We start from the raw sequence: 112,035 nt of genomic DNA on the forward strand, positions 1-112,035 counted from the left end.
ATGGAGCGAGCGTCCCGGCGAGCGGCGGGCAAGCGCAGGGCGCAATCCGCTTCGGTCTGGCGCTGTCGCATTGCAGTCGAGGAGTTCATGGCAGGATTTGGCGAAAGACCCAGTGCGACGAGCCTCATCGCTCCTGTGCTGGAGCCGGTGGCGTTGTGCCTGGAAGTCTTCGGGATCGCCGTCATCGTCGCCGGCGTCGTAGTGGCTTCGGTTACGTATCTCAGGGATTGCTACGCGAATTCGGCCGAACTGGCCTATATCCGCTACCGAGCGAACCTTGGCCGCGGCATCTTGCTGGGCCTCGAGATCCTGATCGGCGCCGACATCATCGCGACGATCATATCCCCGCTGACCTGGGGAAGTGTCGGGCTCCTCGGCCTCGTCGTGCTCATTCGCACCTTCCTCAGTTTTTCGCTTGAAGCCGAAATCGACGGCGAGTGGCCGTGGCAGCGAAAATCCCGGCAAAGCCGCGCGATGCAGCCGGCCCCGGACTGAATGTCCAGATAGTCGACGCGGCGGAAACGCCTCACGAAAGGATCATCTCGATGAAGACAGAGCTCACCAGGAAAGTCGCGAACCACGGTGTCGCCTGGGAAAAGGCCTATGGCTATGTGCAGGCGATACAGGTCAAGGACACGATATACCTGTCCGGACAGTTGAGCCACGACAGCGAAGGCAATTTCGTCGCGCCAGCGGAACTGGACGATGCAGGAAAGCCGGTCGACTACTCTCAGATGGAAAACCAGTTCCGTCAGACATACGTCAACGCCAGGAAGATGCTCGCCGAATTCGGCGCCACACTGGACGACGTCGTGGAAGAAGGCGTGTTCGTTCTCGATCTGCCCGCCGGCTTTGCTGCCGCTGCCAAGGTTCGCAAGGAAATGTACGGTACGGATGTTCCGCAATGCGCCAGCAGCATCTACGGCGTGTCGGCGCTCGCTCAACCCGTACAACTCGTCGAAGTCACGTTCCGCGCGGTGGTCGACCGGCCCCTGGCTTGAGAGCCCGCGCGCAACATCTCTGCCCCCGCATTGAAATGGAAAAGAAGCAACCAGCCATGCCGACACTTTACTACGCCACAGGCGCCTGCTCGCTGGCGCCTCATATCGTCCTCGAATGGATCGGCGCGCCTTACGAGGCGGTCAGGATCCAGTATGGCTCGAAAGAGCTGCGCGCGATCAACCCCGCAGGCGCAGTGCCCACCTTGCGCGAAGACGATGGCTGGACCCTGACGCAGGCCGGCGCGATCCTCGACTATCTGGCACACAAGCATCCGGAGGCCGGGCTACGCGGCGGCGAGGGCCTCCGCGCGGAAGCGGAAGCGCGTCGCTGGTCGGCATTCTTCACATCGGACGTCCATGCTGCCTTCTGGCCGATCTTCATGCCCTATCGCTATACGACCGATGAAAGCGACGCCGCGAGGCAGGCCGTCGTCGAGGCCGGCCACAAGCTCGTCGCGAAGCAGTTTGCCTTCCTCGATCGCCATCTTGAAGGCCGGGAATACATCCTCGAGGGCGGGCGCTCCGTCATCGACGCCTACGCCTTCCCGATGATCCGCTGGGCGGCGAAGCTGCTGCCGGGCGGCCTGAGCGCGTATCCGCAGGTGAAGGCGCTGCACGACAGGATCGCGGCCGATCCCGCCGTGCAGACCGTCCTGGCCCGTGAGGAAGGCGGCTGAGTGTACGCGACGATTGTCGCCACCACCTGACTGTCGGCGCGTCGTCGCTTAACGGCGAAAAGATGGTGGACGCTCGAAGGTCGCGCGTTCACCAGCAACGCGTGAGCCGCTCTTGACCCAGCACGAGCCGCATGACGTGACCGTGCCGCCCTTTTCCGTAAGGGAGGTTGGCGCCTCTTGGTCAAGACGTTCGCAACTGCGGCCCTGAACTAGCGCCCAGGGCGCTCCGAAAAAGCGTCGATTGGCTGGACAGAAGCCGCCGCGTCGTCTTGGATCAAAGATCCGTCTGCTCCAAGAGAAGCAATGCATCATCAACTTCGATGCCGAGATATCTGACGCTGCTCTCGGGCGAGACGCTGGAAGCGTTGCTGATCATCGAGCGGCATCCTTGCCTCTGAGCGGACCTTCGCATCACGATGAGTCGAAGGCGAGATCGACCGTTATATCGCTGCAATCGCGCTAAGCGGGTCAACTGGCGGCTATGATTTGGCTGCGCTGTTAACTCGCAGGGTCACAGTAAGTGCTGTTGAGGGGGCCACGTTCCCTACTCAGGGCTTTTCGGCGCTGCTGGGAGGAAGTCCTCAAGCTGCGTCCAATAACCTGGCCGATACGGGGTTGGGAGAAACCGCTCGTGCAGAGTTCGTAGAGTTACATCCGGATCGAGATCAGCGAAGAGAGCTGGATGGAGCCAGCGTGCGATGCATTGCAGCGCGGCAAACTGATAGGGGCTGTTGTAGAACTGGTGCCAGATCGCATAGACGCGCTTTGCCGCGACCGCCTGCCCATGAGCGAAGGCAGGACGTTGTGCCAGAGCCGCAAGCTTGCGGCGGGCTTCGGCAAGATCGGCACCGGGGCCGAGCCCAACCCAGGCTCCTCCGGGCGCGAGCATATCCCAGTTGCCGCCGGTGACGATCACCACCTCGGGATCGCGCGCGACGATGGTCTCGGGATTGATGGTGCCGAAGGTCCCTGGCAGCAGCTCCGAGCCGAGATTGCGGCCACCGGCCATCTCGACCAGAAGCCCGAAATTCTCCTTGCCGAAGCTCATGCAGCACGCGTCGGAATAGCCGGGGATGCGGTCCAGCATCACGAGCGGACGCTTCAACCCCTGAGCGGCCGCGATCGGCCCCGTCACCTTGGCGATCTGCTCTTCGCGAAAGGCGATCAACTGCTCGGCGATAGCCTCGCGCCCGAGCAGGCGCCCGAGCAGGCGCAGCGACGGCTCGGTGTTGCGCAGCGGCGCATGCCGAAAATCGACATAGAGCACCGCAATGCCCACGGAGGCGAGCTTCTCGACGAGTTGCGTCTCGGCGCTCGCGCGCTCGGCCTCGTAGTTCAGGATCAGAACGTCCGGCTGTAGCGCGATCGCCTTCTCGAGGTCGAAGCCGCCCGCCGCCGCACTGCCGAATTTCGGAAGCGTGGCGATTTGCGGATAGCGTTCGGCATAGACGCGGTAGCTGTCCGGATCGGCCTTCTCCAGGTCGTCGCCCCAGCCCACGATGCGGGCGAAGGGGTTTTCCCGGTCCAGCGCCGCGATCGCATGGATTTGCCGCGCCTCGCCGAGCAGGATGCGCCGGACGGGAACCTCGACGGCAACCCGGCGGCCGAGTACATCGGTGATCGGCGCCGCTCCGGTCGCGCTGCCGCTCATCGCCGCAATGGGCAGCGTGGAGGCCAGAGCCGCTAGCACGGTGCGCCGGGATGGTCGGTAGCGCCGCGTCATCACAGGTCCACGGACATGGAGAGAAGATAGGTCCGCGGCGCCCCTTGCGTGAAGGTGCCGAAGGAGGCCGCACCCGCCCAGTATTTCGCGTCGGTCACGTTCATCACATTGGCGCGGAAGGTCGTCTTGCGGCCGCTGAACTCGGTCGCATAGCGCAGCCCGAGGTCGAGACGCGTCCAGTCCGGCAGCGCCTGCGTGTTGGCAGCATCGACGAATTGCTTGCCAGTGTGGATGATCGCGGCGTTGAGGGTGAGGCCCTTGACCCAAGGCATGTCCCATTCCGCGCCGAGATTGAGCTGGATGCGCGGCGCGCCGATCGGGGCGTTGCCGATATTGCCCGCCGCCGCCGTCCGGGTGAGCTCGCCGTCGAGCAGGGTCATCCCGCCTAACACGCGCAATTGCGATGTGAGCTGGCCGAAGGCACTGAATTCGAGGCCGCGGACGCGCTGTTCGCCGGTCTCGGCAAAATATCGGGCGGGGCTGAGCTCGCCGATCGGGCGGGTGATCTGGAAGGCGGCAATGGAGCCGCCGAAGCCGTCGAAGTCGAGCTTGACGCCGGCCTCGATCTGCCGGGCGACATAGGGCCGGAGAATCTCGCCAGCATTGGTCGCGGTCGCCGGCGCGATGTCGCCGCGGCTGAGGCCTTCGACATAGTTGCCGTAGAACGAGACGTTCTCCCAGGGACGGACAACGAGGCCGGCGAAGGGCGTCGTCGCGCTCTTGTCGTAGGCTGAGGACAGCGTCCCGACATTGGAGACGTAGTTGCGCGCCTCGATGTTCTGGCGCCGCGCGCCGAGCGTCAGCAGCACGCGTTCGTCGAAGGCGGACAGCGTGTCGGCTACGGAGAAGCCCGTGAGCGTGCTGTCCGACAGGCGGGCGCGCGATCCGAGACGCAGCGGCGCAATCTCTGGCACGCGGACCGGGTTGTAGATGTTCGACGCGTATGAGCCACGCGCGGCGGTGAACTCACGCGCCGTCTCCTCGCGATAGCGGGAGAGTTGCATCGTCAGGGCGTGACGGATGAAGCCGGTCTCGAACTTCGCCCTGATACCGCCTTCGAAGATCTGACGGTCGACGCCGAGATCATAGAATTGCGGCGCCGTCGTCGTGTCGCCGAGAGCGTTGTTGATGGTTGGCGCCGAGGCAAAATAGCGCTCGACGCTGGTGTGCGAACCACCGACGTTGCCGAACAGGGTGACGCCGTCGGTAACGTCGTACTCCATCCGCAGCAGGCCGCCCTGGTCCTGGACGTCCGAATACTCCCATGGCTGGGTGACATTGCGCCTTCCAGCGGGAGCCTTGGGCACGGGCACGCCCGCCCTCATGAAGAACGGACGCAGCGGCGCGTCGAACTTGTCCTTCTGCGCCACCGCATAGGCCCAAGCCCTGAAGCGCTCGCCCTGATAGTCCAGCGCCAGCGCGGCGACACCGCTCTGCTCGGATTGATGATCGACGGCCGTCTTGCCATCGTTCAGGTTGGTGACGACCCGCAAGCCCCATTCGCGATTGGCACCGAAGCGGCGGGCGAAATCGAGCTGCCCGCCGAAGCGCGCGGTCGAGCTGTAATCGAGCGTGACGCGGGTGAGATCCTCGCCGGCACGCTTGGGCACGATGTTGACGACGCCGCCGATGCCGCCATTGGGGGAGACCCCGCTGATCGCCGCCGACGGGCCCTTCAGCACCTCGATGCGCTCTGCGTAGTCCGAGAACACGCGCAGGCTCGGCGCAACGCCGTAGACGCCGTCGAACGCGACCTCTCCGCTCGTGCCCTCATTCACCGGGAAGCCGCGAATATAGAAGGAATCGAACGGCGCTCCCGTGCTTTGCGTGGCGCGCACGGACGGGTCTAGCGCGAGCGCCTCGGCCGCCGTCCTCGCCTGCCGGTCACGAATGAATTTGTCCGTGTAGCTGGTGACGCTGAAGGGCGATTTCCTGGTCTCGGTATTGCCGAGGATTCCGAGACGGGCGCCGGTCGCGACCTGGCCTCCGGCGAAAGCCGGCGGGACCTGCGAAGCGGCCACACCATCGACGACGATCTCGTCGAGCTGGACCGGGCTCTGGGCCGCGACAGGCGCGCAGGCCAGCGGAACGCTCGCGATGGCCAGGGCGGCCGAGCAGGCCTTGGCCGTCGCAGCCTTCGCGAGGCGGCGCCGCTTCGTCGTAATGAAGTTCTTCGGAAACGCATAAATCGTCATGGAATTTCAGGCCTTCGGTAAAATCGAAAGTGTCGATTGACCGATCTCTTGAATTCGACTGACGATGCGAGTCAATAATATTTTATGATGCTGGAATTATCAATCTGCCGTGTCGTTTATATGCAACGTGTAATTTGTAATTACTTTAATATGAGTTCCTGATGTTGATGTGACGAGGCCGCGCACTGCATCGGCGCGCCGTGCTTTGGCCAGACATCGTCCGACGATGCCGATAAGGCCCGGGATTCGTCGATGGCAATTTTCCGGGGGCAGCCTCTAAAAAACAGAAGCCTGGGGGTCAGGCGGCGTATCGATCGACCAGCGCGCGCGCGTCCTCGATTTCGCTGCGAATCCAGTCTTCGACGACGACGACCTCGCGTCGGCGGCGCATCTCCGGCGGCCGCACGAGATAATAGGAGAAGCCGGTCGGTACCGCCTTGCGCAGCGGCACGACCAGCCGGCCGGACTGGATCGCTTCATGCGCGAGGACGACGTCGGTCATGGCGACGCCCAGCCCGGCCTCTGCCGCGCTAAGAGCCATGTCCAGTGCATCGAAATCAAGACCGCTGCGCGCATCCAACGCGGTGTGGGACTTTTCCGACCAGGTCGCCCAGTCGCGTCGATCCGGCAGAGGGTGAAGCAGCGTGGCCGCGCTGAGATCGGTCTCGACGCCGCGCGCTTCGAGATAGCCGGGCGCGCAGACCGGCAGGATCCATTCCGGGTAGAGCTCGGTCGCGCAATCGGCAGGCCAGTTGCCAATGCCGTAGCGGATGCCGAGATCGGCATCGTTGTCATTGAGCGTCATGTCGTTCAGGCGCGTATGGACGTTGACCTTGATCAGCGGGTGCCGCTCCTGAAACGCTCGCAGCCGCGGCAGCAGCCAGCGCAGCGCGAATGTCGGCAGCACTTTGATGGTCACCGCATTGCGCTCGTTGCGGAACGGATCGATGGCGTTTGCGATGTGGTCGAAGGCTTCCTTGACGCTGAGCGCAAGGCGGCGCCCCTCATCGGTGATCTCAAGCCCGTTATGGCTGCGGATGAAGAGCACGGCGCCAAGCTGATCCTCCAGGATCTTGACCTGGCGGCTGACGGCACTCTCGCTGACGTTCAAAACGAGCGCTGCCTTCTTGATGCTGAGTTGCGCCGCCACGATCTCGAAGCAGCGCAGAGCATTGAGCGAAGGCAGTCTGCGGCTCATCTCGGCCTCCTCCTCAGGATTCTACGCATCCTTTCACTGCCCGTCCATTCTCGGATCGAGGGCGTCCCTTAGGCCATCGCCGACGAAGTTGAAGCTCGTGTGACGGCGAGGGTGATGGCGAGGCCGGGGATGATGGCGAGCCAGGGCGCGCTGGTCAGGTAGCTCTGGGCGCTTTCGAGCATGTTGCCCCAGCTCGGCGTCGGCGGCTGGATGCCGTAGCCGAGGAAGGAGATGTAGCTTTCGGCCAGGATCGCATGGGCGACGTTCAGCGTCGCCGCGACGACGATCGGTGCCACGGCGTTCGGCAGCAATTCGCGGATCATGATGCGCAGGTTGCTCGACCCCATCGCGACCGCGGCCTGCGCGAACTCGCGGGTCTTGAGCGAGCGGATCTGCGCCTCGACGACRCGSGCGACCTCCATCCAGGAGGTCATCGCGATCAGCATCACGATCGAGGGCACGGAGGGCTGGATCAGCGCCGAGATCGCCAGCAGCAGGAAGATCGAGGGGAAGCAGAGCATCGCRTCGACGAAGCGCATCAGCGCAGCCCCGATGACGCCCTCGTAGAAGCCGGCGATGAGCCCGACCATGATGCCGATCGCCATCGCGATCGCCATGGCCGAGAAGCCGACGGCGAGCGAGATCCGCCCGGCCATCAAGAGTCTTGCGAGGATGTCGCGCCCGAGCGGGTCGGTGCCGAGGATATGCGATCCGCCAAAGGGCGGCGCAAAGCGCTGGCGGATGTCCGCTGGCGGATGTCGATGAAGGTGTCGGTATAGGGCAGCAGCCAGGGCCCGACGATACAGGCCAGCGTCAGCAGGATGATGCTCGCCGCACCGAAGACGGCCAGCTTGTGGCGGCGGAAGCGGCGCATGCCGCGGCTGTTCCAGAACCCCTCCGGCCCCATCGGCAGCGCATCGACGGTCGGCTGCAGGCTCATCGGCCGCTCCTCGCGATACGGGGATCGGCGATGCCATAGAGCAGATCGGCGATCAGGCTGCCGAGCAGCACCAGCACGGCCGTGAACATCAGGATGCCCATCACCACGGGGTAGTCGCGATAGCTGATCGAATCGAGGAAGAGGCGCCCCATCCCCGGCCAGGTGAAGACGGTTTCGGTGACGAGCGCGCCCGAGAGCAGCGTCGGCACATGCAAGCCGGTGATGGTGATCATCGGCAGGAGCGCGTTGCGCAGGCTGTGCCGCAGCAGGATCTGCCGTTCCGGCACGCCCTTGGCGCGGGCGGTGCGGACGAAATCCTGGTTGATCACGTCCAGCATCGAGGAGCGCATGTAGCGGCTCCAGACGGCGGTCGAGACCAGCGCCAGCACGATGCAGGGCCCAATCAGGTGGTGGATGCGGTTGAGGAGCGAGGCGTCGCCGATGGTGTAGCGGTTGCCCGCCGGCAGCCAGCCGAGGCCGACCGAGAAGACGTAGATCACCACGAGCCCGAACCAGAAGGTCGGGATCGAGAGCGCGATCATCGCTCCGATGGTGGCGAGCGAGTCGAACACCGAATAGCGCCGGATCGCGCCGAGGATGCCGATCCAGGCGCCGAGCAGCATGGCGAGCAGCGTCGAACTCAGTGGTGGCGAGCGAGTCGAACACCGAATAGCGCCGGATCGCGCCGAGGATGCCGATCCAGGCGCCGAGCAGCATGGCGAGCAGCGTCGAACTCAGCATCAGCTCGAGCGTCGCTCCGATATGCGCGGCGATGATGTGCAGGACCGGCTGCTGGTCGCGGTAGGACACTCCCCAGTCGCCACGCAGCATGCGCCAGAGCCATTCGGCGTACTGCACCGGCAAAGGCCGGTTCAGGCCGAGCTGTTCCGCGATGCGGTCCAGATCGGCCTGGGTCATGTCGCCGCCGGCGGCGAACTGCGACAGCGGCCCGCCCGGCGCCAGATGCAGGATCGAGAAGCCGATCACCGAAACGATCAGCAGCAGGACGACGGCCTGCAGCAGNCCGCCGGCACGACGGTGCGGGATTGGCCCGGGGTCGGGGGGCCGCCAAGGGCCGGCGGCGAACTGCGACAGCGGCCCGCCCGGCGCCAGATGCAGGATCGAGAAGCCGATCACCGAAACGATCAGCAGCAGGACGACGGCCTGCAGCAGCCGTTGCAGGAGAAAGGAGCTCATGAGCGCTCAGGCCGCCCAGTACCAGTCACGCAGGTTCCAGCAGTTGGACGAGCAGTTGATGTTGGCTGCGAATCCGCTGAGCCCCTCCTTAACCCCTTCCACCATGACCGACTGGTAGACCGGCAGCAGCACGAGGTCGTCGCGGACGATGCGCTGGATTCGCCCATAGGTCTTCCTGCGCTCATGCTGGTCGAACTGGCTGGCCCCGAGTTCCAGGAGCCCGTCGAGCTCGGCGTTCTGGTACTGGTAGGTGTTGAGCCCGGCCCCCTGCTTCGCGGGGATCGACTTGCTGCCGAAACGCGGCGTCACGTCCGGATCGTTGCCCACCATGAAATTCGACCCGACGGTGACGGATTCAAATTTCGACTTCTGCCAGAACTCGCCCCAGATCACGGCCGCCGGCATATTGGCGATTTTCATCTCCGCGCCGATCTGCCCCCAATCCTGCTGGAGAAGCTGCTGCGACTGTTCGCGCGCCGGGTTGCCGGTGGTGGTGGAGTTGGAGAACGCCAGGCGCATCCCGTCCTTCTGCCGGACACCGTCCGAGCCACGCTTCCAACCTGCGGCGTCCAGCAGCGTGTTGGCCTTGGCCGGATCGTGGCGATGCACCGGCAGCTCCGGCTCGAAAGCCCATGATTGCCGCGGCAGGAAGGACTCCGTGGCGACCGGAAGGCCGTAATAGATCGCGTCGATGCGGGCCTGCTTGTCCATCGCAAGATAAAGCGCTTCCCGAACGGCCTTGTCGGCGAAGGGGCCGAACTCCAGGTTGAGCGCGATATGCTCGATGAAGGGCGTCGGCGAGCGGAACACCTTGCGCCCCTTCAGGCCCTCGGCCTCCTTGGCTGCATGCGGCGGGATGCCGCCGATACCGAGATAGTCGACCTGGCCGGTCCTGAACTGCGTGTAGAGCGCCGTCAGGTCGGGGATGTACTTGAACACGACACGCTCGAGATGCGGGCCGGCGCCGTGATAGGCCGGATTGGCCTGCACCAGCATCCTGTCACCGGCGACACGCTCGCCCCAGCGGAACGGCCCAGTTCCAACGGGAGCACTGTTGAAGGGGGCGGTATTCGGATCGCTCACCTGCCCGAGGAGGTGCTTGGGCACGATGAATGTCAGCGCCAGGATCGAGAGATAGGGCGAATAGGCGCGTTCCATCCGCCAGTGGATCTCGTCCGGCGCGACGACGGTGATATCCTTGACGAGGTCGTGGCCCACGCGGTTGCGAGCGCGGAAGCCGGGCGTGTTGATCAGGTCGAGCGTGAATTTGACGTCTTCGGCGGTGAAGGGCGTCCCGTCATGCCATTTGGCGTCCGTCCTGAGCCTGATCTTCCAGTTCAAACCGTCCGGCGAAATTCCGCCGTTGGCGACGCCGGGAACCTCGCGCGCGAGGTCGGGGACAGCGCGCCCTTCCGGATCGATGAACCAGAGCGGGCTGAAGACCTGCCACCAGACGCCTTGGTCGACCTCGCTGCCCGGCATCAGCGGGTTGAAGACCGTGGGTTCCTGCGAAATGCCGGCGACCACCTGGCCGCGTGGCTTGGACGGCGGGCCGGCAGGCCTGCCTTGGGCGCGAGCAGTGAAGGCCGGTGCGAGAAGCGAGCCGGCGCCGGCGGCGAGGCCCAGCGCCAGCACCGCGCGGCGGCGCAGATCCGTCCCCTTGAAATCATGGCCTGACATGGTGGTATCCCCTCTTTTGACGGGCTGTCTTCAGCCTCGTGTTCAAGGCAGCGATCGGCCGCCGACGTTTCAGTCCCCCGCGTCCAGGCTCTCGCGCTCCGGAGAGAGGTCGGCCTCGGCGACGCCCAGCTGCTTGATCGGATCGGGCAGCGGCTTACCGGCGACGAGGGCGGCGATGGCCTGCCCCATGGCGGGCGAGGTCAGGATGCCGCAACCGCCCTGGCCGGCGAGCCAGAAGAAGCCGGGCGCCTCTCGCCGCATGCCGGCGACCGGATTGCGGTCGCGGACGAAGCTGCGCAGCCCGGCCCATTGGCTGAGCGGCCGGCCGACGCGCAGCCTGGTGTCGCGCTCGATGTTCTCGATCGCCTGGGCGACGTCGATATCCTCTGGATAGGCGTCGAAGGGTGCGACCGGCACCGCATCGGCGAGGCTGCCCATCAGGCAACCCGGCTCGGGCTTGACGTACCAGTCGTAGTCGACGGTGCCGACATGCGGCCAATCGCGCGCGTCGAACTCCGTCTGGAGGGCGAAGGTGAAGGCCGTGCGCCGATGGGGAACCACGCCCAGCGGCGCGAGACCGGCCGTCGCCGCGACCGCGTCGGTCCAGCCGCCAGCCGCATTGACCAGCACCTCGGCTTCGATCTCCCCGCCGTTCCAGCTCAGCCGCCAGCGACCGTCCGCGCGCATGATCGTCTGGACATCGGCGCGGGTGAAGAGATGCGCGCCTGCAGCCCTGGCGCCACGCAGATAGCCCTGGAGCAGGACATCCACGTCGATATCCATTGCGTCCGGCTCGTAGACGCCGGCATCGATCCGCTCGGCCCGCAGCGCGGGAAACAGCGCCAGCGCTTCGTCCCGGCTGAGCCGGCGGGCCTGCGCGCCCACCGAGGCGAGATGCTCCTCGAGGCGGTGCAGCGTCGCGGCCTGCTCGCTGCGCCCGACGGTGAGGCAGCCGCGCGGCGTCAGGATCGGCTGCTCCGCGAAGCCCTCGGGAGGCGCCTCCAAAAAAGCGCGGCTCGCCTGCGCCATCCGCCGCATCGTCGGGGCGCCGATGCCGACCGTAAACTGCGCCGCCGTGCGGCCGGAGCTGTGATAGCTGAAATGCTGCTCGCGCTCGATCAACGCGACCGAGCCGTGCTTCGCCAGGAAATAGGCTGCGGAAGCCCCGGCGATCCCCCCTCCGACGATAGCGACGTCTACCCGCATCGGCTCAATGCCACTCCAGCTGCAGAACGGCCCGGCCACATTCGGCCTCGCCCTGCCTGACATCGGCACCGCGATGGCCGGATGTCGATTTCAATTTTGAGAAGCCGAGCCCTGAAAAACGACGGCCTACCCCGAATTCCTCGGCCACCACCTCGAATTTTTGAAATCGACAGCGCCCCCGCCGCCATTGCCTGTGACATGCGACGACAACCGCAGCGAAGGCGAGCCATGGCATTCACGATCATCGACAAACCCGGCCGGAGCCTGATCTTCTCGGGCAGCAGCTTCGAGGCGGCATACAGCTACAGCCGTGCCGTCGTCGTCGGGGCGCAGATCATGCTGTCGGGCACCACCGGCTACGATTACGCGACCGAGACCCTCGCCGAGGGGGCCGCCGAACAGACCCGGCAGCTGTTCCGCAATGCGGAGAAGGCCTTCGCCGAGGCCGGAGCGACGCTCGCCGACGTCGTGCGCGTCAGGATCTACATCGCCCGTGCCGAGGATTACGAGCCCGTGATGGCCGCCTTCGCCGAGGCGTTCCGTGGCGTGAACCCGGCCTGCACGACCGTCCAGGCCGGCCTCTTCGACCCCGATATCCGGGTCGAGATGGACATGGACGCCGTGCTCGATGTCCCTGCTTAGCCTGTCCGGGCACGTGCCGGACGACGTGCTCGCGCAGCTCGTTCCCACGCGCGCGGCCTTGCCGCGCCGAGCCGACGTCGTGGTGATCGGTGGCGGCATCGTCGGTTGTGCTTCCGCCTATTATCTCGCCGCCGCAGGATTCTCCGTTGCGCTCGTCGAGCGGGACACCGTGTCATCCCAGCAGTCGGGCCGGAACTGGGGCTTCGTGCGCACGCAGTATCGCGACCCGCTCGAACTGCCGCTTGCCGTGGAGGCGCTGTCGATCTGGCCGGAACTGGAGCGCGAGCTCGGCGAAGCGGTGGGCTGGCGCCGGACCGGTTGCGTCTTCGTCGCCGAGACCGAGGCCGAGCACGCCGCCTTCGCGCGCTGGCGGGATACGACCCGGGAGATTTCAAGCGAGGCGCGCATGCTCTCGCGGCAGGAGACGGAAGAGCTCCTGCCGCCCCTGTCGAAGCCCGTGAAGGGCGCACTCTTCACCGCCTCCGACGGGCAGGCCGAGCCTGCGCTTGCGACGATGGCCTTCGCCCGGGCGGCCACGCGGGCCGGAGTGCGGATCATCGAGGATTGCGGGGTCTTCGCGATCGAGCGTTCAGCCGGCCGCGTCAGCGGTGTCCTCACCGAGCACGGGCGGATCGAGGCCAACCTCGTCGTCTGCGCGGCCGGTGCGCAGAGCCATCGCCTGCTGGCACCGCTCGGCCTGACGCTGCCGCAGCAGAACGTCCGCAGCACGGTTTCGCTGACGGCGCCCTTGCCGCCGCTAAGCGAGCCCTGTTTCTGCGGCTATGGCATCGGGCTGCGCCAGCGTGCCGACGGTTCCTGCATCATCGCCGCCGATTCCTGTTCCGACATCGATCTCACGCTCGATTCCATGCGAGCGATGCGCTTCTTCCTGCCGGAGTTCCTCCGCCATCGCAGCGGTTTTTCCCTGCGCCTCGGGCGGCCCCTGCTCGACGATCTGCACGAACGGCTCGCCGTGCCTAAACCGGAGCGCGCAGCGGCCGGACGCAGGCCGCGGATTCCCGCCAATCGCGACCGCGCGGAACGAACCGGCGAGGTCGTTCGCGGGCTCTTCGCCGGATCAACCGGTCTCGCGATCGTCAAATCCTGGGCTGGCTATATCGACGTGTTGCCGGACGCGCTGCCGGTGCTGGATGCTCCGGGGGCGGTTTCGGGGCTCATCGTCGCGACAGGCTTCTCCGGTCATGGTTTCGGTCTCGGCCCCGCAGTCGGCCGCCATGTCGCGCACCTCGCCAAGGGCGAGCCGGCGGATCACGCCATCGCTCCCCTGAAACTGGAGCGTTTTGCGCGCGGCACCTATGCCCGCGCCCATGCTCCGCTCTGAACCGCTACAGCCCGGGACGAAACGCAACAGACTGAAGATGGCCGCCATGGCATGAGAAGAGCAGCGTGGCAGCTGTTCCCGTCAGGCCTCGAACAGACATCCCAAGGCGCCGATCCGGCGACTAAACGCGATCGATCTCTTACTTCAGCATCGACATCCTCGATGCGTCACAACAGGCGAACGACCATGGGCATCGACGAGACGAAACGCAGCCAGCTCATGCGGTTCTATGACGGCACGCTGCTTCCGGACGAGCTGGTGGCGACCATGTCTTCGGACCAGGGCTTGTTTCCCTCCCGGATGGTGCGGCGCGGCGGCGCGATCAAGCCGTTGAAGACCTCGGCATCCGCGCTGCCGAGGCTCGCGATCCGGGATCACGACCGAAGCTTCGATCTCTGCGACTATCTGTCGGTCAATCGCATCGCCGGCCTGCTGATCCTCAAGGACGGTGACGTCGTCACCGAGCATTACGGCCTCGGCATCGGCCCCGAGACGAAATGGAACTCCTGCTCGCTCGCCAAATCCGTCGCTGCGACGCTCGTCGGCATCGCGCTGAAGGAAGGCGCGATCGAAAGCCTCGACGATTCCGTCACCCGCTACATGCCGCTCGGCGGGGTCTATGAGAAGGTCTCCGTCCGGCAGCTGCTGCGGCTGAGTTCGGGAGTGCGCTGGCGCGAGGACTACACCGACCCGACCTCGGACCGCCGGCAATTGCTGGAGATTCAGTGCAGTTGGGAAAAGGGAGGCATCGCGAGGCACATGGCCTCACTGCCGGCGCACACCCCGCCGGGCGAATCTTGGACCTACAACACCGGCGAGTCCTATCTGATCGGATTGCTGATGCAGAATGCGACCGGGAAGAGCCTCGCCGACTACTGCAGCGAAAAGCTCTGGTCGCGGCTCGGCATGGAGGCCGATGCGAGCTGGTGGTCGGAGAGCCCGGACGGAATGACGATTTCCGGCAGCGGCATGCATGCGACCTTGCGCGATTATGGCCGGTTCGGCCAGTTCGTGCTCGATGAAGGCCGCATCGGCGGCGACAAGCTGCTGCCCGAAGCCTGGAACAGCGAGGCGGGAGCGCCCTTCAAGATCGGCGAGAAGAGCGTACCCTACGGATACATGTGGTGGATACCGGTACTGGAATCGCCGGCCCTCGCAGGCAGCTTCCAGGCTGAGGGCATCTACGGCCAGCACATCCACATCAATCCGCGACACGGGCTTGTCGTCGTGGTCCTCTGCGCCCGCTCGAAGCCAAGCTATCGCCAGCGCCTCGAGATCAGCGACGACGCATTTTTTGCGGCCCTTGCCGAAGCACTCTGAGATAATCGTGGCTTGGCGCCACTCCAGGACATTGGAATATTGCCTCCAGGCGGACGTTCGCGCACGGTGGGCGGCGCCGGTCGATCCCCTTCAACGCAAGCATCGCCATGACGTCGCGTAAGGGTATCCAGCGCACAGATCGCTGCGGGGAATCGGATATTCGGAAATGGAACTGATTTGGGGTGGCAATTTGGTCACCTCGAGAGCAGAATTTCTATCATACGTCTATTCCGGCTTGATGACGCGCAGGGATTTTTCTATCGCTCGTAGCTGGCGAGGAATCGCTGTGCGCGGCGGAGACGCTGGCTCGGCTCGGACCTCTCCCTGGATATTGGATTCTATCCGCCGTTCGTGAGGCGGGCTCGTCGTTCCTGATCGTTGCCGGGTATCAGGCGCGGGCATGGCGGGCATTGAGGAGATGCCTGTGCCTAAGCCTCTGCGTACCCTTTCCGGCACCACTTCGGCGCTGGCCATCTCGCTTGCCCTCGCCGCCACGCCTCTTCTCGCCGCGGACGGCGACGGCGGCCGCTTCAGCCCTGGGGCGGGCGGAGGCGGCGGCGCTTCCAATTACGGGAATGGCGGCGGCGGCGGCGGTTTTAACTACGCGGGAGGCGATGGCAGCCAGAGCGGTGGCGGCGCCGGCGGCGACTTCGTTTCCAACCCGGGTGGCGGCGGCGGCACGAGCAGTGGCGGTGGCGCCGGCGGCGGTGGCGGCGGAGCCGGCGGTAACGCCGGCAGCGCCGGCTCCAGCGGATCGGGCGGTGGCGGTGGCGGTGGCGAAGCTGGCAGCGGCGGTGGCGGCGGCTCCATCAGTGACATCGCCGGCGGCAACGGCGGCGGTGACAGCGGCGGTGTCGGTGGTTGGGGAGACACTGGTGGCGGCGGCGGCGGTGCGACCGGCGGCGGCGGCGGTGGCGGCGGGGCTTACGGTGCCGGTGGCGGCGGTGGTTACCGCGGCTTTTATGGTGATGCCTCCACTTTCGCCAACGGAGCGTATCAGGGCGGCGGCGGTGGCGGCGGCGGTGGTGCCGGAGGCGGCGGTGGCGGCGGCGCCGGTGTCGTCCTGGATGGCGGTGTCTTCGCCGGAATGGGTTCCGCGTCCGTCATCCGGGGCGGAGCGGGCGGCGGCGGCGGCGGCGACGGCATCACTGCTGCTGCTGGCGGCAATGGCGGCACCGGCCTCCTGCTCCTGAATCTTCCGACCGCGGACTTCTCGGTCGCCGGCACCATCATCGGTGGCGCTGGCGGCAACGGGGGCAACGGCTCTCTCGTCAACGGCACCGGCGGCACAGGCGGCAATGGTGCGCGCGGCATCGGAATCGAAGGCAATTCAGGGGCGCTGACGATTACCGTCGCCGGCACCGTCTTCGGCGGCAGGGGCGGCAGGGGCGGCGCCGGCAGCAATCCGTCTACGACCGGCAACGGCGGCGCAGCCATCGAGGGCGCGAACCTCGCCATCATGCTTGCGGATGGCAGCAACATCGCCGGCGGTCTGAGCGGTGATTTCACGACACGGGCGGCTGCGATCAGCTTCACCGGCGGCCAGAACAGCCTCGCCTTCGGATCCGGCGGAACCTGGGCGCTGACCGGCGCCATCGAACTGCAGGGCGCGTCGTCGGTCACGTTCAACCAGGCCTCGGACCTGACGCTTGCCAATGTCATTTCCGGGACCGGCAGCGTGGTGAAGGCCGGCGCCAACACGCTGACCCTGACCAGCGCGAATACCTACACCGGTGGCACCACGGTGTCGGCGGGCATCCTCGCGGCCGTCAACAGCGGCGCGCTGGGCGCCGGCAACATCACGGTCGCATCCGGCGCATCTCTCCAACTGAACAACGGCGTGACCATCGCCAACGCCATCTCGCTCGCGGGGACCGGCCCTTCGAACATCGGTGCGCTGCGGGTGGCTGCAGGCAGCGCCACGGTTTCGGGCGATGTGACCCTGACGGCCGCGAGCTCCATCGGCCTGTCGAGCGCGTCGACCTTGACGATCAGCGGTACCCTGGGGGGAGCCTTCACGCTCAACAGGACCAGCTCGGACGGTGGCACGCTGGTGCTGACCGGGAACAACAGCGGCTCCCAGACCAGCCTGAACATCGCCGAAGGCGCGCTCTCCATCGCGAACCAGACGAATCTGCCCGGCGGCACGCTGACGCTGAACACCGGCAACACGAACACGGACGGCCTGCGCGTCACCGGCAGCGACGTCACCATCTCCAAGAACATCACCGCGGGGTTCAGCGGCGCCCGGGTCACCAACGACAACACCGTGACGCTGAGCGGCGTCATCGGGGGTGGCGGCACCACCGCCACGCGCGCCATCTTCACCAAGGCGGGCTCCGGCAAGCTCATCCTGACGGGCACCAACACCTACGCCGTCTCTCCGACTGCGAACGCAGGGACGCAGGTGCTCGGCGGCATCCTCAGCATCACCGACGACAACAATCTGGGCGGCGGCGCGGTGCTGCTCAATGGCGGCGGGCTGGAGGTGACCGGCACCAGCGCCGCCATCGCCCGTAACATCACGCTGCAGCGGGCCAACAGCGCCATCAGCGCTACCAATTCCGCCACCGTGAGTGGTGTCATATCGGGCGTGGGCGGTCTTACCTCCGCCGGCGCGGGCACCCTGATCCTGACCGGTACCAACACCTATACCGACTCCACCACGATTTCGGCAGGCACGCTGGCTCTGTCAGGATCGGGCTCCATCGCATCGACCTCGAGCGTTGCCGTCGCCGGCACGTTCGACATTTCCGGTACGACCAGCGGCGCAAGCATCCAAGGCCTCTCGGGGGCCGGCCAGATCGCGTTGGGCGGCCAGACGCTGACCTTGGCCGGAAACAGCTCGGGTAGCTTTGAAGGCACGGTCACGGGTATTGGCGGCGGCCTCACCAAGACGGGGACCGGCACGTTCACCCTGTCCGGCGCCAGTGATTACACCGGCACCACAACCGTGTCGGCGGGTACGCTCGTGGCTGCCAGCAGTGGCGCCCTGGGCGGCAGCGCCGGCGGCACCACGGTTTCGTCCGGCGCGGCTCTCCAACTGAACAACGGCGTGACAATCGCCGACGCCATCTCGCTCGCGGGCGTCGGCTCGTCGAACATGGGCGCCCTTCAAGTGGCTGCCGGCAGCGCCACGGTTGCGGGCGATGTGACCCTGACGGCCGCCACCAGCATCGGCCTGGCGAACGCCTCGACCTTGACGATCAGCGGTACCCTGGGGGGAGCCTTCACGCTCAACCGGACCAGCTCGGACGGTGGCACGCTCGTGCTGACCGGGAACAACAGCGGCTCCCAGACCAGCCTGAACATCGCCGAAGGCGCGCTGTCCATCGCGAACCAGACGAATCTGCCCGGCGGCTCGCTGACGCTGAACACCGGCAACACGAACACGGACGGCCTGCGCGTCACCGGCAGCGACGTCACCATCTCCAAGAACATCAACGCCGGGTTCAGCGGCGCCCGGGTCACGAACGACAACACCGTGACGCTGAGCGGCGTCATCGGTGGTGGCGGCACCACCGCCACGCGCGTGATCTTCACCAAGGCGGGCTCCGGCAAGCTCATCCTGACGGGCAACAACACTTACGCCGTCTCTCCGTCCGCGATCGCGGGAACGCAGGTGCTCGGCGGCATCCTCAGCATCACCGACGACAACAATCTGGGCGGCGGTGCGGTGCTGCTCAATGCCGGCGGGCTGGAGGTGACGGGCAACGCCGCCACCATCGCCCGCAACATCAGGTTGCAGACCAACGGCGCCATCAGCGCCACCAGTTCCGCCACCGTGAGCGGCGTCATATCGGGCGCGGGCAGCCTGACCTCGGCCGGCGCGGGCACCCTGACCCTCACCGGCGTCAACACCTATACCGGCGGCACGACCTTCAGCGCCGGCACGCTGCAGATCGCCGCGGACACGGCCCTGGGCAGTGGCGGCGGGCTCACCTTTGCCGGAGGCGCGCTGGCGACCACCGCCGATATCGCCACGTCACGCAACATCGCCGTCGGCAGCAACGGCGGCACGCTCAGCACCGCGCAGGACACCACGCTGACGGTCAACGGCGTCGTTTCGGGCACCGGGACACTCACCAAGTCCGGGGCCGGCACCTTGGCGCTGGCAGGTGCCAGCACCTTCTCCGGCATCACCAATGTCGAGACCGGCACGCTCTCGATGGCGGCGGGCAGCACGCTGCCGGGGGCCGTGAACATCAAGACCGGCGCGACGCTGACCGGAAGCGGCGGCAACCTGACCGGAACGGTCACGGTGGAGAACGGCGGCATCCTGTCCGGCACTGCGGCCAATCGCCTGAGCGTGGGCGCGCTCACGCTCAGCGCCGGGGCCATTACCAATGTGACATTGGGCGCGGCCAGCCTGACACCGCTGTTCACCGCAGATGCGCTGACCGTGGACGGCACGCTCAACGTCACGGCCGACACCGGCTACGGGATCGGCATCTACCGCATCTTTTCGAGCACCGCCGCGTTGACCGACAACGGACTGGCCCTGGGCACCGCGCCTTCGGGCGGCCCGGCAGCCCAACTCCAGATCGGCTCCACGACCGTGGACGTGGCGGTCCTGGACACCAGCCTGCAGTATTGGAGCCCCGGCGGCGGCACCACGCAGGGCGGCGACGGCAACTGGACGTCCGCCGGCACGTCCTGGCTGAACGTCGACGATGCGCGCTCGGCCTGGGGCGGCCAGATGGGCGTGTTCGGGGGCACGGCCGGCACGGTGACGGTGTCGGGGACGCAGGGCTTCGGAACGCTGGAGTTCCTCACCTCGGGCTATAACATCGTCGGCGGTCTCCATGGCGCGCTCGACCTCGGCGGCGGCGGCCGGCTGTGGGCGGAGGGCGCGGACACCACCGCCACCGTCGGGCTGGAGATCACCGGCACCGGCGCCCTCACCAAGATCGGCGCGGGCACCATCGTGCTCGCAGGGAGCAACACCTATCAGGGCGGAACGGTCATCCAGGCCGGCACGCTGCAGATCTCGGACAACCACGCGCTCGGTGCCTCGGCCGGCGGCGTGACCTTCGAAGGCGGCACGCTCGCGGTCACCCAGGGCATGGCCTCCACCCGCGCCTTCGCCTTCGATGCCGGCGGCGGCACGATGAATATCGCCGAGGGCACCACCACGGCCCTCAGCGGGACCCTTTCCGGTGCGGGCGACGTCACCAAGGCCGGCGCAGGCACGCTCACGCTGTCCGGCGACAGCTCCGGCCTCTCCGGCAAGCTGTTCGTGCAGCAGGGCACGCTAGCCCTGTCCGGCACGTCCAGGCTCGACGGCATGCAAAGCGTCGTCGTGAACGGCGCGCTGGATATCCACGCGACCACCGGTCCCCAGGGTCTGAAGAACCTGTCCGGCGGCGGCTCCGGCCAGGTCGTGCTGGGCGCCCGGAATGTCGAGATCGTCCAGACGGCGGCCACTGCCTTCGCGGGAACGATCTCCGGGACGGGTGGCATCACAGTGGGCGGGAACAGCGTCCTGATCCTGACCGGCGCCAATACCTATACCGGCGGCACCACCATCCTGGACGATGCTACCCTCCAGATCGGTGACGGCGGGACCACAGGTTCGATCACAGGCCATGTCGCGAACGACGGCGCGCTCGTCTTCAACCGCTCCGGCAGCTACACCTTCGACGGCACCATCGCCGGCCCCGGCAGGGTGAGTTTCACCGGCGGCGGCACCGTGCTCTTCTCCAACCCCGACGCCTATAGCGGCGACATCGGGGTTGATGGCGGCAATGTGGTGCTGGCCAACGGCTCCTCCAGCAGCGCCAGCTACACGATCAACAACGGCGGCGTGCTTTCCGGCAACGGCACTGTTGGCGGCCTCGTGGTGAACAATGGCGGCGTGGCGTCGCCGGGCAATTCGCCTGGCACCATCAACGTTGCCGGCCCCGTCGCCTTCAACAGCGGCGGCGTCTACCGGGTCGACGTGACCCCCACGGGTCAGCACGACCGCATCACGGCCACCGGCGCGGTGACCATCGACAGCGGGGCGAATGTGCAGGTGCTGGCGGTGCCGGGCGCTTATGCGGCAAACGCCACCTATACGATCCTCTCGACCACCGCCGCCCGCACCGGCACCTTCGGCGGTGTCACCTCCGATTTCGCCTTCCTCAAGCCGGCGCTCGCCTATGACAGCCAGAACGTCTTCCTGACCCTGGCCTATGACGACGGCAGCAACGGCGGTGGCGGCGGGGGCAGCCCAGGCTTCGCCTCCTATGCCACCACCGCCAACGAGCTGGCCTCCTCGAATGCGGCGCAGACGCTCGGCATCGGCAACCCGCTGTTCGACGCCATCGTGACGCTGCCGGTATCCGGCGTGCCGGGCGTGTTCAACGCCATCTCCGGCGAGATCCACGCCTCGGCCAGGACGGCGCTGGTCGAGGAGAGCGGCGCGGTCCGTTCGGCCGCGGTCGACCGGCTGCGCTCGGCCTTCGGCGCCGTCGGCGGGGCGCCGATGCCGACCATGACCTACGGCTTCGCCGCCGACAGGGCGCCCGCCACCACCGGCTTGATGCCGGCGTTGCGCAGCGACCGCTTCGCCGTCTGGGGCCAGGGCTACGGCTCCTTCGGCCGCAGCGACGCGACGGCCAACGCCGCCAGGCTGACCCGCTCGACCGGCGGCTTCCTGCTCGGCGCCGATGTCGCCGCTTTCGACACGCTGCGCTTCGGCCTGCTCGCCGGCTACAGCCGCACCGAGTTCAAGGTGAACCGCCGGCTCTCCTCGGGCGAGAGCGACAATTACCATCTCGGCCTCTATGGCGGCGGGCAGTGGGGCGCGCTCGGGCTGCGTCTGGGCGCGAGCTACAGCTGGCACGATGTCGAGACACGCCGCACCGTCAGCTTCGCCGGCTTCGGCGACCGACTGACCAGCGACTACCGGGCCGGCACTGCCCAGATCTTCGGCGAGCTCGGCTACCGGATCGACCTCGCCCGGATCGCGCTCGAGCCCTTCGCCGGGCTCGCCTATGTCAACCTGCGCACGGATGGCTTCCGCGAGATCGGCGGGGCGGCAGCGCTCACCGCCCGGAGCCGGACTACCGGCGTCGGCTACACCACGCTGGGCCTGCGCGCCTCGAGCAATTTCGCGCTGTCCGGCATGGACCTGACGCTGCGCGGCGCGCTCGCCTGGCGCCATGCCTTCGGTGACGTCGACCCACAGGCGACGCTCGCCTTCGCCGGCAGCGCCCCGTTCAGCACCGCCGGCGTCCCGATCGCGAAGAATGCGGCGCTCCTCGAAGCCGGCGCTCGGCGTCTCCTACACCGGCCAGCTCGCAACCGACGCCCAGGACCACGCCTTCAAGGCAAACCTCGCCGTCAGGTTCTGAGGCGAGCCGATCCCGCTGTCGCGCGACGGTGCCGGGCGGCAGCGTCGTGCGATAGCGGGAGTGAGGCTGCGGCTGCCAAGCGGACATTCGGCAAGAGGCGTCACAGTTGCGGACAAGCATAGGCCGGTGACCGAAGTCACACGGGAGCATCCTGCTCTGCGGTGCGGCGACGGCTGCGGTCGGGCCGATCGGCTTCGTTGGGCTCGTGGTACCCCATATCGCTCGCATCCTGGGCGGCCCCGATCAGCGCTGGATCCTCATCCTGTCGGCCACCCTGGGGCCGATCCTGCTCCTCGGCGCCCATATCGTTTGCGTGCAGGCCTACTGTCGCTACGTTTCGACCGCTGCAACGCTTTGGCGACGCTGCTTCTGGCTGGTCCGACATGCGTCGTGGCGGTGGTGGCGCTAGGAAGCGGTGATCGCGCGATCGCTCCGAGCGATGGGTTGCTCGGGCTGATCGGCGAGGCTGATCAGCGCATCCGCATCCCCGTCGTCGAATGTCGCCTGCCGCGCGTCCAGCTCGGCGCCATGGCCGGGGCCGCGCTGGGTATCGGCGGGACGATCTTCCACTCGCTGTCGCGCAATCCGCTGGGCTCGCCGGACATCATCGGCATCTAGGCGACCGCGACTCGGTCATGCATCGACGGCCCGGCTCCGTCGAAGGCTTCATTGGGAAATAGCAGCGGCTGTCTCACCCTTCGGGCTCTCCCACCGGCACATGCACGACAATGGGTTCGCCGAGGAGCAGCGGCTCGAGCGGCGCCATGAAGCGCGCATGCGCCTCGCTCGGCTCGAAGCCTTCAGTGTGGGCCGCCAAGTCGCGGCAGTCCACCTCGATCAGATAGATCTCGGGGCTTTCAAGCGTCGGCATCAGGCGATAGCTCAAGCAGCCATCCGTCCCGGCGAGCAGCGGCGCGACGCTGGCGAATGCGCGCTCAAACGCAGGGGCGGCCCCCGGCAGGAGGCGAAGCATCGCAGCTTCTCTGATCATCGGTTTCTCCCTTTGTTTCGGACGGCCGGGAATCGTTCCCGACCGTCCGCGCGCCGGGTCAGGCGGCCCGCCCGGAGGGGGGCAGGGCGGCCGCGTCGCCCGAGACGTCGATCACGACCTTCCCACGCAACCCTCGTGCGGTGCCGTTCTCCAGCAGGTCGTGCGCCTCGGCCATGCGGGCGAGCGGCAGCGTCGCGCCGATCACGGGCTTGACCAGGCCGCGCTCGACGAGACTCGTGAGCGCGTCGAGCTTGCCGCGGTTCTGACGGGTGAAGACGAAGTGATAGGCCGCGTTCTTGCCCCAGGCCTCGATGAGGTTCTGCGGCTGCGCGATATCGACGAGGCTGACCACGCGTCCGGCATCCGCAAGGACGAGCGGGCTTCGTGTCAGGGCGTCACCGCCGATCGTGTCGAAAACGACGTTCACGCCCTCTCCCCCGGTCAGCCGGGCGACCGCCTCCACATAGTCTTCGGCTGTGAAGTCGATCGCCTCGTCCGCGCCGAGCGAGCGTACGAAGTCGTGGTCGCGGGCACGCGCCGTCGTGATCACCCGCGCGCCGATCGCCCTTGCCACCTGGATCGCAATCGTGCCGACGCCACCCGCGCCGCCGTGGATCAGGATCGTCTCGCCGGCCTGCAATTGCGCGCGCTGGACGAACGCCTCCCAGACCGTGCCGCCGACAAGCGTCAGGCTCGCCGCCTCGATGTGCGTGAGGTTTCGCGGCTTGCGGCCGACGAGCTCGACGTCGGCGACGTGCTGCTCGGCGTAGGAGCCGGCGGCGCCGAAGATCTTCGGTGTGTAGTAGACCTCATCGCCGACTGCGAACTCGCGAACGTCCGAGCCCAGCTCCTCGATAACGCCCGAGATGTCGTGACCGGTGATTGCGGGCAGCGGCACGTACTCCGCGTAGTCGCCGCGGCGGATCTGGTAATCGAGCGGATTGATGGCCGTGGCGTGCACCCGCACTCGCACTTGGCGCGGACCGACGTCCGGAACCGGCACTTCGCGCAGCTCGAACGCGTCCGGTCCGCCGAAGCGCGTGAGGACGGCTGCCTTCATGGTCTTGGTCATAACGACGTCCTTTCGACAGGAGAGGCAGAGCGGGCGCCATGACCTATGGTCCCGTTGCGATGCCAGTCCATATGACTTGTCGCGATTGCCCTCAGTAGCGGGGCTACCTAGGATCAGTTTCAATGAATCTTTGAAAGTAGCGCCATGGATGTGAACGACCTGAACCTGTTCGTGCGCATCGCTCAGCTCCGGAGCATCAGCTCTGCAGCCCGCGATCTGGGCCTCACTCCGGCGGGAGCGAGCGCCAGGTTGGCGGCATTCGAGAAAAAGCTCGGGGCGAGGCTTCTCCACCGAACGACGAGACAGGCGACGTTGACCGAGGATGGCCTCGCCTTCCTGCCGCATGCGGAGCACGTCGTGCTCGCAGCCGAGTCCGCCCGGGCGGCTCTCGGGCGGGGCCAGGCCGCGCCGCGCGGTACCTTGCGTGTGGCGGCGCCGGCCTCGTTCGCGCGCATGCATATCGTGCCAGGCCTGCCCGAATTCTGCAGGCGATATCCCGAATTGGCTCTCGACTTGCGGATATCGGACAGCGTCGTCGATCTTGTCGAGGGTGCCTTCGACGTGGCGGTTCGCTATGCCGAGCTCAATGACACGTCCTTCGTCGCGCGGCGGCTCGCTCCGGATAGACGAGTGCTGGTTGCATCGCCTGAGTATATCGAACGGCGCGGCCGGCCGAGCACGCCCGACGACCTCTCGGACCACGCATGCCTCGTTGTCGGTACGCTCGATCTCTGGACGTTCCGCGCGAAGGGTGGAGAACTGATCGAGCGGCGTATCACTCCCAGCCTACGCATCAATGACGGCGCCGCCGTGCGCGATGCGGCCTGTGCGGGGCTCGGCGTCGCTTGGATGGCTACCTGGTGCGCCGCGGACGAGCTTCGATCTGGAGCCCTCGTGCCAGCTCTTCCCGATTACCCGCTCATCTCGACCCAGACGCTCTGGGTGCTTTACCCAAGCTCGCGCGAGTTGGCACCGAAGGTGAGGGTCTTCATCGACTGGCTCGTCGAGCGATTTGGAGGGCAGCCTTACTGGGATCGCGGTCTGGAGTGGATCTTCGCGAACGATCAATAACGTGCGCTGCTGGCCGCTCAGCCTGCCGGGAGATTCCGGTGAAGCCATTCGGAAGCCTCGCCGACATCAACGTCGGTCAGTTCGTGGCCGGCTGCGAGCTCCCGGAACTCCACACGTGCGCCGCGGCTCGCGAGCGCCTCCGTCACGTCCGGCGCGTCGCGGGTGTAGGCATCGTCGCGCCCGTTGAGGACCAGCACATCGGTATCCGAGAGATCGACAGCCGGTTGCGCTTCAAGTGCTTGAATGCCCCGCAACAGCACCGCATGCCTTGCGATACCGGGATGCAGCTGGATCACCGCAGCGAGGAAGTTCGCGCCGTTGGAATAGCCGAGGAAGACGAGTCGCTCCCGGTCGAGCCCGTAACCGGCCACGGCGTCCTCGACGAAGGCCGCGAACGCTTCGGCTTCGCTGCGGATATCCGCCTGGTCGAAGGTCGTGGCATCAATCCGGCGGAACCAGCGATTGCTGCCCTCCTCCGTCGCCCGGCCGCGCACGCCGAGTAGCACGGCCCGGGGGGCAATGCGGCGTGCGATCGGCATCAGATCGGCCTCGCTCCCGCCGGTGCCATGCAGCAGGACCAGGGTCGTGCCGTCGGGCCTTTCCGGCCGGTTGAAGCGATGGATGAACGGAAGATCCCGAACCGGAAACCTCTCCTCGCCGGGCAGGGCAAACTGAGGAAGCATCGCCCTCAGGTCCTCGGCACGGCCTGCCTCATGCGGCGGCAGAAACAGGGTCCGGCCAAGTTCGCCGGGCGCTTCGTCGATCGACATCCCTGGCCCGTCTGTCGCGTGTTCCAGCAAGATGCCGGCCGGATCGCGGACATAGAGCGACAGGAAATACTTCCGGTCGTGGACCTCGGTCGGCCCGTACTCCTTCAGCGACAGGCGCATCGACCGGATGGCGTCGGCGTCCAGTGCGCGAAAAGCGACGTGATCGGGCACCCCAGCTCCCGGCACCGACGGTACGAAGCCTGACACTTGCCTGATGTCGACGACATCGGAATCGGAAACCATGCGCTGCGTCAGGCCGGCCTGCTCGCCATGCCCGTAGCCGAAACGCGCCACAAAACTCGCGGTTTCCGCCGCCCTGTCGGTCAGGAGCGTGACGCCCCGCAACCTGATCGGTGCGTCGGGCAGCGGAGCGGGCGTCGCCATGTCGACGCCCACCAGCTTCACGATCAGCCCGTCGGGATCCTTGAGGCGGAGGACCGACTCCCCGAACTCCCGGGAAGGCCCCTCGAGCGGGATGCTGGCGGCCAGCGCCTTGGTGAGCCACTCCCCCAGCGACGCCGGTGGCACCGCCAACGCCACTTCCGAGACCTGTCCGATACCGGTGCGGCCGCGGCCGGCCGCCTCCCAGACGAGGAAGGTCAGCAACGAGCCGGGGCTGCCGAGCCCATCCCCGTAGATGAGGTGCAACTGTTCGGCATCCGCAAAGCCGCCGGTTCGTTTCACGAGCCTGAGCCCCAGGAAGCCGACATAGAAATCGACGTTCGCCTGCACGTTGGCCGTGATGCCGGTGAAGTGGTGGATGCCGCTCGTCATTCTTGTGTTGTCCTTCGAGTGTCAGCCGCCCGCCTCGCGTGCGAGCACCTTCTGCACGCTGGGATCGGCCGCTAGCCGGTCATGCAGAGCCTGCACGTTCGGATATGGTTCCAGGCCACCCGGCAGGAGCTTCATCGCCCATCGGATCATCGGGAAGGAGTAGGCGTCAATGATAGAGCGCCCGCCGTCGAGAATATGTTCGCGCCCGTCGAGATGGCGGTCGAGGATGCCGAACTGCTTGGCGACGAGCCTGTGCCCCGCTTCCACCACCGCACGCCGCGCGCCTTCGCCTGGGTCGGTCGTGTAGCGCGCCGGCATGAAGACCGGCCAGAAAGCCGCGTGCACGTCCGAGGTCAGAAAGGCCGACCACCGATGCGCCTCGGCCTTGGCCCGCAGGCCGTCACTACCGGACAGACGGGCCTCGGGGTGCTTGCAGGCGAGATAGTCGAGGATCGCGCCAGCCTGCGTCAGAAGCCAGCCATCGTCCTCGCGAAGGGTCGGCACGGCGCCTGCAGGGTTCACGGCCAGAATCTCTTTCGAGCCATACTGGACCCTGACCGCTTCATACGGCTTTCCGATCCATTCGAGAGCAATGTGGGGCGCCAGCGAACAGGCGCCTACGGCAAAGTAAAGTGTCGGCATGGTTTCTCCCTGCTGGATCAGGCGCTGCGGATGGCTCGCTCTCGGCAGACTGCTACGAGCGGGCACGGAGGCCGCCCGTCATGGCTTCTGGAGATGGCGTGCCGCGGCCTCGGCGATCAGTTCCGCTACCGCTGCGGGCTGCGAGACCATCACGACATGCGACGCCCCCTTGAGCACGACCGTTCGCTTCGAGCCGGCGCGCTCTGCCATGAAACCGAGTGCCTGGGCCGGGATATTCTTGTCGCCGTCGCCATAGACGAAATAGGAAGGCAGCGATTTCCAGGCCGGCTCGCCGGATTTTTCGGTCAGGGCGGCTTCGGTGATGGGGCGCTGGCCGGCCGCCATCAGCGCGGTCGCCTCGGCCGGGACGTCGTGAGCGAACTGGTCACGGAATTTCACCTGATCGATGTAGAGATCGATGCCGCCGCCGGCGAGCTTGACCGGGGGCGCCAGTGCCTCGCCCAGCGTCCCGCCAGGGAACTTGCCGGCGAGATCTGCCGCCGCCTCGCCAACGTCCGGCGCGAAGGCCGCGACATAGACAAGCGACTTGACGTTGTCGTGCCCCTTGGCGGCATTCGAGATGACCTGGCCGCCATAGGAATGGCCGACCAGGACCACCGGACCCACGATGCTTCTGACGACGTCGGACACGAGCTGCGCGTCACCCGACACGCTGCGCAGCGGATTGGCGACGGCGACCGTCGCGTAACCATCCTTCTGGAGGTTCGCGATGACGCCGTTCCAACTCGACGAGTCGGCGAAGGCGCCATGGACGAGGACGATCGTGGGCTTGGCCGGCTGCGCCATGGCGACACCGGAGACAAGAGCGGTCGCGACAGCAACCGTCGCTGCGAGTTTGGGCATGATTTTTCCTCTCACAAGACGAAGACGCGCTCAGCGCGGGTGAAGATGAAGGCGTAGGCATTTGAGCGCTCGGCCTGCGTCTCGGCGAGCAGTCCCACCGCCGGGCGATAGTCCTGCGGGACAGCTGGGAACGGATGGTCTCCGTCGCGGACAACCTAGAAGACGTCCGGCGCAACTGCGTGGCAGATCCTGCTGCGAGGTCATCGATCCTGCGGTTTGATATGCCTCAGTTGCTTCGAGATCATCTGACGACATGGCTCCTCAGGCGACCAGCGGCCAAATCATCAGACAGCCGAACAGGATGAACAGCGCGCCTGTCAGCCGGCGCCCGACAGCCATATTGCCGCCACGGGCGAAAACCCGGCGAAGCTGACGTGCGGCGAGCGCGTAGCCGCCGAGCACAATGAGCTTCGTCGTGACGAAGGCGATCACGAGAAAAACCAGCGAGCCCGGGCCGCCATCGGCCGGGATGAACTGCGGAAACAGCGCCGCGAAGAACAGCACCGCCTTGGGATTGCTGATGCCGATCCAGAAGGATTGCAGCCACAGGCCGGCAGTGGCGCTGCGCGAGGAGCCCTCCGCGCCGGTACTCTGCTCAGATACGGCCGGCGACACCCGAAAATACTGGATGCCGAGCCAGAGCAGGTAGGCTGCACCGGCGATGCGCAGGACGGCGAACAGCGCCGTGTTGGCAGCCAGGAGCGCGCCGACGCCGGCGGCCGACAGCGAGGCCAGAATGACGATGGCGACCAGATCGCCACTCAGGGCCACGATGGCGCGGCGTGCGCCATAGGCGAGCGCATTGTTGAGCAGGAAGACCGTCGAAGGTCCCGGCGTCGCGACCTGGGCCGCGCTGATCAGCACGAAAGCGACGAAGGTCGTGAAGCTCATCCCAATCCCTGACAGGGCACGATCGCGAAGTGGAGTGTTTGACATCGACGCGAAACTCGGATCAATAAATTCATTGTTCCGAGAACAAGAATGAGCACGCCCAGCTATCTCGAGCACGCGAACCGGATCACGGCGGAGATCGTCGACGGGCTCCGCCCGCCGGGGCAGCGCCTGCCGACGATCAGGAGCTATGCCTACGAGAACGGGCTCGCCGTCTCGACGGTCGCGCGGACCTATGCCGAGCTGGTGCGCAGGGGGATGGTCTCGGGCGAGGTCGGCCGCGGCAGTTTCGTCCGCCTCGTGCCGCCTCAGGCGCGGTTGCGCGAGCCCGGCCAGGCACGGATCATCGATCTGGAGTTCAACTCGACGGCAGTGCAGCCGGAGGACGAGCGCGCGCTTGCCCATGCCATGATGCGCGCGGCGGAAGGGGATGGCCTCCCGTTCGCCTCGGCTTCAACCTCGGCCTACGGGGCGGAGCGGCTGGCCGTGGCGCTGGCGCGGCATCTCTCCTATGGCGGCTGGCAGCCGCGGCCCGAGCATCTCATCTTCGCCGGCGGCGCCCGACAGGCGATCGCCGCTGCGCTCGCCGCCTTTGCCAACACCGGCGAGGCAGTCGGCGTCGAGGCCATCAGCTACCCGATGGTGAAGGCGACCGCCCAGAGGCTGGGTCTGCGGCCGATCCCGATCGCGATGGACGAACAGGGCATGCGGCCGGATTCCCTGAAGGCCGTTGCCGCCTCGGACGGCGTTCGGCTGGTCTACACGCAGCCGACTTTGCACAATCCGCTGGGTCTCACCATGACGGCGGAGCGCCGGCGCGACATCGCCGCAGTGGTGGACCAGGGCGAGCTGACGCTGATCGAGGATGCGGTCTACAGTTTCCTTCATCCGCAAGCCCCGCACCCGATCGCCGCTCTCGTGCCGGACCGCGTCATCCTGATCGACAGCCTGTCGAAGCGCGGCTTCCCGGGCCTTCCGATCGGCCTGGTCACCCTTGCCGACGCCGACCGGCGGCAGCGGCTCGCCGAGTCGCTGCGGACGGGCGCATGGCTGAGCTCGCCTTTCAGCCTGGCGCTTCTGGCGACCTTGCTGGAGGATGGAACCCTGCCGGAGATCGAGGCGCGCAAGGGGTCCGACGCCGCAAAGCGGCATGCGATCATGCGCACCGGCCTCAAGAAGTGGTCGCCTCAAGGAGACGCGCGAAGCTTCCATCTGTGGCTGCCGCTGCCGCCGCCATGGCGCGCGGACGACTTCTGCGCTGCCGCGCTGCACGCCGGCATCGCGGTGACACCGGGCCGCAATTTCAGTCTTCAGCCGGGATATGCGCCAGACGCTGTGAGGATCGCCCTCGCCACGCCCGCCATGGACGAGCTTCGGCGAGCCGTCGGCATCATCGACCAATTGCTCGAGCTCGGTCCGGCTGCGGAGCCGGCCGAACACTCGACCGCTCAAGTGGCGTAGCGGGACGGATCGCGGACGGCCCTGCGATAGTCGCTCGGCGACATGTGCTTATGCTTGGAGAAGACTCGCGCGAGAATCTGGTTCGACGCGTATCCGACCTCGCTCGCGATCTCAGTGATGGGCAGCTCCGTCAGTTCGAGCAGATCGCAAGCCCTCTCCAGCCGCAATTGCGTCAGGTAGACGCGCGGCGGCACGCCGACGCTCTGCTTGAACATCCGCGCGAAATGAAAGGGCGAGAGTTGCGCTTCAGCGGCCAGTTCGTCGAGGCTGATGTCCTCGGACAGACGTTCCCGCATCAGCTCGAGACAGCGGCGCCGCGCCCAGGGGGCAAGGCCGCCTTTTGCCGGCGCAAGCGAGGCGCCGCTCAACCGGCAGAGTTCGGCGAGAATCTCGCATCCTGCGGCGCGCGCCAGCAGGCGCGACGGCGCGCCTTCCTCGTCGCTCAGGGCCCACAGGTTCCTGAGCGACGATTGGATGGCGGCGGAACGAAACGGCCCTCTGTAGAGCTGCAGGCTATCCAGCGAACATCCTCCGTCGGCCGCTTCGTCGAGCACAGCCTCCCATTGCGCCGTGGGGAACGACAGGCTGCGAATGCGGTGGTGCGCGGCGACGTTGATCGTATTGGCGAAGTTCGGCACGTCGAGATAGAGGTCGCCCTTCTGGCTTTTGACATCGAAATGCCCGCCTCCAGAGTCGCCGCGCGTACGGCAGCCGCCTTGAATATCCTGATACAGGACGAGTTCAGGCAAGGCCGGGCGATACATATCCCCGCCCGGTCGCGCCATTTCGAGCATGTCGAGGATCCCGCCGGCGATTTCCGCGTGCGCACATAGGATGCCGGCCGGCCCTCGCTGCACCATTGTGTGAAAGACGGATAGGCGGACAAGGTAATCCCTCCCCTCTGACGCCGCTGTGACCGCCTTTCGATCCGCGGACTCGGCCTTTGCGATACGGCCCGGCGCTCTGGCAGGCCCCGCTCATTTTCGCCCCGCATAGCTCGCGAGAGACGGCTTCCGCCATCACGGTGAAGCGTGTCCCGGTGCCGCGCGCGCGGCGCTCATAAACGTCGTAGCAATCGCACCGGGTCGATGGCCGTCACTCTCTATTATTGAGGAAGTGCAGATAAGGCGCAAGTGTATGAGCGGCTTCAATTGGAAGATGAATTTGCACAGACAAAAGAGTTGCCGGTCATCGGCGATGATATTGTGCCGATACAATATTGAAGGGCCTATCTGATTGATAATGCGTGGCCAATTTTTATCGGACGTCTGACAGCCTGGACGAGAGGCGGTCGATTTCGCCCTGCGCTTCAGCGGCATGTCGAGATCTGGTGCGGCGGCTGCTTGACTGCTTCGCTATCCCGAACGAGCCGACAGCACGCAGTTCAACCGCAAGATCGGCACCTTCGGCGCAGGGCCGGAAACGCGCCGCTTCCGCATCCCGGTAGATTGCTCGTCAGGCTCGGCGACGCTGCAGGTCGAGATCAGCCGCGGCGTTGCGGGTGGAGGTCAAGCAAACGATCTGCGGGACCGAGATACGGCTGAAGGCAAACGAGCGGGCATCGGAAGCGCGCGATTTCCTTCAAAGCCAGAAAACAACGATGGGAGAATGATCATGACTGACCTGATCGGCAAGCGCGCCCTCGTGACCGGAGGATCGCGAGGCATCGGCGCCGCGATCGCACAGGCGTTGGCCGAGAACGGCGCGGATGTCGCGATTACCTACAAGAGCGCGGCAGGCCGCGCGGACAACGTCGTCGCGGCGATCAGGACGCTGGGCCGACGTGGAATCGCCATCGAGGCGGACAGCGCCGATCCGGACGCCGTCAAGCGGGCCGTCACCGGCACCGTCGAAGCGCTTGGCGGCCTCGACATCCTCGTCAACAGCGCGGGCATTGCCATCTACGGCCCGGTTGCGGACGTCGACATCGCTGACTTCCAGGCCGTTATGAACGTCAATGTCCGAGGTCCATTCGTCGCGGCGCAGGCGGCAATACCACACCTTCCCAAAGGCGGCCGCATCATCTCGGTCGGATCGACCTTGGGAGAACGTGTGCCGTTTGCCGACGTGACGCCCTATGCCATGTCGAAGTCGGCGCTGCTCTCGTTCACGCGCGGCCTGTCCCGTGAGCTGGGACCGCGCGGGATCACGGTGAACCTTGTCTCGCCCGGATCGACCGACACCGAGGCGAACCCGGCCGATGGCGAGGGGGCGGCCTTCCAGCGCAGCCTCTCGTCGCTCGGGCGCTATGCGGAGCCACGCGAGATCGCGAATGTCGTCGCGTTCCTTGCAAGCCCGGCGGCGGCGATGGTCACGGGCACGGTGGTGACCGTCGACGGCGGCGCGAACGCGTAATCGGCCGGGCAGGCCGACGAACTCACCCGATCCGACCACCCGAACGAATGCGGAGTGCGGAGCCGTGCCGCGGCGCCGAGCCCATCCGGCTGCGCTTCGCCTCCGCTTTACGAAAGAGGACAGGACATGACCGACGCACGACCCATCGCAGGGAAGCTTCCGCAGGAACGGCCCGGGGCCGAGTTGATCGTCTTCAACGCAAACATCTTCACCGGCAATCTCGCGCAGCCCGAAGCGTCCGCGCTCGCGGTCACGAAGGGGCGCATCTACGCGGTCGGGAGCGATGCCGAGATCCTCGATCTTAAAAACTCGGGCACCCGGATCATCGATGCCGGCGGCCGTCGGCTGATCCCGGGGATCATCGACGCGCATATCCACCTGCTCAACGAGAGCAACTTCACCTTCACCGTGCGATGGGACGGCGTACCCACGCTTCGCCGGGCGCTGTCGATGCTGGCCGAACAGGGCGACCGGACGCCAGAGGGCCAGTGGGTCAAGGTGATCGGAGGCTGGACGCCCTACCAGTTCGAGGAGAATCGCTTCCCGACCATGGACGAGCTGCGCGAGGCGGTGCCCGACCGGCCGCTGATGGTGCAGTACGCCTACAACCGCGCCTTCATGAACGATCTGGCGATGGAGGCGATCGGTGCCGGCACAGATCGGTTCCCGGACTTCAAGGTCATCGAGTTCGAGACGGACGAGCGAGGCGACTTGCCATCTGGATCGAGGCATTCCAGCGAAATGACGGGCTCCGCGCCCTTCAAGCGCGCGATTTCCGCGTTGGCCGCTCTCAGCTCCTTGTCCTGCTTGCCCGGAAGCGGACGTTCCAGACATCGGCTAGGGGCAACCTTTGACCGTTGGATGGTTACTCATGGACCGTCAATTACCCTATTGAAAACGCCCGTGACCGGTCCGCTCAAACGGTCGGCGCGTCGAAATTTGGTGTCGAGTACCGATCCGGTCGAGGCCTGATTTTTTGTCTGCATCCAAGGACTCGACGCCGAGGGAAAGCTCTTAAGGGGGTTGCCCGTGGCGCATCTGCTAGACCCGATAGACGCGGCTGACCCAGTTCAGAGCGGTTGAATTGCGGCGTTTGGCTGCAATTGAGGTAACACTATGGGTCATTTTTCATCAACGAAACCATGCCGTGCAAGCTTCGCCTTGACTTGGCCACAAGCACGGATCATGAGAATGAACGTTCATTCTCGTTGACAGGGTTGCGCGTGCTGAATCCCGTCGGTCTTCCTGCGCCCGAGCGCGCCCCGTCCGAGCGCCAGACCCGTATCCTCGATGCGGCGGAACTCGTTTTCGCGCGCGCCGGCTTCCACGCCGCGACGATGCAGGACGTGGCGGCCGAGGCCGGCATGAGCCCGGGCAATCTCTACCGCTACTTCGCCAACAAGGACGCGATCATCGCCGGTATGGCCGAGCGCGACCGCAGCCAGATCGCCGCCGATTTCGCCGATCTCGGCCCCGCCCGCGGCAGCGTGCTCGACCAGCTCGAGGCGCTTGGGCGCAAGCATCTGGTCGAGGAGCCGCGCGAGAAGGCCGTCATCTGCCTGCAGATCTGGGCCGAGGCCGCCCGTAATCCCGAGATGGCGAGGATGTGCGCCGCGATCGACGGAACCGTTGTCGGCGGACTCGCCGTCGCCATTGCCGGGGCAAAGGCGAGCGGCGAGCTGCCGGCCAATCTCGACGATGCCCGCTTCCTCCAGGCCATCTTCATGATGGCGGACGGCTTCTTCTGCCGCCGTGCCACTGATCCTTCCTTCGATCCCGCCATGATGGCCGAGACGCTGTTCACCGCGATGCGCGGTCTGGCGCAGGTGCTGCTGCTGCCCGAGGCGGAGGCCTCTTCGTCATGACCACCGCCATCGTCGCCGCGCATCCCGCCATCGCCCGGAAGGGTTTTCCGATGTCCTCCTTCGCCGTCGCTTTGCGCCTCCCGGGCCTGTCGCGCCTTCTGTGCCTCTCGCTTCTCGGCCTCGCGCTCGGCCCGGTCGCGGCTGCCCCGGTGCTGGCCCAGGCGGCCGCCTCGACGCAAGTCGTGCCCGCCGCCGGCCCCTCCGTGACGGTGACCACAGCGAAGGTCTCCGAGATCGTCCAGAGCGTCGTCGTCTCCGGCTCGATGGTGGCGCGCAACGAGGTGCTGGTGCAGCCCGAGGTCGACGGTCTCGCGATCGTCGAGATCCTGGCCGAGGAGGGCGATCGCGTCACGACCGGACAGGTGCTGGCGCGGCTCTCGCGCACCACGCTGGAGGTGCAGAAGGCGCAGAACGACGCCCAGATCGCCCGCGCCGAGGCGGGGGTCGCCCAGGCCAATGCGCAGATCGTCGAGGCCGAGGCCAATCTGGTGCAGGCCAACAACGCCTTCGACCGTACCAAGGCGCTGCGCGAGAGCGGCAATGCCAGCCTGGAAACCTTCGACCAGCGGGACGCTGCCGCACGGTCCGCGCGCGCCAGGGTCAACTCCTCGAAACAGGCTCTGGCCATCACGAGCGCCGACCTTGCCTTGGCCAACGCTCAAGGACGCGACATCGAGGTCAAGCTCGGCCGCACCGAGATCAAGGCGCCGCGGGGCGGCATCGTCAGCCGCCGCAGCGCCAAGCTGGGCGCGACCGCGAGCATGACGCCGGGCGCCGATCCGCTGTTCCGCATCATCGCCGAGGGTGCCGTCGAGCTGGAGGCCGAGGTCGCCGAGGTCGAACTGCCCGGGCTGAAGCTCGGCCAGCCGGTCGCGGTGACGCCGGCCGGTGCGGCGCAGGCGCTGGCGGGCACCATCCGCCTGATCGCGCCGGAGGTCGACAAGGCCTCCAGGCTCGGCCGGGTGCGCGTCGCGCTGACGGGCAATCCGCCGGTCGCGCTCGGCTCGTTCGCGCGCGGCGTGATCGAAACCGGCCGCAAGACCGTCGTGACCCTGCCGCTCTCGGCGATCACCTATGCCCGTTTGGGCGCGACGGTACAGAGCGTCACCGACGGCAAGGTCAAGACGAAGAGGGTCGAGCTCGGGCTCGCCGGCGACGGCCGCGCCGAGATCGTCTCGGGCATTACTGAGGGCGAGAGCGTGGTCGCGCGCGCCGGCACCTTCGTGCGCGACGGCGACGTCATCACCCCGGTCGCGACGAACTGACGGGAGTCGGCGTCCGTGAACATCAATTTCTCCGCCTGGTCGATCCGCAAGCCGGTCCCCGCGATCCTGCTCTTCTTTGTGCTCTGCGTGCTCGGGCTGCTTTCGTTCTCGAAGCTGCCGGTGACGCGCTTCCCGAATATCGACGTGCCGCTGGTCTCCGTGACGATCACGCAGTCCGGCGCAGCGCCGGCCGAGCTCGAAAGCCAGGTCAGCAAGCGCGTCGAGGACGCGGTCGCCAACATCACAGGCGTCAAGCATGTGATGTCGACGCTGACCGACGGGCTGTCCTCGACCATCATCGAGTTCCGGCTCGAAACCGATACCGACCGCGCCGTCAACGACGTCAAGGACGCCATCGCCAAGATCAGGGCCGACCTGCCGCGCACCATCGATGAGCCGGTGATCCAGCGGATCGATGTCGAGGGCCAGTCGATCCTGACCTATGGCGCCTCCTCGGCCGGCATGACGCTGGAACAGCTTTCCTGGCATGTCGACGATATCGTCGCGCGCGAATTGCAGGGGCTGAGGGGCGTCGGCCGGGTCGAGCGCTATGGCGGCGTCGACCGCGAAATCAGGATCTCGCTCGATCCCGACCGGCTGCTCGCGCTCGGCACCACGGCCGGCGAGGTCAACCGCCAGATCCGCGCGACCAATGTCGATCTCGCCGGTGGGCGTGGCGAGGTCGGCGGCCAGGAGCAGGCAATCCGCACGCTCGCCGGTGCGCGCACGGTTGCGGAGCTGGCCGAGAGTAAGATCATGCTGACCGGCGGCCGCGAGGTCCGGCTCAAAGAGCTCGGCCGCGTCGAGGATTCGAACTCCGAGCCGCGCGCCTTCGGCCGGCTCGACAAGAGCCCGGTGGTGTCCTTCGCCGTATTCCGCTCCAAGGGTTCGAGCGAGCTCTCGGTAAAGGATGTCGTCGCGGCGCGCATCGCCGATCTCAACAAGCGTTATCCGGACATAGCGCTGAAGCCGATCGACGACGCCGTTGCCTATACCTATGGCAACTACAAGGCGGCGATGGAGACGTTGATCGAGGGGGCGGCGCTCGCCGTCATCGTGGTCTTCCTGTTCCTGCGGAACTGGCGGGCGACGCTGATCACGGCCATTGCGCTTCCGCTCTCCGCCATCCCGACCTTCTGGGTGATGGAGATGATGGGCTTCTCGCTTAATCTGGTCAGCCTGCTCGGCATCACGCTGGTCACCGGCATCCTGGTCGACGACGCGATCGTCGAGATCGAGAACATCGTCCGGCACATGAAGATGGGAAAAACGCCCTATCGCGCCGCGATGGAGGCGGCCGACGAGATCGGGCTCGCGGTCATCGCGATCACGTTGACGATCGTCGCGATCTTCGCGCCGGTTTCGTTCATGGGCGGGGTGGCCGGCCAGTATTTCCGGCAGTTCGGCCTGACGGTCGCGGTCGCCGTGCTGTTCTCGCTTCTGGTCGCGCGATTGATCACGCCTATGATGGCGGCCTATCTGATGAAGCCCGTCGACCATGCCGAGCCGAAGGACGGCGCGGTGATGCGTGGTTATGTCGGCCTGCTCAAGGCGACCACGGCCTCGCGGCGCCTGCCCGTATTCCCGCGCTTCGACGGCACCGGACGCTGGCGCTCGCTCTCCTTCAACATGTCGTATCTGACGCTGGTGCTGGGCTTCGCCTTCCTCTGGGGTTCGATCCACGCCACCGCGCTGTTGCCGACCGGCTTCATCCCGGACGAGGACACCGCGCGTGTCGTGGCCTCGGTGGAATTGCCGCCGGGCTCGACGCTGGAGGACACCCGCGTCACCACCGACAAGCTGGTCGATGCGCTCAGGACCATTCCCGAGGTCACCCAGGTCTTCGTGCTCGGCGGCTCCTCTCCGACAGGTCAGCGCGAGGTCAGGCGCGCTGCCGTGACCATCAAGCTCCTGCCGAAATCCGAGCGCAAGGCGCGCCAGAAGGACCTCAAGGTCGTCATCGCCGAGAAACTCGCCAGCGTGCCGGATGTCCGCGCATGGTACGTCAACGAGCGCGGCGAGCGCGAGATGGCCTTCTCGATCCTTTCCAAGGACGGGGCCGCGCTGGACGAGGCGGTGGCGCGGATCGAGGCGCGGATGCGCAAGGTCGACGGCTATATCAACGTCGCGACCATGGGCTCGCTGTCGCGGCCCGAATTGACGGTCCGGCCGAAGCTCGAGGCGGCGGCGAGCCTCGGCGTCACGCCGGAGGCGATCTCGGAAGCCGTGCGCGTCGCGACCATCGGCGATGTCGGCGCCAATCTCGCCAAGTTCAATGCCGGCGACCGGCTGGTGCCGATCCGCGTCCAGCTCGACGAGGCGGCACGGGCCGACATCCGCAACATCGCGGCCCTGCGCGTCACCAATGCCAGCGGCGTCTCGGTGCCGCTCACGGCGGTGGCCGAGATCGGGTTCGGCGAGGGGCCGAGCTCGATCGACCGCTACGACCGCGTCCGCCGCGCCTCGATCGGCGCGGACCTCAAGCGTGGCTTCGAGCTCGGCACCGCGCAGGAGACCTTCCACAAGATCGTGCAGGAGGTCGGGCTGCCGGAAGGCGTCTGGATCGCCGCGACAGGCGATGCCGAGATCCAGGGCGAGGTCGTCGCCGGCTTCGTCCAGGCGATGACGACCGGGCTGATGCTGGTGCTGGCGGTGCTGATCCTGCTGTTCGGCTCGGTCTTCCAGCCGATCACGATCCTGCTCTCGCTGCCGCTCTCCTTCGGCGGCGTAGTGATCGCGCTGCTGGCGACCGGCAATCCGGTCTCTATGCCGGTCTATATCGGCCTGCTCATGCTGATGGGCATCGTCACCAAGAACGCGATCATGCTGGTCGATTTCGCGGTCGAGGAGGAGGGGCGCGGCAGCGACCGCCGCACGGCCCTGCTCGAAGCCGGCCGCAAGCGAGCCCGGCCGATCGTCATGACCACCATCGCCATGGCGGCCGGCATGCTGCCCTCGGCCTATGGCGTCGGCGACGGCGGCGAGTTCCGCTCGCCGATGGCGATCGCGGTGATCGGCGGGCTGATCGTCTCGACAGTGCTCTCCCTCGTCTTCGTGCCGTCCTTCTATGCGGTGATGGACGATCTCTCGAAGCTGACGGGGCGGGTCTTCGGGCGCTTCTTCAGCAAGGCCGAGGACGAGAGCCTGTGGGAGGCGATCCACGAGGATCACACCCACAAGACGCCGGGCGAGGCCAGCGGCAAGGTTATGGGTAAGCTGCCGCCGCCGAGGCTGGCGGCGGAGTGAGGGTGAGAGGCGTAGCGCCCTTTACGCCGCGCTGCGCCTCGTCTCCGGCATGCCGGCGCGGACCTCGCCGATCGCCTCGGCGATGGAGGCGCGGACCGCCTCCCAGCTCAGCGAGAAGACGTGGAAGCCCTGGTCGGAGATGCGCTCCTCCGAAAAATCCTTCATCACCCGCTGGATCAGCAGGTTGAGGTCGGACCGGCAGCGATGCAGCGCCGCAATGTCTCCGACCTCCTGGGCCTCCTGCGTCCGCGAGGCGATCTCGATCAGCTTGTCGTTATAGGCGCTGACCCGGATCTTGCGGCGGTTGCGGATCTGCAGGCGGAGCATCATCAGGCCGGAATAGGCGATGGTCAGCATCGAGATGAGGAAGGTGATCTCGTCGCGATAGCGCACCAGCAGGAACGGCTTGGCGCCGTCGTAATAGACTTTTGCGCCGGGGTGGATCGGCAGCGACGGGCCACCCTGCGACGGCCTCGCGATGCCGGCGGCCAGCGGCGTCCTGAAGGCGAGGCGCAGCTGCTCGTCGAACAGGATGCGCGTGAGTTCCTCGACGGCGGCCTCGGGCACGTCCGCGCCTGCGACCAGGTTGATGCCGATCGCCAGCGTCGGCGTGTCCTGCTCGGGCACCGGCGGGAAGCCCTGATAGGTGCCCTGGCTGATGCTGCTCTCGGTGACATAAGGCTTCACCAGCCTGATCGCCGAGGCCTGCTCGACAGGCACGAAGACGAAGGCGTCGCCGCGCTGCTGCACGCGCCGCATGGCCTCGATCGTCGCCGGGTCGCGCAGCGCCCGCACGAAGGCGATCGCGTCGATGTCGCCGCGCTCCAGCGCCGCGAAATTGTCGTTGACCGGCCCGGCCGTAACCTTGATCTCGCCGAGCGGCAGGTCGTGATGCTGTGCCAGGGCGAAGAAATTTTGGTTGCCGGAAGTGCCCTCGGGCGGCAAGGCAAGGCGCTTGCCAGCGAGGTCGCGCAAGCTGCGAATTTGCGAGGATCGGCGCGCGATCAGCTGGAAATGCTCGCGCCCGACGACCGCGACCACCCGCACATTCGGCGCGGTCATGATGTCGGCCTGGACCGAGGCCATGGCGACCTTGCCCTCCGCGACCAGCCGGGCATTTGTCGCGGAGCCGTCGGTGTGGACGATGGCGAGCCGGATCGTGCGCGACTGGCTGGCGACGAGGTCGCTGACTTCGGTCATCAGCTGGTCGATATTGCCGCCGCGCCCGCCGACCGCGACGGTGAGCGTGACCGGCGGCGTCTCGCGGAAGACATACCAGCCGCTCGCGACCGCCGCCGCGACCGCGAGTGCGGCGAGCAGGGCGTAGGAGCCGACAACCAAGACAGACCGCCGAACCATGACATTCTCCCGTCCGGCCGGCCGGTGAGGCAGGAGCCTGCGCGCGCACGAGACGATTCCCGCACGTGATTCGAGGCCCGCAAATTCTGGGCGGCAGCGAGAAATGAGAGAATCGCGGCGGGCTGGCAAGCGGCTCGCCGTCGCCACGACCACAAGTTTGGCGTGCGTTGCCGAAAGGGCACCCTCGCGCCGGCCAATGCGCGTCGCGATCCGGTGGAAGTCTTCAGCGCTTGAAGACTTGGCCGCGCTGAAGACTTGGAACTATAGCGTCGGAGAGATCGCCGGCCTGCCGCCGCCCGATGGCGTGGATGGCTGCTGCTGGTTGCGCCGGTTGAGCATCTCGCCGCGCGATTTGACGACCTGCGCGACCACGACGTCCAGCACCTGCTGCTCTGCGACGCGGCGCACCGCGTTGCGGTCGACGGGACGCGCGGTCTCGAGCTCGCCGAGCTCGATCGTCGACTGGACCAGCGCGTCGACATCCGCCTTGCAGAAGATCATCGCGGCCTTGGCCACCACCTCGGCCTTCTCGTCGGTCGCCAGCATCGGGCCGCCCTCGCGGCCGATGCAGGTCATCATCTTCGTACGGATCAGGGTGCGGGTCTTCTCCAGCACCGCCTTCTTCTCGGCCCGCGCCTGGCTGTCGGCCTCGGAGGGACGGGCGGCGTCGCGGGCGGCGGCAGGGTTCACCGGCCCGCGGATATGACCGCTCTGCCGCGTGCATTCGACCAGCGCCGGTAGCATCTCGCGGGTCGAGGTCAGGGCGAAGGTGAAGCGCTGGTCGTTCGCGACCAGCTCGAGGAAATGGCCATGCCGGAAGGCGGTGATCAGGCCGGATTCGTTCGGCATCGTGATCGCGATCATATTCGTGGTCTTGGCCTCGGCGCTTACAGAGATCGGCGCGCCGCGATCGAAGATCAGCTGCAGCTGGAGCCGGGCGCCCGGCTGCAGCTTCCAGCGCTGATGGGCGAAGCCGAGCAGCCATTTGAGATCGGACGTCACCGAGGTGAACATCCGCGTGCCGTTCTTGTAGCTGGCGTTGACGGCGCAATGCGAGAAGGCGCCGGTGGTGTCGTTGGTGAAGGCGCCGCCCGACCAGTTGCCGACGACGATCTTACCGTAAGGTCCTGCGGCCAGAGCCGCCCCCGGCGCCGACAACAACGCCAGGGTAACGAGTAGTCCACGCATCATGCTCGCCTCGACAGACAGGGCGAGGATGGAGCCTCGCGCCGCCAATCGCAATCCCCGAAACGGGGCTGAGGTTCCCTAAGGTCCGTGACGGTTCATGCTGGGCATGGCGAGAATTCCCCTCCGGCGGGTGCCGCGGGGTGAGAGATGCGATCCGAAAGGGAATGCGCGGGGCCTGAAGGCGCGCGGTTCCCGCCGCGTGCCGAATGTCGATGTCGAGTGTCGATGTCGAAGCGGCGCAAACTACCGCCTCCCGACCCCGCGCGCGGTTCTCTGACGAAGCCCTCGGCCGAGCGGCGGTTCGAGTGACCGGCCTCGGCGAAGGCTCCTCCATGGCGACGGGCCCGCAACGGCCAACCCCATGAACACCGCCATTCCGCCCGGCCGCACGATGCCTCGCGACAGCCCCCTTGGTCGGGCGGAACGGGGGGAGGATAGCCACGGGCGAGAGACCGGGGATAAGTTTCGCGCAACCTGCCGCAGGGTGTCAAAGGAGGAAGCGCGGATGGCCAAGCTGATCGTTTGGAATCTCGTCACGCTGGACGGCTTCTTCGAGGGGCCGACGAAATGGGATCTCGGCTTCCACGGCGAGGTCTGGGGCGAAGAGCTTGCCGCGCTCAGCAAGGAATTCGGCGAGAAGGCCGGGCTTCTGGTCTTCGGCCGCGTCACCTATGAGGGGATGAAGGCCTATTGGACGACGGCTGACGAGGAGGAGGGCGAGGTCAAGACCTTCATGAACGCCCTGCCCAAGCTCGTCGCCTCCCGCAGCCTGACCCGGTCGGACTGGAACAACACCGAGGTCACCGCCGACATCGCAGGCGAGATCGGGCGGCGCCGCGCGGCGCTGGCCAAGGACATCTATGTCTTCGGCAGCGCCGAGCTGACCGATTCCCTGCTGCGCGAGGGGCTGGTCGACGAGATCATGCTCTGCCTCGCGCCGATCGTGCTCGGGGAAGGCACGCCCTTCTTCAAGCCGGGCAGCCCCGCCCGCAAGCTCGCGTTGACGCAGGCGCGCCCGCTCGCCAACGGCGCGGTGATCCTGAACTACGCCGTGCCGCGGTAGAACCGGGCCCGATCAGGTTGCTTTGTATCTGATCGGTGCGTGCTCTGAGCCTCAGCCCTTCCGCACCATCAGCACGGCGGCGAGGATCGCGACGCCGCCGAAGGCCTGGGCCGGGGAGGGCTGCTCGCCGAAGATCGCCCAGGCCGCGAGCACGCTGACCATGGACGGCCAGACCATGACGAGGGAGGCGGCGCCGGCGCCGTAGCTGCCGAGCGAAAGGGTGATCAGGCCCTGCCCGAGCGCATGCGAGACGAGGCCGAGCCCGATCACCGCGAGCCAGCCGGTCAGGCTGGCTGGGATGATGGTCTCGCCGAGCGTGAGCGCCGCGACAAGGCAGAAGACGGCGCAGGTCGCGCTCGAGATCAGGCTGATCCGGCCGGCCTCGGCGCGGTCGCGAGCGCGGCGCACGGCGATGATGTAGGCGGCATAGGAGAGGGCGGCCGCGATGGCGAGGCTGTCGCCCATCAGCGCGCCCGGCGACGGCGCGGCAGTGCCTGCGAATTTGGGCAGCACCAGCATGAGCGCGCCGCCAAGCGCCAGCGCCAGCGCGCCCAGCACGCGTCGGCTCGGCCGCTCGCCGAGCAGGAGCCAGCCGCCGAGCACGACCGCGACCGGCGAGAGATTGCCGAGCAGCGAGGCGTTGGCGATGGTCGTGAAGCCGAGCGAGGCATTGTAGAGCACGACGTCGATGCCGAAGAGGATGCCGGCCAGGACAATCGGGAACATGACCCCTGGCCCGGCCGCGGTCCCGCGCCGGGGCCGGCGCTGCTCCAGCCCCATCCATAGGGCGAGCACAGGCATGGCGAAGGCCATGCGCCAGAAGCCGGCGGAGGCCGGGCCGACATCGGCGAAGCGCACGAAGATGCCGGAGAAGCCGATGCAGGTCGCGCCCGCCAGCAAGGCGAGGAACATCGCGAGCGCGGGCGCGCTGGGCTGCGGCAGGGCGGCTGCCGGGGTCGAAAGGGCGGGGGCGGACATGGTGGCGGCCTTCGGGATGTTTGCTCCCGAACCTCCGCGTCATCCGAGGCTTGCCCCGGGATCCATCGAAAGGCCGATCCTTGTCACGGACGGCGCTCTAAGATGGATCCCGGAGCTGCGCGGCTTTGCCGCTTATTCGGGATGACCCGGTGTTTCGGGCGACTTGTCAGCATCCGTCTACGCCTCTTTCTTCAATCGAAAGAACGGATTATTCTGATTTAACCATTCTTAAAATCGATCGATGAGGTTGTGCCATGGCGGTGCATTTCGACCTCGCGGCGCTCGACATGCTGGTCGCGGTCGTCGAGAGCGGCGGCTTTACCGCCGCCAGCGCCCGGCTGGGGCGGACGCAGTCGGCGATCTCGGTCCGAATCCAGGACCTTGAAAGCCAGCTCGGCCACAGGCTGCTGGAGCGCTCGCGCCGCGGCGTGGTGCCGACCGATGCCGGCGAGCGGCTGATCGCCCATGCCAGGCGTATGCTCGCGATCCAGCGCGAGGCGCTCGACGATCTCGGCGGCAGCAGCGCCTCGGGCCGGCTGCGCATCGGTATCCCGGACGATTACGTCGATGCCTTCCTGCGCCCCCTGATCGCGCGCTTCGCGGCCGAGCATCCGCGGGTCGAACTCGAGCTGCATTGCGACCTCTCGAAGCAGATCGAGCCAGCGGTGGCGGCGGGGGCATTCGACCTCGCGGTGGTGACGCAGGATCCGAAGCGCCCGGTCGGGGAAGTGGTGCGGCGCGAGCCCGTGGTCTGGATCGCTGCGCGCGGCCACCGGCCGGAGCTGCAGGAGACGCTGCCGCTGGCGCTGTTCTCGGAAGGCTGCCGGGTGCGCCCGCGCCTGCTCGCGGCGCTGAACCAGGCCGGGAAGGACTATCGCCTTGTGTTCTCCTGCTCGCATACCTCCGGCATGCTCTCGGCGGTCGAGGCCGGTTTCTGCATCACGGCTGTTACGGAAAGCGCGGTGCCGCCGTCGATGCGCAGGCTCGGTCCGGCCGAGGGGCTGCCGCCCCTGTTCGAGCTCAGCGTCGGGCTCATCATGGGGCCGAAGCCCGGGCTGGCGGCGCGCCGCTTCGCGGCGGCACTGCGCGAGGAGATGGCCGCACCGCGGCTGGTGGCGTGAGGTTCCTGGGTCATTCCCGGCCGCAGCGAAGCGAAGAGCCGGGAATCTGCGGCAAGAGATGCTCGGGTCTGCACCCGAGCATGACGGCCTGCATTGCCCTTTGCCCTCGCGATCACTACTGAGACAGCATGAAATTCCTCGACCAGGCCAAGATCTATGTGAAGGCGGGTGACGGCGGCGCCGGCTGCGTCTCGTTCCGCCGCGAAAAATTCATCGAGTTCGGCGGGCCCAATGGCGGCGACGGCGGGCGCGGCGGTGACATCGTGATCGAATGCGTGCAGGGCCTCAACACGCTGATCGACTTCCGCTTCCAGCAGCATTTCAAGGCGAAGATCGGCGGGCACGGCATGGGCGCCGACCGGCACGGCGCCAATGGCGAGACCAAGGTGCTCAAGGTGCCGCCGGGAACGCAGGTCTTCGACGAGGATGGCGAGACCCTGATCGCCGATCTGACCGAGCCCGGCCAGCGCTTCGTCCTGTGCAAGGGCGGCAATGGCGGCTTCGGCAATGCCTATTTCAAGACCTCGACCAACCAGGCGCCGCGCCATGCCAATCCGGGCCTGATCGGCGAGGAGCGTTGGGTCTGGCTGCGGTTGAAGCTCATCGCCGATGCCGGGCTCGTCGGGCTGCCCAATGCCGGCAAGTCGACGTTCCTGGCGACGGTGACGGCCGCCAAGCCGAAGATCGCGGATTATCCCTTCACGACCCTGCATCCTGGGCTCGGCGTCGTGCGCGTCGATGGCCGCGAGATGGTGCTCGCGGATATTCCGGGCCTGATCGAGGGCGCGCATGAGGGCCATGGCCTTGGCGACCGCTTCCTCGGCCATGTCGAGCGCTGTCGCGTGCTGCTGCATCTCGTCGAGGGCACCAGCGAGCATGCCGGCAAGGCCTACAAGACCGTGCGGGCCGAATTGGAAGCCTATGGCGAGGGTCTGGCCGAGAAGCCCGAGATCGTGGCGCTGTCGAAGGTGGACGCGCTCTCGCCCGAGTTGTTGAAGGAGCAGGTCGCGCGGTTGAAGCGCGCCGCTAAGCGCATGCCTATCGTGCTGTCTTCCGCTTCGGGCGAAGGCGTGGAAGCGGCGCTGCGCGCGCTCTTCACCTATGTCGAGGAGGCCCGCAGGGAAGAAGCCCGCGACGCCGCCCCGACCGAGGAAACCGGCTGGCGGCCGTAAGCCGCGGTCTCATCAGCGCGTGGCGCGGCGGGTCGTGCGGACGACCGTCGGGGCGGTGATCGCGCCGGCGGCGCCGCCCACGACCGCACCCACCGGGCCGCCGACGACGGCTCCCGTACCCGCCCCCGCTGCGGCACCGCCGATGCGCTGTTCGGTGGTGTTGCAGGCTGCGAGTGTCAATGCGCCTGCCGCGAGCAGAGCCAAGGTCGACATCTTCATGGTGCACGTTCTCCGCGTTGCATCAGCCGGCAACGCCGGACCCAAGCGGGAGTTCCGAGCGCGAACGGGATGAGCGCCGCGGAACCGGGGATTGTTCAGCTTTCCTTCGCGCCAAACGCGCCTCGGCCCTTGCGATCGGCGGAAAAATCCGTATACAGCCCCCATCGCATCAGCCGCACCAATCGCGTGGTCGATGCGGGCCGGTCTCCGGTTCGCAGCGTTCGTTTCGTTTTGGCAGGCTTTGTTTTTCGACCGGTTCGTCCATCTGGGGCGGATCGATGGAGTTGAGACCATGAAGATCCGCAATTCGCTGAAGTCGCTGCGCGCCCGTCACCGCGACAACCAGCTCGTGCGCCGCAAGGGCCGCGTCTACATCATCAACAAGGTCCAGAAGCGCTTCAAGGCGCGCCAGGGCTGAGGTCGCGGCGGCCTTCTCGGCCGCCGGACTGCCTTGGGGACGGTATCGAATGGCGGGGCGCCTTGCGGCGTGTCCCGCCTTTTGGTGTTTCCGGTCTCTTTCTCGTGAGCCGGCCCGGCGGTCGATTGACCTGACCGCCGGGCCGGCTACATTTGTGGGCATGATCATCGTCCGCACGCTATCCGCCGGGCTGCTGCTGGCGCTGGCGGCTGCCCTTCCCGTCGCATGGGCGCAGGATGCCGTGCCGCCGCAGCGGCCGGGCGCCGTGGCTCCCGACGACCGGGATGACAGGCCGCAGGCGACTCCCAGCCCCATGCGCGGGCCCGCCGCGACGCTGGAGCGGCTGTTCGAGCGGCTGGCCGCCGCCAAGACCCCGGAAGAGGCCAAGGGCATCGCCAACCTGATCCAGCGTCGCTGGGCCCGTTCCGGCTCGCCCACCGCCGATCTGCTGATGACGCGCGCCCAGACGGCGATGAAAGGCAAGCAGATCGAGCTCGCGATCGAGCTCCTCGACCGCGTCATCACCCTGGAACCGGACTGGGCAGAGGGCTGGAACCAGCGTGCCAACGCGCTCTTCCTCGCCGGCGACCCGATCCGCTCGATCTATGACATCGGCGAGGCGCTGAAGCGCGAGCCGCGCCATTACGGCGCGATGATGGGGCTCGGCACCATCCTGCGCCAGCAGGGTGACGACAAGCGCGCCATGATCGCTTATCGCCGGGCGCTGGCGGTCTATCCGCAGCTCGAGGCGGTCAAGGACGCGGTCGAATCGCTCAAGACCGAGGTCGATGGCCGCGACGCCTGAACCATCGACGAAATCGCCGCCGCAGCTGAAGCGCGGCATGGTGATCCGCTGGCTTTTCGCCGCCGCCGTCGTGGCGATGGCAGGTCTCCTGTTCTGGTCGGAATGGCTCGGCGCGCAAGCTGCGCGGCGCTATCCGCCGCTGGGGAGCTTCGTGGCGGTCGCCGGCGGGCGGCTGCATTATCGCGAGAGCCGCCCTGCGACCGAGCCGCGCGGCACCGTCGTTCTGATCCATGGCGCCTCCGCGGGCCACGCCGACCTGCTGGCGACGCTCGGGCCCGAGCTCGGCCATTACCGCGTCATCGCGATCGACCGGCCGGGACAGGGCTGGAGCGACCGGCTGGCGGGGGATGCCATGGCCGATCCGGGACGGCAGGCCGAGGTGCTGATGCAGGCGCTCGATGCGGTCGCGCCCGAGCATGTCGTGCTGGTGGCGCATTCGCTGGCCGGGGCGGCCGCCGGCCGCATTGCGCTCGAGCGACCGGAGCGGCTGCGCGGGCTCGTGCTGCTGGGCGCGATCACCCACCCCTGGGACGGTCGCATCGGCTGGTATCAGCGTGTCGCCGCCTGGCCGCTGCTCGGTCCGGTCTTCGTCCGACTGGTCGGGGTGCCGGCTGCGAGCCTGCTTCTGGAGAAGGGCGCGGAGAGGGCCTTCGCGCCGCGCCCAATGCCGCGGGGCTATCTCGAAACCGGCGAGGTCGCGCTGACACTGCGGCCGGCGAGCTTCCGGGCCAATTCCCGGGACGTCGCCGTGGCCAACGCCTTCGTCGCGGCCCAGGCGCCGCACTATGGCGAGCTCAAGGTTCCTGTGGTCGCGATCACCGGAGACAGCGACACCATCGTTTCGCCGATGAACCATTCGGCGGCGATTGCGCGCCAGGCGCCGCAGGGCAGGTTCGTGCTGCTCCCGGGCGTCGGCCACATGCCGCATCATGCGGCGCCAGAGATCATCGTCGAGGCAATCGACCAGATGGTCGGGCCCCGGTCGGGGCTGGCGCTGAACTGAGAGGCGCCCTTCGCGCTTGGATCCGCGCCGTCACCCCGGGTCGGCGCCGCTGGGCGCGGTCTGTCCGGGATGACAGCGCGTTTCCACGAGAAAAGCAGCGGGCTCGATGGCGCGAGACGGCTCACGCCTTCTCGACATGCTCCTTCGCGATGAAGGCGATGCGGACCATGTTGGTGGCACCGGGCGTCCCGAAGGGCACGCCGGCGACGACGATGATGCGGTCGCCGAGCTTGGCGAAGTGTTCGCGCACGGCGAATTTGCAGGCGCGCGAGGCCATGTCGTCGATGTCGCTGGCATCCTTCGTCACCACCGCATGCACGCCCCAGACCAGGGTCAGGCGGCGCGCGGCGGCGCGGTTCGGCGTCAGGGCGATCACGGTCGAGTCCGGTCGCTCGCGGGCGAGGCGGAAAGCGGTCGAGCCCGAGGAGGTCCAGGCGGCGATGACCTTCAGCTTCAGCGTCGTGGCGATCTCGTGAGAGGCCTTGGCGATGGCGTCGGCGCCGGTCTGCTCCGGCTCGGTGCGCTGTGCCTCCAGGAGCGAGCGGTAGACCGACTCGTTCTCGACCTCCTCGGCGATGCGGTTCATCATCGAAACCGCCTCGATCGGGAACTGCCCGGCGGCGCTCTCGGCCGAGAGCATCACCGCGTCGGCGCCCTCGAAGACGGCGTTGGCAACGTCGGAGACCTCGGCGCGGGTCGGCACCGGGCTGGTGATCATGCTCTCCAGCATCTGCGTCGCGACGACGACCGGCTTGCCCATGCGGCGGCTGACCGCGATGATCCGCTTCTGCGTGCCGGGGACCTTCTCGAGCGGCATCTCGACGCCGAGATCGCCGCGCGCGACCATGAGCGCGTCGGACGCCTCGATGATCTCCTCGAGCCGGCCCAGCGCCTGCGGCTTCTCGATCTTGGCCATGGCGAGCGCGCGCCCGCGCACGATCTTGCGCAGGTCGGCCATGTCCTCGGGGCGCTGCACGAAGGAGAGCGCGATCCAGTCGACCCCGGCCTCGGCCGCGGCCTCGGCGTCGGAGCGGTCCTTCTCGGTCATGGCCGAGACGGCGATGATGGTGTCGGGCAGGCTGACGCCCTTGCGCGAGGACAGGCGCCCGCCGACGACGACGCGCGTCACCGCCTGCTTCTCGCTCGCCTTCTCGACGGTGAGCCGAAGCTTGCCGTCGTCGAGGATCAGGGTGTGGCCGGGCTCCAGCGCGGACAGGATTTCGGGATGGGGCAGGTGGACGCGCTTGGCCGTGCCGGGGGCGGGATCGGAATCGAAGGTGAAGCGCGCGCCGTTCTCCAGCGTGACCGCGCCGTCGCCCCCGAAGGCACCAACGCGGAGCTTCGGGCCCTGCAGGTCGGCGAGGATGCCGACCGGGCGGCGGAACTGCGTCTCCAGCGCGCGCAGCATCGCTACCCGCTCCGGCAGCGACTCGCGCTGGGTGTGGCTCATATTGATGCGGAAGACGTCGACGCCGGCCTCGAACAGCTTCGCGCACATCTCGGGCGTCGAGGAGGCGGGCCCCAGCGTGGCGATGATCTTGATGCTGCGCTCGCGTTTCATGGGGTATCCTTGGGCTGTCCTTCAGGGCCGCGCGGGGGCGCCGCCGGTGGTGTCGGTCAACTGGATCGTCCAGCTCTTCTGCTCGCCCGTATCGACCTCGAAGAAGCCGGCGCGGTCATAGCCGCGGGCCAGACAGTCTTCTATCCCGCGAATGGTGAATTCCTTGTTGCGGGTACACATCACGGATTTGCCGGTCCATTCGCCGCCGCGGTCATAATCGATGGCGTGGACGTAATAGAAGCGGGCGGCGAGCGTGCCGCGCAGCAGCGTCTCGCAGGCGCGCGGAGCGATGTTCCACCAGCCCTCGGTGATCCAGCCCTGCGCGTCGCGATAGCCGATCGCCACCCCGACGCGGCTGCTCGTCGTGTTGCACATGCGCAGGTCGGCGAAGGCGGGCGCTGCCCCGAAGAGCAGTCCGGCCATCGCCAGAGCGAGGCGCAGGAGCGGGCGTAGCGTTGGTTTCATTCTCAAGGTTCGATCAGAATCACGCGGCAATCATTCACGTTGGTCAGCGTCGGCCCGGTCCGCAGCAAATCACCCAGCGGCTCGAAGAAGCCGGTCGAATCGTTGTCGGCCAGACATTCGGCAGGAAAGAGGCCGAGGCCTGCGGCACGTGCCAGCGTGGTTGCGTCGATGATCGCGCCGGCCGGGTCGGTGGCCTCGCCGCCGCCGCCATCGGTGCCGTCCGTGTCGCCCGAGAGCGCGACGATGCCGGGCTCCGACCCGAGCGCGATGGCGAGCGCCAGCGCATATTCCTGGTTCGGCCCGCCCCGGCCCGTGCCGCGCAGCGTCACGGTCAGCTCTCCGCCCGAGAGGATCGCCGCGCGCCGGCCCTGCCGCCTGAGCGACAGCGCCAGCTCGGCATGCCGGGCGGCGACCTCGCGGGCCTCGCCTTCCAGGTCGGGGCCGAGGTCATGAACCTCGTAGCCCAGCGCGACAGCGGCCGCATGGGCGGCGGCGATGGAGTCGGCCGGGCGAGCGATGATGCGGAATTCGGTTCTGGCAAAGGCATCGTGGCCGGGTCTCGGCGTCTCGCTGGCGGCGTCCGCCAGCAGGGCTTCGGCGGCCGCTGGCAGGGCAAGTCCGTAGCGCGCCACGATTGCGCGGGCCTGATCGATTGTCGTCGGGTCGGCGACCGTCGGGCCCGAGGCGATGGCCGTCGGCTCGTCGCCCGGTACATCGGAGATCGCGAGCGTCAGCAGGCGCGCAGGCGCCGCGGCCAGGGCCAGCCGGCCGCCCTTGATGCGGGAGAGCCGCTTGCGGACGATGTTCATCTCGCCGATCGGCGCGCCGGAGCGCAGCAGCGCCTTGTTGACGGCCTGCTTCTCGGCGAGCGTCAGCGCGCCTGCAGGCGCGACCCAGTTGGCCGAGCCGCCACCCGAGAGCAGCACGAGCACGAGATCCTCGGCAGTGGCCGCGGACGCCAGTTCGAGCGCGCGCGTGGCGCTGTCGATGCTGCCCTGGTCCGGCACGGGATGGCCGGCCGCCACCATCGGGATGTGGCGCGTCCGCGCCTCATAGCCATGGCGCGCGACGGCGTGGCCGAGGAGGCGTTCGGGCGGAAAGCCCGAATCGAGATAGTGGGCTTCGGCCAGGGCCGTCATGCTGCCGGCGGCCTTGCCGGCGGCGAGCAGGATCAGGCGGCCGGCCTCGGGAGCGGGCGGGAGATGGGGCGGCAGGCAGCCGGCGGGATGGGCCCGCGCGACCGCAGCATCGAAGATGGCACGCGCGCTGGCGCGCATCCGGTCCGTCGCATCGCTGGATTGCTGCAAGGCTGCCCCGTTCCGCCATCGGCTGCCGCCGAGCGGGCCGAGCTTCCGTCGCGATTCTTTTAAGTGGCGTGGCTGCAGCCGTCACCCGCCTTTTGCCGATACAGTGATACTTCTTGCCGGGCCGGCCGATCGGTGGTGCTCCCGGGCCTGCTGCTTCACGCGACTGTTGAGAGTTTCCGCCTGCGTCCCGCTTGCGGCTTGACGGCAGGGTCTGCGCGGTGCGAACCCTCCGGCCAAATCCCCATCATCGAGAAGGACATCAGATGGACGATCCGGTTGCTGGCGACCAGCTGAAGAGCATCGTGGAGCGCATCGAGCGTCTCGAGGAAGAGAAGAAGACCATCGCCGACGACATCAAGGAGGTCTATGCCGAGGCCAAGGGCAACGGCTACGACGTCAAGGTGCTGCGCAAGGTCATCGCCATCCGCAAGCGCGACGCCAATGAGCGCGCCGAGGAGGAGGCGATCCTCGACCTTTATCTCCAGGCCGTCGGCGAGAGCGCCTGAGCGCTGGCCAAAGCTGAATCAAAACGCCCGCCCCGGGTTTCCGGGGCGGGCGTTTTTCTTTGCTGTGGCCGTTCGATCAGGTGGCGACCTCGGCGAATGGCGTCCATGCGCCATTGCGCCTGCTGGCACGCTTGCCGGAGAATAACCCTCCAGGCCGCCTGAGCCCGGGCTTCGCTCAGCCGTGGGTCCGGAAGCGGAGCTCGTCATCGATGAAGGTTTTCTCCGGAAAGGCCGCCTCATTGGAGCCGAAAGGCATCTGCGCGGTCAGCTTCCAGGACTCCGGAATGTTCCAGGCCTTGGCGACGTCCGCGTCGACGAGCGGATGATAGTGCTGAAGGCTCGCGCCGATATCGGCGTCGGCAAGCGTGGCCCATACCGCCATCTGCGCGATGCCGGTCGAGTGTTCCGACCAGATCGGGAAATTATGCGCGTAGAGAGGGAAGTTGGCCTGAAGCGCTTCAACAGGCTCCTGATCCTCGAAGAACAGGACGGTCCCGGCGCCGCTTGAGAAGCTGTCGATCTTCTTGCTCGTCGCCTCGAAATCGGCGGCCGGCACGATAGACTTCAGCGCGTCCCGGGTGATGTTCCAGAACTTGTCGCTCTCCTTGCCGAAGAGAATGACGGCGCGAGAGCTTTGCGAGTTGAAGCTGGACGGTGACAGGCGGATCGCCTCTCTGATCAGGGCATCCACCTGCGCCTCTGCGATAGGCAGATTTTTGCCAAGGGCATATTGCGTACGGCGCTTCCTAAGCTTGTCGAGCATGGCTTCCTCATATGTGAACGCGTGTCGCGCCGCGGGATCGATGAAGGCCGGGCGGCCTTTCTCTGAGCGCTTCCCAAGGCGCCCTCCCTGCGGGAGCGGGACTTGATAGTGGAGAGGTAGCGGTTCACTTCCTGCATCGGAATGCCCATATTGGGCACCAATCTGTTGCCTGTTGAGGAACACCTGCATGTCTGAGCTGGACGACATCCGCAGCTTCATCGCCGTCGCCGAGAGTGGCGGCTTCGGCCGCGCCGCAGACCATCTCGGCCTCGCCAAATCGGTCGTCAGCCGCAGGATCGCCCGGCTCGAGGCCGATCTCGGGACAAGGCTGCTCAGCCGCACGACGCGGGGCGTGGCGCCGACCGAGGCCGGCATCGAGTTCAAGGCGCGGGGTGAGCGGATTCTCGCCGACCTCGTCGAGGCCCGCGAGTCGGTGGCGATGGCCTCGGAAGGCGTCGCCGGGCGGTTGCGGCTGTCGATGCCGATGACCTTCGGCAACGCCCATGTCGCGCCGCTGCTCGGCGAACTTGCCGGCCGCCATCCGCGGCTCGAGATCGATGTCGAGGCGAGCGACCGCTATGTCGACCTGATCGGCGAGCGCTTCGACGCGGCGATCCGGATCGGCACGCTGAAGGATTCGAGCCTGATCGCGCGCCGGATCGCGCCGGTTCATGCCATCGTCGCGGGGAGCCCCGCCTATCTCGCGCAGAGGGGGCGGCCGAGCGCGCCGCAGGACCTGCTGCAGCATGAATGCCTGCTCTATACCGGCACGAATTCTCCGGACTGGAGCTTTCGCGCCGGCAAGCGAAGGCTGGCGATCCGCCCGGCGGGGCGGCTGCGCTCCGACAGCGGCGAGACCCTGCTCGCCTGGGCGAAGGCGGGGCTCGGCATCGCCCAACTGCCGACCTTCATCGCGAGCGAGGCGATCCGCAGCGGCGAGCTCGAACCGCTGCTGACGGCGTTCCCGATGCAGGAGCACGCGCTCTACGTGGTGCGTCCGCCGGGGGCCTATGTGCCGGGCAAGGTCAGGGTTCTGATCGACCTGCTGGTGGAGCGCTTCGGTGGCGTGCCCTATTGGGATCCCTGCCAGATCGCGGCGCGCGAACGCGGCATTACGCTGGGATTTGCCCCCGGCTCCGAGAACGGGGCGCATCAGCAGGCGTGATGCGCGGCATCACGCGATTTCGCGTGGCTTGCGGCGCGGTTGCCGGCAATCTTGCCCTAACCGCAACGGAGATGTCGGATGCTGCTCGTTGGAATGCTGGATAGCCCCTATGTCCGCCGCGCGGCGATCACGGGCACGCTGCTCGGGCTCGAATTCGAGCATCGCTCGGTCTCGGTCTTCCGTCATATGGAGGCGTTCCGGGCGATCAACCCGCTGATCAAGGCGCCGACGCTTGTCACGGATGACGGCACGGCGATCAGCGAATCCCTTTTGATCATTCAGCATTTCGAGGATGTTGCCGGCCGCTCGCTGCGGCCGGTGGAGGGTAGGGCGCGGGTGCGCGACCTGGCGCTGACCGGCATCGGCATCGTCGCCGCCGACAAGGCGGTCTCGGTTGAATACGAGCGCAAGCGGCCGGAGGCGCAGCGCTACGCCCCATGGCAGCAGCGCATCGTCACGCAGCTTCACACGGCGCTCGACCTGCTCGACCAGGCGGCGGCACGGGGCGAACTCGCCGCCGGGCCGGAACTGCTGCCGAGCGACATCGCGGCCGCGATCGCCTGGGGCTTCTGCCGCTTCGTGATCCCGGAATTCGCGCCCGAGGAACGCTGGCCGGCTCTCGCTGCCCAGGCGCAGGCCTGCGAGGCGCTCGAGGTGTTCAAGGCCTGGCCGATCGACCGCGAATAGCGCGCGGCCCCGGATCGGCGCTGCCTTTCGCTTCACTTCTGCTCAAAAATGCCGCAGGCGACTGCGCCGGTTTCCCTTGAAATCGGGCCATGGAAGCGCATTTTCCGGGGCGAGTTAGGGAAGATTCGCCTCCTGGGGGCAGCGCGCATTCGGCGCTGTTGGCAGGAGATGACAAATGGCTCGTTCCAGAAAGGCCGGCGCAACGACCGGCCAAGGTGAAATCCGCCGGCTCTGGCCCGCGGAACGCGACCTCTTCAAGGCGCATCTGCTGAGGCTCGACGGCGTGACCCGTCGCCAGCGCTTCGGCACGATCGTCGGTGACGATTTCCTCGAGAACTACGCTGTCACCACCTTCGGCATAGGCGGGCTGGTCTATGCCTATATCGAGGATGGCGAGGTGCGCGGTGCTGCCGAGCTGCGCGGGCTGGAGGAGATCGCGGCCCGGACCGGCGAGGCCGCCTTCAGCGTCGAGGTCGAGTGGCGGCGGCGCGGCATCGGCGGGGCGCTGTTCGGCCGCCTGATCACGGCTGCGCGCAACCGCGGGATCCGCACGCTCTACATGACCTGCCTGCCGGAGAACGCCGCGATGCGGCGCCTGGCGCGCAATTTCGAGGCGGATCTCGCCGGCGGCTATGCCGATATCGAGGGCGTGATCGCGACCGGCGGCCCGACGCCCTTCACCATCCTCGACGAGGCGCTCGACACGGCGCGCGGCTTTGCCTCGCTGGCGCTCTCGCTGCAGCGCCGGTTCTGGCGGCCGGCCTTGTTCGGACGGTCGATGGGGGCATGATCGGGGCGGCACCATGCATCGCCGTCATTGCTTCGCTCCGCTCGCAATGACGGGGAAGTGTTCCTACCGGCTCATCGACAGCGCGGCCCCGGACTTGGTCACCGCGCCGTCCATGCTGCCGCCGCTCGAGGCGCGCAGCCGCGCCACCACCGTGCCGCCCTGCTGGTAGAGATAGACCTCGCCGTTGCGGTAATCCCAGGCCGTGACCTTCTGCAGGTCGCGGTTCGAGCAGCCGGAGGCGTTGGCGCGGTAGAGGTCGAGCGCCGGCGAGCTGGAGAGCTGCACGCGGCATGAGCCGCCGGTCGCTTCGCGCGCGGTCCAACTGCCGATCACGCCGTCGCGCGAGGAGACGGCGGGGCGTGCGCTGCCCGCGCGGGCGTCGAGATTGGCGGTTTGGCCGCCGCTGCCGCGCAGGCCGGGCGCCTCGCCGAACTGGCCGCCCGTTTGCGGCGTGTCCTGCGGCATGCCAGGCGCGGTCGGATTGTAATAGGGGTCGCTCGACGGGGGCAGGGCGCTCGGCTGGCCGGGGGCGCCTGGATAGTCGCCCTGGGCAGAGGCTGCCGGATAACCGCCGCCGGGGTAGCCACCGGGATAGCCGCCCGGTGGCGGCAGCGGCTCGGAGGTCACCGGCGCGGAGCTGATGGGCGGGGCGGGCGGCAGGCCGGGCTGGCCATAGGCCTGCGAGGGACCGGGGCCACCGGTGAAGCGCTGGGAGCCGGCGCAGGCGGTCAGCGCCAGAAGCGGCAGCAGGCTCGCGGCCTTGAGAGTCATGGCCATAGTCGCGGTCTTGTTGGTCATGCGGCGTCGATTCCGATCGATCTTGCGTTAGGCCCGGAGAGCCGGTTGCGACTTGAGACTAGATCAGCCCGGTGAACGCGACATGAGCACCATCCACCAATGCGTGCATAGCCCATGCCGCTACGCTTGCGAACCCGTAGCCTCTGATCTGGTTCCCCTGCGTCTGGGGCGGCATAATGGCGCGATCTTCAGGAGATTCTCATGCTGACGCCGCTCGCACCCGCTTCCATCGCCAAGCCCTTCGCCCGCTACAGCCATGGCGTCGAGGTCCCGGCCGGTCACCGGCTGGTCGCCTGCTCGGGGCAGCTCGGCATCGCGGCCGACGGTACGATTCCCGACGATGCGCGGGCGCAGGGCGATCTCTGCTTCGCCAACATCGCCGCGATCCTCGCCGAGGCGGGAATGACGCTCGCCGACATCGTGCGGATCAATGCCTATGTCACCGATCGCGCCCATATGAAGGGCTATATGGAGTCGCGCGACGCCCATGTCGCGACGCCCCCGCCGGCCTCGACGCTGGTGATCGTCTCGGGCTTCACCCTGCCGGAATTCAAGGTCGAGATCGAGGTGCTCGCGGCGGCGGTGTAACGGCGCGTCGGGCGGGGCCCATTTCAGCCTGCCCGTCATGGTCGGGCTTGTCCCGACTATCCACGTCTTCTTCCGGCGAGAGCGGTGGTCAAGACGTCATGCTCGCCACAAGGGCGAGCATGACGTCGAGGGGATCGAGCGGGGCCTCACCCCGCCTTGCGCTTGTTCTGGCGGTTCTCGATCAGGTCGTCGACGACGGCGGGGTCGGCCAAGGTCGAGGTGTCGCCGAGCGCGCCGAACTCGTCCTCGGCGATCTTGCGCAGGATGCGGCGCATGATCTTGCCCGAGCGCGTCTTGGGCAGGCCGGGCGCGAACTGGATCAGGTCCGGCGAGGCGATCGGCCCGATCTCCTTGCGGACATAAGCGACGAGGTCCTTGCGCAGCGTCTCGCTCGGCTTCTCGCCAGTCATCAGCGTGACATAGGCGTAGATGCCCTGACCCTTGATGTCGTGCGGATAGCCGACGACCGCGGCCTCCGAGACCGACGGATGCGCGACCAGCGCCGATTCGACCTCGGCCGTGCCCATGCGGTGGCCGGAGACGTTGATGACGTCGTCGACGCGTCCCGTGATCCAGTAATAGCCGTCGGCGTCGCGCCGGCAGCCGTCGCCGGTGAAGTACTTGTTCGGATAGGTCGCGAAATAGGTTTCCTCGAAGCGCTTGTGGTCGCCATAGACCGTGCGCATCTGGCCGGGCCAGCTCTCGGCGATGACGAGGTTGCCCTCGCAGGCGCCCTCCAGCACCTTGCCTTCGGCATCGACGATCTCCGGCCTGACGCCGAAGAACGGCCGCGTCGCGGAGCCGGGCTTGAGCTTCGTCGCGCCCGGCAACGGCGTGATCAGGATGCCGCCGGTCTCGGTCTGCCACCAGGTGTCGACGATCGGGCAGCGGCGGTCGCCGACGACGCGGTGATACCACTCCCAGGCTTCCGGATTGATCGGCTCGCCCACCGAGCCGAGCAGGCGCAGCGACTTGCGCTTGGTCCTGGTCACCGGCTCCTCGCCCGCGCCCATCAGCGAGCGGATCGCGGTCGGGGCGGTGTAGAAGGTGTTGACCTTGTGCTTGTCGATGACCTCCCAGAAACGCGAGATCGTCGGATAGGTCGGGATGCCCTCGAACATCAGCGTGGTCGCGCCGTTGGCGAGCGGCCCGTAGAGGATGTAGCTGTGGCCGGTCACCCAGCCGACATCGGCGGTGCACCAGTAGATGTCGCCGTCATGATAGTCGAAGACATATTGGTGGGTGATCGCGGTGTAGACCAGATAGCCCGCCGTGGTGTGCAGCACGCCCTTCGGCTTGCCAGTGGAGCCCGAGGTGTAGAGCAGGAAAAGCGGGTCCTCCGCCTTCATCTCGACCGGGGGGCAGTGGCCCGAGGCTTTCGCCGCCTCGTCATGGTACCAGACGTCGCGGCCCTCCTGCATCGAGACGTTGCCGCCGGTGCGCTTCACCACCACCACCTTGCCGATGCCGCCCTTCACCTTGGCGTCGGCCGCGTCGACATTCTTCTTCAGTGGCACGGATCGGCCGCCGCGCAGGCCCTCATCGGCGGTGATGACGATCTTCGAATCGGAGTCCTCGATGCGGCTCGCCAGCGAATCCGGCGAGAAACCGCCGAAGACGACCGAATGGATCGCGCCGATGCGGGCGCAGGCCAGCATCGCATAGGCGGCCTCCGGGATCATCGGCAGGTAGATGGTGACGCGATCGCCCTTCTTGACGCCGTTGGCCTTGAGCACGTTCGCGAACTTGCAGACCTCGGTATAGAGCTGCCCGTAGGAGATCTTCTTCGACTCCGAGGGGTCGTCGCCTTCCCAGATGATCGCGGTCTGCTTGGCGCGGGTGGCGAGATGCCGATCGACGCAGTTGTAGGCGACGTTGGTCGTGCCGTCCTCATACCATTTGATCGCGACCTTGCCCGGCTTGTAGCTGGCGTTCTTGACCTTGGTGAAGGGCTTGAACCAGTCGATCCGCTTGCCCTGCTCGGCCCAGAACTTGTCCGGGTCCTTGATCGAGGCCGCGTACATCTTCTTGTACTTGGCGTCGTTCGCCCAGGCCTTCTTGGCCCAGGCGGCGGGCACGTCATGGATCGTGTCGGTCATGATAAGCGTCTCCCCAGACTTGGGCCGTCCCCTTGCGGGGCGTCTGCTTCGCGTTTCCCGGAGCCGGCCTGCACGGCGGCGTGCTTCAGTCCGCTTCCTTCGATTTGCGCGCATCATAAGGTGCGAACGCGGCGCGGCAAGCCGTGCTGCGTCGCACTTTCGTGGCAGGCGCAAGCAATCCCCGGCGGATTCCGTCCTGTGGTAGATTGTCCCTGCTGGAGGGGCGGCCATGGCGCGCAACATCTGCATCTTCTCGGACGGCACCGGCCAGGCCGGCGGCGCGAATCCGATCAACTGGACCAGCATCTACCGCCTGTTCATGGCGACCCGGGAGGCCGACCGCCAGGGACAGATCTGCTTCTACGATCCGGGGCTCGGCGCCAATCCCGACAGCGGCGAGCAGCGTAGCCTGTTCCGGCGCGTCAAGGACGCGCTCGCCCAGGCCACCGGCTACGGCATCACCGACAACATCGTCGACTGCTATGCCGCGCTGCTGGTGAGCCATGAGCCGGGCGACCGCATCTTCCTGTTCGGCTTCAGCCGGGGCGCCTACACGGTGCGCAGCCTCGGCGGGGTGCTCGCTCTCTGCGGCGTGCCGACCGGGCTGCCGAAGGTCGCGCATTGGGACGATTTCCCCGAGGCGATCGTCGATCCCGTGGTGCGCAGGCTGGCGACGCAGGCCGTCAGCGAAGTCTACATGGTGAAGGATGCCGCCGAGCGGGCGCGCGCGGCCGAGGCCTTCCGGCAGGAGCACGGCACTAGCCCGAACCCGCCCTTCTTCGTCGGCGTATGGGATACGGTCCGCGCGCTCGGCCTGCCGGCTATCGGCAGCATGCCCGGCCGGCACAAATTCCACGATCCGGTACTCAACCGACAGGTCGCCCATGGTCGCCAGGCGCTGGCGATCGACGAGAACCGCCTGGTCTTCGCGCCCGAGCTCTGGGACGAGACGCAGGCGCCGCCGGGCCAGATCAGGCAGCTCTGGTTCGCGGGCGTGCACACCGACATCGGCGGCGGCTACGGCCTGCAGATGGGGCTGACGGATCTGACGCTGTCCTGGATGATCGACGAGGCTCGCGCCACCGCGCATCCCCTTAAGGTCGAGCCGGGGTTGCTCGCCGAATTGCGACCCGATCCGAAGGGCGTGCAGCATGACGAGCGAGCGACCTCGCGGCTGCCCTGGCGGGAGGGGACGCGGGAGCATTTCGTCGTCGATCGCTTCCAGCCGCTGCCGGCGGCAATGGCCGGGGCGGTCGAGCCGCGGCTGCAGGCACCGACGGTTCCGATCCTGACGACGATGCTGCCCTATCGGCCGCGCGCGCTACGCCTTCACCCGCCCTTCGCGGATTATTACCTGAACTGAGAGCCGGCGCCGGAGGGCCTTACAACCCACCCATCTTGCAGACGATGTCCCATTCCTCGTCGCTTACCGGCTGGACCGAGAGGCGGAAGGAGGTCACCAGCGACATTTTTGCGAGTTTCGGCTCGGCCTTGACCTGCGCCAGCGTCACCGGTTTCGGCAGCGGCTTCACCGCCTTGAAATCGACCAGCACCCAGGGCTCACCGGGAATCCAGTTATAGGCTTCCTTGATCACCTCGACGATGCCGACGACCGCGAGGCCCTCGTTCGAGTGGTAGAAGAAGACCTGCTCGCCCTGCTTCATTGCCATCAAGGCGAGCTTGGCTGTGTGGTTCTTCACTCCATCCCAATGCGTGCCCTTGGGTCCGGCGGCGACCTGCTGCTCCCAGGACCATTTCGAGGGTTCGGATTTGACGAGCCAGTGGGCCATGGGATGTCCGGAACGGTGGAGAAGCGGAGGATTCGTCGATAGCGAATTGGAGCCGGGCTGCCTACCCGCCGGCGCGTGCCAGCGGCTCTATTCCCCGCCTGCCTCGCCTTCGGGTAGCGGCACCGGCGGCTTCGAAGCTTCCGGCCCCTGCTCGTTCCAGAAGCGCACCATCTCGCGCGTCAGGGCGGCATAGTCCTTCGGATCGAGCTCGACCCGGACCTCGGCCTCGCCGAAAGGCAGGATCAGCACGAAGCGATGCGTGCCCTCGGCGCGGCGGCGGCGATGCTGGATCACCGGCTCGGCGATGCGGCCGGCGAGCGGCACCGGCTGGCTCTCGGCGACGAGCTCCGAGCCCGTCGTCTTCCTGACCTCCTTGAGCCCGCGCGCCACCCGCTTCGTCAGATCCGACCAGTCGCCCGCCATTCCCGTCTCCGTTTCCTGCGTTACAATCTCAGCGCTCGGCGCGCAGCGGGCGGGCCAGCAGGCTGGTCACCGCGTCGCGGACCTCGCTGTCACCGGCGATGATCGCGGTCACGGCTTCGGCGATCGGCATCTCCACACCGCGCTGCCGCGCCATCTGGGCCAGGATCGAGGCAGTATAGGCCCCTTCTGCCAGCTTTCCGCCCGCCGCGTCCGCGACGCTTCGACCCTGGCCCAACGCCAGGCCGAAGGAGAAGTTGCGCGACTGTGCCGAGGCGCAGCTCAGCACCACGTCGCCGAGGCCCGAGAGACCCATCAGCGTCTCGCCCTGCGCATCATAGGCCTCACCGAAGCGGCGCAGCTCCGCAAAGCCGCGCGCCACCAACGCGGCACGCGCGCTCTCGCCATAGCCCAGCCCGATGGCGATGCCGGCTGCGATGGCGAGCACGTTCTTGGCGGCGCCGCCGATCTCGACGCCGCGAGGGTCGGTGCTGTGATAGATGCGGAATGCCGGCGAGCTCAGCGCCCCGGCCAGGGCCTGCGCCAGATCGGCGTCGCCCGCGGCGAGCGTCACCGCCGTCGGCAGGCTGCGGCCGATATCGGCGGCGAAGCTCGGCCCGGAGAGGATTGCCGGCAGCGCGCCGGGGAAGGCTTCCGCGATCACCTGTGTGGTGAACAGGCCGGTCTTCTGCTCGATGCCCTTGGCGGCGGAGATCACCGGGCGGCCGGCGGGCAGGGCGTCCGCGAGCCTGCCGCAGGCGTCTCGGAGGCTCTGCGTCGGCACCGTGACGAGCAGGGCATCGGCTGCGGCCAGCGCCGCCAGCGAGGCGGTGGGCAGCACGGCATCGGGAAGCGCGACATCGGGAAGGCGCGGGGCCCGGCGGGTCCGTTCGATCGCGTTGACGGTGGCTTCGTCCCGGGCCCAGAGCAGCACCTTTCTGCCGGCGCGGGCCGCGGCCAGCGCGAGCGCCGCGCCATAGGCGCCGGCGCCGATCACGCCGATGGTGCGGAAATCTGCGGCGCCGCTCATACTTTTTCCGCCGGCTCCTGGGCGGCCGCGGCCTGCGGCACGAGTTCGTCGAGTGGCCAGCGCGGGCGGGCAAGCGCGCTCATGTCGTCGACCATGCCGAGGCGCAGCCGCTCCAGCCCGGCCCAGGCAATCATCGCGCCATTGTCCCCGCAGAGCGGCAAAGGCGGCGCGATCATCGGCAGGCCGGCCTCGGTCGCGAGCCTGGCGAGGCCGCGCCGGATCGCCTGGTTGGCGGCGACGCCGCCCGCCACGACGAGCGAGGAGGGCTTGATGCCGGCGGCATGGCAGGCGCGGAGGCCTGCGCGGGTGCGGTCGACCAGGACATCCACGGTCGCCGCCTGGAAGGAGGCGCAGAGATCGGCGACGTCGCGGTCAGACAGAGGGGCGATGCGCTCGGCCACGAGGCGCACGGCGGTCTTGAGGCCCGACAGCGAGAAGTCCGGGTTCGGCCTGCCCTGCATCGGGCGCGGGAAGTCGAAGCGCTCGGGGTCGCCCTTCAGCGCCTCGCGTTCGACCGAGGGGCCACCGGGATAGGGCAGGCCGAGCATCTTGGCGATCTTGTCGAAGGCCTCGCCGACCGCGTCGTCGATGGTGCCGCCGAGCTTGAGATAGTCGCCGACGCCGCGCACCGCGAGAAGCTGGGTGTGCCCGCCGGAGACCAGCAGGAGCAGATAGGGGAAGGCGAGATCGTCGGTCAGCCGTGCCGTCAGCGCATGGGCCTCGAGATGGTTCACCGCGATGAAGGGGCGCCCCGTCACCAGCGCGATCGCCTTGGCGGTGGTCAGCCCGACCATGACGCCACCGACGAGGCCGGGGCCTGCGGCTGCGGCGACGGCGTCGATGTCGCCGGGTTTCAGCCCGGCGCTCTCGAAGGCGCGCTCGACGACGCGGTCGATCGCCTCGACATGGGCGCGCGCCGCGATCTCCGGCACGACGCCGCCATAGGCGGCATGGGCGGCGATCTGGCTCAGCACCTCGTTGGAGAGGATCTTGGTCTGGCCGGAACGCTCGACCGACACGATCGCAGCCGCGGTCTCGTCACAGGTCGTCTCTATCCCCAGAACGCGCATGATCGGTCGGAATGTCCCGGGAGTTGGTCGATGGCGCGGAAGCCGGCGGAAGACGGCCCGGCGACGCAGCGCCGGCTACCCTCCCTATAGTGTGCGAGCGTGCAGAAGGCCAAGGGGCGTTGGTGCGGCGTTGGTGCGGAGGCGGGGCGTGGTCGCCATCCTGTGTCCTGCTGACGCATCGGGGAGGCGCCGGCTTGCGCGTCGGTGCCGCAGGCGGGATTGATGCGGTCGAGACCGCCAGGCGAGAGGAGACCGCATGCGCATTTTCGTGTTTCGCCCGCCGACCGAGGCCGCGCTCACGGCCGCCGCGCTGCGCGCCCATGGCCATGAGCCGGTGCTCGCGCCGCTCTTCGCGGTATCGCGGCTGCCCGAGCCCGCGCCGAAAGGGCCTTTCGCCGCACTCGTGCTCACCAGCGGCAACGCCGTGCCGGCGCTGTCCGAGCTGCCGCCGGCCTGGCGGGATCTGCCGGTCTTCGCTGTCGGCGAGCGCACGGCTGCGAAGGTGCGCGAGGCCGGTTTCGCAGATGCGCGCAGTGCCCGCGGCAACCGCGACGACATGGTCGCGCTGATCCGCAACGACCTTCCGATGCCGGGACGGCTGCTGCTGATCGCCGCACGCGACCGGCACCAGGATGTCGCGGACAAGCTCGGGGATGCGGGCTTCGAGGCGGTGACCTGGGTGGCCTATGCGGCGCAGGCCGTCACGGCCTTCCCCGAGCCGGCGCGGGAGGCCTTGCTGCAGGGCAAGGTCGACGGCGCACTGCATTATTCGGCGCGTGGCGCGCGGACCTGCCTCGAACTGGCGCAGGGCGCAGGCGTAGCCGAGGCGCTGCTCGAACTCACCCATGTCGCGCTCTCCGCGGATGTCGCCGCGCCGCTGATCTCGGCCGGGGCGAGCACGGTTCTGGTCGCCGAATATCCCGAAGAGGCGGCGCTGCTGGCGGCGCTCGACCAAGTGTCCGCTCGCAATCGCGGCGATGGCGATGTTACAGAGGGCATGGTCGCGCCGGCAGGCGTCGAGACGGATAAGGATGCGATGAGCGATTCCGAGACGCCGAAGGATACGGGTGGTGGCAAATCCGGCAGCAGGTCGAGCCGGAAATCCGGCCGTACCCCGCCGACGATCCAGCTGACGGCGCGGGAAACGGAAAGCCGGGAAACCGAAGGCCAGGAAACCGAAAGCACAGCGGCCGAAGCCGCAACGGAGACTGCGCCGGCATCGGTGGCGAGCGAGATCGCGCCGGAGGCGGTGCTGCCGACCGAGGCGCTGCCGCGCGAGTACAAGCCGGGCGACGACAACTTGGCCAGGGCGGTTCCGGAGCCCGAGGCGGATTCCGTTCATTCGTCGCAGGAGCGCGGCGCCGATGAGCCGGCGCCCACAACGGTCGCGCCTGCGCCGGCAGAGCCACGCTCGCGCCTGCCCGCGCTCGCTCTTGCCGGGCTGGTCGGCGGCGTCGTTGGTGCCGGGCTCGTCACCTTCATAGCGAGCCGCAATGCGCCCTCGGTCACGCCTGAGCAGGTCGCCGCGCTGCAAGGCCGGATCGACAGCCTGCAGGGCGCGGCCGGCGAGCTGGAAAGCAAGGCTGCCGCCGCGTCGGAGGCCGCTACGAAGGCGGGCGCTGCCGCAGCCGCGGCGACGGCCCGTGCCAGCGAGGTCGCCGCCGCGCAGGCTCCAGACGCCGCCGCGATCGCGGCGCTGAATGCGCAGGCGCAGCGCGCCGAGGCAGCCGCCAGCACCGCCCGCCAGATGCTCGAACAGGCCTCGGCCCGGATCGGCAATGTCGAGACGCTGGCGAAGGCGGCCGCGGCGCCGAGCCCGCAGGCGCTGGCCGCGGCGCGGGTCGTGCTGGCCGAGCGGGTCCGGTCGGCGCTGGGCTCCGGGCGGCCCTTCGTGAGCGATGTCGCGGCGCTGGCCACGGGCGGCGGCGCGGCCGAGCAGCTCGCGGCGCTGAATGCGGTCGCGGCGACAGGAGCGCCGACGAAGGACGCGTTGCTGGCGCAGCTGCGCACGCATCGGGCGATGTTCGCCCGCGAGATCACGCCGGACACGGCCGGTTGGCAGGACCGGCTGCTCGGGCTCGCCAGCCGCATCGTCAGCATCCGGCCTGTCGGCGATACCGGCGCGAACGATCCGGCGACGCTGCCGATGCGGCTCGAGAACGCGATCGCGGCGGGCGACATCGTCGCCGCCGCCGGCCTTTGGGCGCAACTGCCCGAGCCGGCGCGGCGCGCCAGCACCGGTTTCGGCGAGGCGCTGCAGAAGCGGGCGGCGGCGGATGCGGCGATCGCCAAAATCGCGCAGGATGCAGTGGCTGCGCTCGGCGCGGCCGGCTGACGGAAGGATAGGGGTTCATGGTTCGCGTACTGCTCTATCTCGCCGTCTTCGCCGCTCTGGCCGTAGGCGCCGTCTGGCTCGCCGACCGGCCGGGCGAGGTCTCGGTGCTCTGGCAGGGCTATCGGATCGAGACGAGCGTCGCGATCGCCGCCGTCGGGGTGGTCGTGCTGGCCTTGCTGGCGATGCTGGGCTGGGGCCTGCTGCGGTTCGTGCTCGGCCTGCCCTCGGCCTTCAGCTTTGCCTCGCGGGCGCGGCGCCGCGCCAAGGGTTTCGAGGCGGTTTCGCGTGGCATGGTCGCGATCGGTGCGGGCGATCCCGTCGCCGCCGGCCGCCATGCCGTCGATGCGCGGCGCTTCGCGGGCGACGAGCCGCTGACCTTGCTGCTGGAGGCGCAGGCCGCCCAGCTCTCGGGCGATCGCGGCCGCGCCGAAGCGGCCTTCAAGACCATGCTCGACAAACCCGAAACGCGCGTGCTCGGCCTGCGCGGCCTGTTCGTCGAGGCCAAGCGCCGCGGCGACATGGCGGCGGCGCGCGCCTTCGCCGACGATGCGGTGCGGCGCTCGCCCTCGCTGGCCTGGGCCAATGACGCGCTGCTCGATTTCCACACCAATGCCGGGGACTGGCAGGCGGCCCGCACCGCCGTCGAGCGCCGCGCGGCGCTCAGACTTGCCGAGAAGGCCGAGGCCAAGCGCCAGCGCGCGGTTCTGCTCGCAGCCGAAGCCCAGGAGGCGCGAGGCAGCGAGCCGGAGAAAGCGCTCGCGGCCGCGCTCGAGGCGGTGAAGCTGGCGCCGGGCCTGACCCCGGCGGCGGCGCTCGCCGGCCGCATGCTGGCCGAGCGCGGCGATGTCCGCAAGGCTGCCAAGCTGCTGGAAGCGGCCTGGAAGGAGGCCCCGCACCCGGATATCGCCGCCGCCTATCTCGATGCCCGCCCCGGCGACAGCGCGCAGGACCGTCTCGCGCGCGCCGTTACGCTGACGAAGCTGCGCCCGTCCGACCCCGAGGGCGTGCTGGCATTGGCCGGCGCCGCGATCCATGCGCGCGATTTCGCCAAGGCCCGCGAGACGCTGAAGCCGCTCCTCGCCGGCGGCCCCACGGTGCGCTCCTGCCTGCTGATGGCCGAGCTCGAGGAGGCCGAGCACGGCGCGGCCGGGCGCGTGCGCGAATGGCTGTCGCGGGCGACGCGCGCCCCGCGCGATGCCGCCTGGGTGGCCGACGGGCTGGTCTCCGACACCTGGATGCCGGTCTCGCCGGTCTCGGGGCGGCTCGACGCCTTTGTCTGGACGATCCCGCCGGCGACGCTCGGCAGCCATGCGCCGGCGCTCGACGACGTGCTGGCCGATCTGGACGATTCGACGCCGCTGATCGAGGCGCGGGCCGAGACGGTCGAGCCGGTCGCCGTGCCGCCGCTGCCGCCGGTTCCGGTCGCTCCCCCGCCTCCGGCAGCGCCGGTGGCCGAGCCGCCGAAGCCGGAGCCGGTCGTGGAGAAGGTGCCCGAAACCGCGCCGCCGGCCCCAATTGCGCCCGAGCCTGTCGCCGTTGCCAAGGTCGCCGTTGCCAAGGCAGAGCCGAAGCCGGCTGTCGCCGAGCCCAAGCCGGATCAGAAGGCGGGCGCCGCGACGGATGCCCGCGCCAAGCCGGTGATCTTCCCGGTCGCGCACGCACCGGACGATCCCGGCCCGGAGGAGGCGCAGCCCGTCGAGGAGAAGAAGGGCAAGTTCCGCCTCTTCGGTTGAAGGCATTGGCAACACGCCAGGCGCCTTCTCTTATCCTCCCACGCCGTCATCCCGGGTCTGCAATTCGCTTCGCCCGGGAGGACCTGTTTCGTTTCGTCGAGGCCGGATAAGACCATCCGCGCGAAAAGGCGTGCGGGCCGCGCCTGCGCGCCCTATAGCGTCGGTCATGACATCCGAAATGAGCGAAGCGGTGCCGCCGGGCGCCGGAGTCACCCTGCATGTCGCCGCCGAGCAGGCCGGCGAACGGCTCGACAAGGCGCTGGCCCTGCTCGCCGGCGAGATTTCGCGGGCGAGGCTGCAGCAGGTGATCAAGGATGGCGGGGTCAGCCTCAACGGCACCGTCGCGACCGACGGCAAGCGCAAGGTCGCGGAAGGCGATGCGATCTCGCTGGTGATGCCGGCGGCGCGCCCACCCGACCCGGTCGGCCAGGACATCCCGCTCGACGTCGTCTACGAGGACGAACACCTGATCGTCATCGACAAGCCGGCTGGGCTCGTCGTCCATCCCGCCGGCGGGCATGAGGACGGCACGCTGGTCAATGCGCTGATCGCCCATTGCGGCGAGAGCCTCTCCGGCATCGGCGGCGTGCGCAGGCCGGGCATCGTGCATCGGCTCGACAAGGATACCAGCGGGCTGCTCGTCGTCGCCAAGAACGACCGCGCGCATCAGAAGCTCGCCAAGCAGTTCGCCGATCATGGCCGCACCGGGCCGCTGCAGCGCGCCTATCTCGCGATCGTCTGGGGCGCTCCGCGCCTGCGCGAGGGCACGATCGACGCCCCGATCGAGCGCTCGAACCGCAACCGCGAGAAGATGATGGTGGTGAAAGGGGAGCGCGGCCGTCAGGCGATCACCCATATCGAGCTGATCGAGCGCTATCCGCCGCTGCTGAAGGGGCTTGACGAGATCGAACCGCTCGCAAGTCTGGTCGAATGCCGGCTCGAAACCGGCCGCACCCACCAGATCCGTGTGCATATGAGCCATATCGGTCATCCGCTGCTGGGCGACCAGCTCTACGGCTCCGGCTTCGCCACCAAGGCCGCCCGCCTGCCAGAGACCGTGCGCGAGGCGCTGTCGGCGTTGGGACGGCAGGCGCTGCATGCCACGCTGCTGGGATTCGAGCATCCCGCGACAGGCGAAGAGATGCTGTTTGAGGCCGAGCCGCCGGCCGATTTTGCAAATCTGCAAGCTGCGCTCGCGATCCTGTGAGCGGATCTGGCTTGGCTGCCTAGTTTCCGCCAAGCTCTCTTGGCATATAGTGAGATGTCGGATGCGGATGGCCAAGGGGGCGCCGCGAATGGCTGGGGCAGGGGAGAACCCTTCGGGGGCTCACGCGTTACCGGACATGAGATCCGAGCCTGCGCGAAGGTTGATCGCGCGGTGGGTCTGCCGCTTGGCGGGGGCCCTGGAAGGAGAACGAGCATGGCGAGTGCTTCGCTGCCCGTCCTGTCCGCCGAGGGCGGACTTTCACGTTACCTCGACGAAATCCGCAAGTTCCCAATGCTGGAACCGAGCGAGGAATTCATGCTGGCCAAGCGCTGGCGCGAGCATGGCGACCGCGACGCGGCGCACAGGCTCGTGACGTCTCATCTGCGGCTCGTCGCCAAGATTGCCATGGGCTATCGCGGCTACGGCCTGCCGATCGGCGAGGTCGTGTCCGAAGGCAATGTCGGCCTGATGCAGGCCGTCAAGCGCTTCGAGCCCGACAAGGGCTTCCGCCTCGCCACCTACGCCATGTGGTGGATCAAGGCCTCGATTCAAGAGTACATCTTGCGCTCCTGGTCGCTCGTGAAGATGGGCACCACGGCGAACCAGAAGAAGCTGTTCTTCAACCTGCGCAAGGCCAAGAGCAAGATCTCGGCTCTGGGCGAGGGCGACCTGCGCCCCGACCAGGTCAAGCAGATCGCGACCAAGCTCGGCGTCAACGAGCAGGACGTCGTCGACATGAACCGCCGGCTCGGCGGCGACGCGTCGCTGAACACGCCTGTGCGCGAGGATGGCGAGGGCGAGTGGCAGGACTGGCTGGTCGACGACAGCGAGAGCCAGGAGCGGCGCCTCGCCGATTCCGAGGAAGCCGACAACCGCCATGCGGCGTTGCGCGAGGCGCTCGACGTGCTGAACCCACGCGAACGGCGCATCTTCGAGGCGCGCCGGCTGGCCGAGGACCCGATCACGCTGGAGCAGCTCTCCGAGGAATTCGGGGTGTCGCGCGAGCGCGTTCGCCAGATCGAAGTCAGGGCGTTCGAGAAGATCCAGGACGCCGTGAAGAAGGCGCTGACCCGGATCGAGGCGCCGCGCGCGGCGTTGCCGGCGGCGTAACGGTTTCGCCTTGCAAAACGACTTCAGGGGCGCGGGTTTCCGCGCCCTTTTTTGATGCGTTCGGCCAAGAGGTGATCTCGACAAGACAATGCGCTGGTCATCCCGAACAGGCGGCGAAGCCGCGCTGATCCGGGACCCATGCCTGAACCGTTCCGCCACGGATCCCGGGTATCCGCTTCGCTAGGCCCTGGATGGCGCGTTTGTGATCGCTCTCTCAATACAGCGCCGGCAGGGGCTGGAGCGGCAGGCGGATCGGGCCGAGATAGACGCGGCCCTCGCGCAGCACGATCGGGGGCAGGGCGGTCAGACCGGGCGCGGCGCCCGGCAGTTGTGCGCTCAGGCGCCCGCCGAGCAGGCTGCCCAGACCTGCTGCAAGACCCCCGACAGGGATGCCGGCGATCTGCTTCACGCCCGCGAGCGAGGCCTGGATCTGCCCGGCCGGGCGATGGGTCTGGTCGATCAGGAACTGGCCGGCAGCCTCGATACGGGTCTCGCCCTTCACCGAGACCAGCCGCGTCACCTCGATCTGGCCGCCGGCATTGCGCCAGGCCTCGAGCGCGTCCGGGTTGAGGCCGATGCGGAAGGCCTGGGTCTGGGTTGCTGTGGCCTGGATATCGACATCGCCGGGCTCGGTGGTGCCGAGCAAAGCGTCGAGCGCGGGCAGGACCGAACCCTTGACGGTGATCGCGAGGTCGACCGCCTGGTCGGCCGCAGGCCGCGTCGGGTTCTGGCGCAGATGCAGTTCGAGCGCCGATGCGCGCCAACTCTCGGTCGCCAGCCCAGGGGCGGTGAGGCTGGCGGTCGGCTCGGCCAGGACGAGGGCGACCCGCTCCGGATCGCCGTTGCGGTGGGCGAGGCTTGCTTCCAGCCGCTGCCAGCCGAGGTCGAGCTTGCGCCCTTCGGGCAGCGTCGCCTGCAGCGGGCCGGTGATCCGGGCGATGACGAGGTTCGGCGTGTAGATCTGGCCGACGGCCAGCGCCGGCCCGGTCTGGACGCGGACCTCCTCGCCCCAGCGGGCCGAGGCCAGCGACAGCGAGGCGCAGCGCAGCTCGACCCGGAAAGGGAATCCGGTGACGCTGCGGTCCGCGCAGGTCCAGCTGCGGCCGAGCCCCGCCTCGCGCGCCAGGGCCGTATCGACCGCGTCGACGACCCGGCTGCGGACGACCAGCCAGAAGCCGGACCAGGCGATGGCGACGATGGCGAGCAGCACGAAGGGAGCGTAGAGCCAGAAGCGGCTGCGGCGCCCGGAAGCGATATCGGTCATGCGGTGGCGATCCATTGCGCTGAAGCGGGGAGATTGTTAGCTCCCGTAGGACACGGGCACCAGCCCGCGCCAGGCATCAAGCAGGCCGGCGGGGCCAAATTATGGGCCGGCGCGGCGGAGGCGACATGACATCCGAATTCGGCGGGTCCGAGCTCTGGGTCTTCGGCTATGGCTCGCTGATCTGGCGGCCGGGCTTCGATTTCGAGGAGAGCGTCGCGGGGCGCCTCCACGGCTATCACCGCTCGTTGTGCATCTTCTCGCATGTCCATCGCGGCACGCCGGACCGGCCGGGCCTCGTGCTCGGGCTCGATCGTGGAGGCGTCTGCCGGGGGCTCGCCTTCCGCGTCGCGGCGGAGCGGGCGCAGGAGACGGTCGCCTATCTGCGCGCCCGCGAGCAGGCGACGTCGGTCTATGTCGAGCGGCAGATGCCGGTGCGGCTGGAGGATGGCCGCTCCATCAGGGCGCTGGTCTATGTCGCCGACCGCAAGCACCTGCAATATGCCGGGCGACTGCCGCGCGCGAAGCAGCTCGAACTGGTGCGGCATGGCCGCGGCTCTTCCGGCGTGAACCCGGACTATGTCTTGCTGACCGACGAGCACCTGCGCAAGATGGGCATCTTCGACCCCGTGCTGGCGGGGCTGGCCGAAGAGCTCTCGCCCGGGGCCGCGCCGCGGCCGCATCTGTAGAGCCGTCCAGCCTCCCCCGGGCATTGCCGAGGAGCTCAGGCGACGAAGCAATCCAGGGGCGTAGAGCGCTGCCGCCCCTGGATTGCTTCGCTGACGCTCGCAATGACGGCGGAGCTCACACCTCGGGCATCAGGTCGAGCAGGGCGGCGCGGCGGCTGATGCCGTCCTCAGCGAGGAGATGGACATGGATCTCGCTCGCGCCGGCCCGGGCCACGGCCTGTTGCCAGCGCGTCAGCGCCGCCTCGACGCCGAAGGGGCCGCTGTCGCGCGCCGCCAGGATGCGCCGATCCTCCGAAACCGCGAGCAGCACCGCATCGGTGAAGCCGAGCGCATGCTCGTCTCCCAGCGCGAAGACCGAGGCGACATAGCGCCGGCCGGAGCGGCCGCGCCAGGCTGTGAAGCGCCGCCCTACGAGCCCGGCCGTGCTGCGCATCGGCATTTCATGCGCCGTCGGCATCTGCCGGTCGGCGAAGAGGTCGCTCTGATCCTGGTGTCGATAGGCGAGGGCAGCCATATCGTTCCTCCTTTGTTCTAAAACAAAATGAGAACGAGCGGCCGGCCTGTCAAGGGGTATGCGCGGCGGGGATCAGCCCTGCTGCCGCGGGCTGTCAGCAGTATCGGCGAGCGGGTCCAGACCCAACCGCGCGAGCTCGGCGCGGCCCTGGGCCAGCAGGCGGTCGCTGGCAGTCTCGATCTGCTCCTGCAGCAGGGCCTGGAATTCGCGCTTGTCCAGCCCCGGGGCGATCGGCGGCAGGATTTCGAGCCGGATCGTTCCGGGACGGCGCAGGAACTTGCGCCGCGGCCAGTAGAGGCCGGCGTTCAGCGCCACGGGCAGGCAGGGCAGGCCGAGCTCGCCATAGAGCTGAGAGACGCCGAACTTGTAGGCCGGCGGGGCGCCGGGTGGCCGGCGCGTGCCTTCCGGGAAGATCAGCAGCTGGCGGCCGTTATCGCGCAGCTCGATCTTGGCACGGCGCATGACCTGAGCCAGCGCGCGCGCCTTGGCGCCACGATCGACCGGGATCATCCTAAATTTGTGCAGGCACCAGCCGAAGAACGGAATCCAGATCAGCTCGCGCTTGAGGATGAAGATCGGATCCTCGAAGAGCGTCATCATCACGAAGGTTTCCCAGAACGACTGGTGCTTCGCTGCGACGATCATGCCGCCCGGCGGGATGTGCTCGCGTCCGGTGATCTCGTAGTCCGTTCCGGCGACGACGCGCTGCAGCCAAAGCGCTGTATGAGCCCAGCCGACCGTGACCGCGAGCATGGCCCGCCGCGGCAGCAGGAGCGCCGGTAGGGCCGCGAAGACCAGCCACAGGCTCAGGTTCGCGTAGAACAGGATGTTGAAGGCGAGCGAGCGCAAAATCAGCATGGGGCGCAAAGAGCTTGCCGCCCCGCCGCCGTCAAGCGCCGCCGCTGCCGTCAGCCATCCTGTCGGGCGTTTTTCAGCTGGCTGCGTCTTTCCTGCTCTGTGCCAACCGGCTCCGTCGGCTGCGCCGAAATCGGCTTGCGGCCGCCGATGATGACGGAGAGCCGCGACGTTTCCGGGTCGCTCTCGACCATGCTGCGCAGGCGGGCCGCGAGATATTTTCCGTATTCGGGCACGAGGACCTTGGCGGTGCTCCAGCGATTCCACCAGCCCGAAATGTCGATCTGGTCGGTGACCACGGGATGGGGGACAAGGCGCAAGCGGGGCATCGCATGGGCGAACTCAGCCAGCACGCGCGGCATGTGGTAGTTCGAGGTCACGACCAGCAGCGAGCGGAAGCCGTGGGCGTTCGCCCAGCGGCGGGCTTCGATGGCGTTGCCGATGGTGTTGCGGGCGCGATAGTCGAGATCGACGCAGCAGGCGAGCAGATCACGCGCCGAAGGGTTGAGCCTCGCCAGCTCCTCGCGGTTGGTCTTCTCGTTCACGCCGCTGATCAGCAGGCGTGAACCGCGCTCGGCGCCGAGCAGGCCGATGGCGTCGTCGACGCGTTGCGAGCCGCCGGTGACGACGACGATGGCGTCGGTGCGGGGTACTGCGGCCGGCTCGCGGCCGGAGATGGCAGCAGCGAAGCGGGCATAGCCGAAGCCCAGTGTCGCAGTCGCGGCGACGAGCAGCGCAAGAGCCGTCCAGAGTACGACGAGCCAGAGCCGCACGCGCCGAGCGGCGGCGTCGGGGGCCGGGCTCGGCTCGCGCGCGGTATAGGCCAGTTGGTCGCGCCTGGTACCGATCATCGCCATGAAGCCCTGACAATACAGGGCCAATCGGGCATAACCGCGGCAGAGGGATGCGCCATCACGCCGCCCCCCATGCCAGCACGCGCAGATAGTGCCGGACGGTGAAGCGCGAGACGAGCCCCGAGATCGCCGCCACGACCATCGCGACCAGGATGACCGCGACGTAGCCGGACCAGCCGATCTCGAAGGCGCCGAACATCGCCTGGAGTTGCTCGGCCTCGGGCGCGGCGCTCCAGCGCGAGGACAGCCAGCCGAGCAAGGCGATGACGATGATCGCCGCGAACCCGCCGACCGCCCCGCCACGCAGGCCGAGCCGGATGAAGCGGCTCTGGAATTCACGCGCGATGAAAGCGTCGTCGGCCCCGACGAGATGCAGCACCTCGACGCTGTCGCGGCTGCCGGCCATGGCGCCGCGGGTGGCGAAGGCGACCGCCAGCGCCGCCGCCGCGAGCACCAGCAGAACGACCGCGGCGCCGGACAGGACGATGGTGCTCGCCATGGTCGAGAGCCGGCGGACCCAGAGGCGGTGATCGTCGAGGATCGCGCTCGGCACCTCGCGCCGCAGCGTCGCGCCGAAGGTGGCAAGGTCCGGTCCGTTGCCGGGGCGCAGCTTCAGGACGATCAGCCGCGGCACCGGCAGCTCGACGAGGTCGAGCCCCGCCCCGAGCCAGGGTTCGAGCAGCTTGTCGGATTCCGCCCGTGGCACGGCGCGCACCGATTCGATGCCGGCGACCCCCTGGGCCATTGCGACGGCGCGCGCGATGTCGGCCTCGATGTCGCGGCGCGAATCCGGCCTGATCTGGATCGTCATCTCGTCGGCGACGGCGCTGCGCCATTGCTCGGAGGCGCGGGCGGCGAGCACGGCGGCCCCCGCGCTCAGCGCCGCCAGGAAGGTCAGGATCGCGATGACCGCCATCAGCGCGCGCCCGGCGACCGAATCGACCGGGACGAGCGGCTGGTCGCGCCGCAGATTGCTCGGCAGCGTGCGCTCCTCGCGCTCGAACTCGCGGCTGCCGGACTCAGGCATCGACATGGAGATGGCCATCGGCGAGGACGAGGCGCGGGGCGTCGTAGAGTTCCATCAGGCCGAGGTCATGCGTTGCGATCACCACCGCCGTGCCGAGCGCCTGCAATTCCATGAAGAGGCGCAGCAGCCGGCGGCCGAGGCCGGGATCGACATTGCCCGTCGGCTCGTCGGCGAGCAGAAGCTCGGGCCTGCCGATCAGGGCACGGGCGATGGCGGCCCGCTGCTTCTCGCCGCCCGAGAGCACGGGCGGGACAGCATGCATGCGCTCGCCCAGGCCAACCCAGCGCAGCAGCTCTACGACCTCGGCGCGGTAGCTCGCCTCCTCCTTGCCGAGTACGCGCAACGGCAGGGCGACGTTCTCGTAGAGGGTGAGATGGTCGAGCAGGCGGAAATCCTGGAAGACCACGCCCATGCGGCGGCGGAAGGCGGTCAGCGTCGCCGCGTCGAGCCGCGAGACGTCCTGGCCGAACAGGTTGACGAGCCCGCGCGTCGGCTGCAGCGCCATCAGGATGAGGCGCATCAGGGTCGTCTTGCCGGCGCCCGAGGGCCCGGTCAGATACTGGAACGAACGCGGCTCGATGCTGAAGCTGATGTCCTTCAGCACCTCCGGGCCCATGCCATATCGCAGGCCGACATTCTCGAACCGAACCAAACCGTTTCCCCGAAGGCCAGCGAATCTCCGCCGCCGATCCTACACCGCTTGCACCGCCTTGCGGAAAGGCGACGCGAGAGCGCAGCATGGCCGAGAGTTCTTCACGCGACGTTAACCATGAGGCGCGCCAATGAGGGACGCGCGCGGCGTCGCGGCAGCGCCCGCATCGATAGGGCTCGCGCCCGCCAAGCACAGGAGCCGCCCGGCGAACGCCATGCTGATCGTCTGCCCTTCCTGCGCCAGCCGCTACGAACTCGACGGGGCCAAGCTCGGCACGGAGGGCCGCAAGGTGCGCTGCGCCACTTGCCAGACCTTGTGGCATGTCATGCCCGAGCCGGAGCTGCAGGAGGTGCCGTCGGCGGAGGAGACGCAGGCGCTGCTGACCGAGGAGCTGGAGCAGGCCGCGGCGATCGAGGCACAGGTCTCGGCCCTCGCCGCCGAGCGGGACGAGGCTGTGGACGAGGAGCCGGTGGCGCCGCCGCCCCGCCGCGGCAGGCGCACCGCGCGCAAACCATCCCGCAAGGCCGGATCGCTGGCGGGACGAGCGCCGGGCAGGGCCGTCACGATCGCCGCGATGCTGTCGATCGCGGGGCTCGCCCTGTTCGGCGTCCTGCTATGGCAGCGCGAGCGGGCCGTGCGCGCCGCCCCGCAGCTCGCCTCCGTCTTCGAGACGCTCGGATTTGCGGTCAATGCCCGCGGCCTGCAGCTGAGCGCGATCGAGAGCGGGCTGATCGACGACGTGGCCGGCCGTTTCCTCATCGTCGAGGGCGACGTCATCAATATCACCCGCGGCAGCGCCAGGGTGCCGCCGATCGAGGTCGCGGTAAAGGATGCCGCCGGGCAGACGCTGTACAGCTGGAAGACTGAACCGTCGCGCAGCGAGCTGGAGCCTGCCGAGCTGATGCGCTTTCGGGCGCGGCTGGCTTCGCCGCCGGCGGCAGGGCAATCGGTGCAGGTGCGCTTCGTCGCCTCGGACCGGGGCGGCGCGGAGGCCGTGAACTGATATTGAGTTGCAGGCCTGCGATGTGCTGCTTTCGGATGACAGGCCTATCCAGGTCTCGTCGGGGGATTTAAACCTCGAAACAGCGGAAGAATCGCGCCGCTTCGCGGGCCATCGGCAGGCCCCGGCGACGCCTCATGAAGGACGATCAGGACCATGGCCGAGCCACGGCGCATCAGGGTGCTCTATGACGAGGCGACGATCGCGCGCCGCAACGAGGAGATGGCGGAAGCCATCGCCGCGACCGCGCCGCCGGACCTGCTCGTCGTCGCGGTGCTCAAGGGCAGCTTCATGTTCGTCGCGGACCTGATCCGCGCCATGCACCGCGCCGGCATGTCGCCGCAGGTCGAGTTCGTGCACCTGTCGAGCTACCGGGCCGCGACCGTGTCATCCGGCCAGGTCGAGATCCTGCGCGACGTGCAGAGCGATGTCCGCGGCCGCGAGGTGCTGCTGGTCGACGACATCCTCGAATCGGGCCGCACGCTCACCTTCGCCAAGGATTTGCTGGCGGCGCGCGGGGCCTCCAAGGTCTCCACGGTGGTGCTGCTGGAGAAGCCGGGCAAGCGGGCCGTCAACCTGACGCCGGACTATGTCGGTTTCGAATGCCCCGACTATTTCGTCGTGGGCTACGGCATGGATGTCGCGCATTCCTATCGGCAGCTGCCCTATGTCGGCGTGATCGAGACCGCCGACCAGGCCGGCCTGCCCGGGATCTGAGCCGATGTCGCGCATCCTGGTCGTCGACGATGAGGAGCCGCTGCGGGCGCTGGTGGCGCGCGGGCTTGCGATGGACGGCCATACCTGCCTGACGGCCGCGGACGGCGCCGAGGCGCTCGACGTGCTGATGGCCGAGCAGGGCCGTTTCGACCTGCTGCTCACCGATATCCGCATGCCGCTGATGGACGGCATCGCGCTGGCGCTTGCGGCCAAGCAGGCCTTCCCCGAGCTCACCATCATGCTGATGACCGGCTATGCCGAGCAGCGCGAGCGCGCCCGCAGCCTGGATGCGATCGTCGCGGAGGTCATGACCAAGCCCTTCACCATCGCCGAATTGCGGACGACGGTGATGAACGTGATCGAGCGCTCGATCGGCTGACGCCGGTCAGCGGTTCAGCCACCAGATCGAGACGTTGAGCAGCGTCGCGAAGGACACCCAGGCGGCATAGGGCCAGAGCAGCAGCGGCGCCGCTTTGTCGAGACGGCCGAAGGCCTTGATCGTCGCCAGGACCAGCGCGAGCAGCGGCAGGATGACGAGAATGCCACCGAGCGGGCTGTTCAGCCCGAAGAAGACGCAGGACCAGAGCAGGTTCAGCACCAGCTGCACATGGTAGAGCCATAACGCGGCGGCCCTGCCGGGCGATGCCGCGGGCAGGCGCAGGATGCGGAACACCGCATAGGCCATCATCCCGAAGAGCGTGGTCCAGACCGGCCCGAACACCCAGTTCGGCGGGTTGAAGGGCGGCTTGGCGAGGCCGGCATACCACTCCGGTATCTGCGGCACGGTGGCGGCGCTGCCGATCACTGAGGCGAGCACGACCGGGGCGATGGCGATCAGGATATCGCGCCAGAGCGGACTGTTCGCGGGTCGGTCGAAATCGGAGGCGCTCATCGTCGAATGATGCGGCCGTCCTGCCGGTACGACAAGCGCGCCGACACGTTGCCGCCCTGCGCGCCGATCATGGGACCTGTCGCGAGGTGCTCGAAGCGACCTAGCGCCAGATCGTCCTGGCCAGGGCGAGCAGCCGGGTGCGCTCGGCAAGCCCGTTGCTGCCGCCATTGACCAGCCGGGTTACGAGGGCGATGTCGTCTGCATCGGCTGCGGCTTCCATTCCGCGCTCGCGCCAATAGGCGAAGGCGATGGCGAGCGAGGCCGCCGGCTCCGCAGCCCGCTCCGGATCAGCTTCGAGGTCGATGCCGATAAGGGCGCCGAAGCGGCGGTAATTGAACCGTCCTGTCAGCTGGAAGATGCCGCGGCCATGGAAGCGTACACCGTCCCCAGGTTCCATGTTGCCGAGGTCGCGGCGGCCCTCATAGCGCGCGTACCAGGCGGGGCCGCCATATTCGTCCAGCGTGCGCAGGCCGTCCGTCTCATGCGCTGCCTGGGCGAGGAAATGGCAGATGCGCAGGCGGGTGCTGACGCCGGAACTCGTCGCCAGCCTGTCGAAGGATGCGGCGATGCCGTCTACGATCACGCCCGTTCCGGCGGGCGCGAGACGCAGGAGGCGTTCACGCGTGACGGCGAGCGGCGGCGCAGTTGTGACGGGGAGCGGCCCCGTGCTGCCGGATGCACGCATGGACATGAATGGCCTCCTCGTCTGGGGAAGCCATCATCGCTGCGGGATGGGACGCGGGGATAAACTTTGCGGCAGCCCCGCGCGGCTGCGTCAGCCGCTCACGGCCGTGTATTCGGTCTCGATCGAGGAGGAATGGGTCTCGTGGTCGAAGCCGTAGATGTGGATCGAGATCGCCTCGCCCGGCCCGAGATTGCGCATGCGATGGATGTTCGGGCCGGATGGCAACATGCAGGCGACGTATCCGGCCGCACGATCCCGCTCATCGGTCGCGACTGCGCGTTTTGCGTCGATGGCACGATACCAGGTCTCGGTGACCGTGCCCGAGACCACGCCGAAGCAGCAGGAACAGTGATGATCATGGATCGAGGTCACTGCGCCTTCGGCCCAGACCATCGCCCAGACGCTGACCGCGTCGTCTCCGGCGAGCAGGTTGCGAGCGTAGCCGCCGGGCTTGCGCACGAGAGGCAGGCGCTGGACGAGGTCAGGCACCGCGACGAGCGCGTGCAGCACCTCATCGGCGGCGGCGAGATAGTCCCGGCACAGCGTCCCCTGATCGGCCCTGAGGCTGCGCAGGACGGTCCCGCGATGCTCTTCGTCCAGAAAACCCTGCATACCGGCGTGCCCCATCATTGTCGTCAAAGGATACGGGAGCGCGCTGGAACGGAGTTGCGTTGTCGGGAGGAAAGCTCGGAAATCCGGAAGCCTGTATCAATTCAACTGGGATATTGAGAAAATTTTTCCCCGAACTTAGGATCAGGCGGTTGCTTCGTTCTGCATTCCGGGGAGCCCATGGCCAAGCTCGACGCCTTCGACCTGCGCATCCTGGCGCGCCTGCAGGAGGATGCGACCCTGCCGCTCGCGGAGCTTGCCGAAGCTGTGGGCCTGTCCTCGACGCCATGCTGGCGGCGCGTACAGAAGCTCGAGGCGGCCGGATATATCCGCAAGCGCGTGGCCTTGCTCGATCGCGAGCGGCTGAAGGCCGGCGTCACGGTCTTCATCGCGGTGAAGACGGCACGGCATTCGATGGAGTGGCTGGAGCGCTTCCACGCGGCGGTCCACGACCTGCCGGAGATCGTCGACTTCTACCGGATGAGCGGCGAGATCGACTATCTGCTGAAGGCCTGTGTCAGCGACATCGCGGCCTATGACGCGCTCTACAAGAAGTTGATCTCGCGCATCGACCTCAACGACGTCACCTCGATGTTCGCGATGGAAGAGCTGAAGTCGACTACCGCGATCCCGCTCGGCTTCGTCGAGATCTGAGGTCTTCAGAAACAGGAAGGGGAGCGGCGGCACCGCTCCCCTTCCACCCCAGCCGAACCCTGCGAGAGGTGACGGTCGCTCAGAAACGATAGGTGACGCCGGTGCCGATCAGCCAGGGGTCGATCCTGACCTTGCCGGCGACGAGGCCGTTGTTCACCTTGACCTTGGGCTCGAGGAAAATCTTCTTCACGTCGAAGTTGATGCCCCAGTTCTTGTCGATCATGTAGTCGAAGCCGATCTGGAGCGCGACGCCGAACGAGTCCTTGAGGTCGAAGCGATCGAAGCCGCCCTTGGCCTTCTCGTTGAAGAAGACGGTGTAGTTCACGCCGACGCCGACATAGGGCTTGAAGGCGCCGAAATCGGTGAAGTGATATTGCAACATCAGGGTCGGCGGCAGCAGCCAGGCCGAACCGATGCGCGTCCCGGCGAGGGCGCCCGCGCCCTTCACATTGTGCGGGGTGACCCCGAGGATCAGCTCGACGGCGATGTTCTTGGTGAAGAAATAGCTGATGTCGAGTTCGGGGACGACCGAGTTCGAGATGTCGACGTCACCGCCGATGACGGGCGCGCCGCCGAGCCGGAGCTTGGCTTCCTCCTGCGGCACGACGACGAGGGCGCGGCCGCGGATCATCCACGGGCTCCACTGCGTGAACACGGGCGCGGCCGGGCCGGCCTTGGTGGAAGGCAGGTCGGCGGCAGCGGCCGGGCCCGACTGGGTCGAGGTCAGGGCGGTTGCGGCGAGCAGCGCGGCGCAGGCGGAATGGCGGATGAAGCGTGACATGGCGGAAGCCCCCAGGGATCGCGAGAGCGAATCGCAAGGCCGCGTCCGCAACTCGCCTTCCAGAAGCTCCCTCGGCCGGCGAAGCGGGTTGACCAGGATCAATCCGCACCCGTTGGCCGCCGGGCTGTGGCCATTCTGTCACATTTCCGGCAGGCCCAAGGTTCGGCGGCCTCAGGCCTTGGCCACCTTCTGATAGTCCTTCACATCCGAGAAGGTCACGTCCGGGGCGCGCTCGGCGTCGTATTTCAGCGTGAACTGGCTGGACGCCATGAAGACCGGGTCGCCGTCGAGATCGTCGGCCATGGCCGATGGCTTGAGCCCGACGAATTTCTGCAGCGCCGCCTTGTCTTCCGACGAGACCCAGCGCGCGATCGAGAACTGGCAAGGCTCGAAATCGACGGGGAGCGAATACTCGACATCCATGCGCTCCTTGAGCACGTCGAGCTGCAGCGCGCCGACGACGCCGACGATCGCGGGCGCGCCGTCATGCGGCAGGAAGATCTGGACGACGCCTTCCTCGGCCATCTGCTGCAGCGCCTCGCGCAGCTTCTTGGCCTTCATCGCGTCCTTCAATTTGACGCGGCGCAGGATTTCCGGGGCGAAGGAGGGCACGCCCTTGAAGACGACGTCCTCGCCCTCGGTCAACGTGTCGCCGATGCGCAGCGTGCCGTGGTTGGGCAGGCCGACGATGTCGCCGGCATAGGCCTCCTCGGCGATCGAGCGGTCGCGCGCGAAGAAGAACTGCGGCGCGTTCAGCGGCATCGGCTTGCCGGTGCGGACGAGCTTCGCTTTCATGCCGCGGGTGAGCTTGCCCGAGCAGACGCGCATGAAGGCGATGCGGTCGCGGTGGTTCGGATCCATGTTCGCCTGGATCTTGAAGACGAAGCCGGTCATCTTCGGCTCGCCCGCCTCGATCTCGCGCTTGTCGGCGACCTGGGCGCGCGGGCTCGGCGCATAGCGGCCGAGCGCATCGATCAGGTCGCGCACGCCGTAGTCGCGCAGCGCCGCGCCGAAATAGAGCGGCGTCAGATGCCCCTCGCGGAAGGCATCGAGGTCGAAGGGCTTCAGCCCCTCGCTGGCGAGGAAGACCTCCTCGCGCCAGGTCTCGGCCGTGCCGTTCGGCAGGAGTTCGTCGAAGAGCTTGTCGTCCCAGCCCGAGACCTTCTGGTCCTCGGCGGTCTCGTCGCCCTTCTGGTTACGGCGAAAGCTGTTGGCCTTGAGGTCGTAGGTGCCGACGAATTCGCGGCCGCGCCCGACCGGCCAGGTCATCGGCGCGACCTCGAGGGCGAGCGTGTTCTCGATCTCGTTGATCAGGTCGAAGGGATCGCGGGTCTCGCGATCGACCTTGTTGATGAAGGTCACGATCGGGATGTCGCGCAGGCGGCAGACCTCGAACAGCTTCTTCGTGCGATCCTCGATGCCCTTGGCGGCGTCGATGACCATGATGGCTGAGTCGACCGCCGTCAGCGTGCGATAGGTATCCTCCGAGAAGTCCTCGTGGCCCGGCGTGTCGAGCAGGTTGAAGACGTGCCCGCCATATTCGAAGGTCATCACCGAGGTCACGACCGAGATGCCGCGCTGGCGCTCGATCTTCATCCAGTCCGACGAGGTCTGGCGGCGGCCCTGCTTGGCGCGCACCTCGCCGGCGAGCTGAATCGCGCCGCCGAAATAGAGCAGCTTCTCGGTCAGCGTCGTCTTGCCCGCGTCTGGGTGCGAGATGATCGCGAAGGTGCGCCGGCGCGCATGCGGAGCGGCGGCGGTCGCCGGCGCCTCGGAGGTCTGGATGTCGGTCATGGCGGTTGTGAGAACAGGATGAGGCTGCCGAAGTCAATCACGACGGCTGCGTCCCTTACGCAGCCTTAACCAATCTTGCGCGATGCTGCGGCAACCGGAATGCCTGTGTGCGCCCGGTCCGACGAGCGAGAGACAGCTTTCAGCGATGGCCGCCCTGCGCAGGATCTCGAGCCAGATTTTCGCGAGCGTGGGCCTGCTCGCGCTGGCCGCGGCCGTCGCCATCGTCATGGGCATCCAGACGCTCTCCCGCTATGCGGAGATGAACGACCAGATGCAGACGAGTTCCGCCCGGATGCTGATGGCCGAGCGCATGAACGGCCTCGTCAATGCGGTGGTGATGGATACCCGCGGCATGATCATGAGCGAGGATGCCCGCGATGCCGAGCGTTTCGCCGTGCCGCTGCTCGCGACGCTTGCCGAGGTCCGCGCGGTCAAGGAGCAGTGGCGCGCCCTGGTGCCGCCGCAGCGCATGGCCGCTTTCGAGGACGTCGCGGCCGGGCTCGATGCCCTGGTGGCGTTCCGCGAGGAGGCCGTTCGCCGGGGCCGGGCGCACGGCCCTGCCGCCGTCGATGCATTCAGCAACAACGACGCTAATCGCAGCAACCGCCAGGCGCTCAACGCGTCACTGAGGCAGCTTGCTGCCGTCGACAGCTCGGCCGGCAGCATCATCGAGCATCAGCTGAAGCAGCTGCAGCAGGATGGCGTGCGCAACCAGCTCGCCGCCGCCGTGCTCGTGCTGTTCTTCGGCCTCGTGCTCACCGTCGTGGTCGTGCATCGTTGCGTGGTCAGGCCGCTGCGGATACTCGCCACGACCATGCGCGGCATGGCCGCTGCCGAGGCCGTCCAGGACGTGCCGCTGACGGCGCGGCGCGACGAGATCGGCGAGATGGCGCGTGCCGTCGTCGTGTTCCGCGACCATGCACGGGCGCGCGAGGCGCTCGAGGCCGAGGCTCGCGCCAAGGACGGCGCGCGGGCGCAGCGGCAGGCCAGGCGCGAGCATCTCATCGCGGACTTCAACGTGCGGATCGATTCCGTGCTCCAGACGGTCCGGGTCAGCGCCGAGGAGATGGAAAGCACCGCGCGCAGCCTGAACACGGTGGCGACGAGCGCGACCGCGCAGGCGAACGAGGCCCGCGCGGCGACGCTCGACGCGTCCGACAATGTCCGCGCCATCGCGGCGGCGTCGGAAGAGTTGTCGGAATCGATTGCCGACATCGCGGAGCGGATCGGCGAGACCGACAACGTGGTCAGGAGCGCGGCCAGCGACGCGGCGAGGGCGCGCATCAATGTCGCCAATCTGCGGGAAGCAGCCGACAGCATCGCCAAGGTGGTCGGGCTGATCAGCGAGATCGCCGCCCAGACCAACCTGCTCGCGCTCAACGCGACGATCGAGGCGGCGCGCGCCGGCGAGGCCGGGCGCGGCTTCGCGGTGGTCGCGTCAGAGGTCAAGCTGCTCGCGAGCCGCACGGCGCAGGCGACGGACGAGATCGCTCAACGCATCGCCGCCTTCGAGAGCGAAACGCAAGGGGCGGTGGCGGCGATCGAGACCATTGCCAGCGTGATGGGCGCCGTCGCCCGGCACACCGTCGCGATCGCCGGCTCGACGAGCCAGCAGATGGTCGCAACCTCCGAGATCGCCAGCAGCGCCCAGGCGACGGCCGTCGGCACCGCCGGCGTCGCCCGCCAGATGGAGGGCGTGGCCGCGACCTCGCAGGCCGCGATGCTCTCGGCCAACCAGGCGCTGGCGACCGCCGAGAACCTGACGCGCGAGGCGCAGGTCCTGCGTTCGGCGGTCGGCACGTTCTTCGCCGACATGAAGGCGTCCTGAGCGCCCGGCCGAGAAGCCTCTCAGCCCTTGTTCTGAGAGGTGCGCCTGAAATTCATTCAATTATTTCAAAATCTTGGCGCTGAATAATTTCCGCGCGTCAGTCCGGGCGACCGCAGAGAGCGCGGGATTCATGCCGGAACCGCTCCGGAATGGATCCCGGTCGGCGCCGCTGACGCGGCTTGTCCGGGATGACGGCGAGGGTAATCACAGGCATCAGAACGCCTTGATATCGCTCGATGCATATCACATCCTTCGAGAAAGTCCCTCGGACTTCCCTAAGGATGAGGATCGAATTCCGAGGCGGGCCGGGAGATGCGTGTGCTGCTACCCTTAGGTGGCCGTTGCCCGACCGGCTGACGTTTCCGTGACCAATGCGGACGTTATTGTGACCCCGGTTTGTCAGCCAAGTGCCGCATTTCTGCGTTCCGTTGTTCGGGCTACAAAAGAGGGGCAAAGAATGCAGCAGGCCAGCCAGGCGGATCCGCAACCGACGCTGTCGGTTTTCGATGCCGTCACCATCATGGTCGGTATCGTCGTCGGCATCGGGATCTTCAAGACGCCGGCTCTGGTGGCGGGCAATGTCGGCAGCGAAGCGGCCTTCCTGGGCGTCTGGGTCGCCGGCGGCCTGGTCACGCTGATCGGCGCGCTCTGCTATGCGGAACTCGCGGCAGCCTATCCGCATGCCGGGGGAGAGTATCACTTCCTGGCCCGGGCCTATGGCAAGCCGGTGGCCGTGCTGTTCGGCTGGGCCCGCGGCTCGGTGATCCAGACCGGCGCGATCGCGGCCGTCGCCTTCGTCCTCGGGGACTATGCGCAGCAGCTCCTGCCGCTCGGCCCCTATGGAACCGCGATCTATGCGGCGCTGTCGATCATCGTGCTGACCGGGCTCAACGTTGCCGGCACGGTGCAGAGCAAGACGCTCCAGATCGTCATAACCTTCGTCGAGGTCGGGCTGATCGTCGCGATCATCGTCTGCGGCTTCCTCGGCGGCACGGGCGAGGCCCCGCCGCCGGTCTCGACGGCGCCTGAATCCGCTGCGCTCGGCATGGCCATGATCTTCGTCCTGCTGACCTATGGCGGCTGGAACGAGGCCGCCTATCTCTCGGGCGAGTTGAAGAATCCCGGCCGGAACATGGTGCGGGTGCTGGTCATCGGCACGGCGATCCTGGTCGCGCTCTATCTGCTCGCCAATGCCGCGCTGCTCGCGATCCTCGGGCTTGAGGGCCTGCGAGGTTCGCAGGCGGTGGCGACAGACATGATGCGGCTCGTCGCCGGAGATGCGGGCGCCGCCATCGTCAGCGTCGCGATCGTCGTGGCGGCGCTGTCGACGCTCAACGCCACGATCTTCACCGGAGCGCGCGTCTATTTCGCGATGGCCCGCGACATCACCCTGCTGCCGCGCGTCGGCGAGTGGAACGAGCGCGGTCGGGCGCCGGCCAACGGGCTCCTCGCCCAGGGTGCCGTGGCGCTGCTGCTGGTGGCGCTCGGTGCCGCCAGCCGTGACGGTTTCCAGGCGATGGTCGACTACAGCGCGCCGGTGTTCTGGGCGTTCCTGTTCCTGGTGGGGCTGGCGCTGCCGATCCTGCGCCGGCGGGAGCCCTCGCAGGCGCGGCCGTTCCGCGTGCCGCTCTATCCGCTGACGCCGGTGCTGTTCTGCCTGAGCTGCCTCTACATGCTGTATGCGAGCCTGGCCTATACCGGCAACGGCGCCTTCATCGGGCTCGCCGTCGTGCTCGCCGGCCTGCCGCTGTTGCTGTTCCAGCGTCGGCGCGCGCCCGCCGCCGCCGTGCCCGGCGCGATGCAGCCTCAACCGATACTGGTTCAGCAAGGAGAGAGATGATGAAGACGTTCCGTACGCTCGCCGCAGCCTGCGCGGTTTCACTACTGGCGCTGGGCGCGGCGCATTCACAAGCAACCGCGCCCGCCGAGGCCGGGAAGGCGACGATACCTGCTCCGGCCTACGTGCCGCAGTCGGGGCAAGCCGGCAAGGACGTCATCTGGCTGCCGACCCAGGATGCGCTCGTGCAGCGCATGCTGGAGATGGCCAAGGTGACCAAGGAGGACAAGCTGGTCGATCTCGGCTCGGGCGACGGCCGCACGGTCATCGCCGCCGCCAAGCGCGGGCTGAACGCGCGCGGCATCGAGTACAACCCCGACCTGGTGACCGTGTCGCAGCGCGCCGCCGAGGCGGCGGGCGTCGCGGACAAGGCGCGCTTCGAGCAGGGCGACATCTTCGAGGCCGATTTCTCCGAAGCGACCGTCGTCACGCTCTTCCTTCTGCCGGAGCTGAACCTGCGGCTGCGTCCAACGCTGCTCAACATGAAGCCGGGCACGCGCATCGTCTCGAACAGCTTCACCATGGACGAGTGGCAGTCAGACGAGACGGCGGTCGTGGCCGAGAACTGCTCGAACTTCTGCCGCGCGCATTACTGGATGGTGCCGGCCAAGGTCGAGGGAACCTGGAAGCTGGACGACGGCGAGCTGAAGCTGACGCAGAAGTTCCAGATGCTTGAAGGCACGCTGACGCGCGGCGGCAAGGACACAGCGATTACGGATGCGAAGATGACCGGTGCGGCCATCAACTTCACCGCCGATGGCGTGCGCTATACCGGCACCGTCGACGGCACCCGCATCAGCGGCCGCAGCGAGGGCAACGGCGCAGCCCAGGACTGGCAGGCGACGCGCAGCGCCAGCTGATCTTCTCGACGGCTACCGCCTCAGTTCTTGAGGCGGTAGCCGGTGCGGAAGATCCAGCCGGTGACGGCGATGCAGATCGCGAGGAAGACGAGCGTCATGCCAAGGCTGACGCCGACGCCGACATCGGCGATGCCGAAGAAGCTCCATCGAAAACCGCTGATCAGGTAGACGACGGGATTGAACAGCGCGATCGCCTGCCAGGGCGAGGGCAGCATCTCGATCGAGTAGAACGACCCGCCAAGGAAGGCGAGCGGCGTCACCACCAGCAGGGGGATGACCTGCAGCTTCTCGAAGCCGTCGGCCCAGATGCCGATGATGAAGCCGAACAGGCTGAAGGTTGCTGCCGTCAGCACCAGGAAGAGCAGCATCCAGAGCGGATGCTCGATCCGGAGCGGCACGAAGAAGGTCGCCGTCAGCAGGATGATCAGGCCGATGATGACCGATTTGGTCGCCGCGGCGCCGACATAGCCGAGCACCACCTCCCACCAGGCGACCGGCGCGGAGAGGATCTCGTAGATCGTGCCGGTGAATTTCGGGAAGTAGATCGCGAAGGAGGCGTTGGCGATGCTCTGGGTGAGCAGCGTCAGCATGATCAGCCCGGGCACGATGAAGGCGCCATAGGCGACGCCGTCGATCTCCTGCATGCGCGAGCCGATGGCGGCGCCGAAGACGACGAAATAGAGCGAGGTCGAGAGCACCGGCGAGACGACGCTCTGCAGCGGCGTGCGCAGGGTGCGGGCCATCTCGAAGCGGTAGATCGCGCCGATGGCGTGCCAGTTGATGCCGGTCATGCTCATCTGCGATCCTTCACCAGGCTGACGAAGATGTCCTCGAGCGAGCTCTGGCTCGTCTGAAGGTCGTTGAAGCGGATGCCGGCCTCGCCGAGCGCCTGGAGCAGGGCGGTGATGCCGGTGCGCTCCGCCTTGGTGTCGTAGGTGTAGACGAGCTCCTCGCCGTCGGCCGCGAGCTCCAGATCATAGGCCGCGAGCGAGGGCGGGAGCGCCTGGAGCGGCTGCTGCAGGATCAAGGTGAGCTGCTTGCGGCCGAGCTTGCGCATCAGTTCGGTCTTCTCCTCGACCAGGATGATCTCGCCCTTGCTGATCACGCCGACACGGTCGGCCATCTCCTCGGCCTCCTCGATGTAATGCGTGGTCAGGATGATGGTGACGCCGCTGTCGCGCAGACGGCGCACGAGCTGCCACATGTCCTGCCGCAATTCAACATCGACGCCGGCCGTGGGTTCGTCGAGGAAGAGGATGCGCGGCTCATGCGCCAGCGCCTTGGCGATCATGACGCGGCGCTTCATGCCGCCGGACAGCCTGCGGATCTGCGTGTCGCGCTTGTCCCAGAGCGAGAGGTCCTTCAGCACCTGCTCGATCAGGGCCGGATCCTTGGGCTGGCCGAAGAGGCCACGGCTGAAGGCGACGGTGGCACGCACTGTCTCGAAGGCGTCGGTGGTCAGCTCCTGCGGCACGAGGCCGATCTTGGCGCGGGCGGTGCGATAGTCGGTGGCGATGTCGTGGCCGTCCGCCTTCACCGTGCCGGTGCTCGGCGTGACCAGCCCGCAGATGATGCTGATCAGCGTCGTCTTGCCGGCGCCGTTGGGGCCGAGCAGAGCGAAGATTTCGCCCTGGCGGATGTCGAGATTGACCGATTTCAGCGCCTGGAAGCCGGACGCATAGGTCTTGGAGAGGTCGGAGACCGAGATGATGGGAGACATGGGCGGCATATAGGGCAGTTCCGATGACGTTGCGATGGCGCGCCGGCGCAACGCTGCGATGCGTTTGCCCGATGAGAGAACGCGTATGACGCTTCGCTCTGCCAGCCCGTGTCGGCAGTGCGTCCCGGCCCCGAAACAAGAATGGCCGGGACGAGCCCGGCCATGTCGATCATGTCGATGCGCGAAGGTTCAGCGCATGAAGAACCAAAGCAGGATGATGATCGGAATCGGAACTCCGAGCAGCCAAAGAGCAATCGAACGCATTGCAGCACCCCCGGTTTTTCATGTGGCGATCTAATGCGGGGGCAACGCCGACGCGGCGGGAAATGTTCCGCGCGCCCGGAGGTGCTACTTGAAGGCGAGGCTGTCGAGCATCGTCTTCATCGCGCCGTCGTGTTTCTTGTGGCCTGCATGCGAGGCCCAGTAGGTCATCATGATGATCTTGCCGCTCGCAACCTTCGGGTTGATGCCGATATAGCGCACGATCGAAGGCTCGTCCGCGCTGGTCGCCTGCATCTCGGTGAACGACCAGGGCCGCCCGTTCACCTCCTGCGTGATGGTCTCCGTGGCGCTGGTGAACTTGACGCCTTCCTTGGCGAAGTAAGCGTCATGCTCCTTCTGCAGCGCCTCGATCTGGCCGGGCGGCACGAGTTCGAACCAGAGATAGATCTCTTCGTCCGGGGCCTTGATTTCCAGCCCCCGCTCGACCTTCGCATGCGTCCAGCTGTCCGGAATCGTGATCACGGCGACCGGATCGGCGCCGGTTATCTGGAGCGCGCCTGCTGCGGCCTGCGTCGGCAGCATCGGTGCGGCCAGCATCGCCGCGAGCGCGAATGCATGCAGAATCTTCTTCATAGTCCCCCCTCACTTTACGGCACGGACCCGTCTCCGCGCCGGCGGCAAAATGGGCGGCGGCGAACGTAAATCAAGCGTGGGAGCAGGCCAGTTCAAAAATGGTCAGCCTGTGTCGCTCGGCTGCGCGCTCGGGTGCCAGAGCGGCCGGAAGCCATGCGCGAGCGCCGCCAGAGACGCCGGAGGGGTCAGAACGGGCACGATCCCCGTCGGGCGCGGCCTGCGGGCGCCATAGCCGGCAGGATTCCAGACCAGCGCACTGCCCCCGCGGATCGCGAGCCAGCGCGCGCCATCGATGATCATCGCGCCATCGGGCAAGATGTTGGCGGGCATTTCATGGACGCGTTTACGCCGGCCCAAGCGTCGTTCCGTGTCGAGAATCCGGTCGATTTCGGGGAAGGATGGCGGGACGAGCAGCCCCGTCCCTAGCATCAGCGCGGCGCGATAGGCGAGCGCGTCCGCGCGGCGGCACTCCATGCAGGGGCGGTGACCGGCGGCGAGCGCGGTGACCTCGTCGCAGAAGAAGAGTTCGGTGTAGCCCTGGCCCCAGACCTGCCGGCGACGGCCCTTGAAGGCAAGCACGCAGCAGAGCCATTGCCGGCTGGCATAGGTTCGCTGCGGCAGCGTCCGCGCTTCCGGATCATGGAAGCGGCCGCCGCGATTGCCGAACAGCAGCCCGCGCGCCGGATCGGCGAAGAGGCTGCCATCGGGAGCGATGCGGTTCGGCAAGGACATCCGCGAAGCCTATCCTCGCCGCCGCCAGATCGCGACAGCAGGTGTGTTTCCAGGGCATCCGCTGGCCTCCAGTCCGGAACCCCCACCTTTCGACGATCGCATCAGCATCGTCTTAACGTTACGCCGAGGTAGGGGGCGCAGCGTAAGGCATTTGAAGTATTTTCCGCGCCATCCAGAGCGTGCAAGCCGGCACTGCGCCGGAAAGTTTCGGAAAAGCCCAAGCGCCGATGAATGCCTATATTCCCTTGATCTTGTTCACGGTGCTGACCAATGCGGCGGCGCAACTGATGCTCAAGCGCGGCATGACCGGCGTCGGGACGCTCGACGTTGCCGGCGACGGGTTGATCTGGACGGCGATCCGCGTCGTCTTCAATCCATTCGTCTTCGCGGGCCTGTGCACCTTCGTGATCAGCATGGCCTCGCATCTGATCGTGCTCTCGAAGGTGCAGATCTCCTACGCCTATCCCTTCCTGAGCCTCGCCTATGTCGTGGTCGCTGCCTACGCCTATTTCGTCTTCCACGAGGATCTGAGCGCGGCGCGCATCGGCGGTATCGCGCTCATCGTCGTCGGCACAATCTTCATCGCCCAAAGCTGAGGGAACACCATGGATCTCATTGTTCGCCTGTTCCTGAAGCTCGGCGCGCTATTCGCGGTGGAGCCTGCGCCGGCCCCCATCCCCGTGCCTGTGCGCAGCCAGCGCCCGCGCCTGCCTCGCTGAGCCGGAGAGCCCGCATGAAACACATCATCATCGGCGGTGACGGGTTCGTCGGTTCGCGTCTGGCGGCCGATCTGCTCGCCATGGGCGAGGAGGTGCTGGTCGCCGACATCGTCAAGAGCGACCATGCGCATTACGCCAAGGTGCCGTTCCACAAGATCGACGTGACCGATGCGACGAGCGTCGCGACGATCCCGCTCGCCCAGGACGACCTCGTCTACAACCTCTCGGCCAAGATGCTCTCGCCGATCGTGACGCGGGCCGAGCGGCACGCGTTCTTCTGGCCGGTGAATTATGACGGCACGCAGAACATCCTGAGCTGGATGGAGAAGGCGGGCGCAAACAAGCTCGTTCATTTCACCACCGACATGATCTACGGGCATTCGGTGTCGGTGCCGCAGGACGAGACCCATCCCGCGCACCCGCTCGGCGAATATGGCGAGAGCAAGCTCGCAACCGAGCGGCTCGCGGACGAGTATCGCGCCAAGGGCTTCCAGATCCCGATCTTTCGGCCGCGGCTGATCATCGGACCCGGGCGCCTCGGCATCCTGGTCAAGCTGTTCAAGCTGATCGACATGAACCTGCCGGTGCCGATGATCGGCTCGGGCAAGAATCCCTACCAGTTCATCTCGGTATTCGACTGCGCCAGCGCCTGCGTGGCGGCCTGGAAGGCGGGCTTCCCGAACGAAGCCTACAATCTGGGCTCCGACGATCCGCCGCCGGTGCGCAAGCTGCTCGGCGACCTGATCAAGCATGCCGGGTCGAAATCGATCCTGCTGCCGACGCCGGCCTCGCTGGTCAAACTGACGCTGGACGCGCTCGACGCCGTGAACATGCCGATCATGGATCCTGAGCAGTACAAGATCGCCGACGAGATCTGCATTCTCGACACGAGTAAAGCCAAGCGCGAGCTCGGCTGGAAGCCGCAATACCGCGACGAGGACATGCTGCTGGCCGCCTATACCGAATACCGGAAGGCGAAGGATCCGCAGTTCCAGGGGAGGATGGCAGCGTGAGCATGCCCGCATTCAAGGATACCGACACCACCGCCGCCCGGCCGAAGCTCTACAGCGTCGAGGAGGCAAAGCAACTCGATGCCGGCACGGTGAAGGACCTCTTCGCCGCCCATATCAATCCCGGCCAGCTGCATTTCCTCAAGTTGCTCGGCTTCGACAAGATCCTGGTCGATCGCGCCGAGGGGATGCACTACATCACCAAGGACGGCCGCAGGATCCTCGATTTCTTCGGCGGGTTCTGCTCGGTCGCCTTCGGCCACAACCATCCGCGCATCGTCGCCGCCCGGAAGAAATTCCAGGACGAGAACCGCCATGAGATCTGCATGGCGTTCATGTCGCAATATGCCGCGGCGCTGGCCGCCAACCTGGCCGCGATCGCGCCGGGCGATCTCGACATGGTCTTCCTCGGCTCGACCGGCTCGGAGGCGATGGAGGCGGCGGTGAAGGTCGCCGAGCAGGCGCAGGGGCCGGCGCGCTCCAAGATCCTGCACGCGGCGAACTCCTTCCACGGCAAGACCAAGGGCGTGCTCTCGATCACCGATTCCACCCTCTACCAGTCGCAGTTCAAGCTGGTCGACAACCGGGTCAAGGTGCCGTTCGGGGACATCAATGCGGTTCGCCTGGCGCTGGAGAGCGACCCTGCCATCGGCATCGTGGTGATGGAGACGGTCCAGGGCGGCGGCGGCATCGTCGAGGCGCCGGAGGGTTTCTGGCGCGAGCTGCGGGCGCTCTGCGACAAGCACGGCGTGCTCTGGATCGCCGACGAGGTGCAGTGCGGGCTCGGCCGCACCGGCCAGTTCTTCGCCTTCGAGCGCGATGGGGTGGTGCCGGACGTGACCGCGCTCGCCAAGGCGCTCGGCGGCTCGAAGGCCGCGGTCGGCGCGATGATCGCCCGGCGCGAAATCTACATGAAGGCCTATGGCAAGCCGAAATCCGCGCTGATCCATGCGCAGGCGACCTTCGGTGGCATGGGCGAGGCCTGCATCTCGGCGATCGAGGGGCTGAACGTGCTCTATGAGGAAGACCTCATGGGCAATGCACAGCGCCAGGGCGACTACCTGATCGCGCGGCTGAACGAGTTGCGCGTGAAGCATCCGAGCCTGCTCAAGGAGATCCGCGGGCGCGGGCTGATGATCGGCATCGAGTTCAACGACATCAGCGAGACCATGCCCTTCGGCGTGAAGCACATGGTCGCGCTGCTAGACGACAAGCTGAAGGGCTCGCTCTGCGGCTTCGTCGGGGCGCTCTTGCTGAAGGATTACGACGTGCTCGTCGCCTTCACCGAGTACAACCGCAACGTCATCCGCCTCGAGCCGCCGCTGATCGCGACGCGTGAGGATTGCGATACCTTCATCAACGCGCTGGACGACCTGCTCTCGCGCGGCATCACCCGCATCGTGACCGACTATCTGCGCAAGGTTGCGGTGGCGAAGGGCTGAGGAAGAAGCGGCAGTGCAATCGGGGAGGGCCGCTTCGGCGGCCCTTTTTCGTCGGCGCCCCGGCCAAGAAAAAGGGCTCCCGGCGCGAGCCGGGAGCCGAAGGGGAGGGACTCGGGCAATCCGTGAAGGCTGGCGGCGGCCCGCGAGTTCCAGGCCCGCAGCCGCCACCGCTCAGTAATAGCCGCAGACGCGGCGGTAGCCGACGATCTCGCCGTAGCGGTTGATGCGCTCGACCATGTCGCAGCGGCGGACGGGGCCGTAGTAGTAGCCGCCATAGGCAGGGCGGGTGGCCGCGGCGACAAGGGCACCGGCCGCGATCGCGCCGACGACGCCGGCTCCGACGCCCCAGCCGTAGCCGCGATGGCCCCAGTAGCGCGGGCGGGCTTCGGCGGCGGTGGCGGCCAGCGTGGTGGCGAGGGTGAGAGCGGCAAGGGTGGCGGTCGCGATCTTCCTGAAGCCGGTCATCGTCTCGATCTCCCTGAACGCCGGGGCGAACCATTCGCCCTTCGTGACCATTGGTCGCGGCGGGCGGCGGGGAGGTTCAAAAGCGAGCTATGTTTTTTCAGCGGCGGTTTTCGCCTGATGGCGAGGCTTTCCCTCAGCCCTCATCCTGAGGAGCCGCGAAGCGGCGTCTCGAACGATGCTCAAGTGTCTCCCGAGTTTCCTGAAACATCCTTCGAGACGCCATTCCTCGCGGAATAGCTCCTCAGGATGAGGAAGACAGGAGGGCTACGCCCGTCAACCGACGGTCACGCGCCGCCAGAAGCTCGAGGAGAAGCCGGCGTCGATATGCCCGGCGAAGTCGCGCCAATGCGGGAAGGAGGCCTCGAATGTCGCTGGCGACATGCGGGCGTCCTTGTAGGGGTTCACCCGGCCGCCGGCGGCGAGCGTGATGCGGTCGAGCTCGTCCAGCAGCTTTTCGGTGCGGGGGCCGCGGTTGGGGAAATCGAGCGTCAGGGTCGCGCCGGCCAGCGGGAAGGACATCATGCCGGGCGAGGGGACGTCTCCGAAGAGCTTCAGCACCGTCAGGAAGGAGGCCTCGCCGGCAGCAAGCGTCCGCCGCAGCATGTCCTCGACGGCAGGCTGAGCCTGCGCCATCGGGATCGCGCATTGGAACTGGCGCAGCCCCTTCGGGCCGTAGGCGCGGTTCCAGTTGCGGACGCGGTCGAGCGGGTAGAAGAACGGCCGGTAGGGGATGCGCCGCGGCTGGGGCGAGCGCGGCTGCGCGGCGCGATAGAGCGTGTTGAAGGCGCGCAGCGTCAGCCGGTTGATCAGCGGCACCGGCGGCTTGAGCGGGAAGGGCAGGCCGGGCTTCGGGCGGCTGGCCGGCGCCATCGAGGCCGGCGCGTGGTTGGCGCGGAAGAACACGCCGCGCCCCAGGTGTGGACCGCTCGCCAGCGCGTCGATCCAGGCGACGGTGTAGTCGTGCGAGGCGTCGGATTCCGCAGCGATTTCAAAGAAGCGGTCGAGCCCGTCGAAGTGGATCGCCTCCTGCTGCATCTCGGCAGAGGCGATCGGCATCAGCTGCAGCGTCACCTGCGTGATCAGGCCGGTCAGCCCCATGCCGCCGATGGTGGCGGCAAACAGCGCGCCGTTGATGTCGGGCGCGCAGGTCAGCTTCTGGCCGTCCGAGCGGATCAGTTCGAAGACGCGGACATGGCGACCGAAGGTGCCGGCGCGGTGATGGTTCTTGCCGTGGACGTCATTGGCCAGCGCCCCGCCGATGGTGACGAAGCAGGTGCCCGGCGTCACCGGCGGAAACCAGCCGGCCGGAACCACGAGCTCCAGCAGATCGTCGAGCAGCACGCCGGCCTCGCAGGTGACGAGGCCGTTCTCGCTATCGAAGGCGATGATCCGGTCGAGGCTGCGCCCGAGGATCAGCGGGCCGCCGTCGTTCAGGCAGGAATCGCCATAGGAGCGGCCATTGCCATAGCCGAGGACAGGCACGCGCTGCGGCGAAGTTCCGGCAATCCAGGCATCGGCCGTAAGCGCGGTGCTGCCCTGCGCCTCGAGTCCGCCCCAGGAGCGCAGCGTGGTATCAGGCTTGCTCATGGCAACAGGGACGCCGCGACCATGATCACGACCACGGCGAGGCCAGTGACCTGGCTGCGCCAGTCGCGGATCATGAAGACGAGCGGGTCGTCCGGCATCTGGCCGCGCCGCGCCAGAAACCAGATCCGTGCCATCTGGTAGAGGATGATCGGGCAAAGCAACCAGATCAGTTCGGGATGGCGGTAGAGTTCCTTAACGGCGGCGCTGTCGACATAGAGCGCCATGATCAGCGCGCAGGTGCAGCCCGAGGCCATGCCGAGCTGCGAGAGCGCCTCGATGTCTTCGGCATGATAGCCGCGCCCGGCCTTCTTCAGGCCGGACTGGTCCTGGGTGATGCGCAGCTCCGCATAGCGCTTCACCAGCGCCAGGCTGAGGAAGAGGAACATCGAGAAGGCGAGCAGCCAGGAAGAGAGGGGGATGTCGGCCGCGGCATTGCCCGCGAGGATGCGCAGCGTGTGCAGGGCCGCGAGGCCGAGCACATCGACCAGGAGCTTGCGCTTCAGCACGAAGAGATAGGCGAGCGCCAGCACCAGATAGGCGCCGAGCGCCAGCAGGAAGAGATCGGGCCGCGGCGCGAACCAGGCCAGCCCGAAGGAGACGACCATCAGGAACGGCACGGCGGCATAGGCCTGGCGCTCGGTGATCTCGCCGGCCGCCAGCGGCCGCTTGCACTTGGTCGGGTGGCGCCGGTCTGCCTCGACATCGACGATGTCGTTCAGAAGGTAGATCGCCGAGGCAAGCAGAGAGAAGGAAACGAAGGCCAGCAGGCCGTGGCCGAGCGCCCGGATGTCGAAGACGTCGTGGTTGAGCAGGATCGGGACGAAGACCAGCCCGTTCTTGAGCCAGTGATGCGGCCGCATCGCCCTGATCATCGCGGTCACAGACATCGTATCCCCGCCCTTTTTCCTCTCCGGCCATGTCGCGCCCGCCGGCGCCGCGGCCGGTGCGGGAATGCGATCTCGCCCGCGAGCCGTTCTGGCTCGGGGCTTTTCTCGCCGGAGAATCCTAAATCGGGGTGGATGAGGGGGCCGGGAACGTCGCAATCGGCCGGCATGATTAACAGCCGACTGCTATGATTCTCCACTCTTGGAGAGCGTGCAGCGCTCCGCACCGGGACGGACAGCCCGGTGCGGAGCCTTGGCGGGCCGGTGCCTCAGGCCTTCGCGGCGCTCGCGGCGAGGTCGATATTCGCGACGAGCTCGGTCTGGAGGCCGAGCGCAGTCGCGAGGCGGGCGAGGAATTCGGTCTCCTTGGGCGTGTCGGGATTGATGGCGAGGCGGGCCGCCGTATAGATCTGCGCCGCGACCTCCGGGCATGAGGCGGCCTGCACCAGCGACTCGACCGAGGCCGGGTTCGCCATCTCCTGCTCCAGCCATTCGTTGGCTTCCTGATCGAAGCCGCCCTCGCGCAGCCCGCCGAGAATGGCGGCGCGCTCCTCGGCATCGATCGCGCCGTCGGCCGCGGCGGCGGCGATCATCGCGCGGATGAAGACCAGCGCCGTCTCCTCGCTCGCGGCCTCCGGCTCGAAGCCGGTGCCGGCGGGGGCGGGCAGCAGCTCCGGATTGTTGCCGGTGGCGAGCATCGGCTTCCCGGCCTGGTAGTTCTGATAGGCCTTGTAGGCGAGGCCGCCGATCAGCGCCGCGCCGCCGAGCTTGGCGGCGGAGCCGACCACGGCACGGCCGGTCGAGGAGCCGAAGACGAGCGCGCCGAGGCCACCGAGCACCGCCGTCGCCACGGCCGGGTTCTTGTCGAACATCGCCTTGGCCTGGGCCAGCACGTCCTGCGCGGAGCGCCCGCCGCCGGCCTGGCCAAAGGCCTCGCCGGCCTTCTGCTGCACGCCGGTTTGGCGCGCCGCGTCGCCGACCCCTTGCGTCGCCTGCTTCAGGATCTGGCCCGCCATGCCGGCGAGACCGCCGACGCCGCCGTTCTTCTGCACCTGTCCCGCAAGGCCGCCGAGAACGGAGCCGAGCCCGCCCGCCTGGCCCTGGCCGCCAGGCTTGCCGGCCTGCGTACCGGCGCTGACGATCGCATCGAGAAGGGATTTGGCGTTGAACATCAGGTCATCCTCTGTTGGCGCCGCGGAGTGGGCCCGCTCCGCATCTAGGAACGGTCAGGCGCGAGCGCCAGCGATCGACCTCACGCAGATGTCCTGCTTAAGCCGCCGCGTCGCCCGGCAGGCGCCGTCCCGTGCGTCAGTCCGCGAGCTTGCGCAGCAGGAGCGGGGCGCCGACAGCGGGGTCCTTGCGCCATTGGCCGTCCTCGAAAACGAGCTCGATGCTGTGGCCCCTGCGGGCGACGAGCGCGAGCCGCCCCGCCGCATAGCGCCAGCCGACGGGGTCGAAGATCGTCAGCCCGGTATCCTGGCAGCTGCCTTCGAAGCGCGCCGGGGCATTGCCGGCGGCGCTTGCGCCCAGCATCAGAAGGCAGGCCTCGCGGCCGCTCTGGCGCATCATCGCATAGCGGCCGGGTAGGGTTTCGGCGGCGGGGGCGAGAGCCGGATCGACGGCGGTGCGGCGCTGGGCGGCGGTGGCGGCGAGTTCGGCCGGGCTCTGGACGGGGCGCCGCGCGGCGCGCGGATGGTTCTTGGCGTTCAGTTCATAAGCCTTGCCGTCCGTGCCCGTGCCGGTGAAGCCGCGCTCGGCCGTGCCGTCGCGGAAGTCGATCACCACCTGCCCGCGCGGGTCGAACAAACGCGGGCGCCCATTCGGTCCCGTGCCCCAATCCATCGCGTCGTTGAGGATCGGCAGCGCGCGCCGGCAGGTCGCGGGGAAGCGCAGGCGGTGTCCCGTGACCGCTGGCTCGACGGAGAAGGTGACGGTGCAGGCGCGCGAGGCGCCCGGCTGCTCGAGATCCCAGGCGCCGAGCAGCGGGCGCACCGCATCGGGCGCGCGTTCCACGCCGCGTGGCGGCGGCGCGGTCTGGGCATGGAGCGCGGTCGCGGAGGCGAGCAGGCCCGCCGTCAGGAGCGGCAGGACGGCCGGCGCCGCGATGCGCATCGGGGCGCTCAGCCCTTCTTCCAGGGGGTTTCGGCGACGGCGGTGAGCGGGCCCTTGCCGTCGAACCAGGAGCTAAGATTGTCGACCAGCAACTGGCCCATCGCCTCGCGGGTGTGGACCGAGGCCGAGCCGACATGGGGCAGGAGCACCGCATGCTCGATCGCGATCAACTCGGCCGGGACGCGGGGCTCGTCCTCGAAGACGTCGAGGCCGGCGGAGAGGATAGTCTTGTCCTGCAACGCCTTGATCAGCGCCTGCTCGTCGATCACGGTGCCGCGCCCGACATTGACGACGATGCCGTTGGGACCGAGCGCCTTCAGCACCTCGGCATTGATGATGTGATGGGTCGATTCACCGCCCGGCGCGACCGAGATCAGCGTGTCGACATCCTGGGCCATCTCGACCAGCGAGGGGTAGTAGCGATACGCCACGTCCGCCTGGCGCGAACGACCGTGATAGACGACCGGCAGGCCGAAGGCCTCGACGCGGCTCGCCACGGCCTTGCCGATGCGGCCGAGCCCGACGATGCCGACGGTCCGTCCGCGCAGCGAGGTGGTCAGCGGGTAGGCGGCCTTCAGCCACTTGCCTTCGCGCAGGTAGCGGTCGACCTGCGGCAGCTGCCGGACAGTCGCGATCAGCAGGCCGAGCGCGAGATCGGCGACCTCGTCCGTCAGGACATCAGGCGTGTTGGTGACGATGAGGCCGCGACGGCCGGCCTCGGCGGCATCGACATGGTCGTAGCCGACGCCGAAGCTGGAGACGACCTCGAGTTTTGGGAGCGCATCGAACAGCGCGCCGTCGACGCGGTTATGGCCACCGCCGGCGGCGACGCCGCGCACCCGGCCGCCGACCTCGCGCAGGAGCGCGGCCTTGTCCTCGGCCTTCCAGAGCTCGTGTACCGTGAAGCGGGCCTTCAACTGGTCGGCCGCATAGGCCATCAGCGGGCCGGTCATCAGGATTTCGGTGGCGTCGGAGCGTGTCATCGGGAGCGTTTCCGTAAGCTGGCGGTGAGGCTGCGCCCCTTGATTCGGCGCATATGAATCGATTAAATGACCGAAGCTGCGGTTTCGCGAAAGTCACGCAGGGCCGCAGGGATCGAGCATGAGCCATCCCATCACGCTAGGCGCGAACGGCAAAGCGCAGCTGGCGCATATATAGTATGACTTAATCATGCACTTTTCTGAACGATCGTCGCGGTGCCGGGCGCCAATATGGCGAGCGTCGCATTCAGGCTGTCGATCACCAGCGCCGCCATCCGCGTCGATGCGAGATCGCCATCGCGCTGGATGATCGCGTCCAGCACGCGTTCGTGGTCCACCAGCGAGGCGACGAAGAAATTGCGATCCTCGATCGATTTCAGGAGCAGCGACCATTGCACCGTGGCCGCGACGGCGCTCGCGAGGCACAGCAGCGTGGCGTTGTGCGAGGCGATGAAGACCGCCTCGTGGAAGGCGAGGTCGGCGCGGATCGCGGCGTCGGTGTAGGGCTGGTTCGCGCCCATCCCGCGATAGGCGGCCTCGATGCGGGCGATGTCGGCGGGGGTGCGCCGCTGCGCCGCCAGGCCGGCGGCGGCAGGCTCGGCGAAACGGCGCAACTCGAAGAGATCGCGGATGAATTTCTCGTTCGGATCGGCCTCGAAATGCCAGGCGAGGACGTCCGGATCGAGCAGGTTCCAGCTATCGCGCGGCGCGGCCCGCGTACCGCTCTTGGGCCTTGCCTCGACCAGCCCCTTGGCGGTGAGGACCTTCACGGCTTCGCGATAGGCGGTCCGCGAGACCGAGATGTCGGAACGCAGATCCTCCTCGTTCGGCAGCAGTTCACCGGCCTTTACGCCGCCGGTGATGATGGCGACGGCGAGTTTCTGGGCGACCTGGCCGAAGAGGCGGTCGGGATTGAGTGTCGTCGGTCGCGAATAGTCGCGCACCCGCATCGTCTGGCGCCTCTTCCGTTGCGGCGGAGGGCACGGCTGGAGCGCCGTTCCGCTGTGCGTCCAGTGCTTGACACGCCTGTCCGTATGGTATGACTTTATCGCAGATGAAGCCCGACGCAAGGCGCTGCCGCTGGATTCAGGGGGCGCTCTGAGTCGCAAACGGCTTTAAATTCGATCGGCCGACAGAAGCCGATTCAGGCGCGATGCGGACCCTGCCGGAATGGCAGGTCACCGTGTCCTCCCGGGGAAACGACGTTGAGGAGAGGGCCCAGATGGCCTCAGTCCAGATTGCCGATGTGCGCAAGGCCTATGGCTCGACGCAGGTCATCCATGGCGTCGACATCGACATCGACGACGGCGAGTTCGTGATCCTGGTCGGGCCTTCGGGCTGCGGAAAATCGACCCTGCTGCGCATGATCGCCGGTCTGGAGAACATCTCCGGCGGCGAAATCCGGATCGGTCCGCGCGTCGTCAACGACGTCCCGCCGAAGGAGCGCGACATCGCGATGGTGTTCCAGAACTATGCGCTCTATCCGCATATGACGGTCGCCGACAACATGGCCTTCTCGATGAAGCTCCGGAAGGCGCCGAAATCCGAGATCGACGCGCGCGTCGGCAAAGCCGCGGGCATCCTCGGCCTCGACAAGCTGCTCGACCGCTATCCGCGCCAGCTTTCGGGCGGCCAGCGCCAGCGCGTCGCGATGGGCCGCGCCATCGTGCGCGATCCGCAAGTCTTTCTGTTCGACGAGCCGCTTTCCAATCTCGACGCCAAGCTGCGCGTGCAGATGCGCACCGAGATCAAGGAGCTGCACCAGCGGCTCAAGACGACGACCGTCTACGTCACACACGACCAGATCGAGGCCATGACCATGGCCGACAAGATCGTCGTGATGCATGATGGCATCGTCGAGCAGATGGGCGCTCCGCTCGATCTCTACGACCGGCCGGTCAACCTGTTCGTGGCGGCCTTCATCGGATCGCCCTCGATGAACCTGCTGAAGGGCAAGATCACCGCTGCGGGCTTCGAGACCGAGGGCGGCGTGGTCTGGCCGATCGGCCAGCACCCGGCCGATTCCAACGGCAAGGCGGCTGTGTTCGGCATTCGCCCCGAGCATATCCAGCTCAATCCCAACGGGCTCGAGGCCGAGGTCGTGGTCGTCGAACCGATGGGCTCGGAGACGCAGGTCGTCGTCCGCTGCGGCGGCCAGAGCCTGACCTGCGTGTTCCGCGAGCGCATAACCGCCAAGGCCGGCGAGACGATCCGGATCACGCCCGACACCGCCGTGACCCATCTCTTCGACGCTGCCACGGGCAAGCGCATCTGACGCCGACGCCGCCGAGCCCCAAGGGCCGGCGGCGTTTTCGTAACCAGGGAAAAGCCGTGACGACGACCCGATGCAGGTCGCCGCACATCCAACGGAGGAGACACCCATGACGATTTCGAGACGTGACGTCCTTCTCGGCTCGGCCGGCCTCGCCGCGGGCGCGGCGCTGCCGATGCCGAGCATCGCGCAGGCGAACATCGAGAAGGGCGCGACGCTGCGCGTGCTGCGCCCGACCAAGTTCGTCGACCCCGACCAGACGATCTTCAACGAGAACACCGAGGCCTTCACCAAGGCGACCGGCGTGCAGGTCCGCGTCGACTATGCCGGCTGGGAGGATCTGCGCCCGCAGACTGCGGTGACCGCCAATACCGGCGCCGGGCCCGACATCGTCGTCGGCTGGGCCGATGATCCGCACATCTTCTCCGACAAGCTGATCGACCTGACACCGATCGCCGAGGATCTCGGCAAGAAGCATGGCGGCTGGTACCCGATCGCCGAGAAGTACGGCAAGAAGGACAAGACCAACCAGTGGATCTCGATCCCGATGGGCGCCTCCGGCGCGCCGGCGGTCTATCGCGAATCCTGGGTCAAGGAAGCGGGCTTCGACACCTTCCCGAAGGATCTCGACGGCTTCCTGCAGCTCTGCCGCAAGCTTAAGGAGACCGGGCACCCGGCCGGCTTCGCGCTCGGCAATGCGGTGGGTGACGGCAACGCCTTCTGCAACTGGCTCGTCTGGACCCATGGCGGCTACATGGTCGACGAGAACAACAAGGTCGCGATCAATTCGAAGGAGACCGTCGAGGCGCTGAAATACGCCAAGGCGCTCTACGAGACCTTCATTCCCGGCACGCTCTCCTGGCTCGACATCAGCAACAACAAGGCGCTGTCTGCCGGTGAAATCGGCCTTACGCAGAACGGTGTGTCGCTCTACTTCTCGATCAAGAACTCGAAGGACGAGAAGACCGCGGCGATCGGCAAGGACCTGAACCACGCCACGATGCCGGTCGGCCCGCTCGGCCGTCCGTCGGAGCCGGCGCTGGTGATCAACGCCATGGTGTTCAAGCACACCAAGTTCCCGAACGCGGCCAAGGAATATCTCCGCTTCATGATGGAGAAGGAGCAGTACGACAAGTGGCTGACCGGCTGCTACGGCTACTGGACCCAGCCGCTTAAGGCCTATGCCGCGAGCAAGGTCTGGGAGAGCGATCCCAAGATCGTCGTCTATCGCGACACGTGGGAGCGTGCGCTCTGGAGTGGTTACAAGGGCGCGATCAACGAGGCCGCGGGCACCGTCGCCGCCGAATACGTCACTGTCCAGATGGTCGCTTCCGTCTGCGCCGGGCAGGCGACGCCGGAAGAGGCCGCCAAGGAAGCCGAGCGCCGCGCCAAGCGCTATTATCGGACCTGACCCGTCTTCCCCAGTCGCCGTCCATGGTCGGCGGCTGGGGATACCGGTCCAAATCGCGAGCGCGCCATGGCCATTGTTGCTGCCGAAACGCGAACCTCGTACCAGCTCGACCAGAGCTGGCTGGTGCGACTGTTCGACAACAAGCCTTTCCTGATCTTCATCTGCCTGCTGCCCGCCATCGGCCTGCTGACGGTGTTCCTCAGCTATCCGCTGGGGCTGGGCATCTGGCTCGCCTTCACCGATACGCGCATCGGCCGGGCCGGTTCATTCATCGGCCTCGAGAATTTCGAGTCGCTTTGGCACGACCGGGTCTTCATCACCTCGGTCTGGAACACGCTGCTCTACACCAGCGTGGCGACGATCGGTAAGTTCGCGCTCGGGTTGTGGCTGGCGCTGCTGCTCAACAACCACCTGCCGATGAAGTCGCTGCTGCGCGCCATCATCCTCATTCCCTGGATCGTGCCGACGGTGCTCTCGGCGATCGCCTTCTGGTGGATCTACGATCCACAGTTCTCGATCATCTCCTATGTGCTGGTCGACGTCCTCGGCTGGCGCGACACCTATATCGATTTCCTCGGCCAGCCCTGGCCGGCGCGCTGGTCGCTGATCGCCGCCAATATCTGGCGCGGCATCCCGTTCGTCGCGATCAGCCTGCTGGCCGGTTTGCAGACGATCTCGCCCTCGCTCTACGAGGCGGCGATGCTCGACGGCGCCAATGCCTGGCAGCGCTTCCGGCATGTGACGTTCCCGATGCTGATGCCGATCCTGGCGGTGGTGCTGACCTTCTCGGTGCTGTTCACCTTCACCGATTTCCAGCTGGTCTACGCCATCACCCGCGGCGGCCCGGTCAATGCGACGCATCTGATGGCAACGCTGGCCTTCCAACGCGGCATCCCCGGCGGGCAGTTGGGCGAGGGCGCGGCAATCGCGGTGGCGATGATCCCGTTCCTCGTGATGGCGACGCTGTTCAGCTATTACGGCCTGTCCCGGCGCAAGTGGCAGCAGGGTGAAGACAATGACTGACCAGACCCTCGCCACGCGCCCGCCGCTGACGGAGAAGGAAAGCACCGGCGTCATCGACTGGTCCTCGGGGCCGCGGCGCTTCATCACGCTCTATCTGCCGTTGTCGCTCTTCGTGCTGATCCTGCTGTTCCCGTTCTACTGGATGGCGATCACGGCGATCAAACCGAACGCCGAGCTGCTCGACTACAAGAACCACAACCCGTTCTGGGTGCAGTCGCCGACGCTCGACAACATCAAGAAGCTGCTGTTCGAGACGGATTATCCGCAGTGGCTCTGGACCACGATGATGGTGGCGACGGTGGCGACGGCGCTGTCGCTGTTTGCCAGCGTGCTCGCCGCCTATGCGATCCAGCGGCTCAAGTTCAGGGGCTCGCAATATGTCGGCCTGGGCATCTATCTCGCCTATCTGGTGCCGCCATCGATCCTGTTCATCCCGATGGCGACCCTGATCTTCCAGCTCGGCCTGTTCGACTCGCCGATGGCGCTGATCCTGACCTATCCGACCTTCCTGATCCCGTTCTGCACCTGGCTCCTGATCGGCTATTTCAAGTCGATCCCCTACGAGCTCGAGGAATGCGCGATGATCGACGGGGCGACGCGACTGCAGACCCTGTGGATGATCACGCTGCCGCTCGCCATGCCGGGGCTGATCTCGGCCGGCATCTTCGCCTTCACCCTGTCCTGGAACGAGTTCATCTACGCGCTCGCCTTCATCCAGTCGGCGGAGAAGAAGACGGTTCCGGTCGCGGTGCTGACCCAGCTCGTCGAGGGCGACGTCTATCACTGGGGCTCGCTGATGGCCGGCGCGCTGCTAGGCTCCATTCCCGTCGCGCTGCTCTACTCCTTCTTTGTCGACTACTATGTCGCCTCACTGACGGGCGCGGTAAAGGAGTGATCCAGCCTTGGTGCCGGCCCTTCGAGGCCGGCCCCTTCCATCGCGGGCATGGCGCGAGCCGTGCCCGCTTTCGTTCCGAAAGTGCCTGCTCGCATGCCCGATAACCCGATTTCCTCCGTCGCCTTCGTCGGGCTTGGCGCCATGGGCGCGCCGATGGCCGAAAACCTGATCAAGCGGCAGTTCCGCGTCACCGGCTTCGACATGCGCGCCGCGGCGCGCGAGGCGCTGGTCGCCGCCGGGGGTAACCAGGCCGAGAGCGCAAAGCAGGCTGCTGCGGGAGCGGATGCGCTGGTGCTGATGGTGGTCAATGCCGCTCAGGCGCGCGCGGTGCTGTTCGAGGCCGGGGCACTCGACGCGTTGGCTCCGGCTGCCAGCGTGATCCTGATGGCGACCTGCCCGCCGGGTGAGGCTGAGGCGATCGCAGCCGAGGTCACCAGATCGGGCCGCCATTTCATCGACGCGCCGGTCTCCGGCGGCGTCAACGGCGCGCGCAACGCGACGCTGACCATCATGGTCGGCGCTCCTTCCGAAAGCGTCGCCCGTGCCAAACCGGTGCTCGATGCGCTCGGCGACAAGGTCTTCCATGTCGGCGAGAAGGCCGGGCAGGGCGCGACGGTGAAGACCGTCAACCAGCTGCTCTGCGGGGTGCACATCGCGGTCGCGGCCGAGGCGCTCTCGCTCGCCGAGAAGGCGGGCATCGACGGCAAGCTGCTGTTCGAGATCATGGGGGGCTCGGCCGCCTCCTCCTGGATGCTCAGGGATCGCGGGCCGCGGATGCACGAGCCAGACCCGGCGGTCGCGAGCGCCGTCGACATCTTCGTCAAGGATCTCGGCATCGTGCTCGATGCCGGCCGCGCCGCGAAGGCCGCCCTGCCGCTGGCGGCGGCGGCTCACCAGATGTTCCTGGCCTCGTCCGGGCTCGGCCATGGCGGGCGCGACGATTCGCAGGTGGTCCGGGCCTATCGCGCCCTCAACGCCAAGCCTGCGAATGATGCCTGAAAGGTGGGCTGCTGCGTCAGAGCCGCGGCGGCGTGGTCGTGCCGCGGACGATGAGCGCCGGCGTCAGCAGCAGGCGGCGGCGCGGGGCGTCGGGCTCGGCGATGCGGCGGATCAGGAACTCAGCCGATTTGCTGCCCATCTCGTCCTGGAAATTCCGGATCGTCGTCAGGGCCGGATACCATTGCGACGCCTCCTGGACGTCGTCGCAGCCGACGATCGAGAAATCGATACCGGCCTCGCGACCGCGATGGCGCAGGCCCAGCATCGCCCCGAAGGCCGAGAGGTCGTTCATGCAGACGGCAGCCGTCGGCGGATCGGCCACGTCGAGCAGGGTCTGGACGCCCTTCGAGCCGTTCTCGCGCGTACCGAAACCAGGATAGACCAGATTCGGATCGACGCCGATTCCGTGCCGGGACAGCGCCTCGCAATAGCCGAGATAGCGGTTGCGCCCGGTCGAGATGTGCTGGCTCGCGCAGATGAAGGCGATGCGCCGGTGGCCGAGCCCGATCAGGTGCTCCATCGCCAGGAGGGTGCCGTGGCGATCGTCGGAGCCGACGAAATCAAGCTCCTCGCTGATTTCGCGGGAGAGCTGGACGATCGGCACGCCGGCGGCGACCAGATGGACGAAGGTCTCGGGCGTGCTGCCGCCGGCAGCGCAGAGGATCATGCCGTCCGGCCGGTATTCCTTGAGCGTGCTGAGCACGCGGTCCTGCCGCTCGAGATCCTCGCCATAGGTGCCGAGCAGGATCGAGCGGCCATTTGCCGTGGTGGTCTCCTCGATCGCGGCGAGAAGCTCGGCGAAATAGGGGTTGGTGATGTCGTGGAAGCCGACGCCGAGGATGTTGGTGCGGTCGGTGCGGAGCGAGGCTGCGCTGCGGTTGTAGCTGTAGCCCATCTCCCGGGCCATCTGCTGGACTCGGGCTCGTGTCGCCTCCGCCACCAGCGGCGAGCCGCGCAGCGCCAGCGAGACGGTCGCGGTCGAGACCGAGAGCCGGTCCGCGATGATCTGCAGCGTGACGCGGCTGCGCCCGGCCGCAACGGCTGGCGGCGGCCTGATCGCAGATTCGGCGCCGCTCGGCCCGCTGGTCATGATGCTCTTCTCCGGGGCCGGCATGCGACCTGGCGACCAGATCCTGGTCAGGCGTTCCATCACATCGATAGGCTGAGTCTCATATAAGCAGGGGAATTTGAAGATGACCGCAACCAAAGAATCGATCGGTTTCATCGGCGTCGGCCTGATGGGGCAGGGCATGGCCCGCAATCTGGTCGACAAGGGCTTTCCGCTCACCGTGATGGGCCATCGCAACCGCAAGCCGGTCGAGGAGCTCGTCGCCGCCGGAGCCAGGGAGGCGAAGACGCCGAAGGAACTGGCCGAGAACGCCACGATCATCTTCCTCTGCGTGACGGGCTCGGCCCAGGTCGAGGCGGTGGTCAACGGCCCGGACGGGATCGTCGCCGGCGCGAAGCCGGGGACGGTGGTGATCGACTGCTCGACCTCGGACCCGACCATAACGGTCCGGATCGCGCAGGAGCTGGAGGCCAAGGGCCTGCACATGGCGGATGCGCCGCTGGGCGGCACGCCGGCGCAGGCGGCGCTCGGCCAGCTCTCTTCCATGGTCGGTGCGGCGCCGGAGGTCTTTGCCCGCATCAGGCCGGCGATCGAGGCCTGGGCGCAGAAGGTCACGTATCTCGGGCCGGTCGGCGACGGTCACAAGATGAAGCTCCTGAACAACTTCCTCTCGATGGGCTATGCCGCGATCTATGCCGAGGCGCTGACCGTTGCGCAGAAGATCGGCATCACGCCCCAGACCTTCGACAGCGTCCTGCGCGGCAGCCGCATGGATTGCGGCTTCTACCAGACCTTCATGCAGTATGTGCTCGAGCGCGACCGGGACGCCCACAAGTTCACGCTGGTGAACGCGCTCAAGGATGTCCGCTATCTCGAGAGCGTCGCCAATGCGGCCGGCGTGCCGAACCCGGTTGGAAACGCCATCAAGAACGCGTTTGCCATGCCCGTGGCGGCCGGCAGGGGTGATGACTACGTGCCGATGCTATCGGACTGGGTGGCGTCGCAGAACGGCATCTCGCTGGATGGGAAGGGCTAGCGTTTCTCAACCGCATTGAAACGTCGATCTCGTCACTGCGGGGAGGCAACGCTGACGCTCCTCGCAATGACGGAAAGCAGGGCTGAAACCGACAAATTGACCAGCATTTCGCGCCGATGGGACGCTGCTCCTGCATCCGGCTTCAATGCGCGCGCTTGCGGGCCCTGCGCCGTTCAAGCCAGTTGAGGATCCGGTTCACGATCCTCGCCATCGGGCGCTGGAGAAAAGGGGCGTCGATCGCCAGGAGCAGCAGCCCGAGCGGCAGCATCCAGAGGCCGAGGATCGGCAGGAACGAGACGACGCCGCCGAGGATGAGCAGCAGCCCCGCGGGCACGCGGATCCAGCGCGAATCCGGATGGCGCAGCCAGCGCAGCAATGCGGCCAGCCGCGGTGGCAACTCGGCATCGAGGCGCCTGAAGGCCTGCCGAAGCTCTTGCTTTCCGGTTTTCATCCCGGTGGATGCTGGCTTGCGACTGCGGCGAGATTGCATCCGTGGCCGAAACTTGGAGAAGAATGCGGGCGGGGGCATGATGATGCCGGCGGCTATCGCATCGGCCCGAAAAGTGGAATGCACTTTCAGACAGAACCGATGCCGAAACAAGGAGATGGATCGAAACCTCGCGTCCGTTAGCGCGCGCGTCGATCCGGGCCGGGGAGGAAAGCGTCATGCGTCGCGGGTTGCTGTACGGATTGCTGGCGGTGTCTCTGCCGCTCCTGTTGCAGTCGATGCCGGCCGCAGCACAATTGGGGGGAACGCCGGGAACCGGACCGCTGACGCCGGATGGGCCCCGGCGCGGCCTCGGTCCGCCTTCGCTTTCGGACAATGTCCCCGATATCAGGTTGCATGCTCCGGGCGGCGGCATCCCAGGCGCCGGGCCGCCGATCGATTATGGCGGCGGCAGCGCGGGGCGGGTGCCGTTTCTGGGAGGCCCGGCCGGGTTCCGCCAGGAATCCGTTCAGGCGGATGGTCGCCATTGCCGCACGCCGCAGCGCATCTGCGTCCTGGCGACCACCGCGCCCGTCGGGACCGGATGCTCATGCCGCCTGCCGCAGCGAGCCCGGGCCCGCGGCCAGGTCGTCCCGTAGCGGCCTTCCCCGGTCTTCCGCGCCCCGATTGCCGGCGCGCGGAAGCTCCCGTTTCCCGTCAGCCCGGCGCAAGGCCACCCTCCGAAGGATGGTCCCGGGCGAGAAGGGCCGAAGGGTATTCGGGGTCATGAAGAGTGGTGGTTGGACTATGGGGGCGCCCAGCGCGCGACGCGGCTCGAGCGATGTGGTCGAGGTGACGGATGGCGTCAACCAAGCGCGGGCCTGGTGTTGCCTCGTCCGCAAGGGCGGGGTCGATGCGCCGGTCATCCCGGCCTGGTGCGACGAAGGCGGCGAGGCCCTCGGTTGGCAGCCGACGCATTGGCGCATCGCCGATCCACTGAGCGGACTGTGCGAGAGGTTCGAAGTCGAGTGACAAGCGCTTTTTCGATTCCGTTGAAACGCTGACCTTGTCATTGCGAGCCCTCGGGGTTTGCCGAAGGCAAGACCGGAGGGCTCGCAATGACGGCATCGGATTTGTGGGCCATGCGCGTTCGGCCGCCTTGAGCGAAGCAGGGCGTCAGGGCGTCGCCAGTTGCCGTTCGATGATGGAGCGAGCGGCGACGAAGGTTTTCGCGGCATGCGGCAGGCTCGCCTGCTGCTGCTCCAGAAGCAGCAGCGCGGTTTCGTAGACCTCGCGGATGTCGGCGGGCTGCAGGACACCCTTCTGCACGAGGCCACGCAGCAGCCCGGCCATCGTCGAGGACGAGACCAGATTGCTGGCGGCCACCGCATCCGCGGCCATCGGCGCGGCACTCATGACGTCGCCTGCTGTGTCGGTTCCGGCACGTCGTAGCCATCGGAGGCATAGCAGCCGATCTTGTTGCGCAGGGTGCGGATGGCGATCCCGAGCAGGTTGGCCGCATGGGTGCGGTTCCCGCCGGTTTCCCGCAGCGTTGCCAGGATCAGTTCTCGTTCGACATCGGCGACGGGTTGGCCGACCAGTTGATCCACGACGGTCGGCCCAGGGGTGAGGTCGTGCATGGTGACTGTCCTTTCCGAGCCCCCCAGGCCCCGTTGGACATTCCTAGGGGGCGCCCGTCATGGTTAATAAATGGTAAAGCCTAGGCGCAGGCGCGGACGTTCGGCCGGCTGATGCAGTCCGAACCATGACGATCAATCGAAGCTCTCGACCTCGTCCTCTTCGTCATCGTAGAGCATCTTGCCGAGCAGGACGTAGCGATTGACCGTGGCCATGGTCACGTCCCGCAAGCATCTCTCGCGTAACTTCAATGCTTCCGCGCGCACGATCGCCCGCAATTCCGGCGGATGGATCGAATAGGCTTCGTTCCAGGACAGCATTCCATTCAGGCTCCTGTCCCAAGCCAGGCAGGATTGCTGAATCCGGGGGAGCGGGCGGGTCTCCTGCGCCGCGGCGGGGACGAGACAACCCAGTAATACTGGACATATCGATAGCGCATGGGAAAGCCGCATCAGCACCCCCGTCGTTGCCCGAGAGGCTATTTAACCCGGCCGCCCCGGGGGCGCCATCGATTTGGGGCGGCGCGAAAGGGAGGCAGCCGCGCGGGCGTCGCAAAGCGCTGCCTTGCCATTGACCGTGATCGGGAAAGCCTGTTGGTGCCCCTGGCCGGGATCGAACCAGCACTCCTTGCGGAACTCGATTTTGAGTCGAGCGCGTCTACCAATTCCGCCACAGGGGCCCCTTGCGGGCCGGCGGACTATAGCGATCGGCCGGGCCCGGTCAATCGGCCGCTATGCCGCGCGAACGTGATTGCGAAGATGGCTGCGGAGGA

100 protein-coding genes, 1 tRNA gene and 5 pseudogenes are annotated in these 112,035 nt (G+C 67.5%); 50 read left to right on the forward strand and 56 right to left on the reverse strand.

Translation table 11 applies throughout. The annotated features are described in order from the left end of the window. Positions 1-87: 87 nt before the first annotated feature. The 3 genes from ASE63_RS12015 to ASE63_RS12025 are packed head-to-tail and all read left to right on the forward strand — an operon-like array spanning position 88 to position 1,678. Entirely contained in the window at positions 88-495 is a 408-nt protein-coding gene (locus ASE63_RS12015) for a DUF1622 domain-containing protein (protein WP_056801732.1), read from the forward strand. A 50-nt stretch (positions 496-545) separates the two neighbouring features. Continuing rightward, on the forward strand, positions 546-1,001 hold the full coding sequence (locus ASE63_RS12020; protein WP_056801239.1) for a Rid family hydrolase: 456 nt from the start codon (positions 546-548) through the stop codon (positions 999-1,001). Between the two features lie 56 nt (positions 1,002-1,057). Beyond that, positions 1,058-1,678, forward strand: a complete 621-nt coding sequence (locus ASE63_RS12025; RefSeq protein WP_056801735.1) for a glutathione S-transferase family protein — start codon at positions 1,058-1,060, stop codon at positions 1,676-1,678. 544 nt (positions 1,679-2,222) lie between these two features. Here the strand turns inward: ASE63_RS12025 and ASE63_RS12030 are convergent. The 7 genes and pseudogenes from ASE63_RS12030 to ASE63_RS12060 form a co-directional block, all read right to left on the reverse strand. Continuing rightward, positions 2,223-3,401 carry an ABC transporter substrate-binding protein gene (locus ASE63_RS12030; protein ID WP_056801242.1) on the reverse strand — a complete coding sequence of 393 codons (1,179 nt, stop codon included), beginning with the start codon at positions 3,399-3,401 and terminating at the stop codon, positions 2,223-2,225. Further along, a complete protein-coding gene (locus ASE63_RS12035) occupies positions 3,401-5,596 on the reverse strand; it encodes a TonB-dependent siderophore receptor (protein WP_082609869.1) in 2,196 nt (731 codons plus the stop codon). Before ASE63_RS12035 ends, ASE63_RS12030 begins: the two co-directional genes overlap by 1 nt. A 298-nt stretch (positions 5,597-5,894) precedes the next feature. Next, positions 5,895-6,794, reverse strand: a complete 900-nt coding sequence (locus ASE63_RS12040) for a LysR substrate-binding domain-containing protein (protein ID WP_056801244.1) — start codon at positions 6,792-6,794, stop codon at positions 5,895-5,897. 33 nt (positions 6,795-6,827) lie between these two features. Continuing rightward, a pseudogene (locus ASE63_RS12045) lies at positions 6,828-7,701 on the reverse strand (ABC transporter permease). 29 nt (positions 7,702-7,730) lie between these two features. Beyond that, positions 7,731-8,757 (reverse strand): annotated as a pseudogene (locus tag ASE63_RS28360) (ABC transporter permease). 180 nt (positions 8,758-8,937) lie between these two features. Further along, a complete protein-coding gene (locus tag ASE63_RS12055; protein WP_056801246.1) occupies positions 8,938-10,611 on the reverse strand; it encodes a peptide ABC transporter substrate-binding protein in 1,674 nt (557 codons plus the stop codon). A 69-nt stretch (positions 10,612-10,680) separates the two neighbouring features. Continuing rightward, positions 10,681-11,817: an FAD-binding oxidoreductase gene (locus ASE63_RS12060; RefSeq protein WP_056801248.1), complete on the reverse strand. Its 1,137-nt coding sequence runs from the start codon at positions 11,815-11,817 to the stop codon at positions 10,681-10,683. Positions 11,818-12,045: 228 nt separating this feature from the next. Here ASE63_RS12060 and ASE63_RS12065 point away from each other — a divergent pair, with 228 nt between their 5' ends. The 6 genes and pseudogenes from ASE63_RS12065 (at position 12,046) to ASE63_RS26540 (ending at position 23,079) form a co-directional block, all read left to right on the forward strand. Then, positions 12,046-12,459 carry a RidA family protein gene (locus ASE63_RS12065; protein ID WP_056801250.1) on the forward strand — a complete coding sequence of 138 codons (414 nt, stop codon included), beginning with the start codon at positions 12,046-12,048 and terminating at the stop codon, positions 12,457-12,459. Beyond that, complete coding sequence (locus ASE63_RS12070; RefSeq protein WP_082609871.1) at positions 12,446-13,801, forward strand: FAD-dependent oxidoreductase; 1,356 nt, start codon at positions 12,446-12,448, stop codon at positions 13,799-13,801. The genes ASE63_RS12065 and ASE63_RS12070 overlap by 14 nt, the downstream gene beginning before the upstream one ends. A 186-nt stretch (positions 13,802-13,987) precedes the next feature. Next, positions 13,988-15,121, forward strand: a complete 1,134-nt coding sequence (locus ASE63_RS12075; protein ID WP_056801253.1) for a serine hydrolase — start codon at positions 13,988-13,990, stop codon at positions 15,119-15,121. Positions 15,122-15,545: 424 nt separating this feature from the next. Continuing rightward, complete coding sequence (locus ASE63_RS12080) at positions 15,546-22,583, forward strand: autotransporter domain-containing protein (RefSeq protein WP_156410316.1); 7,038 nt, start codon at positions 15,546-15,548, stop codon at positions 22,581-22,583. A 14-nt stretch (positions 22,584-22,597) separates the two neighbouring features. Then, positions 22,598-22,870: pseudogene (locus ASE63_RS26535) on the forward strand (iron chelate uptake ABC transporter family permease subunit); the annotation flags it as partial. Then, the gene (locus ASE63_RS26540) at positions 22,861-23,079 is read left to right on the forward strand and encodes an iron chelate uptake ABC transporter family permease subunit (protein ID WP_200962556.1); all 219 of its coding nucleotides are present in this window, start codon (positions 22,861-22,863) and stop codon (positions 23,077-23,079) included. The pseudogene ASE63_RS26535 and the gene ASE63_RS26540, both read left to right, overlap by 10 nt. A gap of 73 nt (positions 23,080-23,152) precedes the next feature. On the opposite strand, the gene ASE63_RS12085 is transcribed toward ASE63_RS26540, so the two are convergent. Together ASE63_RS12085 and ASE63_RS12090 are read right to left on the reverse strand one after the other, a co-directional pair. Further along, positions 23,153-23,452, reverse strand: coding sequence for an antibiotic biosynthesis monooxygenase (locus ASE63_RS12085; RefSeq protein ID WP_056801257.1), 300 nt, complete (start codon positions 23,450-23,452; stop codon positions 23,153-23,155). Positions 23,453-23,510: 58 nt separating this feature from the next. After that, entirely contained in the window at positions 23,511-24,524 is a 1,014-nt protein-coding gene (locus ASE63_RS12090) for a zinc-dependent alcohol dehydrogenase family protein (protein ID WP_056801258.1), read from the reverse strand. Positions 24,525-24,668: 144 nt separating this feature from the next. On the opposite strand from ASE63_RS12090, the gene ASE63_RS12095 reads away from it, so the two are divergent. Beyond that, on the forward strand, positions 24,669-25,595 hold the full coding sequence (locus ASE63_RS12095; protein WP_056801260.1) for a LysR family transcriptional regulator: 927 nt from the start codon (positions 24,669-24,671) through the stop codon (positions 25,593-25,595). A 17-nt stretch (positions 25,596-25,612) separates the two neighbouring features. Here the strand turns inward: ASE63_RS12095 and ASE63_RS12100 are convergent, their stop codons facing one another. The 4 genes from ASE63_RS12100 to ASE63_RS12115 form a co-directional block, all read right to left on the reverse strand. Next, positions 25,613-27,139 (reverse strand): VOC family protein, encoded by a 1,527-nt coding sequence (locus tag ASE63_RS12100; protein ID WP_056801262.1) that lies wholly within the window; start codon positions 27,137-27,139, stop codon positions 25,613-25,615. Positions 27,140-27,160: 21 nt separating this feature from the next. Beyond that, positions 27,161-27,781, reverse strand: a complete 621-nt coding sequence (locus ASE63_RS12105; RefSeq protein WP_056801264.1) for a glutathione S-transferase family protein — start codon at positions 27,779-27,781, stop codon at positions 27,161-27,163. Positions 27,782-27,859: 78 nt separating this feature from the next. Then, the gene (locus ASE63_RS12110) at positions 27,860-28,645 is read right to left on the reverse strand and encodes an alpha/beta hydrolase (protein WP_056801266.1); all 786 of its coding nucleotides are present in this window, start codon (positions 28,643-28,645) and stop codon (positions 27,860-27,862) included. Positions 28,646-28,906: 261 nt separating this feature from the next. Then, complete coding sequence (locus ASE63_RS12115) at positions 28,907-29,536, reverse strand: LysE family translocator (protein WP_056801268.1); 630 nt, start codon at positions 29,534-29,536, stop codon at positions 28,907-28,909. A gap of 90 nt (positions 29,537-29,626) precedes the next feature. Between ASE63_RS12115 and ASE63_RS12120 the strand changes: the two genes are divergently transcribed. Next, positions 29,627-30,997, forward strand: coding sequence for a PLP-dependent aminotransferase family protein (locus ASE63_RS12120; RefSeq protein ID WP_056801270.1), 1,371 nt, complete (start codon positions 29,627-29,629; stop codon positions 30,995-30,997). On the opposite strand, the gene ASE63_RS12125 is transcribed toward ASE63_RS12120, so the two are convergent. Next, positions 30,985-31,791: an AraC family transcriptional regulator gene (locus ASE63_RS12125; RefSeq protein WP_244491384.1), complete on the reverse strand. Its 807-nt coding sequence runs from the start codon at positions 31,789-31,791 to the stop codon at positions 30,985-30,987. The two genes, ASE63_RS12120 and ASE63_RS12125, sit on opposite strands and share 13 nt — an antisense overlap. Positions 31,792-32,611: 820 nt before the next feature. On the opposite strand from ASE63_RS12125, the gene ASE63_RS12130 reads away from it, so the two are divergent. The 5 genes from ASE63_RS12130 (at position 32,612) to ASE63_RS12150 (ending at position 39,728) form a co-directional block, all read left to right on the forward strand. After that, a complete protein-coding gene (locus tag ASE63_RS12130; RefSeq protein WP_056801739.1) occupies positions 32,612-33,352 on the forward strand; it encodes a 3-oxoacyl-ACP reductase family protein in 741 nt (246 codons plus the stop codon). Between the two features lie 126 nt (positions 33,353-33,478). Then, entirely contained in the window at positions 33,479-34,324 is an 846-nt protein-coding gene (locus tag ASE63_RS12135; protein WP_082609875.1) for an amidohydrolase family protein, read from the forward strand. A 251-nt stretch (positions 34,325-34,575) separates the two neighbouring features. Continuing rightward, positions 34,576-35,217, forward strand: a complete 642-nt coding sequence (locus ASE63_RS12140) for a TetR/AcrR family transcriptional regulator (RefSeq protein ID WP_162261761.1) — start codon at positions 34,576-34,578, stop codon at positions 35,215-35,217. After that, the gene (locus ASE63_RS12145) at positions 35,214-36,482 is read left to right on the forward strand and encodes an efflux RND transporter periplasmic adaptor subunit (protein ID WP_056801274.1); all 1,269 of its coding nucleotides are present in this window, start codon (positions 35,214-35,216) and stop codon (positions 36,480-36,482) included. The genes ASE63_RS12140 and ASE63_RS12145 overlap by 4 nt, the downstream gene beginning before the upstream one ends. A gap of 15 nt (positions 36,483-36,497) precedes the next feature. Further along, the gene (locus tag ASE63_RS12150; protein ID WP_056801276.1) at positions 36,498-39,728 is read left to right on the forward strand and encodes an efflux RND transporter permease subunit; all 3,231 of its coding nucleotides are present in this window, start codon (positions 36,498-36,500) and stop codon (positions 39,726-39,728) included. Positions 39,729-39,749: 21 nt separating this feature from the next. Here ASE63_RS12150 and ASE63_RS12155 read toward each other — a convergent pair whose 3' ends face one another. Both ASE63_RS12155 and ASE63_RS12160 read right to left on the reverse strand, forming a co-directional pair. Next, complete coding sequence (locus ASE63_RS12155) at positions 39,750-41,087, reverse strand: TAXI family TRAP transporter solute-binding subunit (protein WP_082609877.1); 1,338 nt, start codon at positions 41,085-41,087, stop codon at positions 39,750-39,752. Positions 41,088-41,348: 261 nt separating this feature from the next. Beyond that, the gene (locus tag ASE63_RS12160) at positions 41,349-42,275 is read right to left on the reverse strand and encodes a hypothetical protein (protein ID WP_156410318.1); all 927 of its coding nucleotides are present in this window, start codon (positions 42,273-42,275) and stop codon (positions 41,349-41,351) included. Positions 42,276-42,780: 505 nt separating this feature from the next. Between ASE63_RS12160 and ASE63_RS12165 the strand changes: the two genes are divergently transcribed. Continuing rightward, the gene (locus ASE63_RS12165) at positions 42,781-43,338 is read left to right on the forward strand and encodes a dihydrofolate reductase family protein (protein ID WP_056801741.1); all 558 of its coding nucleotides are present in this window, start codon (positions 42,781-42,783) and stop codon (positions 43,336-43,338) included. A gap of 51 nt (positions 43,339-43,389) precedes the next feature. On the opposite strand, the gene ASE63_RS12170 is transcribed toward ASE63_RS12165, so the two are convergent. After that, the gene (locus ASE63_RS12170; protein WP_056801282.1) at positions 43,390-44,316 is read right to left on the reverse strand and encodes a DMT family transporter; all 927 of its coding nucleotides are present in this window, start codon (positions 44,314-44,316) and stop codon (positions 43,390-43,392) included. A 254-nt stretch (positions 44,317-44,570) separates the two neighbouring features. Between ASE63_RS12170 and ASE63_RS12175 the strand changes: the two genes are divergently transcribed. Both ASE63_RS12175 and obgE read left to right on the forward strand, forming a co-directional pair. Further along, complete coding sequence (locus ASE63_RS12175; RefSeq protein WP_056801284.1) at positions 44,571-45,437, forward strand: LysR substrate-binding domain-containing protein; 867 nt, start codon at positions 44,571-44,573, stop codon at positions 45,435-45,437. A gap of 128 nt (positions 45,438-45,565) precedes the next feature. Further along, a complete protein-coding gene (obgE, locus tag ASE63_RS12180) occupies positions 45,566-46,609 on the forward strand; it encodes a GTPase ObgE (RefSeq protein WP_056801287.1) in 1,044 nt (347 codons plus the stop codon). Between the two features lie 12 nt (positions 46,610-46,621). On the opposite strand, the gene ASE63_RS12185 is transcribed toward obgE, so the two are convergent. Next, positions 46,622-46,828 carry a hypothetical protein gene (locus ASE63_RS12185; RefSeq protein WP_056801289.1) on the reverse strand — a complete coding sequence of 69 codons (207 nt, stop codon included), beginning with the start codon at positions 46,826-46,828 and terminating at the stop codon, positions 46,622-46,624. A 292-nt stretch (positions 46,829-47,120) separates the two neighbouring features. On the opposite strand from ASE63_RS12185, the gene ykgO reads away from it, so the two are divergent. The 3 genes from ykgO to ASE63_RS12200 all read left to right on the forward strand — a co-directional run bounded on the left by ykgO (position 47,121) and on the right by ASE63_RS12200 (position 49,054). Next, the gene (gene ykgO, locus ASE63_RS12190; protein WP_038363015.1) at positions 47,121-47,246 is read left to right on the forward strand and encodes a type B 50S ribosomal protein L36; all 126 of its coding nucleotides are present in this window, start codon (positions 47,121-47,123) and stop codon (positions 47,244-47,246) included. Positions 47,247-47,406: 160 nt separating this feature from the next. Continuing rightward, positions 47,407-48,051 carry a tetratricopeptide repeat protein gene (locus ASE63_RS12195; RefSeq protein ID WP_056801291.1) on the forward strand — a complete coding sequence of 215 codons (645 nt, stop codon included), beginning with the start codon at positions 47,407-47,409 and terminating at the stop codon, positions 48,049-48,051. Continuing rightward, entirely contained in the window at positions 48,035-49,054 is a 1,020-nt protein-coding gene (locus tag ASE63_RS12200) for an alpha/beta hydrolase (protein ID WP_056801293.1), read from the forward strand. The genes ASE63_RS12195 and ASE63_RS12200 overlap by 17 nt, the downstream gene beginning before the upstream one ends. A gap of 121 nt (positions 49,055-49,175) precedes the next feature. Here ASE63_RS12200 and pyk read toward each other — a convergent pair whose 3' ends face one another. Genes pyk through ASE63_RS12215 form a run of 3 tightly spaced genes read right to left on the reverse strand, consistent with a single transcriptional unit; the run spans position 49,176 to position 52,357 of the window. Beyond that, positions 49,176-50,615 carry a pyruvate kinase gene (gene pyk / locus ASE63_RS12205; RefSeq protein ID WP_056801295.1) on the reverse strand — a complete coding sequence of 480 codons (1,440 nt, stop codon included), beginning with the start codon at positions 50,613-50,615 and terminating at the stop codon, positions 49,176-49,178. Positions 50,616-50,636: 21 nt separating this feature from the next. Continuing rightward, entirely contained in the window at positions 50,637-51,080 is a 444-nt protein-coding gene (locus ASE63_RS12210) for a DUF1036 domain-containing protein (RefSeq protein ID WP_056801297.1), read from the reverse strand. 2 nt (positions 51,081-51,082) lie between these two features. Then, complete coding sequence (locus ASE63_RS12215; protein WP_056801299.1) at positions 51,083-52,357, reverse strand: DUF4147 domain-containing protein; 1,275 nt, start codon at positions 52,355-52,357, stop codon at positions 51,083-51,085. Positions 52,358-52,650: 293 nt separating this feature from the next. Between ASE63_RS12215 and ASE63_RS12220 the strand changes: the two genes are divergently transcribed. After that, positions 52,651-52,893, forward strand: a complete 243-nt coding sequence (locus tag ASE63_RS12220) for a DUF2312 domain-containing protein (RefSeq protein WP_056801301.1) — start codon at positions 52,651-52,653, stop codon at positions 52,891-52,893. 175 nt (positions 52,894-53,068) lie between these two features. Here ASE63_RS12220 and ASE63_RS12225 read toward each other — a convergent pair whose 3' ends face one another. Then, entirely contained in the window at positions 53,069-53,656 is a 588-nt protein-coding gene (locus ASE63_RS12225; RefSeq protein WP_056801304.1) for a nitroreductase family protein, read from the reverse strand. A 187-nt stretch (positions 53,657-53,843) separates the two neighbouring features. On the opposite strand from ASE63_RS12225, the gene ASE63_RS12230 reads away from it, so the two are divergent. The 3 genes from ASE63_RS12230 to ASE63_RS12240 all read left to right on the forward strand — a co-directional run bounded on the left by ASE63_RS12230 (position 53,844) and on the right by ASE63_RS12240 (position 56,298). Next, a complete protein-coding gene (locus ASE63_RS12230) occupies positions 53,844-54,821 on the forward strand; it encodes a LysR family transcriptional regulator (protein ID WP_056801307.1) in 978 nt (325 codons plus the stop codon). A gap of 78 nt (positions 54,822-54,899) precedes the next feature. Beyond that, positions 54,900-55,508, forward strand: coding sequence for a glutathione S-transferase family protein (locus ASE63_RS12235; protein WP_056801309.1), 609 nt, complete (start codon positions 54,900-54,902; stop codon positions 55,506-55,508). Positions 55,509-55,683: 175 nt separating this feature from the next. Continuing rightward, positions 55,684-56,298: a GNAT family N-acetyltransferase gene (locus ASE63_RS12240; RefSeq protein ID WP_056801311.1), complete on the forward strand. Its 615-nt coding sequence runs from the start codon at positions 55,684-55,686 to the stop codon at positions 56,296-56,298. Positions 56,299-56,361: 63 nt separating this feature from the next. Here ASE63_RS12240 and ASE63_RS12245 read toward each other — a convergent pair whose 3' ends face one another. After that, the gene (locus ASE63_RS12245) at positions 56,362-57,096 is read right to left on the reverse strand and encodes an AprI/Inh family metalloprotease inhibitor (RefSeq protein WP_056801314.1); all 735 of its coding nucleotides are present in this window, start codon (positions 57,094-57,096) and stop codon (positions 56,362-56,364) included. A 201-nt stretch (positions 57,097-57,297) separates the two neighbouring features. On the opposite strand from ASE63_RS12245, the gene ASE63_RS12250 reads away from it, so the two are divergent. Beyond that, on the forward strand, positions 57,298-57,684 hold the full coding sequence (locus ASE63_RS12250; protein WP_056801316.1) for a RidA family protein: 387 nt from the start codon (positions 57,298-57,300) through the stop codon (positions 57,682-57,684). 146 nt (positions 57,685-57,830) lie between these two features. Here ASE63_RS12250 and acs read toward each other — a convergent pair whose 3' ends face one another. Continuing rightward, on the reverse strand, positions 57,831-59,783 hold the full coding sequence (acs, locus tag ASE63_RS12255) for an acetate--CoA ligase (RefSeq protein WP_056801317.1): 1,953 nt from the start codon (positions 59,781-59,783) through the stop codon (positions 57,831-57,833). A 229-nt stretch (positions 59,784-60,012) separates the two neighbouring features. Between acs and ASE63_RS12260 the strand changes: the two genes are divergently transcribed. After that, a complete protein-coding gene (locus tag ASE63_RS12260; protein ID WP_056801319.1) occupies positions 60,013-61,146 on the forward strand; it encodes a DUF2235 domain-containing protein in 1,134 nt (377 codons plus the stop codon). A 19-nt stretch (positions 61,147-61,165) separates the two neighbouring features. Here ASE63_RS12260 and ASE63_RS12265 read toward each other — a convergent pair whose 3' ends face one another. The 4 genes from ASE63_RS12265 to tsaD all read right to left on the reverse strand — a co-directional run bounded on the left by ASE63_RS12265 (position 61,166) and on the right by tsaD (position 64,093). Further along, positions 61,166-61,573 (reverse strand): EVE domain-containing protein, encoded by a 408-nt coding sequence (locus ASE63_RS12265; protein ID WP_056801322.1) that lies wholly within the window; start codon positions 61,571-61,573, stop codon positions 61,166-61,168. 87 nt (positions 61,574-61,660) lie between these two features. Further along, entirely contained in the window at positions 61,661-61,996 is a 336-nt protein-coding gene (locus ASE63_RS12270) for a hypothetical protein (RefSeq protein WP_056801324.1), read from the reverse strand. A gap of 28 nt (positions 61,997-62,024) precedes the next feature. Further along, complete coding sequence (locus tag ASE63_RS12275; RefSeq protein WP_056801326.1) at positions 62,025-63,023, reverse strand: NAD(P)H-dependent glycerol-3-phosphate dehydrogenase; 999 nt, start codon at positions 63,021-63,023, stop codon at positions 62,025-62,027. Beyond that, positions 63,020-64,093: a tRNA (adenosine(37)-N6)-threonylcarbamoyltransferase complex transferase subunit TsaD gene (tsaD, locus tag ASE63_RS12280; protein ID WP_056801328.1), complete on the reverse strand. Its 1,074-nt coding sequence runs from the start codon at positions 64,091-64,093 to the stop codon at positions 63,020-63,022. The genes ASE63_RS12275 and tsaD overlap by 4 nt, the downstream gene beginning before the upstream one ends. A 256-nt stretch (positions 64,094-64,349) precedes the next feature. Here tsaD and ASE63_RS12285 point away from each other — a divergent pair, with 256 nt between their 5' ends. The 4 genes from ASE63_RS12285 (at position 64,350) to rpoH (ending at position 70,478) form a co-directional block, all read left to right on the forward strand. After that, positions 64,350-66,428: a uroporphyrinogen-III synthase gene (locus ASE63_RS12285; RefSeq protein ID WP_056801330.1), complete on the forward strand. Its 2,079-nt coding sequence runs from the start codon at positions 64,350-64,352 to the stop codon at positions 66,426-66,428. A 17-nt stretch (positions 66,429-66,445) separates the two neighbouring features. Next, entirely contained in the window at positions 66,446-68,161 is a 1,716-nt protein-coding gene (locus tag ASE63_RS12290) for a heme biosynthesis HemY N-terminal domain-containing protein (protein WP_056801331.1), read from the forward strand. Between the two features lie 178 nt (positions 68,162-68,339). Beyond that, positions 68,340-69,368 (forward strand): RluA family pseudouridine synthase, encoded by a 1,029-nt coding sequence (locus ASE63_RS12295; protein WP_244491385.1) that lies wholly within the window; start codon positions 68,340-68,342, stop codon positions 69,366-69,368. Positions 69,369-69,581: 213 nt separating this feature from the next. Then, a complete protein-coding gene (gene rpoH, locus ASE63_RS12300; RefSeq protein WP_056801335.1) occupies positions 69,582-70,478 on the forward strand; it encodes an RNA polymerase sigma factor RpoH in 897 nt (298 codons plus the stop codon). A gap of 214 nt (positions 70,479-70,692) precedes the next feature. On the opposite strand, the gene ASE63_RS12305 is transcribed toward rpoH, so the two are convergent. Continuing rightward, on the reverse strand, positions 70,693-71,742 hold the full coding sequence (locus ASE63_RS12305; protein WP_162261763.1) for a DUF2125 domain-containing protein: 1,050 nt from the start codon (positions 71,740-71,742) through the stop codon (positions 70,693-70,695). Positions 71,743-71,867: 125 nt separating this feature from the next. On the opposite strand from ASE63_RS12305, the gene ASE63_RS12310 reads away from it, so the two are divergent. Further along, on the forward strand, positions 71,868-72,428 hold the full coding sequence (locus ASE63_RS12310; RefSeq protein ID WP_056801743.1) for a gamma-glutamylcyclotransferase: 561 nt from the start codon (positions 71,868-71,870) through the stop codon (positions 72,426-72,428). A 115-nt stretch (positions 72,429-72,543) separates the two neighbouring features. Here the strand turns inward: ASE63_RS12310 and ASE63_RS12315 are convergent, their stop codons facing one another. The 5 genes from ASE63_RS12315 to ftsE form a co-directional block, all read right to left on the reverse strand. Beyond that, the gene (locus ASE63_RS12315) at positions 72,544-72,942 is read right to left on the reverse strand and encodes a hypothetical protein (RefSeq protein ID WP_056801339.1); all 399 of its coding nucleotides are present in this window, start codon (positions 72,940-72,942) and stop codon (positions 72,544-72,546) included. Between the two features lie 72 nt (positions 72,943-73,014). Then, complete coding sequence (locus ASE63_RS12320) at positions 73,015-73,800, reverse strand: lysophospholipid acyltransferase family protein (protein ID WP_056801340.1); 786 nt, start codon at positions 73,798-73,800, stop codon at positions 73,015-73,017. A 50-nt stretch (positions 73,801-73,850) separates the two neighbouring features. Then, positions 73,851-74,678 carry a YdcF family protein gene (locus ASE63_RS12325; protein ID WP_156410319.1) on the reverse strand — a complete coding sequence of 276 codons (828 nt, stop codon included), beginning with the start codon at positions 74,676-74,678 and terminating at the stop codon, positions 73,851-73,853. A gap of 31 nt (positions 74,679-74,709) precedes the next feature. Continuing rightward, positions 74,710-75,684, reverse strand: a complete 975-nt coding sequence (locus ASE63_RS12330) for an ABC transporter permease (RefSeq protein ID WP_348271352.1) — start codon at positions 75,682-75,684, stop codon at positions 74,710-74,712. Next, positions 75,671-76,330 carry a cell division ATP-binding protein FtsE gene (gene ftsE, locus ASE63_RS12335; protein ID WP_056801343.1) on the reverse strand — a complete coding sequence of 220 codons (660 nt, stop codon included), beginning with the start codon at positions 76,328-76,330 and terminating at the stop codon, positions 75,671-75,673. Before ftsE ends, ASE63_RS12330 begins: the two co-directional genes overlap by 14 nt. Positions 76,331-76,460: 130 nt before the next feature. Here ftsE and ASE63_RS12340 point away from each other — a divergent pair, with 130 nt between their 5' ends. The 3 genes from ASE63_RS12340 (at position 76,461) to ASE63_RS12350 (ending at position 78,426) form a co-directional block, all read left to right on the forward strand. Beyond that, entirely contained in the window at positions 76,461-77,333 is an 873-nt protein-coding gene (locus ASE63_RS12340; protein WP_056801345.1) for a zinc-ribbon domain-containing protein, read from the forward strand. A 153-nt stretch (positions 77,334-77,486) separates the two neighbouring features. Continuing rightward, complete coding sequence (hpt, locus tag ASE63_RS12345; protein ID WP_056801347.1) at positions 77,487-78,047, forward strand: hypoxanthine phosphoribosyltransferase; 561 nt, start codon at positions 77,487-77,489, stop codon at positions 78,045-78,047. A 4-nt stretch (positions 78,048-78,051) separates the two neighbouring features. Beyond that, entirely contained in the window at positions 78,052-78,426 is a 375-nt protein-coding gene (locus ASE63_RS12350; RefSeq protein ID WP_056801349.1) for a response regulator, read from the forward strand. A 6-nt stretch (positions 78,427-78,432) separates the two neighbouring features. Here the strand turns inward: ASE63_RS12350 and ASE63_RS12355 are convergent, their stop codons facing one another. The 3 genes from ASE63_RS12355 to ASE63_RS12365 all read right to left on the reverse strand — a co-directional run bounded on the left by ASE63_RS12355 (position 78,433) and on the right by ASE63_RS12365 (position 80,236). Then, entirely contained in the window at positions 78,433-78,939 is a 507-nt protein-coding gene (locus ASE63_RS12355; protein ID WP_056801352.1) for a TspO/MBR family protein, read from the reverse strand. A 100-nt stretch (positions 78,940-79,039) separates the two neighbouring features. Beyond that, entirely contained in the window at positions 79,040-79,630 is a 591-nt protein-coding gene (locus ASE63_RS12360) for a glycoside hydrolase family 19 protein (protein WP_056801354.1), read from the reverse strand. Between the two features lie 84 nt (positions 79,631-79,714). Continuing rightward, positions 79,715-80,236 carry a cysteine dioxygenase family protein gene (locus ASE63_RS12365; RefSeq protein WP_056801356.1) on the reverse strand — a complete coding sequence of 174 codons (522 nt, stop codon included), beginning with the start codon at positions 80,234-80,236 and terminating at the stop codon, positions 79,715-79,717. A 177-nt stretch (positions 80,237-80,413) separates the two neighbouring features. Between ASE63_RS12365 and ASE63_RS12370 the strand changes: the two genes are divergently transcribed. After that, the gene (locus ASE63_RS12370; protein WP_056801358.1) at positions 80,414-80,887 is read left to right on the forward strand and encodes an Lrp/AsnC family transcriptional regulator; all 474 of its coding nucleotides are present in this window, start codon (positions 80,414-80,416) and stop codon (positions 80,885-80,887) included. Between the two features lie 79 nt (positions 80,888-80,966). On the opposite strand, the gene ASE63_RS12375 is transcribed toward ASE63_RS12370, so the two are convergent. Together ASE63_RS12375 and ASE63_RS12380 are read right to left on the reverse strand one after the other, a co-directional pair. Then, a complete protein-coding gene (locus ASE63_RS12375) occupies positions 80,967-81,668 on the reverse strand; it encodes an OmpW family protein (RefSeq protein WP_056801360.1) in 702 nt (233 codons plus the stop codon). Positions 81,669-81,839: 171 nt separating this feature from the next. Continuing rightward, a complete protein-coding gene (locus ASE63_RS12380) occupies positions 81,840-83,462 on the reverse strand; it encodes a peptide chain release factor 3 (RefSeq protein WP_056801362.1) in 1,623 nt (540 codons plus the stop codon). Between the two features lie 145 nt (positions 83,463-83,607). Between ASE63_RS12380 and ASE63_RS12385 the strand changes: the two genes are divergently transcribed. The 3 genes from ASE63_RS12385 (at position 83,608) to ASE63_RS12395 (ending at position 87,987) form a co-directional block, all read left to right on the forward strand. Next, entirely contained in the window at positions 83,608-85,290 is a 1,683-nt protein-coding gene (locus tag ASE63_RS12385; RefSeq protein ID WP_056801364.1) for a methyl-accepting chemotaxis protein, read from the forward strand. A gap of 457 nt (positions 85,291-85,747) precedes the next feature. After that, positions 85,748-87,130, forward strand: coding sequence for an amino acid permease (locus ASE63_RS12390; RefSeq protein ID WP_056801366.1), 1,383 nt, complete (start codon positions 85,748-85,750; stop codon positions 87,128-87,130). Then, positions 87,130-87,987 (forward strand): class I SAM-dependent methyltransferase, encoded by an 858-nt coding sequence (locus tag ASE63_RS12395; protein ID WP_056801748.1) that lies wholly within the window; start codon positions 87,130-87,132, stop codon positions 87,985-87,987. The genes ASE63_RS12390 and ASE63_RS12395 overlap by 1 nt, the downstream gene beginning before the upstream one ends. 20 nt (positions 87,988-88,007) lie before the next feature. Here ASE63_RS12395 and ASE63_RS12400 read toward each other — a convergent pair whose 3' ends face one another. From ASE63_RS12400 to ASE63_RS12415, 4 genes are all read right to left on the reverse strand, one after another. Further along, complete coding sequence (locus ASE63_RS12400; protein ID WP_056801750.1) at positions 88,008-88,769, reverse strand: ABC transporter permease; 762 nt, start codon at positions 88,767-88,769, stop codon at positions 88,008-88,010. 11 nt (positions 88,770-88,780) lie between these two features. Continuing rightward, complete coding sequence (locus tag ASE63_RS12405; RefSeq protein ID WP_056801368.1) at positions 88,781-89,707, reverse strand: ABC transporter ATP-binding protein; 927 nt, start codon at positions 89,705-89,707, stop codon at positions 88,781-88,783. A 348-nt stretch (positions 89,708-90,055) separates the two neighbouring features. Continuing rightward, entirely contained in the window at positions 90,056-90,562 is a 507-nt protein-coding gene (locus ASE63_RS12410; RefSeq protein ID WP_056801369.1) for a hypothetical protein, read from the reverse strand. 102 nt (positions 90,563-90,664) lie between these two features. Beyond that, positions 90,665-91,294: a hypothetical protein gene (locus ASE63_RS12415; RefSeq protein WP_056801371.1), complete on the reverse strand. Its 630-nt coding sequence runs from the start codon at positions 91,292-91,294 to the stop codon at positions 90,665-90,667. 227 nt (positions 91,295-91,521) lie between these two features. Between ASE63_RS12415 and ASE63_RS12420 the strand changes: the two are divergent. The 3 genes and pseudogenes from ASE63_RS12420 to ASE63_RS12430 form a co-directional block, all read left to right on the forward strand. Continuing rightward, positions 91,522-91,887: pseudogene (locus ASE63_RS12420) on the forward strand (transporter); the annotation flags it as partial. A gap of 140 nt (positions 91,888-92,027) precedes the next feature. Continuing rightward, a complete protein-coding gene (locus ASE63_RS12425; protein WP_056801373.1) occupies positions 92,028-93,026 on the forward strand; it encodes an NAD(P)-dependent oxidoreductase in 999 nt (332 codons plus the stop codon). A gap of 2 nt (positions 93,027-93,028) precedes the next feature. Further along, the gene (locus tag ASE63_RS12430; RefSeq protein WP_082609881.1) at positions 93,029-94,465 is read left to right on the forward strand and encodes an aminotransferase class III-fold pyridoxal phosphate-dependent enzyme; all 1,437 of its coding nucleotides are present in this window, start codon (positions 93,029-93,031) and stop codon (positions 94,463-94,465) included. 171 nt (positions 94,466-94,636) lie between these two features. Here the strand turns inward: ASE63_RS12430 and ASE63_RS12435 are convergent, their stop codons facing one another. From ASE63_RS12435 to ASE63_RS12465, 7 genes are all read right to left on the reverse strand, one after another. Further along, the gene (locus tag ASE63_RS12435) at positions 94,637-94,930 is read right to left on the reverse strand and encodes a hypothetical protein (protein ID WP_156410320.1); all 294 of its coding nucleotides are present in this window, start codon (positions 94,928-94,930) and stop codon (positions 94,637-94,639) included. 273 nt (positions 94,931-95,203) lie between these two features. Continuing rightward, positions 95,204-96,517 (reverse strand): FAD-binding oxidoreductase, encoded by a 1,314-nt coding sequence (locus ASE63_RS12440; RefSeq protein ID WP_056801379.1) that lies wholly within the window; start codon positions 96,515-96,517, stop codon positions 95,204-95,206. Next, positions 96,514-97,404: a UbiA family prenyltransferase gene (locus ASE63_RS12445; RefSeq protein WP_056801382.1), complete on the reverse strand. Its 891-nt coding sequence runs from the start codon at positions 97,402-97,404 to the stop codon at positions 96,514-96,516. The genes ASE63_RS12440 and ASE63_RS12445 overlap by 4 nt, the downstream gene beginning before the upstream one ends. A gap of 266 nt (positions 97,405-97,670) precedes the next feature. Beyond that, positions 97,671-98,573 (reverse strand): DUF533 domain-containing protein, encoded by a 903-nt coding sequence (locus tag ASE63_RS12450; RefSeq protein WP_056801384.1) that lies wholly within the window; start codon positions 98,571-98,573, stop codon positions 97,671-97,673. A 136-nt stretch (positions 98,574-98,709) separates the two neighbouring features. Continuing rightward, positions 98,710-99,513, reverse strand: a complete 804-nt coding sequence (locus ASE63_RS12455; protein ID WP_056801387.1) for an AprI/Inh family metalloprotease inhibitor — start codon at positions 99,511-99,513, stop codon at positions 98,710-98,712. Between the two features lie 8 nt (positions 99,514-99,521). Beyond that, a complete protein-coding gene (locus tag ASE63_RS12460; protein ID WP_056801389.1) occupies positions 99,522-100,496 on the reverse strand; it encodes a 2-hydroxyacid dehydrogenase in 975 nt (324 codons plus the stop codon). A 185-nt stretch (positions 100,497-100,681) separates the two neighbouring features. Further along, positions 100,682-101,443: a FadR/GntR family transcriptional regulator gene (locus tag ASE63_RS12465; RefSeq protein WP_056801391.1), complete on the reverse strand. Its 762-nt coding sequence runs from the start codon at positions 101,441-101,443 to the stop codon at positions 100,682-100,684. 272 nt (positions 101,444-101,715) lie between these two features. Here ASE63_RS12465 and ugpC point away from each other — a divergent pair, with 272 nt between their 5' ends. From ugpC to ASE63_RS12490, 5 genes are all read left to right on the forward strand, one after another. Beyond that, positions 101,716-102,768 (forward strand): sn-glycerol-3-phosphate ABC transporter ATP-binding protein UgpC, encoded by a 1,053-nt coding sequence (gene ugpC, locus ASE63_RS12470; protein ID WP_056801752.1) that lies wholly within the window; start codon positions 101,716-101,718, stop codon positions 102,766-102,768. 106 nt (positions 102,769-102,874) lie between these two features. Then, positions 102,875-104,176, forward strand: a complete 1,302-nt coding sequence (locus ASE63_RS12475) for an extracellular solute-binding protein (RefSeq protein WP_056801754.1) — start codon at positions 102,875-102,877, stop codon at positions 104,174-104,176. A gap of 66 nt (positions 104,177-104,242) precedes the next feature. After that, on the forward strand, positions 104,243-105,199 hold the full coding sequence (locus ASE63_RS12480; protein WP_056801393.1) for a sugar ABC transporter permease: 957 nt from the start codon (positions 104,243-104,245) through the stop codon (positions 105,197-105,199). Then, positions 105,192-106,094: a carbohydrate ABC transporter permease gene (locus ASE63_RS12485; RefSeq protein ID WP_056801394.1), complete on the forward strand. Its 903-nt coding sequence runs from the start codon at positions 105,192-105,194 to the stop codon at positions 106,092-106,094. Before ASE63_RS12480 ends, ASE63_RS12485 begins: the two co-directional genes overlap by 8 nt. 93 nt (positions 106,095-106,187) lie before the next feature. Next, complete coding sequence (locus ASE63_RS12490) at positions 106,188-107,093, forward strand: NAD(P)-dependent oxidoreductase (protein WP_056801396.1); 906 nt, start codon at positions 106,188-106,190, stop codon at positions 107,091-107,093. A 16-nt stretch (positions 107,094-107,109) separates the two neighbouring features. On the opposite strand, the gene ASE63_RS12495 is transcribed toward ASE63_RS12490, so the two are convergent. Beyond that, complete coding sequence (locus ASE63_RS12495; RefSeq protein ID WP_082609913.1) at positions 107,110-108,183, reverse strand: LacI family DNA-binding transcriptional regulator; 1,074 nt, start codon at positions 108,181-108,183, stop codon at positions 107,110-107,112. A 103-nt stretch (positions 108,184-108,286) separates the two neighbouring features. Between ASE63_RS12495 and ASE63_RS12500 the strand changes: the two genes are divergently transcribed. Then, complete coding sequence (locus tag ASE63_RS12500; protein WP_056801757.1) at positions 108,287-109,198, forward strand: NAD(P)-dependent oxidoreductase; 912 nt, start codon at positions 108,287-108,289, stop codon at positions 109,196-109,198. 142 nt (positions 109,199-109,340) lie between these two features. Here ASE63_RS12500 and ASE63_RS12505 read toward each other — a convergent pair whose 3' ends face one another. Next, positions 109,341-109,799 (reverse strand): hypothetical protein, encoded by a 459-nt coding sequence (locus ASE63_RS12505; protein ID WP_348271353.1) that lies wholly within the window; start codon positions 109,797-109,799, stop codon positions 109,341-109,343. A 633-nt stretch (positions 109,800-110,432) separates the two neighbouring features. On the opposite strand from ASE63_RS12505, the gene ASE63_RS12510 reads away from it, so the two are divergent. Beyond that, entirely contained in the window at positions 110,433-110,657 is a 225-nt protein-coding gene (locus ASE63_RS12510; RefSeq protein WP_056801400.1) for a hypothetical protein, read from the forward strand. A gap of 144 nt (positions 110,658-110,801) precedes the next feature. On the opposite strand, the gene ASE63_RS12515 is transcribed toward ASE63_RS12510, so the two are convergent. From ASE63_RS12515 to ASE63_RS12530, 4 genes and pseudogenes are all read right to left on the reverse strand, one after another. Continuing rightward, entirely contained in the window at positions 110,802-111,026 is a 225-nt protein-coding gene (locus tag ASE63_RS12515; RefSeq protein WP_156410321.1) for a hypothetical protein, read from the reverse strand. Positions 111,027-111,037: 11 nt separating this feature from the next. Next, a pseudogene (locus ASE63_RS12520) lies at positions 111,038-111,226 on the reverse strand (helix-turn-helix domain-containing protein); the annotation flags it as partial. A 171-nt stretch (positions 111,227-111,397) separates the two neighbouring features. Continuing rightward, the gene (locus ASE63_RS12525; RefSeq protein WP_056801408.1) at positions 111,398-111,583 is read right to left on the reverse strand and encodes a hypothetical protein; all 186 of its coding nucleotides are present in this window, start codon (positions 111,581-111,583) and stop codon (positions 111,398-111,400) included. Between the two features lie 274 nt (positions 111,584-111,857). Continuing rightward, positions 111,858-111,942: transfer RNA gene (locus tag ASE63_RS12530), tRNA-Leu, on the reverse strand. Between the last annotated feature and the right edge of the window lie 93 nt (positions 111,943-112,035).

Source organism: Allobosea sp. Root381, from assembly GCF_001429395.1.
In the GTDB taxonomy this organism is placed as follows: domain Bacteria; phylum Pseudomonadota; class Alphaproteobacteria; order Rhizobiales; family Beijerinckiaceae; genus Allobosea.

What these genes read in the sequence shown, in the direction of transcription:
- ASE63_RS12015 (WP_056801732.1), top strand. Translation starts at nt 88, where the DNA reads ATGGCAGGATTTGGCGAAAGACCCAGTGCGACGAGCCTCATCGCTCCT.
- ASE63_RS12020 (WP_056801239.1), top strand. Translation starts at nt 546, where the DNA reads ATGAAGACAGAGCTCACCAGGAAAGTCGCGAACCACGGTGTCGCCTGG.
- ASE63_RS12025 (WP_056801735.1), top strand. Translation starts at nt 1,058, where the DNA reads ATGCCGACACTTTACTACGCCACAGGCGCCTGCTCGCTGGCGCCTCAT.
- ASE63_RS12030 (WP_056801242.1), bottom strand. Translation starts at nt 3,401, where the DNA reads ATGACGCGGCGCTACCGACCATCCCGGCGCACCGTGCTAGCGGCTCTG.
- ASE63_RS12035 (WP_082609869.1), bottom strand. Translation starts at nt 5,596, where the DNA reads ATGACGATTTATGCGTTTCCGAAGAACTTCATTACGACGAAGCGGCGC.
- ASE63_RS12040 (WP_056801244.1), bottom strand. Translation starts at nt 6,794, where the DNA reads ATGAGCCGCAGACTGCCTTCGCTCAATGCTCTGCGCTGCTTCGAGATC.
- ASE63_RS12055 (WP_056801246.1), bottom strand. Translation starts at nt 10,611, where the DNA reads ATGTCAGGCCATGATTTCAAGGGGACGGATCTGCGCCGCCGCGCGGTG.
- ASE63_RS12060 (WP_056801248.1), bottom strand. Translation starts at nt 11,817, where the DNA reads ATGCGGGTAGACGTCGCTATCGTCGGAGGGGGGATCGCCGGGGCTTCC.
- ASE63_RS12065 (WP_056801250.1), top strand. Translation starts at nt 12,046, where the DNA reads ATGGCATTCACGATCATCGACAAACCCGGCCGGAGCCTGATCTTCTCG.
- ASE63_RS12070 (WP_082609871.1), top strand. Translation starts at nt 12,446, where the DNA reads ATGTCCCTGCTTAGCCTGTCCGGGCACGTGCCGGACGACGTGCTCGCG.
- ASE63_RS12075 (WP_056801253.1), top strand. Translation starts at nt 13,988, where the DNA reads ATGGGCATCGACGAGACGAAACGCAGCCAGCTCATGCGGTTCTATGAC.
- ASE63_RS12085 (WP_056801257.1), bottom strand. Translation starts at nt 23,452, where the DNA reads ATGATCAGAGAAGCTGCGATGCTTCGCCTCCTGCCGGGGGCCGCCCCT.
- ASE63_RS12090 (WP_056801258.1), bottom strand. Translation starts at nt 24,524, where the DNA reads ATGACCAAGACCATGAAGGCAGCCGTCCTCACGCGCTTCGGCGGACCG.
- ASE63_RS12095 (WP_056801260.1), top strand. Translation starts at nt 24,669, where the DNA reads ATGGATGTGAACGACCTGAACCTGTTCGTGCGCATCGCTCAGCTCCGG.
- ASE63_RS12100 (WP_056801262.1), bottom strand. Translation starts at nt 27,139, where the DNA reads ATGACGAGCGGCATCCACCACTTCACCGGCATCACGGCCAACGTGCAG.
- ASE63_RS12105 (WP_056801264.1), bottom strand. Translation starts at nt 27,781, where the DNA reads ATGCCGACACTTTACTTTGCCGTAGGCGCCTGTTCGCTGGCGCCCCAC.
- ASE63_RS12110 (WP_056801266.1), bottom strand. Translation starts at nt 28,645, where the DNA reads ATGCCCAAACTCGCAGCGACGGTTGCTGTCGCGACCGCTCTTGTCTCC.
- ASE63_RS12115 (WP_056801268.1), bottom strand. Translation starts at nt 29,536, where the DNA reads ATGAGCTTCACGACCTTCGTCGCTTTCGTGCTGATCAGCGCGGCCCAG.
- ASE63_RS12120 (WP_056801270.1), top strand. Translation starts at nt 29,627, where the DNA reads ATGAGCACGCCCAGCTATCTCGAGCACGCGAACCGGATCACGGCGGAG.
- ASE63_RS12125 (WP_244491384.1), bottom strand. Translation starts at nt 31,791, where the DNA reads ATGCTCGAAATGGCGCGACCGGGCGGGGATATGTATCGCCCGGCCTTG.
- ASE63_RS12130 (WP_056801739.1), top strand. Translation starts at nt 32,612, where the DNA reads ATGACTGACCTGATCGGCAAGCGCGCCCTCGTGACCGGAGGATCGCGA.
- ASE63_RS12135 (WP_082609875.1), top strand. Translation starts at nt 33,479, where the DNA reads ATGACCGACGCACGACCCATCGCAGGGAAGCTTCCGCAGGAACGGCCC.
- ASE63_RS12145 (WP_056801274.1), top strand. Translation starts at nt 35,214, where the DNA reads ATGACCACCGCCATCGTCGCCGCGCATCCCGCCATCGCCCGGAAGGGT.
- ASE63_RS12155 (WP_082609877.1), bottom strand. Translation starts at nt 41,087, where the DNA reads ATGGTTCGGCGGTCTGTCTTGGTTGTCGGCTCCTACGCCCTGCTCGCC.
- ASE63_RS12160 (WP_156410318.1), bottom strand. Translation starts at nt 42,275, where the DNA reads ATGCGTGGACTACTCGTTACCCTGGCGTTGTTGTCGGCGCCGGGGGCG.
- ASE63_RS12165 (WP_056801741.1), top strand. Translation starts at nt 42,781, where the DNA reads ATGGCCAAGCTGATCGTTTGGAATCTCGTCACGCTGGACGGCTTCTTC.
- ASE63_RS12170 (WP_056801282.1), bottom strand. Translation starts at nt 44,316, where the DNA reads ATGTCCGCCCCCGCCCTTTCGACCCCGGCAGCCGCCCTGCCGCAGCCC.
- ASE63_RS12175 (WP_056801284.1), top strand. Translation starts at nt 44,571, where the DNA reads ATGGCGGTGCATTTCGACCTCGCGGCGCTCGACATGCTGGTCGCGGTC.
- obgE (WP_056801287.1), top strand. Translation starts at nt 45,566, where the DNA reads ATGAAATTCCTCGACCAGGCCAAGATCTATGTGAAGGCGGGTGACGGC.
- ASE63_RS12185 (WP_056801289.1), bottom strand. Translation starts at nt 46,828, where the DNA reads ATGAAGATGTCGACCTTGGCTCTGCTCGCGGCAGGCGCATTGACACTC.
- ykgO (WP_038363015.1), top strand. Translation starts at nt 47,121, where the DNA reads ATGAAGATCCGCAATTCGCTGAAGTCGCTGCGCGCCCGTCACCGCGAC.
- ASE63_RS12195 (WP_056801291.1), top strand. Translation starts at nt 47,407, where the DNA reads ATGATCATCGTCCGCACGCTATCCGCCGGGCTGCTGCTGGCGCTGGCG.
- ASE63_RS12200 (WP_056801293.1), top strand. Translation starts at nt 48,035, where the DNA reads ATGGCCGCGACGCCTGAACCATCGACGAAATCGCCGCCGCAGCTGAAG.
- pyk (WP_056801295.1), bottom strand. Translation starts at nt 50,615, where the DNA reads ATGAAACGCGAGCGCAGCATCAAGATCATCGCCACGCTGGGGCCCGCC.
- ASE63_RS12210 (WP_056801297.1), bottom strand. Translation starts at nt 51,080, where the DNA reads ATGAAACCAACGCTACGCCCGCTCCTGCGCCTCGCTCTGGCGATGGCC.
- ASE63_RS12215 (WP_056801299.1), bottom strand. Translation starts at nt 52,357, where the DNA reads ATGCGCGCCAGCGCGCGTGCCATCTTCGATGCTGCGGTCGCGCGGGCC.
- ASE63_RS12220 (WP_056801301.1), top strand. Translation starts at nt 52,651, where the DNA reads ATGGACGATCCGGTTGCTGGCGACCAGCTGAAGAGCATCGTGGAGCGC.
- ASE63_RS12225 (WP_056801304.1), bottom strand. Translation starts at nt 53,656, where the DNA reads ATGCTCGACAAGCTTAGGAAGCGCCGTACGCAATATGCCCTTGGCAAA.
- ASE63_RS12230 (WP_056801307.1), top strand. Translation starts at nt 53,844, where the DNA reads ATGTCTGAGCTGGACGACATCCGCAGCTTCATCGCCGTCGCCGAGAGT.
- ASE63_RS12235 (WP_056801309.1), top strand. Translation starts at nt 54,900, where the DNA reads ATGCTGCTCGTTGGAATGCTGGATAGCCCCTATGTCCGCCGCGCGGCG.
- ASE63_RS12240 (WP_056801311.1), top strand. Translation starts at nt 55,684, where the DNA reads ATGGCTCGTTCCAGAAAGGCCGGCGCAACGACCGGCCAAGGTGAAATC.
- ASE63_RS12245 (WP_056801314.1), bottom strand. Translation starts at nt 57,096, where the DNA reads ATGACCAACAAGACCGCGACTATGGCCATGACTCTCAAGGCCGCGAGC.
- ASE63_RS12250 (WP_056801316.1), top strand. Translation starts at nt 57,298, where the DNA reads ATGCTGACGCCGCTCGCACCCGCTTCCATCGCCAAGCCCTTCGCCCGC.
- acs (WP_056801317.1), bottom strand. Translation starts at nt 59,783, where the DNA reads ATGACCGACACGATCCATGACGTGCCCGCCGCCTGGGCCAAGAAGGCC.
- ASE63_RS12260 (WP_056801319.1), top strand. Translation starts at nt 60,013, where the DNA reads ATGGCGCGCAACATCTGCATCTTCTCGGACGGCACCGGCCAGGCCGGC.
- ASE63_RS12265 (WP_056801322.1), bottom strand. Translation starts at nt 61,573, where the DNA reads ATGGCCCACTGGCTCGTCAAATCCGAACCCTCGAAATGGTCCTGGGAG.
- ASE63_RS12270 (WP_056801324.1), bottom strand. Translation starts at nt 61,996, where the DNA reads ATGGCGGGCGACTGGTCGGATCTGACGAAGCGGGTGGCGCGCGGGCTC.
- ASE63_RS12275 (WP_056801326.1), bottom strand. Translation starts at nt 63,023, where the DNA reads ATGAGCGGCGCCGCAGATTTCCGCACCATCGGCGTGATCGGCGCCGGC.
- tsaD (WP_056801328.1), bottom strand. Translation starts at nt 64,093, where the DNA reads ATGCGCGTTCTGGGGATAGAGACGACCTGTGACGAGACCGCGGCTGCG.
- ASE63_RS12285 (WP_056801330.1), top strand. Translation starts at nt 64,350, where the DNA reads ATGCGCATTTTCGTGTTTCGCCCGCCGACCGAGGCCGCGCTCACGGCC.
- ASE63_RS12290 (WP_056801331.1), top strand. Translation starts at nt 66,446, where the DNA reads ATGGTTCGCGTACTGCTCTATCTCGCCGTCTTCGCCGCTCTGGCCGTA.
- ASE63_RS12295 (WP_244491385.1), top strand. Translation starts at nt 68,340, where the DNA reads ATGAGCGAAGCGGTGCCGCCGGGCGCCGGAGTCACCCTGCATGTCGCC.
- rpoH (WP_056801335.1), top strand. Translation starts at nt 69,582, where the DNA reads ATGGCGAGTGCTTCGCTGCCCGTCCTGTCCGCCGAGGGCGGACTTTCA.
- ASE63_RS12305 (WP_162261763.1), bottom strand. Translation starts at nt 71,742, where the DNA reads ATGACCGATATCGCTTCCGGGCGCCGCAGCCGCTTCTGGCTCTACGCT.
- ASE63_RS12310 (WP_056801743.1), top strand. Translation starts at nt 71,868, where the DNA reads ATGACATCCGAATTCGGCGGGTCCGAGCTCTGGGTCTTCGGCTATGGC.
- ASE63_RS12315 (WP_056801339.1), bottom strand. Translation starts at nt 72,942, where the DNA reads ATGGCTGCCCTCGCCTATCGACACCAGGATCAGAGCGACCTCTTCGCC.
- ASE63_RS12320 (WP_056801340.1), bottom strand. Translation starts at nt 73,800, where the DNA reads ATGCTGATTTTGCGCTCGCTCGCCTTCAACATCCTGTTCTACGCGAAC.
- ASE63_RS12330 (WP_348271352.1), bottom strand. Translation starts at nt 75,684, where the DNA reads ATGTCGATGCCTGAGTCCGGCAGCCGCGAGTTCGAGCGCGAGGAGCGC.
- ASE63_RS12340 (WP_056801345.1), top strand. Translation starts at nt 76,461, where the DNA reads ATGAGGGACGCGCGCGGCGTCGCGGCAGCGCCCGCATCGATAGGGCTC.
- hpt (WP_056801347.1), top strand. Translation starts at nt 77,487, where the DNA reads ATGGCCGAGCCACGGCGCATCAGGGTGCTCTATGACGAGGCGACGATC.
- ASE63_RS12350 (WP_056801349.1), top strand. Translation starts at nt 78,052, where the DNA reads ATGTCGCGCATCCTGGTCGTCGACGATGAGGAGCCGCTGCGGGCGCTG.
- ASE63_RS12355 (WP_056801352.1), bottom strand. Translation starts at nt 78,939, where the DNA reads ATGAGCGCCTCCGATTTCGACCGACCCGCGAACAGTCCGCTCTGGCGC.
- ASE63_RS12360 (WP_056801354.1), bottom strand. Translation starts at nt 79,630, where the DNA reads ATGTCCATGCGTGCATCCGGCAGCACGGGGCCGCTCCCCGTCACAACT.
- ASE63_RS12365 (WP_056801356.1), bottom strand. Translation starts at nt 80,236, where the DNA reads ATGCAGGGTTTTCTGGACGAAGAGCATCGCGGGACCGTCCTGCGCAGC.
- ASE63_RS12370 (WP_056801358.1), top strand. Translation starts at nt 80,414, where the DNA reads ATGGCCAAGCTCGACGCCTTCGACCTGCGCATCCTGGCGCGCCTGCAG.
- ASE63_RS12375 (WP_056801360.1), bottom strand. Translation starts at nt 81,668, where the DNA reads ATGTCACGCTTCATCCGCCATTCCGCCTGCGCCGCGCTGCTCGCCGCA.
- ASE63_RS12380 (WP_056801362.1), bottom strand. Translation starts at nt 83,462, where the DNA reads ATGACCGACATCCAGACCTCCGAGGCGCCGGCGACCGCCGCCGCTCCG.
- ASE63_RS12385 (WP_056801364.1), top strand. Translation starts at nt 83,608, where the DNA reads ATGGCCGCCCTGCGCAGGATCTCGAGCCAGATTTTCGCGAGCGTGGGC.
- ASE63_RS12390 (WP_056801366.1), top strand. Translation starts at nt 85,748, where the DNA reads ATGCAGCAGGCCAGCCAGGCGGATCCGCAACCGACGCTGTCGGTTTTC.
- ASE63_RS12395 (WP_056801748.1), top strand. Translation starts at nt 87,130, where the DNA reads ATGAAGACGTTCCGTACGCTCGCCGCAGCCTGCGCGGTTTCACTACTG.
- ASE63_RS12405 (WP_056801368.1), bottom strand. Translation starts at nt 89,707, where the DNA reads ATGTCTCCCATCATCTCGGTCTCCGACCTCTCCAAGACCTATGCGTCC.
- ASE63_RS12410 (WP_056801369.1), bottom strand. Translation starts at nt 90,562, where the DNA reads ATGAAGAAGATTCTGCATGCATTCGCGCTCGCGGCGATGCTGGCCGCA.
- ASE63_RS12415 (WP_056801371.1), bottom strand. Translation starts at nt 91,294, where the DNA reads ATGTCCTTGCCGAACCGCATCGCTCCCGATGGCAGCCTCTTCGCCGAT.
- ASE63_RS12425 (WP_056801373.1), top strand. Translation starts at nt 92,028, where the DNA reads ATGAAACACATCATCATCGGCGGTGACGGGTTCGTCGGTTCGCGTCTG.
- ASE63_RS12430 (WP_082609881.1), top strand. Translation starts at nt 93,029, where the DNA reads ATGCCCGCATTCAAGGATACCGACACCACCGCCGCCCGGCCGAAGCTC.
- ASE63_RS12435 (WP_156410320.1), bottom strand. Translation starts at nt 94,930, where the DNA reads ATGACCGGCTTCAGGAAGATCGCGACCGCCACCCTTGCCGCTCTCACC.
- ASE63_RS12440 (WP_056801379.1), bottom strand. Translation starts at nt 96,517, where the DNA reads ATGAGCAAGCCTGATACCACGCTGCGCTCCTGGGGCGGACTCGAGGCG.
- ASE63_RS12445 (WP_056801382.1), bottom strand. Translation starts at nt 97,404, where the DNA reads ATGTCTGTGACCGCGATGATCAGGGCGATGCGGCCGCATCACTGGCTC.
- ASE63_RS12450 (WP_056801384.1), bottom strand. Translation starts at nt 98,573, where the DNA reads ATGTTCAACGCCAAATCCCTTCTCGATGCGATCGTCAGCGCCGGTACG.
- ASE63_RS12455 (WP_056801387.1), bottom strand. Translation starts at nt 99,513, where the DNA reads ATGCGCATCGCGGCGCCGGCCGTCCTGCCGCTCCTGACGGCGGGCCTG.
- ASE63_RS12460 (WP_056801389.1), bottom strand. Translation starts at nt 100,496, where the DNA reads ATGACACGCTCCGACGCCACCGAAATCCTGATGACCGGCCCGCTGATG.
- ASE63_RS12465 (WP_056801391.1), bottom strand. Translation starts at nt 101,443, where the DNA reads ATGCGGGTGCGCGACTATTCGCGACCGACGACACTCAATCCCGACCGC.
- ugpC (WP_056801752.1), top strand. Translation starts at nt 101,716, where the DNA reads ATGGCCTCAGTCCAGATTGCCGATGTGCGCAAGGCCTATGGCTCGACG.
- ASE63_RS12475 (WP_056801754.1), top strand. Translation starts at nt 102,875, where the DNA reads ATGACGATTTCGAGACGTGACGTCCTTCTCGGCTCGGCCGGCCTCGCC.
- ASE63_RS12480 (WP_056801393.1), top strand. Translation starts at nt 104,243, where the DNA reads ATGGCCATTGTTGCTGCCGAAACGCGAACCTCGTACCAGCTCGACCAG.
- ASE63_RS12485 (WP_056801394.1), top strand. Translation starts at nt 105,192, where the DNA reads ATGACTGACCAGACCCTCGCCACGCGCCCGCCGCTGACGGAGAAGGAA.
- ASE63_RS12490 (WP_056801396.1), top strand. Translation starts at nt 106,188, where the DNA reads ATGCCCGATAACCCGATTTCCTCCGTCGCCTTCGTCGGGCTTGGCGCC.
- ASE63_RS12495 (WP_082609913.1), bottom strand. Translation starts at nt 108,183, where the DNA reads ATGACCAGCGGGCCGAGCGGCGCCGAATCTGCGATCAGGCCGCCGCCA.
- ASE63_RS12500 (WP_056801757.1), top strand. Translation starts at nt 108,287, where the DNA reads ATGACCGCAACCAAAGAATCGATCGGTTTCATCGGCGTCGGCCTGATG.
- ASE63_RS12510 (WP_056801400.1), top strand. Translation starts at nt 110,433, where the DNA reads ATGGGGGCGCCCAGCGCGCGACGCGGCTCGAGCGATGTGGTCGAGGTG.
- ASE63_RS12515 (WP_156410321.1), bottom strand. Translation starts at nt 111,026, where the DNA reads ATGGCCGCGGATGCGGTGGCCGCCAGCAATCTGGTCTCGTCCTCGACG.
- ASE63_RS12525 (WP_056801408.1), bottom strand. Translation starts at nt 111,583, where the DNA reads ATGCTGTCCTGGAACGAAGCCTATTCGATCCATCCGCCGGAATTGCGG.